This window comes from Sorangium sp. So ce836 (assembly GCF_028553905.1).
GTDB lineage: Bacteria > Myxococcota_A > Polyangia > Polyangiales > Polyangiaceae > Sorangium > Sorangium cellulosum_D.
This window is the reverse complement of sequence record NZ_CP102233.1, coordinates 8,620,512-8,735,854: the sequence shown is the minus strand read 5'-3', so window position 1 is coordinate 8,735,854 and position 115,343 is coordinate 8,620,512. Positions and strand designations below refer to the sequence as shown.

General features: G+C 72.3%; 92 protein-coding genes and 2 pseudogenes (2 of these 94 cut by a window edge). 51 read left to right on the top strand and 43 right to left on the bottom strand.

Annotation, left to right across the window (positions count from 1 at the left end; genetic code table 11):
- Positions 1-865: the 3' portion of a type VI secretion system Vgr family protein gene (locus NQZ70_RS31585; RefSeq protein ID WP_129577542.1), read on the top strand. The gene continues 581 nt to the left of window position 1, outside the view; only the last 865 of its 1,446 coding nucleotides appear in the window; its start codon lies off the left edge, out of view; the stop codon is at positions 863-865.
- 72 nt (positions 866-937) lie between these two features.
- Here NQZ70_RS31585 and NQZ70_RS31580 read toward each other — a convergent pair whose 3' ends face one another.
- On the bottom strand, positions 938-2,875 hold the full coding sequence (locus NQZ70_RS31580) for a hypothetical protein (RefSeq protein WP_129577541.1): 1,938 nt from the start codon (positions 2,873-2,875) through the stop codon (positions 938-940).
- Between the two features lie 72 nt (positions 2,876-2,947).
- Here NQZ70_RS31580 and NQZ70_RS31575 point away from each other — a divergent pair, with 72 nt between their 5' ends.
- The 7 genes and pseudogenes from NQZ70_RS31575 to NQZ70_RS31545 all read left to right on the top strand — a co-directional run.
- On the top strand, positions 2,948-3,388 hold the full coding sequence (locus NQZ70_RS31575; protein WP_129577540.1) for a hypothetical protein: 441 nt from the start codon (positions 2,948-2,950) through the stop codon (positions 3,386-3,388).
- A gap of 84 nt (positions 3,389-3,472) precedes the next feature.
- Complete coding sequence (locus NQZ70_RS31570; protein ID WP_129577539.1) at positions 3,473-4,549, top strand: pentapeptide repeat-containing protein; 1,077 nt, start codon at positions 3,473-3,475, stop codon at positions 4,547-4,549.
- A 40-nt stretch (positions 4,550-4,589) separates the two neighbouring features.
- Positions 4,590-5,288 (top strand): DUF3540 domain-containing protein, encoded by a 699-nt coding sequence (locus NQZ70_RS31565; RefSeq protein ID WP_207217535.1) that lies wholly within the window; start codon positions 4,590-4,592, stop codon positions 5,286-5,288.
- A 62-nt stretch (positions 5,289-5,350) separates the two neighbouring features.
- Positions 5,351-5,722, top strand: coding sequence for a PAAR-like domain-containing protein (locus NQZ70_RS31560; protein ID WP_129577537.1), 372 nt, complete (start codon positions 5,351-5,353; stop codon positions 5,720-5,722).
- Positions 5,723-5,725: 3 nt separating this feature from the next.
- Positions 5,726-7,807: a DUF2169 domain-containing protein gene (locus NQZ70_RS31555; protein WP_129577536.1), complete on the top strand. Its 2,082-nt coding sequence runs from the start codon at positions 5,726-5,728 to the stop codon at positions 7,805-7,807.
- A gap of 82 nt (positions 7,808-7,889) precedes the next feature.
- Entirely contained in the window at positions 7,890-8,225 is a 336-nt protein-coding gene (locus NQZ70_RS31550; RefSeq protein ID WP_237244217.1) for a transposase, read from the top strand.
- Between the two features lie 122 nt (positions 8,226-8,347).
- Positions 8,348-8,530 (top strand): annotated as a pseudogene (locus NQZ70_RS31545) (IS5/IS1182 family transposase); the annotation flags it as partial.
- A 170-nt stretch (positions 8,531-8,700) separates the two neighbouring features.
- Here the strand turns inward: NQZ70_RS31545 and NQZ70_RS31540 are convergent.
- Both NQZ70_RS31540 and NQZ70_RS31535 read right to left on the bottom strand, forming a co-directional pair.
- Entirely contained in the window at positions 8,701-9,963 is a 1,263-nt protein-coding gene (locus NQZ70_RS31540; protein WP_237244215.1) for a dicarboxylate/amino acid:cation symporter, read from the bottom strand.
- A 180-nt stretch (positions 9,964-10,143) separates the two neighbouring features.
- Positions 10,144-11,307 (bottom strand): M20 family metallopeptidase, encoded by a 1,164-nt coding sequence (locus NQZ70_RS31535; protein WP_129577534.1) that lies wholly within the window; start codon positions 11,305-11,307, stop codon positions 10,144-10,146.
- A gap of 107 nt (positions 11,308-11,414) precedes the next feature.
- Here NQZ70_RS31535 and argC point away from each other — a divergent pair, with 107 nt between their 5' ends.
- Positions 11,415-12,365, top strand: coding sequence for an N-acetyl-gamma-glutamyl-phosphate reductase (argC, locus tag NQZ70_RS31530; RefSeq protein ID WP_237244214.1), 951 nt, complete (start codon positions 11,415-11,417; stop codon positions 12,363-12,365).
- A gap of 46 nt (positions 12,366-12,411) precedes the next feature.
- On the opposite strand, the gene NQZ70_RS31525 is transcribed toward argC, so the two are convergent.
- Together NQZ70_RS31525 and NQZ70_RS31520 are read right to left on the bottom strand one after the other, a co-directional pair.
- Positions 12,412-12,840, bottom strand: coding sequence for a YciI family protein (locus tag NQZ70_RS31525; RefSeq protein ID WP_129577532.1), 429 nt, complete (start codon positions 12,838-12,840; stop codon positions 12,412-12,414).
- Positions 12,841-13,075: 235 nt separating this feature from the next.
- Positions 13,076-14,044 (bottom strand): LysR family transcriptional regulator, encoded by a 969-nt coding sequence (locus tag NQZ70_RS31520; RefSeq protein ID WP_129577531.1) that lies wholly within the window; start codon positions 14,042-14,044, stop codon positions 13,076-13,078.
- Positions 14,045-14,120: 76 nt separating this feature from the next.
- On the opposite strand from NQZ70_RS31520, the gene NQZ70_RS31515 reads away from it, so the two are divergent.
- On the top strand, positions 14,121-14,786 hold the full coding sequence (locus NQZ70_RS31515; RefSeq protein WP_129577530.1) for a glutathione binding-like protein: 666 nt from the start codon (positions 14,121-14,123) through the stop codon (positions 14,784-14,786).
- A 166-nt stretch (positions 14,787-14,952) separates the two neighbouring features.
- Entirely contained in the window at positions 14,953-16,515 is a 1,563-nt protein-coding gene (locus tag NQZ70_RS31510) for a hypothetical protein (protein WP_129577529.1), read from the top strand.
- A 93-nt stretch (positions 16,516-16,608) separates the two neighbouring features.
- Here NQZ70_RS31510 and NQZ70_RS31505 read toward each other — a convergent pair whose 3' ends face one another.
- The 3 genes from NQZ70_RS31505 to NQZ70_RS31495 form a co-directional block, all read right to left on the bottom strand.
- Positions 16,609-17,769 carry an STAS domain-containing protein gene (locus tag NQZ70_RS31505; protein ID WP_129577528.1) on the bottom strand — a complete coding sequence of 387 codons (1,161 nt, stop codon included), beginning with the start codon at positions 17,767-17,769 and terminating at the stop codon, positions 16,609-16,611.
- A 212-nt stretch (positions 17,770-17,981) separates the two neighbouring features.
- Positions 17,982-18,779: a hypothetical protein gene (locus tag NQZ70_RS31500; protein ID WP_165374272.1), complete on the bottom strand. Its 798-nt coding sequence runs from the start codon at positions 18,777-18,779 to the stop codon at positions 17,982-17,984.
- A 205-nt stretch (positions 18,780-18,984) separates the two neighbouring features.
- Positions 18,985-20,475 (bottom strand): monooxygenase, encoded by a 1,491-nt coding sequence (locus tag NQZ70_RS31495; protein WP_129581689.1) that lies wholly within the window; start codon positions 20,473-20,475, stop codon positions 18,985-18,987.
- Between the two features lie 129 nt (positions 20,476-20,604).
- Between NQZ70_RS31495 and NQZ70_RS31490 the strand changes: the two genes are divergently transcribed.
- Positions 20,605-21,309, top strand: coding sequence for a TetR/AcrR family transcriptional regulator C-terminal domain-containing protein (locus NQZ70_RS31490; RefSeq protein ID WP_129577527.1), 705 nt, complete (start codon positions 20,605-20,607; stop codon positions 21,307-21,309).
- A 21-nt stretch (positions 21,310-21,330) separates the two neighbouring features.
- Here NQZ70_RS31490 and NQZ70_RS31485 read toward each other — a convergent pair whose 3' ends face one another.
- Positions 21,331-22,155 (bottom strand): transcriptional regulator, encoded by an 825-nt coding sequence (locus tag NQZ70_RS31485; RefSeq protein ID WP_207217533.1) that lies wholly within the window; start codon positions 22,153-22,155, stop codon positions 21,331-21,333.
- A 127-nt stretch (positions 22,156-22,282) separates the two neighbouring features.
- Positions 22,283-23,602 carry a hypothetical protein gene (locus NQZ70_RS31480; protein ID WP_129577526.1) on the bottom strand — a complete coding sequence of 440 codons (1,320 nt, stop codon included), beginning with the start codon at positions 23,600-23,602 and terminating at the stop codon, positions 22,283-22,285.
- A gap of 165 nt (positions 23,603-23,767) precedes the next feature.
- Between NQZ70_RS31480 and NQZ70_RS31475 the strand changes: the two genes are divergently transcribed.
- From NQZ70_RS31475 to NQZ70_RS31465, 3 genes are read left to right on the top strand one after another with little or no spacing between them, the layout of a single operon-like run.
- A complete protein-coding gene (locus tag NQZ70_RS31475) occupies positions 23,768-24,220 on the top strand; it encodes a hypothetical protein (protein WP_129577525.1) in 453 nt (150 codons plus the stop codon).
- Complete coding sequence (locus tag NQZ70_RS31470) at positions 24,220-24,924, top strand: hypothetical protein (RefSeq protein WP_129577524.1); 705 nt, start codon at positions 24,220-24,222, stop codon at positions 24,922-24,924. Before NQZ70_RS31475 ends, NQZ70_RS31470 begins: the two co-directional genes overlap by 1 nt.
- Positions 24,921-26,258 (top strand): SLC13 family permease, encoded by a 1,338-nt coding sequence (locus NQZ70_RS31465; RefSeq protein WP_129577523.1) that lies wholly within the window; start codon positions 24,921-24,923, stop codon positions 26,256-26,258. Before NQZ70_RS31470 ends, NQZ70_RS31465 begins: the two co-directional genes overlap by 4 nt.
- A gap of 60 nt (positions 26,259-26,318) precedes the next feature.
- On the opposite strand, the gene NQZ70_RS31460 is transcribed toward NQZ70_RS31465, so the two are convergent.
- From NQZ70_RS31460 to NQZ70_RS31450, 3 genes are all read right to left on the bottom strand, one after another.
- On the bottom strand, positions 26,319-28,700 hold the full coding sequence (locus NQZ70_RS31460; RefSeq protein WP_129577522.1) for a PAS domain S-box protein: 2,382 nt from the start codon (positions 28,698-28,700) through the stop codon (positions 26,319-26,321).
- Positions 28,690-29,820, bottom strand: coding sequence for a response regulator (locus NQZ70_RS31455; RefSeq protein WP_129577521.1), 1,131 nt, complete (start codon positions 29,818-29,820; stop codon positions 28,690-28,692). The genes NQZ70_RS31460 and NQZ70_RS31455 overlap by 11 nt, the downstream gene beginning before the upstream one ends.
- A gap of 254 nt (positions 29,821-30,074) precedes the next feature.
- Positions 30,075-30,875 carry a phosphotransferase enzyme family protein gene (locus NQZ70_RS31450; protein ID WP_129577520.1) on the bottom strand — a complete coding sequence of 267 codons (801 nt, stop codon included), beginning with the start codon at positions 30,873-30,875 and terminating at the stop codon, positions 30,075-30,077.
- A 478-nt stretch (positions 30,876-31,353) separates the two neighbouring features.
- On the opposite strand from NQZ70_RS31450, the gene NQZ70_RS31445 reads away from it, so the two are divergent.
- A complete protein-coding gene (locus NQZ70_RS31445) occupies positions 31,354-32,436 on the top strand; it encodes an ABC transporter substrate-binding protein (protein WP_129577519.1) in 1,083 nt (360 codons plus the stop codon).
- 38 nt (positions 32,437-32,474) lie between these two features.
- Here NQZ70_RS31445 and NQZ70_RS31440 read toward each other — a convergent pair whose 3' ends face one another.
- The 10 genes from NQZ70_RS31440 to NQZ70_RS31395 all read right to left on the bottom strand — a co-directional run bounded on the left by NQZ70_RS31440 (position 32,475) and on the right by NQZ70_RS31395 (position 45,702).
- Complete coding sequence (locus NQZ70_RS31440) at positions 32,475-33,692, bottom strand: hypothetical protein (protein WP_207217532.1); 1,218 nt, start codon at positions 33,690-33,692, stop codon at positions 32,475-32,477.
- 89 nt (positions 33,693-33,781) lie between these two features.
- Positions 33,782-35,110: an MATE family efflux transporter gene (locus NQZ70_RS31435; RefSeq protein WP_129577517.1), complete on the bottom strand. Its 1,329-nt coding sequence runs from the start codon at positions 35,108-35,110 to the stop codon at positions 33,782-33,784.
- A gap of 4 nt (positions 35,111-35,114) precedes the next feature.
- On the bottom strand, positions 35,115-36,125 hold the full coding sequence (locus NQZ70_RS31430; RefSeq protein WP_129577516.1) for a radical SAM protein: 1,011 nt from the start codon (positions 36,123-36,125) through the stop codon (positions 35,115-35,117).
- 21 nt (positions 36,126-36,146) lie between these two features.
- The gene (locus NQZ70_RS31425) at positions 36,147-36,692 is read right to left on the bottom strand and encodes a 2OG-Fe(II) oxygenase (RefSeq protein ID WP_165374270.1); all 546 of its coding nucleotides are present in this window, start codon (positions 36,690-36,692) and stop codon (positions 36,147-36,149) included.
- A 201-nt stretch (positions 36,693-36,893) separates the two neighbouring features.
- Entirely contained in the window at positions 36,894-37,043 is a 150-nt protein-coding gene (locus tag NQZ70_RS31420) for a hypothetical protein (protein WP_165374269.1), read from the bottom strand.
- 87 nt (positions 37,044-37,130) lie between these two features.
- Positions 37,131-37,976 (bottom strand): DUF6445 family protein, encoded by an 846-nt coding sequence (locus NQZ70_RS31415; protein WP_129577514.1) that lies wholly within the window; start codon positions 37,974-37,976, stop codon positions 37,131-37,133.
- A gap of 530 nt (positions 37,977-38,506) precedes the next feature.
- A complete protein-coding gene (locus NQZ70_RS31410) occupies positions 38,507-44,023 on the bottom strand; it encodes a DUF4215 domain-containing protein (RefSeq protein WP_129581688.1) in 5,517 nt (1,838 codons plus the stop codon).
- Positions 44,024-44,148: 125 nt separating this feature from the next.
- Complete coding sequence (locus NQZ70_RS31405; protein ID WP_129577513.1) at positions 44,149-44,382, bottom strand: hypothetical protein; 234 nt, start codon at positions 44,380-44,382, stop codon at positions 44,149-44,151.
- Between the two features lie 104 nt (positions 44,383-44,486).
- Positions 44,487-45,500, bottom strand: coding sequence for a sensor histidine kinase KdpD (locus NQZ70_RS31400; protein ID WP_165374268.1), 1,014 nt, complete (start codon positions 45,498-45,500; stop codon positions 44,487-44,489).
- Positions 45,493-45,702, bottom strand: a complete 210-nt coding sequence (locus tag NQZ70_RS31395) for a hypothetical protein (protein ID WP_129577511.1) — start codon at positions 45,700-45,702, stop codon at positions 45,493-45,495. Before NQZ70_RS31395 ends, NQZ70_RS31400 begins: the two co-directional genes overlap by 8 nt.
- Between NQZ70_RS31395 and NQZ70_RS31390 the strand changes: the two genes are divergently transcribed.
- Positions 45,696-47,024, top strand: coding sequence for a hypothetical protein (locus NQZ70_RS31390; protein ID WP_165374267.1), 1,329 nt, complete (start codon positions 45,696-45,698; stop codon positions 47,022-47,024). The two genes, NQZ70_RS31395 and NQZ70_RS31390, sit on opposite strands and share 7 nt — an antisense overlap.
- Before the next feature lie 111 nt (positions 47,025-47,135).
- Here the strand turns inward: NQZ70_RS31390 and NQZ70_RS31385 are convergent, their stop codons facing one another.
- Positions 47,136-47,696 (bottom strand): pyridoxamine 5'-phosphate oxidase family protein, encoded by a 561-nt coding sequence (locus NQZ70_RS31385; RefSeq protein WP_129577509.1) that lies wholly within the window; start codon positions 47,694-47,696, stop codon positions 47,136-47,138.
- A gap of 392 nt (positions 47,697-48,088) precedes the next feature.
- Positions 48,089-49,267 (bottom strand): hypothetical protein, encoded by a 1,179-nt coding sequence (locus NQZ70_RS31380; protein ID WP_237244211.1) that lies wholly within the window; start codon positions 49,265-49,267, stop codon positions 48,089-48,091.
- A 546-nt stretch (positions 49,268-49,813) separates the two neighbouring features.
- On the opposite strand from NQZ70_RS31380, the gene NQZ70_RS31375 reads away from it, so the two are divergent.
- From NQZ70_RS31375 to NQZ70_RS31350, 6 genes are all read left to right on the top strand, one after another.
- Positions 49,814-50,065, top strand: a complete 252-nt coding sequence (locus tag NQZ70_RS31375; RefSeq protein WP_129577507.1) for a hypothetical protein — start codon at positions 49,814-49,816, stop codon at positions 50,063-50,065.
- Positions 50,066-50,196: 131 nt separating this feature from the next.
- Positions 50,197-51,468 (top strand): hypothetical protein, encoded by a 1,272-nt coding sequence (locus tag NQZ70_RS31370; RefSeq protein ID WP_129577506.1) that lies wholly within the window; start codon positions 50,197-50,199, stop codon positions 51,466-51,468.
- The gene (locus tag NQZ70_RS31365; RefSeq protein ID WP_129577505.1) at positions 51,465-52,010 is read left to right on the top strand and encodes a hypothetical protein; all 546 of its coding nucleotides are present in this window, start codon (positions 51,465-51,467) and stop codon (positions 52,008-52,010) included. The genes NQZ70_RS31370 and NQZ70_RS31365 overlap by 4 nt, the downstream gene beginning before the upstream one ends.
- A complete protein-coding gene (locus tag NQZ70_RS31360; protein ID WP_129577504.1) occupies positions 52,007-53,176 on the top strand; it encodes an MFS transporter in 1,170 nt (389 codons plus the stop codon). Before NQZ70_RS31365 ends, NQZ70_RS31360 begins: the two co-directional genes overlap by 4 nt.
- A gap of 103 nt (positions 53,177-53,279) precedes the next feature.
- On the top strand, positions 53,280-54,923 hold the full coding sequence (locus tag NQZ70_RS31355; RefSeq protein WP_237244210.1) for an NAD(P)/FAD-dependent oxidoreductase: 1,644 nt from the start codon (positions 53,280-53,282) through the stop codon (positions 54,921-54,923).
- Positions 54,924-55,171: 248 nt separating this feature from the next.
- A complete protein-coding gene (locus tag NQZ70_RS31350) occupies positions 55,172-56,911 on the top strand; it encodes a serine/threonine-protein kinase (protein WP_272826082.1) in 1,740 nt (579 codons plus the stop codon).
- 23 nt (positions 56,912-56,934) lie between these two features.
- On the opposite strand, the gene NQZ70_RS31345 is transcribed toward NQZ70_RS31350, so the two are convergent.
- Positions 56,935-58,431, bottom strand: coding sequence for a sigma 54-interacting transcriptional regulator (locus NQZ70_RS31345; RefSeq protein ID WP_237244209.1), 1,497 nt, complete (start codon positions 58,429-58,431; stop codon positions 56,935-56,937).
- A 787-nt stretch (positions 58,432-59,218) separates the two neighbouring features.
- Between NQZ70_RS31345 and NQZ70_RS31340 the strand changes: the two genes are divergently transcribed.
- The 9 genes from NQZ70_RS31340 (at position 59,219) to NQZ70_RS31300 (ending at position 72,511) form a co-directional block, all read left to right on the top strand.
- Complete coding sequence (locus NQZ70_RS31340; RefSeq protein ID WP_129577502.1) at positions 59,219-65,494, top strand: pentapeptide repeat-containing protein; 6,276 nt, start codon at positions 59,219-59,221, stop codon at positions 65,492-65,494.
- A 237-nt stretch (positions 65,495-65,731) separates the two neighbouring features.
- Positions 65,732-66,946 carry a cytochrome P450 gene (locus NQZ70_RS31335; RefSeq protein ID WP_129577501.1) on the top strand — a complete coding sequence of 405 codons (1,215 nt, stop codon included), beginning with the start codon at positions 65,732-65,734 and terminating at the stop codon, positions 66,944-66,946.
- 39 nt (positions 66,947-66,985) lie between these two features.
- Positions 66,986-67,204 (top strand): ferredoxin, encoded by a 219-nt coding sequence (locus NQZ70_RS31330; RefSeq protein ID WP_129577500.1) that lies wholly within the window; start codon positions 66,986-66,988, stop codon positions 67,202-67,204.
- A gap of 60 nt (positions 67,205-67,264) precedes the next feature.
- Complete coding sequence (locus NQZ70_RS31325; protein WP_129577499.1) at positions 67,265-67,861, top strand: TetR/AcrR family transcriptional regulator; 597 nt, start codon at positions 67,265-67,267, stop codon at positions 67,859-67,861.
- Between the two features lie 18 nt (positions 67,862-67,879).
- Positions 67,880-68,851, top strand: a complete 972-nt coding sequence (locus tag NQZ70_RS31320) for an alpha/beta hydrolase (RefSeq protein ID WP_129577498.1) — start codon at positions 67,880-67,882, stop codon at positions 68,849-68,851.
- Between the two features lie 145 nt (positions 68,852-68,996).
- On the top strand, positions 68,997-70,256 hold the full coding sequence (locus NQZ70_RS31315) for a DUF2169 domain-containing protein (protein WP_129577497.1): 1,260 nt from the start codon (positions 68,997-68,999) through the stop codon (positions 70,254-70,256).
- A gap of 20 nt (positions 70,257-70,276) precedes the next feature.
- A complete protein-coding gene (locus NQZ70_RS31310) occupies positions 70,277-70,630 on the top strand; it encodes a DUF4150 domain-containing protein (protein ID WP_165374265.1) in 354 nt (117 codons plus the stop codon).
- A gap of 4 nt (positions 70,631-70,634) precedes the next feature.
- Complete coding sequence (locus NQZ70_RS31305; protein ID WP_129577495.1) at positions 70,635-71,489, top strand: hypothetical protein; 855 nt, start codon at positions 70,635-70,637, stop codon at positions 71,487-71,489.
- A complete protein-coding gene (locus tag NQZ70_RS31300) occupies positions 71,486-72,511 on the top strand; it encodes a hypothetical protein (protein WP_129577494.1) in 1,026 nt (341 codons plus the stop codon). The genes NQZ70_RS31305 and NQZ70_RS31300 overlap by 4 nt, the downstream gene beginning before the upstream one ends.
- 138 nt (positions 72,512-72,649) lie before the next feature.
- On the opposite strand, the gene NQZ70_RS31295 is transcribed toward NQZ70_RS31300, so the two are convergent.
- The 4 genes from NQZ70_RS31295 to NQZ70_RS31280 form a co-directional block, all read right to left on the bottom strand.
- Complete coding sequence (locus NQZ70_RS31295) at positions 72,650-74,413, bottom strand: hypothetical protein (RefSeq protein WP_129577493.1); 1,764 nt, start codon at positions 74,411-74,413, stop codon at positions 72,650-72,652.
- A gap of 42 nt (positions 74,414-74,455) precedes the next feature.
- Positions 74,456-75,238: a hypothetical protein gene (locus NQZ70_RS31290; protein WP_129577492.1), complete on the bottom strand. Its 783-nt coding sequence runs from the start codon at positions 75,236-75,238 to the stop codon at positions 74,456-74,458.
- A 303-nt stretch (positions 75,239-75,541) separates the two neighbouring features.
- Positions 75,542-76,315 (bottom strand): glutathione S-transferase family protein, encoded by a 774-nt coding sequence (locus NQZ70_RS31285; protein WP_129577491.1) that lies wholly within the window; start codon positions 76,313-76,315, stop codon positions 75,542-75,544.
- 65 nt (positions 76,316-76,380) lie between these two features.
- Complete coding sequence (locus NQZ70_RS31280; protein ID WP_129577490.1) at positions 76,381-76,965, bottom strand: malonic semialdehyde reductase; 585 nt, start codon at positions 76,963-76,965, stop codon at positions 76,381-76,383.
- A gap of 175 nt (positions 76,966-77,140) precedes the next feature.
- Between NQZ70_RS31280 and NQZ70_RS31275 the strand changes: the two genes are divergently transcribed.
- The gene (locus NQZ70_RS31275) at positions 77,141-78,127 is read left to right on the top strand and encodes a LysR family transcriptional regulator (protein WP_129577489.1); all 987 of its coding nucleotides are present in this window, start codon (positions 77,141-77,143) and stop codon (positions 78,125-78,127) included.
- Positions 78,128-78,215: 88 nt separating this feature from the next.
- Here the strand turns inward: NQZ70_RS31275 and NQZ70_RS31270 are convergent, their stop codons facing one another.
- Together NQZ70_RS31270 and NQZ70_RS31265 are read right to left on the bottom strand one after the other, a co-directional pair.
- On the bottom strand, positions 78,216-79,814 hold the full coding sequence (locus tag NQZ70_RS31270) for an aldehyde dehydrogenase family protein (RefSeq protein ID WP_129577488.1): 1,599 nt from the start codon (positions 79,812-79,814) through the stop codon (positions 78,216-78,218).
- Positions 79,815-79,817: 3 nt separating this feature from the next.
- Positions 79,818-80,576: a hypothetical protein gene (locus tag NQZ70_RS31265; protein ID WP_129577487.1), complete on the bottom strand. Its 759-nt coding sequence runs from the start codon at positions 80,574-80,576 to the stop codon at positions 79,818-79,820.
- 442 nt (positions 80,577-81,018) lie between these two features.
- Here NQZ70_RS31265 and asnB point away from each other — a divergent pair, with 442 nt between their 5' ends.
- Positions 81,019-82,869: an asparagine synthase (glutamine-hydrolyzing) gene (asnB, locus tag NQZ70_RS31260; protein WP_129577486.1), complete on the top strand. Its 1,851-nt coding sequence runs from the start codon at positions 81,019-81,021 to the stop codon at positions 82,867-82,869.
- Between the two features lie 97 nt (positions 82,870-82,966).
- Here asnB and NQZ70_RS31255 read toward each other — a convergent pair whose 3' ends face one another.
- Together NQZ70_RS31255 and NQZ70_RS31250 are read right to left on the bottom strand one after the other, a co-directional pair.
- Positions 82,967-83,386 (bottom strand): VOC family protein, encoded by a 420-nt coding sequence (locus NQZ70_RS31255; protein ID WP_129577485.1) that lies wholly within the window; start codon positions 83,384-83,386, stop codon positions 82,967-82,969.
- Between the two features lie 343 nt (positions 83,387-83,729).
- Positions 83,730-84,284, bottom strand: coding sequence for a hypothetical protein (locus tag NQZ70_RS31250; protein WP_129577484.1), 555 nt, complete (start codon positions 84,282-84,284; stop codon positions 83,730-83,732).
- Between the two features lie 507 nt (positions 84,285-84,791).
- Here NQZ70_RS31250 and NQZ70_RS31245 point away from each other — a divergent pair.
- Positions 84,792-85,175, top strand: coding sequence for a phage holin family protein (locus NQZ70_RS31245; RefSeq protein WP_165374264.1), 384 nt, complete (start codon positions 84,792-84,794; stop codon positions 85,173-85,175).
- Entirely contained in the window at positions 85,172-85,522 is a 351-nt protein-coding gene (locus tag NQZ70_RS31240) for a hypothetical protein (RefSeq protein WP_129577482.1), read from the top strand. Before NQZ70_RS31245 ends, NQZ70_RS31240 begins: the two co-directional genes overlap by 4 nt.
- Before the next feature lie 88 nt (positions 85,523-85,610).
- Here the strand turns inward: NQZ70_RS31240 and NQZ70_RS31235 are convergent, their stop codons facing one another.
- Positions 85,611-86,273 (bottom strand): glutathione S-transferase family protein, encoded by a 663-nt coding sequence (locus tag NQZ70_RS31235; RefSeq protein WP_165374263.1) that lies wholly within the window; start codon positions 86,271-86,273, stop codon positions 85,611-85,613.
- A 394-nt stretch (positions 86,274-86,667) separates the two neighbouring features.
- Between NQZ70_RS31235 and NQZ70_RS31230 the strand changes: the two genes are divergently transcribed.
- On the top strand, positions 86,668-88,635 hold the full coding sequence (locus tag NQZ70_RS31230) for an ATP-binding protein (RefSeq protein ID WP_129577480.1): 1,968 nt from the start codon (positions 86,668-86,670) through the stop codon (positions 88,633-88,635).
- Between the two features lie 30 nt (positions 88,636-88,665).
- On the opposite strand, the gene NQZ70_RS31225 is transcribed toward NQZ70_RS31230, so the two are convergent.
- Entirely contained in the window at positions 88,666-90,102 is a 1,437-nt protein-coding gene (locus NQZ70_RS31225; RefSeq protein WP_129577479.1) for an amidase, read from the bottom strand.
- Positions 90,103-90,275: 173 nt separating this feature from the next.
- Here NQZ70_RS31225 and NQZ70_RS31220 point away from each other — a divergent pair, with 173 nt between their 5' ends.
- Positions 90,276-91,064 (top strand): VOC family protein, encoded by a 789-nt coding sequence (locus NQZ70_RS31220; protein ID WP_237244208.1) that lies wholly within the window; start codon positions 90,276-90,278, stop codon positions 91,062-91,064.
- Between the two features lie 80 nt (positions 91,065-91,144).
- Here the strand turns inward: NQZ70_RS31220 and NQZ70_RS31215 are convergent, their stop codons facing one another.
- Positions 91,145-92,311 (bottom strand): hypothetical protein, encoded by a 1,167-nt coding sequence (locus NQZ70_RS31215; protein ID WP_129577478.1) that lies wholly within the window; start codon positions 92,309-92,311, stop codon positions 91,145-91,147.
- A 172-nt stretch (positions 92,312-92,483) separates the two neighbouring features.
- On the opposite strand from NQZ70_RS31215, the gene NQZ70_RS31210 reads away from it, so the two are divergent.
- The 8 genes from NQZ70_RS31210 (at position 92,484) to NQZ70_RS53515 (ending at position 104,367) form a co-directional block, all read left to right on the top strand.
- Positions 92,484-93,350: an N-formylglutamate amidohydrolase gene (locus NQZ70_RS31210; protein WP_237244207.1), complete on the top strand. Its 867-nt coding sequence runs from the start codon at positions 92,484-92,486 to the stop codon at positions 93,348-93,350.
- Between the two features lie 347 nt (positions 93,351-93,697).
- Positions 93,698-96,133, top strand: coding sequence for a type VI secretion system Vgr family protein (locus NQZ70_RS31205; protein ID WP_129577477.1), 2,436 nt, complete (start codon positions 93,698-93,700; stop codon positions 96,131-96,133).
- 6 nt (positions 96,134-96,139) lie between these two features.
- Positions 96,140-98,812 (top strand): DUF2169 domain-containing protein, encoded by a 2,673-nt coding sequence (locus tag NQZ70_RS31200; protein WP_129577476.1) that lies wholly within the window; start codon positions 96,140-96,142, stop codon positions 98,810-98,812.
- Positions 98,809-99,909, top strand: coding sequence for a pentapeptide repeat-containing protein (locus tag NQZ70_RS31195; protein ID WP_129577475.1), 1,101 nt, complete (start codon positions 98,809-98,811; stop codon positions 99,907-99,909). Before NQZ70_RS31200 ends, NQZ70_RS31195 begins: the two co-directional genes overlap by 4 nt.
- Positions 99,910-100,006: 97 nt before the next feature.
- Complete coding sequence (locus tag NQZ70_RS31190) at positions 100,007-100,726, top strand: DUF3540 domain-containing protein (protein WP_129577474.1); 720 nt, start codon at positions 100,007-100,009, stop codon at positions 100,724-100,726.
- Between the two features lie 51 nt (positions 100,727-100,777).
- A complete protein-coding gene (locus NQZ70_RS31185; RefSeq protein ID WP_129577473.1) occupies positions 100,778-101,170 on the top strand; it encodes a DUF4150 domain-containing protein in 393 nt (130 codons plus the stop codon).
- 23 nt (positions 101,171-101,193) lie between these two features.
- Positions 101,194-102,861, top strand: coding sequence for a hypothetical protein (locus tag NQZ70_RS31180; RefSeq protein WP_207217531.1), 1,668 nt, complete (start codon positions 101,194-101,196; stop codon positions 102,859-102,861).
- A gap of 732 nt (positions 102,862-103,593) precedes the next feature.
- Entirely contained in the window at positions 103,594-104,367 is a 774-nt protein-coding gene (locus tag NQZ70_RS53515; RefSeq protein ID WP_408022443.1) for a transposase, read from the top strand.
- Positions 104,368-104,814: 447 nt separating this feature from the next.
- Here NQZ70_RS53515 and NQZ70_RS31170 read toward each other — a convergent pair whose 3' ends face one another.
- Both NQZ70_RS31170 and NQZ70_RS31165 read right to left on the bottom strand, forming a co-directional pair.
- Positions 104,815-105,147 (bottom strand): RNA polymerase sigma factor, encoded by a 333-nt coding sequence (locus NQZ70_RS31170; RefSeq protein WP_129581684.1) that lies wholly within the window; start codon positions 105,145-105,147, stop codon positions 104,815-104,817.
- A gap of 178 nt (positions 105,148-105,325) precedes the next feature.
- Positions 105,326-105,739, bottom strand: a pseudogene (locus tag NQZ70_RS31165) (M48 family metallopeptidase); the annotation flags it as partial.
- 398 nt (positions 105,740-106,137) lie between these two features.
- On the opposite strand from NQZ70_RS31165, the gene NQZ70_RS31160 reads away from it, so the two are divergent.
- The 3 genes from NQZ70_RS31160 to NQZ70_RS31150 are packed head-to-tail and all read left to right on the top strand — an operon-like array spanning position 106,138 to position 107,251.
- Positions 106,138-106,755 carry a CAP domain-containing protein gene (locus NQZ70_RS31160; RefSeq protein ID WP_129577467.1) on the top strand — a complete coding sequence of 206 codons (618 nt, stop codon included), beginning with the start codon at positions 106,138-106,140 and terminating at the stop codon, positions 106,753-106,755.
- An 8-nt stretch (positions 106,756-106,763) separates the two neighbouring features.
- Positions 106,764-107,105 carry a hypothetical protein gene (locus NQZ70_RS31155; RefSeq protein ID WP_129577466.1) on the top strand — a complete coding sequence of 114 codons (342 nt, stop codon included), beginning with the start codon at positions 106,764-106,766 and terminating at the stop codon, positions 107,103-107,105.
- Entirely contained in the window at positions 107,102-107,251 is a 150-nt protein-coding gene (locus NQZ70_RS31150) for a hypothetical protein (protein ID WP_165374260.1), read from the top strand. The genes NQZ70_RS31155 and NQZ70_RS31150 overlap by 4 nt, the downstream gene beginning before the upstream one ends.
- Before the next feature lie 226 nt (positions 107,252-107,477).
- Here NQZ70_RS31150 and NQZ70_RS31145 read toward each other — a convergent pair whose 3' ends face one another.
- The 3 genes from NQZ70_RS31145 to NQZ70_RS31135 form a co-directional block, all read right to left on the bottom strand.
- Entirely contained in the window at positions 107,478-108,182 is a 705-nt protein-coding gene (locus NQZ70_RS31145; protein WP_129577465.1) for a CTP synthase, read from the bottom strand.
- Between the two features lie 116 nt (positions 108,183-108,298).
- The gene (locus NQZ70_RS31140) at positions 108,299-111,115 is read right to left on the bottom strand and encodes a hypothetical protein (protein WP_207217530.1); all 2,817 of its coding nucleotides are present in this window, start codon (positions 111,113-111,115) and stop codon (positions 108,299-108,301) included.
- 489 nt (positions 111,116-111,604) lie between these two features.
- Entirely contained in the window at positions 111,605-112,321 is a 717-nt protein-coding gene (locus tag NQZ70_RS31135; RefSeq protein WP_237244206.1) for a hypothetical protein, read from the bottom strand.
- Between the two features lie 640 nt (positions 112,322-112,961).
- Here NQZ70_RS31135 and NQZ70_RS31130 point away from each other — a divergent pair.
- The gene (locus NQZ70_RS31130) at positions 112,962-113,618 is read left to right on the top strand and encodes a glutathione S-transferase N-terminal domain-containing protein (protein WP_129581681.1); all 657 of its coding nucleotides are present in this window, start codon (positions 112,962-112,964) and stop codon (positions 113,616-113,618) included.
- A gap of 132 nt (positions 113,619-113,750) precedes the next feature.
- On the opposite strand, the gene NQZ70_RS31125 is transcribed toward NQZ70_RS31130, so the two are convergent.
- Positions 113,751-114,758: an aldo/keto reductase gene (locus NQZ70_RS31125; protein WP_129577464.1), complete on the bottom strand. Its 1,008-nt coding sequence runs from the start codon at positions 114,756-114,758 to the stop codon at positions 113,751-113,753.
- Between the two features lie 57 nt (positions 114,759-114,815).
- Between NQZ70_RS31125 and NQZ70_RS31120 the strand changes: the two genes are divergently transcribed.
- A protein-coding gene (locus NQZ70_RS31120; RefSeq protein ID WP_129577463.1) for a LysR family transcriptional regulator crosses the window boundary here: on the top strand, positions 114,816-115,343 show its 5' portion. The gene runs 384 nt beyond the window's last position; the window shows 528 of its 912 coding nt (coding positions 1-528); its start codon is at positions 114,816-114,818; its stop codon lies beyond the right edge, outside the window.

The following is a 115,343-nucleotide window of genomic DNA, read 5'->3' as shown; positions in this document are numbered from 1 at the left end:
CGTGGGCGATGGCGGCGACGTGCCTTTCCGGCCCAGGGGCGAGCAACGCGACGTCTTCTCGCTGGAGGTGAAGACACGCCTCATCCCGGCCGGGTACGTCGTACAGGACTACAACTATCGAAATCCGCGCATCGACCTGACCGCGCATCACGAGCTTCCTGCGGCGTATGCAGGCGGCGTCGTGGAGTACGGCGCGCACTTCAAGACGCCGGACGAAGGGAAATTCTTCGCCCGGGTCCGCGCCGAAGAGCGCCAGTCCACGCGCGATGTCTATGTCGGGGAGAGCGATATCCCCGCCTTCGGCGCGGGCCTGCGGTTCACGCTGGAGGGACACCGCCACGTGCAGGAGAGCGGCCTCCTGCTCGTCGAGGTCGAGCACGAGGCGAACCAGGTCGTGGGGGGGCACGGCGGCGTCGAGAGCGCGCCTTCCTACAGGAACTCGTTTCGCGCGATCCCCGCGAGCCGCGCGTACAGACCGCCCAGGATCACGCCGAGGCCGCGGATCCACGGGCTGCTCAGCGGGGTCGTGGAGTCGAACTCGGTGGGGCAGCGCGCGCGGATCGATCCGAAGGGCAGGTACACCGTCCAGTTCCATTTCGACACCGCGGCGGGCGGCGGCGCCAAGGCGTCGCGGCCGGTGCGCATGGCGCAGCCGCACGCGGGACCAGGCTACGGCATGCATTTCCCTGTCAAGCCGGGGACGGAGGTGCTGCTCGGGTTCATCGACGGCGATCCTGACAGGCCCATCATCGTCGGCGCGATCCCCAACGAGTCGGCGCCATCCCCGGTCACGGCCTCGAACGCGCACGTCAATCAGATCAGGACCGTCTCGGGCATCGTCGTCGAGCTCGACGATTACGTCTGATCACGACGCGGAGCCCAGCGCTCGGCATCTAGATCCTCGGAGAGAGCGACGACCGCCGCTGGAGGACCAGGGTCACCCCAGGTTGTGCCGCTTGCCGACGAGAGTCAAGCCTTTCGCGCTCGCGATGATGGCTGCATCTTCTTTGTAGTTCAGCGCGCTGAAGTTCGGCGCGATCGACACGCTGCCGGCGTGGAGCCGGCTCAGACTGATTCTGCTCGGGTCCATGATCAGGGAGTCGTTCGCGCCGAAGGAGAGCTTCACTTGCCTGTCGTCGAGCTCCAGGCTGGACGCGCCGCCGCGGGCGACGACGCTCACGGCGTCGAGCTCGATGCCTGCGGGACCAACCCTGATCATGTTGCGGTCCGTGCCGAGCTCGATGTTGCCCTCGTCATCCATCCTGATAACACCTCTGCCGACCCGGATCACGAGCGACTGCGCCCTCACCTCGATGCTGCTCGTGCGTGGCTCCGTCGCTGAACCCTCGCCGCTGCCGATCGTGATCGCCTTCCCCTTGAGCTCGATCGTGCCACCGTCCTGGTGCTTGTTGGTCGACGCCTCGATCGAGATCTCTTCCGCGGAGTGCACATTCACCGACTTGCCACCAAACACCTTCACGGCGCCCGTCGAGGCCGTGATGCCGACGTCGTCCCCCGCCCAGATCCCCGCGTCGACCAGGCCGAAGATCGCTGGGTACATGGAGACCAGCGCGAGCCCCGCCACGCCGTGAACGACGGTATACGCAGGGCTGAAGATCGAGATGCCGCCCGCGCCGAAGAGCGTGACGCCCGGGACCAGGCCGCCGGCGCCCAACCCACCGAGGACGGGGGCGGCGAGGGCCGCGACCGCGCCGGCGATCTCCACGAACTGCTTCAAGCGCGGCGTGTCGGCGCGATCTTCCAAGTAGCTCCGCCCCGCGTCCCAGAAGAGCTTGGTAGCGACGGCCATGTCAAACGCGGTGAAGGTGATTGCAAGGGTGTCAATCGTCCCAGTGTCTGGCGTGCTGTCGAACGCTGCGCCGTCCTCGCGCTTGACCTTGACGCCGGCGCTGATGGTGACGCCGCCCTTTCCCGCCACGTACGCCGTGCCGTTCGAGCTGAGGATCGCCTTCCCGCTCGATCCTTGCTGGTGCAGCTGCGCGAAGCCATCTCCTTCTTCGCCGCCGTCGGCCTGGAGAAAGATGTCTCCGCCCGCTTGCGCGAAGATGCGCTTGTTGCGCGCGCTGAGGTAGATGTTCGAGTCGGCGTCGAGGCCGCAGCCGTCGACGTTCGAGAAGGTGCCCGCCGGGCTGCTGGTGACGCCGGCCCCGAGGAACAGGCGCGCGTGGTCGAACGGCACCTCGACCTTGAAGCGCTGTGCGTCCGCGTCCACGAACTCGATGTCGCTGGGGACGACACCGGCGCCCGAGATCGATGCGAAGAGCTGCGAGCCCGAGAGGCGGAGCGTGGCCTGGGCGGGGCCGATCGCATCAGGCACGTAGGTGACCGCGATAACCGTCGGCACCGACGTGCTCGGCACCCTCGCGGGGGAGATCGTGAACGTGCCCCCGACCTCCGGGCTCAGCACGAGCTCGACGTCGCTGCCGGTCGCGTTCGTGACGAAGAGCACCTCCACGCGGCTCTGCCCGACCGGAACGTCGCCGAAGGCGATCGCGCTGGGATCGATCGTCAGGCTCGGGATGGTCGTGCCGGAGAGCGCGCAGCGCCCGAGCTCGCCCGACAGGCCAGTCGCCGTCAAGGCCGCCCTGTGCGTGCCTTCGGCCGCGGATTGATACTGCAGGAACAGCTCGGCCTCTTGCCCGGCGTCGACCGTCGTCGCGTCGCCCAGGACGCTGAACTCGGCGGCGCCGGGATCGAGCGCGAGGCTCACCGCCTCCTCCGTGCCGTTCTGCACCACGACCACGCGCACGTCGGCCGCCCCTGCGGGCACGGGCCCGAAGCGCAGCGCGGCGGGGGAGAAGGTCAGCGAGCTCGCTCTGCCGGTGGAGGCGGGGGTCGGCTGGGTCGACGTCATGGGCGCGCCCACTATGCCGGAAGACGGCCCCGGCCCATACCCCTAAGCGCAGCACTCTGCTATACGGCCCGGATGGGCAGCCCCGAGGACGCCGAGAGCGCGATCAAAGCGATGCAAGAGGCCATGAAGGCGAGCGGCGCCGTGAACCCTGCCGAGCCCGGCGCGATGCCGATCGACTGGTCCACGGAGGCGACGCCCGTTGCGGCGAACGGTGTGCAGGTCCTGCACTCGCCGCGCCAGTTCGCCGTCGTGTTCACCGACCACGCGCCGTTTCCGGGCCGCAACGCGCTCGATGGGCGCGCCGGAGCGGAGCGCGCGCGTGTGGTCTCCTCGCTGCGGCTCGACCCCGAGACGTATTTCCAGGCGCTCTGCGTGATGGCGTCGAACTGGAACCGCTTCGTGGAGGCGCATATCCCGCCGCAGATGCGGCAGCCGCGGTTCAAGCTGATCGACGCCGGCGACGGGCAGCTCTACGGGATCAAGCGTCCCAAGGAAGAAGACGACGGCGCGTGATGCGGAGGAGGGCACTTTTCCCCCTGGGCGCCCGGCGCCGCTGGTAGGATGGCGCGTGCGCCGAGCCGGCGCTGAGGAGCCACGATGACCGCAACCGCCGTTGTCACGAGCCGCGCTCATCTGATGGAGCTCTGCGCTCAGGGCAGGGCGCGGGGTGTGCGCGTCGAGGCGGTGGACCTCGCCGGCATCGATCTGCGCGAGATGGACCTCCAGCGAACGCAGTGGGTGAGCGTGTCGCTCGCGGGGGCCAAGCTCGCCGGGTCGCGGCTCACCGGCGCGCAGTTCTCGGGGGTCGAGCTCGCCGGGGCCGACTTCACCGGCGCCGACCTGGCCGATACCCGGCTTCTCGGCGCAATCCTCACGCAGGCGCTCCTCGTGGATGCCAACCTGGAGGGAGCCGATCTGACCGGCGCCGATCTGCGCGAGGCGCGCTTCCTCCGCACGGACCTCTCGGACGTCACGCTCGCGGGCGCGTCGCTCGCCGGGCTGGATCTCACGACGTGCCGTGTGGGGAGCTCCGCGCTCGGCGCGGCCGATCTTCGGGGAGCACGCTTCTTTCTGGCGGACTTCAGCGGCGCGGACCTCACGACGTGCAAGCTGGACGAGCGCACCGAGCTCCGCCAGTGCCTGCTGGAGCGGGTCGAGGGCTCGGGTGTGAGCTTCCGTGGCGCGAGCCTCGAGGATACCAACCTGTCCGACGCCAGGCTCGAGGGCGCCGATCTGCGCGGGGTCAAGGCGGGCCAGAGCTGCTTCGCGCGGGCCGATCTGCGGCGCGCCAAGCTCATGGGCCTCCAGGGCAAGCGCGCGGACTTCACCGAGGCGAGGCTCGATGGGGCCGATCTATCGCAGGCCCTCCTCGAGGACGCCGAGCTCGTCCGCGTCATGGCGCCGGGGGTGCAGCTTCGAGGCGCAAAGCTGGGTCAGGCCAGGCTCGGCAAGGCCGATCTGCGGGGCGCCTCGCTCGAGGGCGCCTCGCTTTCGTGGGCAGACCTGTCCCACGCGGACCTGAGCCACGCCACGCTGGCCGATGCCATCCTCGATTTCGCGAACACGCACCGCGCGAACATGAGCCAGGCGCGGCTCTCGGGCGCGAGCAGAAATGGCCTGCGCGGGACCGATCCAGACCGAGCGGCGGCGGAAGATTTCTCTACGAGCGGGTGACATCATGAAGACAGGACATGGGGCAGCGCAGCGAGGAGGAGTGTCCGTCCAGCCCGTGGTCGAGGCGCTCGTGCTGGGCGTGGAGGAGGGGCGCGTCCGCCTGCGCGGCGTTTCGCGCTCGGAGACCGAGTGGGCGGCCCGCATCGCGGTGCCGGGTTATCGCCCTTCGACAGGCGATCGCGTGCTCGTCCAGGAGGCGGACTCGGGCACCGTCTACGTGACGGGCGTCGTGCACGCCGCGCAGTCATCCCAGCTCGTGGCGCCTTCCGGGGCCAGGGCGACCGTCGAGGGGCAGGTGCTCGCACTCTTCGATCCCGGAGGCGCGCTGGTCGCGAGCCTGGATGGTGCCACGGGCGAGCTGAGGATCTCCGCGACGTCCGATCTCGAGCTCTCGGCGCCGGCCGGACGCGTGATCCTCTCGGCCGGCGTGGATGGGAGCAAGATCGAGCTGACGCAGGATTCGATCGCGCTGGCGAGCGAGAAGGCACGCGTCTCCGCGGGAGCGCTCGCGGTCGATGCCGTCAAGGCGGACTGGGCGGTGGGCCAGTGGGAGCTGCGCGCCGGCCGCGTCATCGAGCGCGCCATGGATGTGTTTCACGACGTGGAAGGGCTCCTCGAGACGCGCGCCGGGCGTCTTCGCACGCTGGTGTCGAGCACCCTCGAGCTGCTCGGGCGCCGGACGACGATCACGTCGGAGAAGGATACGCGCATCGACGGCGAGCGCGTGCTGCTCGGCTAGCGGCAGGAGAAGCAGGAGCGAGCGCGATGATGCCAGCGGGATCGAAGGGTGGGGGCACTTGCATGGGCATGCCCGACGTGTGCAAGGTTCCTGCGCCGCCGGCCCCGCCCATTCCGACGCCGTTTCCCAACATGGCCATGGTGAGCAACGCCACGGCGACCTCGACGAAGGTGATGATCGAGAACAAGTACGCTGTCGTCGAGATGTCCGAGATACCGACCAGCAACGGCGATCAGGCAGGGGTCGCGGGAGGTGTCGTCTCAGGGACGGTGGCGCAGAAGGTGGTGTTCAAGCGCGGCAGCTCGAAGGTCAAGATCGAGGGCAAGGGCGCGGTGTACCTCACGGCGCCGACGGCGCATAACGGCGCCAACGCCAACATGCCGGCGGGGCTCCACGACTCTCCGAGCCAGGCCAAGGTCCTGGTCGCGCTCTGAGCCATGCTCGATCTGCCGGTTCGCCGCAGGGAGACGGTGCCCATCGTCACCCATGGATCCATCGCCGCGGCCGTCCGCCCGTGGCAGCTCCTGCCGCCGCAGGACGCGCTCGTCGTGGTGGTCAAGAGCTCGATGACCATCGTCCCGGAGAGGCTGGCCGAGCCGCTCCCGCCGAGCGAGCAGGAGCCCCCGACCGGGGACGTTTATTTCGACGATGATCCACAAGGGACGCTCAGGTACGCGTCCGACCATGCGCCTTTCAAGCCGAGTGCCGATATATTGATGGTGGGGCACGCGTACGCACGGCCGCAGCGATCCGGCGCCACGAGCGTGCAGCTCGCCTTCGGCCAGAGCTTGCGGCTTTCGCTGGCAGCGATCGGCGATCGGAAGTGGCAGATGAGCGGGCCGTCGGCGCCGAGCCCGTTCGATCGCATCCCGCTCCGCTACGAGCGGGCCTTTGGCGGACCGGGGCACCGCGAGAACCCCGTTGGCCGGGGTCTCGTCCAGGGGGTCGCCGGCCCCTGGCTGCCGAACCTGGAGCGAGGGGACAAGCTGCTTCGCAGCGAGCAGGATCGTCCGGCCCCCGTGTGCTTCGCGCCGGTCCCCGCCACCTGGGCGCTCCGGGCTTCGCGGCTGGGCACGTACGACAGCACCTGGCTCAAGGAGCGATGGCCGTATTTCCCGCGAGACTTCGACTGGAGGTACTTCAACGCGGCGCCGCCCGAGCAGCAGATCGCATATCCGCGCGGCGACGAGGACTTCTATCTGGCGGGCGTGCACCCCAGGCTCTCGGTCATCAACGGCAAGCTCCCTGGCCTCGCGCCTCGGACCTTCGCGCAGCAGACCCGCGAGGCAGGCGGCAAGCTCAGGGAGATCCCGCTGAACCTGGACACGGTGTGGTTCGACGCGGACGCGCTGAAGGTCTGTCTGGTGTGGCGTGGCATCCTCAATGTCACGCGTGAGGACGCGCCCGAGATAGCGCTGCTCTATGCGTGCATGGATGATGTTCATGCCAAGACAGCCACCGAGACGATACAGCAGCGACTCTTTGCCCGGATCGAGGGCGAGATGGCTCCTCGGGTCTCGAAGGCGCCTGGCCCCGAGGCGCCGCCGCCTGTCGGCAGCGCCGAGGATGGGTTCCTGGCGGGGCCGGTAGAGCTCCCGCCCGCGATGCCGAGGGAGGAGGCAGCGGCGCTCGTGGCATCCGGGGCCGTCCTGTCGGGCGTGAGCTTTTTTCATTGCGACCTCACCGACATGGACTTTCGCGGCAAGGACCTCACGGGCGCGCGTTTCAGCGGTGCCAGGCTCGAGGGGGCGCTCTTCGACAGCGCGGATCTCGCGGGCGCCGATCTCGACCGCGTCTCGGCGGCGCGCGCGAGCTTCAAGGGCGCAAACCTCGCGGGTGCGAACCTCTCCGGAGCGAACCTGACGAACGCGATCTTCTCCGGCGCGAGGCTCGCCGATGCGACGCTTGCCGATGCCAGCGCTTCCGGGGCAGCGTTCGATGGCGCGGAGCTCGCGCGAGCCAACCTGGCCGACGCGACGCTGATTGGCGTCGTCTTCGACGGGGCCAGCGCCGCCGGCGCGACGTTCTCGGGCGCGGCGCTGCGCCTCGCGACGTTTCGGCGCGCGGTCCTCGACGACGCGCAGATGTACGATTGTTCGGCCGAGGAGTCGAGCTTCGACGATGCGTCCATGGTGCGGTTCAGGGCGGATGACGCGAAGCTGTCGAAGGGTTCGTTTCAGCGCGTCAGGGCGCCTGGGTGCTCGTTTCAGGCCGCCGAGCTTCGGTCGGCAAACTTCATGGAAGCGGATCTGAGCGCCGGGATCTTCTCGCACAGCGTGCTCGATCATGCCGTGCTCCATCGGGTGACGGCCAAGGGCGCTCGTTTCCGGCATGCCAGGATCTTCCGGGCGCATGCGGTCAAGGCGAATTTCATGGAGGCCGATTTCGAGAGCGCCGATCTGAGCCATGCCGATCTTCGTGGCGCGAACCTCTACTCGGCTGAGACGTTGAAGGCCACACTGGATCAGACGCGCCTGGATCAGGCGCTCTTGGCAGGCTCGAAGCTCGCGAGGAGCTAGGCGGGGGGCGGGCGCCTTCGGAGCCGGCATTGGAGCCGGAGACCGGAGGCAGCATGACGCGCAGGACGAGCAAGATGCCGAGATGCGCCACGGCAGAAAGAGCCGCTCGAAGCGGCTCGACGGCTACAAGGAACATATCGCACGAGACCTTGGCCTCCCCGTCATCGTCGCCTGCGCCGTCACACCCGCGAATCGGCCCGAAGAAGAGGGAGCCGCGCCGATCGCCAAGGACATCGAGCGTCAGCAGCTGCGCAGCGCCGAACTCCACATTGATCGCGCCTATGTGAACCGTCCCGTCGTTGACGACGTGATCCGCGCGAAGGGCAAGGTGTTCTCGAGGCCGTGGGGCAGCGGGCTCGCAGCCCCGACTTGTTCTGCAAGCGCGACCTCAAGATTGACCTGCGCACCAAGACGATGACGTGCCCGGCGGGACAGGTCGAAGTGTTCGAGCCCGGCGACACGGTCGAGTTCGATCCTTAGGAGTGTGGCGCATGCCCCCTCCGAGCCCAATGCACCCAAGCCGCCTCGGGACGAGGGCGAACCGTGTCCATCGCCGAAGACGAAGCGCTGCAGAGCAAGCTCCGGGAGCTGCAGCAGACCGGGCCAGGACGCGCCGTACTCAGGCAGCGCACGGCTGTGGAGCATGCGCTCGCCCACATCGCGGCGCGGAAACGACACAGCGCGCGCTACATCGGCGCCAGGAGAAACCTGTTCGACCTCTAGCACTACTGCGGGAAGTCGGACGGGGAAGCGAACCGCCATGGCGCCAAGGGCGCCAAGAAACTAGGGAAATGGGAGGGGGAAATGCCGGGACGGCGCTTCCTCTGTCCCCTTGGCGACCTTGGCGCCATGGCGGTTTTTCTGCCGATCCGGGGCAACTTCCCGCAGTAGTGCTAGGCGCCGGCCTCCGGCGGCGCGGCGTCCGCCGGCCGCTCGTGCCAGGCCGGGCCGTCGAGGAGGCGGGCCACCATCATGCTGCTCACGTTGTCGCCGACCGCGTTGACCAGCGTGGCCGGCGGATCCACGAGCGCGCCGACCGTGGAGATGATGGGCAGCGCCTCCATCGGAAACCCGAAGAGCGAGACGATCACCAGCTCTCCGATGAATCCCCCGCCGGGGATGCCGCTCATCACGGTGCCGCTCAGGAGCGCGACCCCCAGCACGGCCAGGTACGTGTCCGCCCCGCCGAGCTCGCGGCCGAAGACGCCGAAGAGCAGCGCGGTCTTGAGCACCGCCGAGAGGCACGAGCCCTCCATGTGGATGGTCGCGCCGATCGGGATGATCACCTCCGCGATGTCGTCAGGCACCCGGGAGCGCCGCGCCGCCTCGAGGTTCGAGGGGATGGCCGCCATGCTGCTCGAGGTCGCGAGCGCGGTGAGCGCCGGCGCCGGGATGTTCTTCCAGAACGCCCTCGCCGCGCGCCCGCGGCCGGCGAGCCACGCGTAGAGCGTGAAGGCGAGGAAGAAGTACGCGGCGGCGAGCGGATAGAAGAGCCCGATGGCGCGGACGTACGACTGGAGCAGCGTCGGGCCGAAGGCGCCGACGAGGTGCGCGAAGTAGGCGCCGAGGCCGATCGGCGCGTAGTACATCACGAAGTCGACGAGCTTGAGCATCACCTCGTTCGCCGAGGCGAGCAGGCGCGCGACCGGCTGGCCGCGCTCGCCGGCGGCCGTGGTCCCGAGGCCGACCAGGAAGGCCATGACGATGAGCGGCAGCACGTTCCTGCGGGAGAGCAGGTCGCCGAAGTCGGGGACGCTGACCGCGCCCACCAGCTGGTCGCCGAGGCTGACCGGCGCGACCTCCGGCTTGCCGGGCAGCGTCACCTGCAGGCCCTCGGCGGGCGGGTAGAGCGCGACCGCGGCGAGCATCAGCGCCGACGCGACAAGGCCGGTCGCGACGAAGACGCCGAGCATCGCGGTCATGATGCGCCCGAGGCGCCGCAGGCTGCTCATGCCCGCCACCGCGGAGGAGATGGAGAAGAAGATCAGCGGCACGACGAGGGTGAACAGGAGGTTGAGGAAGAGGTCGCCGAGCGGCTTGAGCACCGCCGTGCGCTCGCCGAGCGCGAGGCCGAGCCCGGCGCCGGCGGCGATCGAGGCGAGCAGGAGCAGGGTGAAGCGGTGGGAGGTGAGGAGGGTCCGCAGCGTTCTCGTCATCGCGGCCGCCAGCATGGCGCCACGGCGGGGGGGAGCGCGCGGGCGTCGCCGCTCGCCGCCGTCCGGACGCAACCAGGTTGAGCCGGGGCCGCCCGTCGCCTCACCCAGGTTGAGCCGGGCAGGTCGGTGGCTCACCCAGGTTGAGCTCGGCCGCCTCGCACCCAGGTTGCGCTGGCCGCGTCACTCCGGCCTGAGCGCTGACAGTGCCGCCCTCGTAAAAATTTCCGCGATGAGCCCGATCGCGCGCTCATCGAGGTCGAAAGCGTGGTGGTGGTGCGGCGCCGCGGTCGGCCCGCCCGCGCCCACCGTGAAGAGGCACCCAGGCACGCGGGTCGTGAACTCCGAGAAATCCTCGCTGACCGTGAGCGGCCCCGGATCCATGACCTCGGCGCGCTGCGTCGCCCGCGCCGCGGCCGCGACAAGATCCACGGGCGCCGCGGCGTTGGCCGTCACGGGCGAGCTCGACAGCACCCTGAACTCGCACGAGGCCCGCAGCGCCGAGCACACCCCCGAGGCGATTCCCTGGAGACGGTCGAGCGCGTGCTCCCGGTTCGCTTGCGAGAACCAGCGCACCGTGCCCTGGAGCGCCACGCGCTCGACGACGACGTTGGCCGCGTTCCCGCCGGAGATGGCCGAGATGCTCACGACGAGCGGCTCGCCCGGCTTCGTCTCGCGCGAGACGATCGACTGCAGCGCGGTCACGACCTGCGCCGCCGTGTAGATCGGATCGACCGACAGGTGCGGCAGCCCGCCGTGGCCCGCCTTCCCGACCACGGCGATCTCGAACGTGTCGATCCCCGCGAAGAACGGCCCGGGCCGCGTCGCCACCACCCCGAACGGCAGCGGCGAGAGCACGTGCGCGCCGAGCGCCTGATCGACGCCGTCGAGCGCCCCCGCCTCGATCATCCGCAGCGCGCCGCCCGCGAGCTCCTCCGCGGGCTGGAAGAGGAAGCGGACCCTGCCGGCGATGCGGTCCCGCCGCGCCGCGAGCAGCGTGGCCGCGCCGAGCAGCGCGCTCACGTGGGCGTCGTGGCCGCACGCGTGCATCACGCCCCTCGCCTCGGACGGGAAGTCGTGCCCCGACCGCTCCTCGACCGGCAGCGCGTCCATGTCGGCGCGCAAGAGCAGGGTGCCGCCGGCGCGCTCGCCCTCGAGGTCGGCGATGACGCCCGTCCCGGCCACGCCGGTGCGCACCGACAGGCCGAGCTTGCGCAGCCGCTCCGCGACGATCTGCGACGTGCGCACCTCGGCGTAGCCGAGCTCGGGGTGCCGGTGCAGATCGCGCCGCACCGCCACGAGATCGCGATCGAGGAGCTGCACGTCCCTGCTCAGATCATCGGCCATGCCGCGATGGTACCACCCGCCTCGACGCGCCGCCCCGGCGACCGCTGCCCCTCGGGCGCGCGAAGCGCTGGTCCCGGGGGCGCGCTCGGCGTATGGAAACGCCCACCATGCATCGGGTGTTCATCGACGGACAGGAAGGGACGACGGGGCTCCAGATCCGCGAGCGGCTGCAGGGCCGCCGCGACCTCCAGCTGCTCGAGATCGATCCGGAGCGGCGCAAGGACCCGGCGGCGCGCCGCGCGATGATCAACGAGGCGGATCTGCTCATCACGTGCCTGCCCGACGACGCCGCCCGCGAGTCGATCGGGATGATCGAGAACCCGAGCACGCGCGTCATCGATCCGAGCACCGCGCACCGCACCGCCGACGGCTGGGTGTACGGCTTCCCCGAGCTCCGCCCCGGGCAGCGCGAGGCCGTCCGGCGCGCGCGGCGCGTCGCCGTCCCCGGGTGCCACGCGACCGGCTTCCTCGCGCTCGTGGTTCCGCTGGTCGATCAGGGGCTCCTGCCCAGGGACGCCCGCGTGGTCGCCCACTCGCTCACCGGCTACAGCGGCGGCGGGCGCAAGCTGATCCAGGCCTACGAGCAGGCCGACCCGGCCCGCCGCGAGCAGCTCCGCAGCGCGCGCCCGTACGGGCTCACCCTGCAGCACAAGCACCTGCCGGAGATGCGCGCCATCGCCGGGCTGGAGCGGGCGCCGCTCTTCCAGCCGGTCGTGGGCGACTTCTACAAGGGCATGCTCGTCTCGGTGCCGCTCTTCGTGGACGCCCTGAGCCGACCGGCGACGCCCGCGTCGGTGCACGAGCTCTACGCGTCGTATTACGCCGGCGAGCCGTTCATCCGGGTGATGCCGCTTGGCGGCCAGGGCGCGCTGGACGACGGCTACCTCGGCGCCCTCGAGTGCAACGACACGAACCGACTCGACGTCTTCGTGTTCGGCAAGCCCGATCAGATCCTGGTCGTCGCGCGCCTCGACAACCTCGGCAAAGGCGCCTCCGGCGCGGCGGTGCAGAACCTGAATCTGATGCTGGGCACCCCGGAGGACGCCGGCCTCGGCTGATCGTGACCCCGCGCGCGGGGCCCGCCGGGGCGCTGCGGCCGCGGCGTCACGTGCTCATGCGCCGCGCCGGCTGCGCCAGCATCTCGGGTAGCCCGGCCACGGCCTCCTGGACGTCGGCGGGGAAGTCCGCGAGCTCCTGGACCTGGCGAACCTCGATGATCGCGTCTTCCGAGCCGGGGCAGCGCGAGGCCCACGCGATCGCCTCTTCCCTCGACTTCACCTGGATGATCCAGTAGCCGCCGAGCACCTCCTTTGCTTCGGCAAAAGGCCCGTCGACCACCTGGGGCTTCCCTCCGGGGAACGAGATGCGCGCGCCCATCGAGGGCGGGTGGAGGCCGTCGAGCGCGAGCAGCACGCCCGCCCTCTGCAAGGATTCGTTGTACCTCATCATCGCAGCGACCGCCTTGGCGTCCGGCATCGTGCCCGGCGCCGCGCTCTCGTACCCCCTCGGGATCATCAGCATCATGAATCGCATCGTCGTGTCTCCCTTCTCGAGCCGCGCTCGGCGCGGTCTCGACCGGGCGTGAGCCCTCGCCCTTGTCGACGCGACGAACGAGGGGACGCGAGATCGACACATCGGGCGATTTTTTTCTGCGTCGGCCCGAAACAGGGGCGCCCGCGCCGCCCGCCCTCACCCGTCCGTCCGGTCCCCGGCGCCCTGGCGCGGCGCCTCCGTCATCGCCGCACGTCCCGAGGCGCGGCTCGCCGCCTCATCCGGCGCGGGTGTAGAGCCGCGGCGCCGAGCCCTCCAGTGCGGCGCTCAGGCGCTCGGCGGCGTCCGCCGACGCGCGCCGGCAGGCGATCCGCCACGGCCGGCGCAGCGGGCCGGACGAGAGCCGCTTGACCGTCAGATCGCCGTCCGCGAGATAGCCGTGCGCCATCCACTCCGACAGGACCGCGATGCCCATGCCGGCGCGCGCCGCGTCGATGACGGCCTCGGTCAGCGGAAAGCGCAGGAACTCGAGCCTGGGCCGCTTTCGCCCGAAGACGGCGCCCATGAACCAGCGCGCCTCGGCCGGCGGCGTGTTCGACGTGATGAGCGGGCCCTTCCGGAGGTGATCGCGCGTGAGCGACCCCCGCCCGGCGAGCGGGTGCGAGGTCGAGACCACGAACACGACCTCGTCCGAGAAGAGCGGCCGCTCCGCGAGCGCGCCGCCCCCCTCGCGGGGGCCCGGCAACGAAGCGGTGGTGAGCAGCGCGACGTCGATGTCGCCCCGGACGAGCGCGCCGACCGGATCCTGGGTGTGCTCCACCGCGAGCTCCACCTCGAGGCGGGGAAGCCGGCGCCGTAGGCCCGCCATCGCCGAGGGCAGCCAGCGGTACGCCGTGTAGCACTCGCACACGAGGCGGACGCGCGTCGTCGGGGCCGCGGGCGCCGCCACCTCCAGCTCGAGCTCGCGGAGCTGCGCGAGGATCAGCCCGGCGCCGGCGATGAGCCGCTCGCCCGCGGCGGTCGGCGTGACCCCGCGCGCGGTGCGCTCGAAGAGGCGCGCGCCGACCCGCTCCTCCGCCTGGGCGAGCGCCCGGCTCACGGCGGACTGCGTGATGTGCATCGCGGACGCCGCGCCCGCCGTGCTCCCGGCGGCCGAGAGCGCGACGACGAGCTCCAGATCGCGGATCTCGAGCTGGGGCCGCGGGCCGATGGCCGGGGGCGCAGGGAGAGCAGCTATGCGTGACACGCATAGATCCTATCACGACGATGCGTTGGACGCACAGCCTCTCGAGGCGCACCTTCCTCGCCGTCAGGAGGTCTTCATGAAGCTCTATTTCTCCCCGCTCGCATGCTCTCTCGCCACGCGCATCGCGCTCTACGAGGCCGGCGCCGAGGCCTCGTTCGTCGAGGTCGACCCGAAGACGAAGCGGACCGAGGACGGCGCGGACTTCCGCGCCGTCCACCCGCTCGGGCTCGTGCCCGCGCTCGAGATCGAGGGCGGCGAGATCCTCACCGAGAACGCGGCGGTCCTGCAGCTCGTCGCGGAGCGGTTCCCGGAGGCGGGGCTCGCGCCGCGGGATCCGCTCGGCCGGGCGCGGCTCCAGCAGTGGCTGTGCTTCATCGGCACCGAGCTCCACAAGGCGGTCTACGTGCCGCTCCTCGACAAGGCGGCCCCGGCCGAGGTCAAGAGCTACGCGCTCGCCAAGGCGGACGCGCGCCTCGGCTGGGTGGCGGGGCGGCTCGAAGGGCGGGAGTTCTTGCTCGATCGCTTCTCGGTCGTCGACGCCTACCTCTTCACGGTGCTCAACTGGTCCTCGGTCACGCCCATCGACCTGAAGGCCTGGCCGGCGCTCCGCGCGTACCAGGCGCGCCTGCGTGCGCGCCCCAGCGTGGCGCGCGCCTTCGACGAGGAGTGGGCGCGCTTCGTCCGGGAGACCGAGCGCCACGGGGAGAGCCTCCCCGCCGGCGCCCAGCGCGCCGTCGGGTGACGGGTCGACCGCGACGCGACCTGCGCGCGCCGCACGAAATCGACGGCGGCGCGCGGCGCGCGGCGCTCGCCGCTCGCCGCTCAAAATGAGACGACGGCCGCGCGCCGTCGTCGCGCGGCCGCCGAACGCGCTTTTCATGCGCGGGCGTCTCTGATACGAAGTTATCATGAGATACTTGCGACAACTCTTCGTCTGCTCGATTCTTTCGGCGCTCACGATCCCGGTCGGCTGCGGAGCGGAGGCGCCGGACGGCGCCGAGCAGGTTTCCGACGTCGGCTCGATCAGCCTCGCCCTGGTCGGGACCAGCGCCACGGGCGCGACCTACCGCCTATCCCGCGCGTGGTTCGACATCGACGGCCCGACGAACCGGCTCGTGTATGGAGACGTCGACACGACGGTGCTCACGGAGGTGCTGCCGGTCGGCCGCTATGACGTGTACCTGGAGCCCGGCTGGGTCCTCGAGCGGTGGACCGGCGGCGGCTACCAGCAGGTCCAGGCGGCCCTGACGTCGCCCAACCCGGCGACGGTCTTCATCTACGAAGGCGCGGCGTCGACGGTCGTATTTCAATTCCGGGCGGACGACGATGTCGTCTCCGTCGGCCAGGGGACGCTCGACATCGCCATCGGGGTCGACGACACGACGGCGCTCCGCGAGGACACCGACGTGGCGTGCAGCAACGGCTACGATGACGATGGGGACGGGTACGCGGACTGCAGCGATCCGGACTGCCAGTGGCAGCCCTTCTGCGCGCCATGGGGCGAGAACACCGACGTGGCCTGCAGCAACGGCTACGATGACGACGGGGACGGATACACGGACTGCAGCGATTCGGACTGCCAGTGGCAGCCCTTCTGCGCGCCATGGGGCGAGAACACCGACGTGGCCTGCAGCAACGGCTACGATGACGACGGGGACGGGTACGCGGACTGCAGCGATCCGGACTGCCAGTGGCAGCCCTACTGCGTGCCGTGGCGCGAGGACAACGATGCGGCGTGCAGCAACGGCTATGACGACGACGGGGACGGGCTCGCGGATTGCAACGATCCGGAGTGCCAGGGGCAGCCCGCCTGCATGCCGTGGGGCGAGAGCACCGACGCGGCGTGCAGCAACGGCTACGACGACGACTGGGACGGGCTCACCGATTGCGGCGATCCGGACTGCCAGTGGCTGCCTTTCTGCGCGACGCCGGCCCTCCTCATCGAGAGCTTCGATGACGGAGACTTCTTTGGCGGCCCGCCGTACGCCGGCATCTCGCCGCCGTTCACCGGGCCGTGGGTGGCGCTGAGCGACGCGACCATCCCGCCCCTCGAGCTGGTCCCGTCGGCAGGGCCCGGCACCGGGACGGCGCTCGGCGTTTACTCCCCGGCGATCCCGACCGAGTGGGGCGCCGGCGTCATGCTCGACTTCGACGCGTGGTCGGTCAACGTGGCGAGCTTCCAGGGCATCCGCTTCAAGATGCGCTCCGAGTCCTACCCGGTCCGCTTCGAGGTCAGCTCGCTCCTCACCGTGCCCGAGAGTGGGTACTGCTCGGTTTGCCTCGACCACCATGGAATCGACCTCTGGTCCGGATCGGAGTGGATCACCGTGGAAGTGCGCTGGTCGGACTTGCGGCAGCAGGGGTGGGGCACGCCGGCGCCGCTCGACGTGTGGAACGTCATGGACCTGATCTGGCGCACGCCCGCGGGGCAGGCGGCGTCCCTCGAGCTCGACGACATCGAGCTGTTCTGAGCCCAGGCGCCCGGCGTTCGCGGCGCCGAGCGCGCGAGCTGCGCCAGGGGTGGCGTAGCCCCTCGCGCCGCGCCGCGGTGGGCGGCGCGCCGGTCAGGGGCTCGATCGCGGCGCCGGCGGGCGCCGGCTCAGCCGCTGCATGCAGTGCGTGAGGCCGGCGCGCAGGTTGGCCTTTGTCACGATGGCGCTGAGGTCGAGCCCCAGCGCCACCATCGTTTGCGCCACGTTCGGGCGAATGCCGCAGATGATCCCCTCGGCGCCGAGCAGCTGGATGGCCCTCACGAGCTTGATCAGGTGATCGGCCACCTTCGTGTCCACGACCTGCACGCCGGTGAGATCCAGGACCGCGAAGCGCGCCGCGCGGATCGAGATCGCCTCGAGCAGGCTCTCCATCGCCTCGGCCGTCCTCGCGCTGTCGACGACGCCGATCATGGGCAGCGCCAGCACGCCGTCCCACACCTCGATGATCGGCGCGGCGAGCTCCCGGATGACCCGCTGCTGCGCCTCGATCACGTCGAGCTTCGTCTGGAGGGCCTCGTGCGCGCGCTGGCCCTCCGTCACGTCGAGCGAGAACCCGACGACGGAGCGGACGTGCCCCGCGGCCCTGGAGAGCGGGACCATCCAGCTCTCCCACACACAGCCGTGGACCTCCGACAGCCCGTGCTGCGCCTCGCCGGCCAGCGCGCGCTCGATGCCGTCCGCCATGTCGCCGTAAAGGTCGAAGATGTTCTGTCCAACGAGCTGCCCAGGCCGATGACCGGCGGCCGCGAGCGCCTTGCCGTCGTGGTAGGTGTATGTGCCATCGGCGTCGATGGCCCACACCGCTATCGGGAGGGCGTCGATGAGCGCGCCGAGGATCCGGTCCCGCTCCCTCAGCCGGGCCAGCTCCCCCTGGACGCCGTCGCCCGGGGGCGCGTCGCGGAACGCGCCATAGACCAGCCCATCCGTGCGCGCGCCGCGCACGACGCACGAGAACGGCCTGTAGCTCTGCTCCGCGCTCAGGACCCGGCCGTGGAGCTCCACGGGGGCGGTGCTCCCGCGGACCTGCTCCCAGCTCGTCGTGAGCGTGCAGCGGTCCTCAGGGTGGAAGAGCTCGGTCAACGTGGTCCCTTGTGCGAGCGCAGGCCCGACGACCTGGCCCAGCGCGTCGCTCCACCGCAACAGCGCGCCGTCGCCCCTCGCGACGAACAGCATCTCCGTAGAGTGGGCGATGAAATCGTCCAGCGAACCAAGCGATCCATTCGCTTCGGTCATCGTGCTCCCCTCCGCAACCGGACAGGCGAATCGCGGTTGCGCATCCCACGTTACATCGATGACCGCACGTCGATAGTAGGGGGCAATCCGGAACGCGCACAAGGGCCTCGCCTTAACCCGGCCTCTCGATTCGACGACAGGAATGCGGCGCCGCCGGCGAGCGCCGGTCGCCGTACGACCGGTACATACCGGTTCGTCCGCGTCGGAGCGGCTCAGTCGCCGGCGACCTGGGTGGGAATGCCGAGCAGGTAGATCTTCTTCATCCTGCCGCCGATCACCCCCTTTTCCCATCGATACCCTTCGTCCCCGAGCCCGCGCAGCAGCTCGTCCAGGTCCTCGAGCGTGTAGGTCCTCGCGTTCGAGACCGCCCCGTCCCAGGCGAAGCACAGCGGGATGATCGGGAAGAGGTACGTGAAGACGAGCTGCCGCGCGGTCACGGGCCTCGCCAGCGGCGTCATGAGGAGGCACATGAGGAAGTTGGCCGGCAGGGCGGTCCACCAGAGAAACGCCGGATAGCTGTTGTCGCTGATCTCGAAGATGCAGATGGGCTGTCTGCTCCTCTGGGCCGTCTCCAAGATCTTCCTCGCGCTCTCCGGTCTCATGTGGTGGAAGCTGCTGATCATGGTCCGGAGCCCCGCCGTCTCGCGGCCCGCCTCGGTGGCGTCGAGCGGGGTCGTCCGGTACGACACGTTGCTCCCTCCCCGGGCGTTGATGCGCGTCGCCGCCTCCGTGTTGGGGTAGAGATCGGTGAGCGTCAGCGTGACGCCCTCGAACCCCGGCTTCTGGTTCAGGCGCTCCAGGACGTCGAGCATCGGGCCGCCGCTCCCGGAGCAGAGGTCGACGATGCTGGCGGAGCGCGACTCACGGAGCGCGCGGGCGATCAGCTCCGCCAGCTCGTCGCTCGAGCCGAGCGCCTTGTGCACCGTCACGATCAGGCGCGTCATGCACGACCGCAGCCACCCCGGAAACCAGCTGAAGTCTTCGAGCTCGAACAGATGTATGCGCTTCATTCGCTCCTCGGGGGCGCGCGGCTCGGCCGTGCGCGGTAGCGCGGATCGAGCGCTGGAGCCGTCGGGGCGGGCACGCGCGCGTCCGCTGTGCGGGTGATCCGTGCCTGTGGAGTCTATTCAACTTCGCGCCGGGGAAGCGAGAGATCGCGCGGACGGGCGTGCGCCGTTTTCCATGCGCAGAGGCGCGCCGGGGCGTCAGGGCGCTTCACGCGCCGCCGCACCAGCGAGCGAGCGCGCTCCGGAGGTCGTCGAGCCGCGCCGCGCGCCCCGACGCGTCGCTCGCCCAGGCGACGTGCCCGTCCGGCCGCACCAGGAGGGCCTCGACGCCGGCGAGGTCGCCCGGCGGATCGACGATCGCCGCCTGGACGACATCGACGCGATCGCGGTAGGCCCCGCCCGCGGCCTGGAGATCGGCGTCGCCGGCGAGGTCGAGCAGCACGAACCGGCCCGCGTGGAGCAGCTCGTAGAGGCGCGCCGGACCGCGCGCGATCTCGAGGGCGCGGTCCGGCGCGCGCCTGCCGACCGAGGCGTGCGCCGGCGCGCCCTCGGCGGGGGGATACGCGACGTCGAGCGCGCTGATCTGCCCGGCGAGGCGCCGGTTCACGGCGTCGATCGCGAGCAGGTCGCTCAGGAGCTCGCGGAGGGCGAGGCCGGGCTCCGACACATCCATGAGCCGGGTCTGCGCCTCCGTGTTGCGCGACAGCGCCCGGCCGACGGGGTGGCGCTCGTCATGATAGCTGTCGAGCAGCCGAGGCGGCGCCCAGCCCTTGACCGCGGCGGCGAGCTTCCAGCCGAGGTTCATCGCGTCCTGCAGACCGACGTTGAGCCCCTGGCCGCCCATCGGAAAATGGATGTGCGCGGCGTCGCCCGCGAGGAGCGCGCGCCCGAGGCGGTACCGCTCGGCCAGCCGCGTCGCGTTGCCGAAGCGGGACAGCCAGCGCGCGCCGCGCATGCCGAAGTCCGTCCCGAGGATCCGCCGCACCGAGCCCCGCAGCTCGTCCAGCGTCACCGGCTCGGACCGGTCGGCGTGGGCCCGCAGCGGATCGTGCACGACGAAGCGGTGGAGCCCGTCGCCGAGCGGCACCATGAGCACGGCGCCGCGCGGGCCCGCGAGGGAGACGGGCCGGGCGGGGCGCTCCGCGAGCTCGACGTCGCCGAGGAAGGCCGTCCGCGTCGCGTCGCTGCCCGGGAAGCCGACGCCGAGCGAGCGCCTCACCACGCTCCCGGCCCCGTCGCAGCCCGCGACGTAGCCGGCGCGCGCGCCGTAGCGGCCCTCCGGGCCCTCGACCCGCAGCGAGACGCCCCCCTCGTCCTGCGAGACCTCGACGACCGCGTGGCCGCGCAGGACCTCGACCCCGAGCTCGCGGGCCCGCTCCTCCAGGAGCTCCTCCGTCTGGACCTGCGGCAGGAACAGCGTGTACGGGTGCCGCGTATCGAGGCGCGAGAGATCGAGCCGCGGCTCGAGCACCGCGAAGTGCGCCGCCGGCACCGGGGCGCCGCGGCGCAGGAAGCGGTCCACGATCCCGCGCTGGTCGAGGATCTCCAGCGTCCTCGGGTGCAGCGTGAGCGCGCGCGACTCCTGCATCCGCGCGGGCCGCTGCTCCAGCACCCGCACCCGGACCCGCGCGAGCGCGAGCTCGCAGGCCAGCATCAGGCCGACCGGACCGCCCCCCACGACGACCACCTCAGCATCCATCGCCATCGAAGCCTCCACGTCCAACAACGACTTGAACATTGTTAGAGTGACTCGAACGGTGTTAGAGTCAAGGCGCTGGCCCGATTTCCGGGCCCGAGGAGCCGGGGAAGGGGAGAGCGAGGCGCGGTCATGGGGCTGACACGGGAGCAGGTGGTTTCGACGGCGCTGCGGCTGCTCGGCGAGGTCGGGCTCGACGCGCTGACGATGCGCCGGCTCGGCCAGGAGCTGAGCGTGCAGGCGGCGACGCTGTACTGGCACGTCAAGAACAAGCAGGAGCTGCTCGACGCGATGGCGGAAGCGATGCTGGCCGACTGCGTGATCCGCGCGCCGGAGGGGGCGACGTGGAGGGACCGGGCGGCCGAGATGGCCGAGCGGCTCCGCCGGGCGCTCCTCGCGCACCGGGACGGGGCGCGGGTGTTCGCGGGGACCTACGTCACGCAGGAGAACACGCTGCGGTTCTCGGACCTGCTGCTCGGCGCGCTGGGCGACGCCGGGCTGTCGCCGCGCGCCGCCGCGTGGGGGGCGTGGACGCTGGTCTATTACACGATCGGCTTCACGCTCGAAGAGCAGGCCATCACCCCGGCCGGCGGGGCGGGCGGCGGCAAGGCCGACCCGGCGCACCTCCGGGAGGCGATGGCGCGCGGCGCGTACCCGCACCTCGCCGCGGCGTTCCCGCACATGGCCGACGCCGATCTCGACGCGCGGTTCCGCTACGGCGCGCGGCTCATCCTCGAGGGCCTCGCGGCGGCGCCGGGCGATGCGCCGCCGAGCCCGGCGCCCCAGGCCCCGCCGCGCCCGCGCAGGGGGCGGGGGCCGCTCCGCCGGAGCCGGTGACGGCGGAGCCCTCCTCGCCGATCACTGCGCTGCGCAGGTCCTCCGCAGGGCGCGCGCCTTGTCGATGCACGCCGTGAGGGCGTCCTCTGCGGGCTCGTCGGGGCACGAGGCCTCGAAATCGCGGATCGCGTCGCGGAGCCCGCGCAGGCGCGGGCCGCCGGCGCCGAGGTCGAGCTTGCCCTTGTGCCCGTCGTCGTCGTCGTCGCCTCCGACGAGCAGCAGCGTGCCGACCACAGCGCCCACGACGACGACGCCGGTGAGGACGCCGGCCACGATGACGCCGGTCTTGCCCTCCACGTCCGGGGGCTCCGCGTCCGGGAGCGACGGCGTGCCCGCCGGGATCTTCGGCGCCTCGAGGCCCGCGGCCAGCACCGTGGTGGTGATGCCGCCCGCGAGCCCGAGGCCGCCGATGACGAGGCTCGACACGGTGAGCGCGCTCGGCCCGGCGCCGGCGCTCGCGTTCACGTCCACGTTCACGCTGGCGGAGAGGCGCGCCTGCGCCGCGTTGCACACGGCGTAGGCGTCGAGGCGGTGGATCTCGAGCGACGCGCGCGGCGCGGTCTCGGGCGGCAGCTTCGCCGCGAGGATGATGTCGTCCGCCGAGCGCCGCAGCGTCAGCGGCGCGGCCGCGGCGTCCGAGGCCGCGGCGTCCGAGGCCGCGGCGTCCGAGGCCGCGGCGTCCGAGGCCGCGGCGTCCGAGGCCGCGGCGTCCGAGGCCGCGGCGTCCGAGGCCGCGGCGTCCGGCGCGGCCGCGGGCCGCGTGGAGGCCTTGCCGCACCCGGCCAGTCCACATGCGATGAGCAGGAGCGTCGTGCAGGAGAGGGCATGATCGCGTCGCAGGGTCATACTGCCACGCTACGCCGAATTACCGCGGTTTCGTCGAGTGAAATCGGCCTCACCGCAGATCCGATATCGGCCGACGAGCGGGCTCTGCGTGGGATAAAGCCGCGGTGTGTACGGCGCGTGGAGGGGCTCAAGGCGCGATGTAGGTCGGCCCTGCCACGGTGTTGAGCGTGAGCTTCGCCGCGTTCCCGATGACGTCGCTCGTGAGCGGGACGAGCGACGGCTCCTCCTTGGAGAGCTCGGCGGCGTCGATGCGGTACAGCGAGCCCGCGCTCCCCGGCATCCAGAGGTTGCCGGACTCGTCGACGGCGAGGTCCGTCACGAGCGCGAGCACGTCGATGTCGAAGAGGACCGCGGGCGTGAGCGTGCCGCTCGCCGCGCGCTCCTCCGGCGTGTACCGTACGAGCTGGTTGCCGGCGAAGTAGCCGACCCACAGGTTGCCGTCGGCGTCGAAGGCGAGCCCCTGCGGGCCGCGCAGGTTGGCGACCACGGGCGGCGGGCTCTGGCCGAGGAGGACCACGTCCGCGGGCTCGTCGGCGATGTCGGCCGCGAGCCGCTCGGCCGCGAACTTGGCGACGCCGTTCGTCGCGCCGTCGCCGACCCACAGGTTGCCGTCGGCGTCGAAGGCGAGCGACTCGGGGCGGCTCGCGTCGGGGCTCGTGAGCGTGATCGCGGGCGCGGGCTCGCCCGAGCCGCCGAGCGCCTCGGGCGCGAGCTTCACGACGCGGCTCAGGGTCGCGACCCACAGCGCGCCCTCGGCGTCGAAGGCGAGCGCGCGCGGGCCGCACGGCAACGAGGTCTCGCACACGGCGCTGCCGCCGAGCAGCACGTCGGGCTCGTCGGCGGTCGACGCGCCAAGGCGCGCCGCGTCGTACGCCGCGAGCTCGCCGGATCTATCGCCGATCCACAGGCGGCCCGCGCCGTCGACCCGCAGGGCCGTGGGGCTCGTGAGGCCCGCGTCGATGATCGCGCTCGGGGCCTGCTCGCCGCCCGCCGCGAGCTGCGCGGCGTCGAAGGCGAGGATCTGGCCGTCGCCGTTGACGTTCGTCACCCAGAGTTTCTCGCTCCCGGGCTCGCGCGTGTACCGCACGGCCACGGTCGCGGTCTCGCCGTCGCGCACGCACACGGTGTCCTCGCCCTCGATCGCGCCCTGGTAGGCCGGGCCGACCAGCTCGCCCGGGCTGCGGACGCGGTGGGCGCTGACGCGGTACTCGCCCGCCGGCAGCGTGAGCGTGCGGCTCTCGGCGGCCGTGCCCCCGTCCACGACGCCGGCGGCGTCGCTCACGCGCACGTCGGCGGGCACGGCCGACTCGATGTCGAGCGCGAGCGAGCCCGTGCCCGACGCGGGGCACGCGGCGGCCCCGGGGCCGCCGGTGCTCTCGCTGCCATCGCCGGAGCAGGCCGAGAGCGCCATCAGGATGCCGAATGCCCAAATTTTGCGTGCTTGCATGCTGACTCCTTGGCTGCGTCGTACGCAGGATCGTTCGTCGACTGCAGGCCTCGATCTAGCCTGGATCCGGGCCGTTCCGAGCAGCTACGCTGAGGTGCCCCCATGCCTCCGCCCCGACCGCCTCGCGACCATGGCCCGCGCCACGCTCCGTTGCCCTCGTCCGCGGTGTCCGCGCTCATCCGCCCCGGGAGGCTCGACGCGCTCCTCGCCCCGTGGATGCCCGACGCGGAGGAGCGCGCCTTCGTGGTCCGGTGCATCGTCGGGGAGGGCCCCATCCACCACCGCGGCGCGAGCTACACGCTGCTCTGCCTGCTCGGCCTCCTGCTCGAGGAGCTCGGTCCGGACGAGGGCGGCGCGCCGCGCGGCGAGTCGCTGCCCGTCCCGATCCGCCTGCCGCCGCACCTCGCGCGCGGCAGCGATCACGACTACCCGCTGGCCCTCCCGCTCGCGCCGCTGACGCGCCTCGCCCCGAAGGGCTCGCCGGAGCTCGCCGCGCTCGTCGACTGCCTCACCGACGGCCCGCCGCACCACGCGCTCGCCAACGCCGCCATGGTCTGCCTGCTCGACGCCCTCTTCGCGCGGGCCGGGCGCGCCCGCGCCGGGGTGGAGCCGGCCTGATGGCGCTGCCGCCGGCGCTCGGGCAGGCGTTCCGGATGGTGGCCGCCGAGCTGGGCATGCGCTCGGCGGCGCGGCTGTTCCTGCGCGAGCTGATGGCCGCCGGCGGCGCCCCGCTCGTCAGCGAGGCCCGCGACCAGCTCGGGCGCGAGTTCCCCGTCCTCGACTTCATCGCCGAGCGGTGGCTCTCCGGCGGCGCCGAGGCGCCGCTCGACCCCGCGGGCGTCCTCGACGCGCTCCGCGGCGTGACCCGGCTGCTCGTCGTGGGGATCGAGGCCGACTGCCTCGACGCGCTCGTGCCGCGGCTCTCCGGCGTCGAGGCGGGCCTCGTCACCGACGCGGGCGGGCTCGAGCCGGACTTCCGGCGGGTGCTCGCGAACTACGACGGGCTCATGACGCCGGTGGAGCTGTCCGAGCTCCACCGCTGGGCCGGGCGGAGGAGCGCGCTGCTCACCTTCGTCTACGGCACCGACGGGCACGCGGCGCACGTGAGCCCCTCGTGGCTGCGCGTCTCGGGCCCCGACGTGCGGACCCAGTTCCGCTCGCTGATCGGCTGGGACATCCTCGGCCGGCCCATGACGGTGTACCCGCGCTGGATGGTCGAGACGAGCCCAGCCGATTTCTCGTACCTCGTGCGGCCGCCCGGGCTCGGGGCCACCGCAGCTGGAGCGGGCCGCCCGCGCGCGCCCGCGCGCGAGGCGACGTGACGGCGCCCCAGGCCGCGCTCCTCGCCGTCCTGCTCGGCGCGCTCCTGCTCCAGGCGCTCCTGCCGTCGCGCCGCGTGCTCATCGTGACGGGCGGCGCGGCCCTCGCCTCCCTCGCGTCGACGCTGCTCGGGGTCGCGACCACGCAGCGCCTGCTCGCCGACGTGCCGTGGGACGTGCTCGTCATCCTCGTGACCCTGGGGCTCCTGTCCCAGCTCCTCGCCGCCTCGCGGCTCTTCGACCGCCTCGCCGTCGCGGCGACGCGGCTGAGCGGCGCCGAGCCCTTCCGCGTCGTTTTGGTGTTCTCGATCGCGATGTACCTCGTGAGCGGCGTCGTCAACAACCTCACGGCGCTCGTGCTCGTCCTGCCCGTGCTGCACGTGCTGCTCAAGCTCATGGGCACGCGGCAGCGGTACGTCTCCTGGCTGCTCGGCCTCTTGCTCGTCGCCTGCAACCTCGGCGGGGCCGCCACGCCGATCGGCGACTTCCCGGCCATCCTGCTGCTCGGCCGGGGCAGCATGACGTTCGGGGCCTACCTCTCCCGCGCCGCCCCGGCGACGCTCTTCGCGCTCGCCGTCCTGCTCCTCGTCGTGGGCGCCGTGGTGCGCCCGGCGGCCGGCGTGCCGCGCGATCCGGTCTCGGCGCGGCTCACGCGCGCGGCGATGGAGGCGCTCCACCGGCGAGTGCGCGCCGATCGGCGCCTCCTCGTGCCGGCGGTGGCGTCGCTCTCCGCGATGGTGGTCGCGTGGCTGTTCCTGCCCGCGGAGCTCGGCGTCGGCCCGGAGCTCGTGTGCTGGCTCGGCGCCGGCGCGGCGCTGCTCATGGCGCGCCGGCTCGGCGAGCGGCTCGCGAGGACGGGGCTCGACATCGAGGCGGTGCTCTTCCTCCTCTCGCTCTTCGTGATGGTCGCGGCGGTGCGGCGCACCGGGCTGTTCGAGGAGGTCTCGCGCTCGCTGGAGCGGCTGCCGGTCGCGCCGTCGCTCCAGCTCGTCGCGTTCCTCGTCCTCGCCGGCGTGCTCACCGGGCTGTTCTCGGCGGGCCCCAGCATGGCGGCGCTGCTCGACGTGGCCGAGTCGCTCGCCGAGCGGCTGCCCGGGCCCGCCGTCTACGTCGGCCTTGCCCTGTCGGTCTGCGCGGGCAGCTCGCTCTTCTTGACCGCCGCGACGTCGGGCCCGCTCGCGCAGGCGCTCACGGAGCGGGCCGACCTGCGGGACCTCGACGGAAAGCCCATCCGGTTCGGCTTCTTCGACTTCCTGCCGGCCGGCCTCCTGAGCTTCGCGGTCATCCAGGCCGTGGCGATCGCGTACGCGCTCCTCGCCGTCTGGACGGGGCGATGAGCCGCCCGCAGCTCCACCAGCTCGACATGGCCGTCGAGCTGGTCAGCTCGCCGGCCGCCGTCAGCGCGCCTCGGGGACGAGGAGCTCCTCGAGGACGGCCGTCAGCTCGTCGACCCTCACCGGCTTGGTCAGGTAGCGGTAGAACCCGGCCTGCTCGGCGCGGCGGGTGTCCCGGGGCATCGCCGCCGCGCTGAGCGCGATCACGGGGATGTCGCGCGTCTCCGGCCACTCGACGAGCTTGCGCGCGGCCTCGTAGCCGCTCATCCCGGGGAGGTTGATGTCCATGATGACGACCTCGGGCCGCCGCGACCGCGCGAGCTCGATGCCGATCTCGGCGTTCGGCGCGGTGATCAGGTGGACGCGCTCGAACTCGGAGATCAGCTCCTCCATGAACGCGATGTTCGACGGGTTGTCCTCGACGTAGAGGACCGAATGGCGGACGCCGCCGGGCCCGGCGAGCGGCGACGCCTCCAGGCGCGCGTCCGCCTGCGCCGCGGCGGCGACCAGCGGCGCCTCCTCGTGCGCCGGCAGCTCGATCCAGAACTCGGACCCTTCGCCCGGCTCGCTGCTGAAGCCGACGCCGCCGCACATGAGCTCCGCGAGCCGCTTGGTGATGGCGAGGCCGATCCCGGTCCCCTCGATCGGCCCCGTCTCCTGGCCGGCGCGCTGGAAGGGCTGGAAGATCTTCGCGTGCTGCTCGCGAGGGATGCCGATGCCGCTGTCCACCACGCAGATCCGCACGACGCCGTCCTCCGGCATCGACACCGCGATCGTGGCGCGGCCCCCCCGCCGGCCGTACTTGATCGCGTTCGAGCCGTAGTTCATGAGGATCTGCGCGAAGCGGGTGCGATCCGCGGTGATCTTCGGGAGCTCCGCCGGCAAGGGCGCGAGGGCGATCTCGATGCCGGCGCGCTGGGCCATCGGGTCGAGCGTCGTCTTCACCTCCTCCAGCACCTCGGCGACGTTCACCGGCTCCATCGACACCGTGACGCGGCCGGCCTCGATGCGCGAGAGGTCCAGGATGTCGTCGATCAGCTTGAGCAGGTGCTCGCCGCCCTTCAGGACGTGCTCGATCCGCTCCTTCTGGCGATCGGTGAGCGGCGTCTTCCGGTCGCGGTGGAGGAGCTGCGCGAAGCCGAGGATCGCGTTGAGCGGCGTGCGGAGCTCGTGGCTCATCGAGGCGAGGAACTCGCTCTTCGCGGAGCTGGCCGCCTCGGCGAGGGCCCGCGCCTTGCGGAGCTCCTCCGCGCGCTGCACGTCGCCGGTCATGTCCCAGAGGGTGCACACGGTCCCGCCCTCGGCCGTCCGGCGGTCGGTCGCGCGCAGGCTGCGCCCGTCGCTCGTGCAGAGATCCAGCGTGCCGCTCGGCTCCGCGTGGTAGGCGAGGAGCCGCGCGCGGAAGGCGGCCGGCGGCTCGCCGCCGAGGGCGAACAGCCCCGCGGCGATGCCCTCGTCGATGAGCTCGCCGTAGCTGCGACCGACGATCGGGCCGCTCACCCGCGCGCCGAGCCAGTGCCGGTACGCGCTGTTGCAGAGCGCGAGCCGATCCTGCGCGTCGAACACGGCGAACGCGCCCTGGATGCTCTCCACCGCGCTCCTGAGGAGGTCGCTCGTGCGCTTCGCCTCGGCCTCGAGGCGCTTCCGCTCGCTGATGTCGCGGGCCACCTTCGAGGTGCCGACGAGCTTGCCCTGGGCGTCGTGGATCGGAGAGGCGGTGATCGAGACGTCGATGTCCCTGCCGTCCTTGCGCCGGCGCACCGTCTCGAAGTGCTCGATGTGCTCGCCCCGCTTGAGCCGCTCGAGCGTCCGCAGCACCTCGTCCTCCCGCCCCGGCGGGGCGAGCACGGTGAGGGGCCGGTCGATCATCTCCTCGGCGGTGTAGCCGAAGATCGCCTGCGCGCCCCGGTTCCAGCTGACGACGCGCCCGTCGAGCGCCTCGCCGATGACGGCGTCCTCGGTGGAGTCCACGATCGCGGCCAGCCGCCGCATCGCGAGATCGACCCGCTTGCGGTCGCCGATGTCGCGGATGGCGCTCGAGACGAGCGTGCCCCGCTCGGTCGTCAGCGGGCTGAGGCTGATCTCGACCGGGAACTCGCTGCCGTCCCTCCGGCGCCCGAACAGCTCCAGCCCCGACCCCATCGGGCGCGCCCTGGGCGAGGCGGTGAACGCCGCGCGGTTCCCCACGTGCGCCCCCCGGAATCGCTCCGGGAGGAGGATCTCGATGGGGCGCCCGACGAGCTCGCCGCGCGCATGGCCGAACATCCGCTCGGTCTGGACGTTGACGAACACGATCCGCCCCTGCTCGTCGACGACCACCATGGCGTCGGGCGCCGCGTCGATGAGCAGGCGGAACGTGCCGTCGTCGAGCTCCGGGGCGCCGGTCCCGTGGGGCGCCTGCTCGGGCGGAGACGGGCGCTCGCTGGAGGAGAGTTCACGGGTCATCGGGGAGCCTCACGCAGAAGATGGCGCCGGGCGCGTTGTCCTCGATCCGGATGGTCCCGCCGTGCGCCTCGACGGCCATCTTGCAGAAGGCGAGCCCGAGGCCGCGGCCGGCGCGGTGGAGGACCTCGTCGCCGCCGCCGAGCTGGACGAAGCGATCGAACACCCGCGCGCGCATCTCGGCGGGGACGCCCGGCCCCGCGTCCGCCACGCGGATCTCCACCGCGTCGCCGTCCTTCGCGGCGCTCACGGTCACCGCGGAGCCGGCCGGGGCGTGCAGGATGGCGTTCTCGAGGAGGTTCTCGAGCGTGCGGCGGAGCAGGTCCGGGTCGGCCTGGACGGCGGGCGCCTCGACGGCCTCGCGCAGCGCGACCGACCCGGAGCTCGCGCGCAGGTCGAGCGCGGCGAACGCCTCGTGGACGAGCGCGCGGAGATCGACGCGCGCGCGCTCGGGGGCGAGCCGCCCTTCCTCGCTCTTGCTGATGTCGAGCAGGTTGTAGATGAGCCGCAGCAGGGAGCGCGCCTGATCGCGGATCTGCCGCGCGGAGTCGCGCGCCGGCTCCGGGAGCGCGCGGTCGCGGAGCAGGAACTGCGCGTGCAGGTCCATGCTGCTCACGGGGTTCTTCAGATCGTGCACGACGAAGGCCGTGAGCTGCTCCTTCTGGAGCTGGAGGCGCATGAGCGCGTCCCGCTGCTGCCGGACGAGCTCGACGTGCTCACGCAGCTCCGCGCCGAGCCGGCGCAGCCGCAGCGCGGCCTGCACGCGCGCGAGGAGCTCCGAGGTGCGGACGGGCTTGGTCAGGAAGTCGTCGCCGCCGGCGCGCAGCGCGCTGTCGAACGTGTCGACGTCGCGGAGCGCCGTCAGGAACACGATCGGCGTGCTCTCGCCCCCGGGGAGGCCGCGGATCCGGGCGCACACGGCGAAGCCGTCCATGCCCGGCATCCGCACGTCGAGCAGCACGCAATCCGGCCTGTGGCGCTCGAACTGCTGGATCCCCTCCTCGCCCGTGACGGCGAGCACGACCTCGTAGCCGTCGTCCTCAAGCGTGGCCTGGGCCAGGGCGCGGTTCTGCTCGTTGTCATCGACGACGAGCACCCTGGATCTCGGCTCTGGCTGCTCCATCCGCCCCCGGCTCCGGGCGCGAGGTTACACGAGGGGCAACGGTCCTACCATAGCGTTCGGAGCGATGCTGTCCGCCGGACGGTCGGTCGGTCGGTCGCGATTCCCGCCGTGACGCTCTGGAGTCATCGTACTTGCCCCCTCCTCACGGTGAGGGGATCTCTTCTTGGCGTTCTTGGCGGCTGGCGTTTCGAGTGCCTGCGCTTTCAGGCGTTTCAACCCGTTCGTCGCTCTGGCGAGGTGTCGCCTCGCGTCGGTCATCGGTCGGCGCCGGTGCGCCGCGCGCCGTGCAGGCCGGCGAAGCCCCGCAGCAGCCGCTCGCGCTGCGCCCGCAGGTAGCGGATGTCCTCTTCGTACAGCGCGGGGTGGCCGGCCGCGATGTGCGCCTGGGACGCGGCTTCGCCGGCCTCGGCCCGCTGGCGCATGGTGGCGAGGAGGGCCGTCAGCCGGTCGACCACCGTGTCGAGCAGCTCCGCCCCGGGCGCGACGCCGTAAGCGCGGCAAAACGCGGCGACCCGCCGCGCCTGCTCCTCCGGGCTGCCGGCGCTGTCCGGGTTGGTCGGCGCGTGCAGCGGCGCGAACCGGTAGATGGCATAGGCCAGATCCCACACGCGCGGCCCCGGGTGGGCGTTGTCGAAATCGATGAAGCCGACCACCCGGCCGGCGCGGACGACGCAGTTGTAGGGCGCCAGGTCGCCGTGACAGACCACCTCGGCCGGGGATCGGGCCGGCAGCTGCCACCGGTCGTCCGGCCCGGGCGCGAACGTCGCGCTCGCGTCGTGGAACCGGCGCAGCAAGGCGGCGGCGGACGTGAGGAGCTCGGGCGTGCGCAGCTCGGCCGGGAGCGCGTTGTGCACGTCGCCCTCGAGGTACGACAGCACCTCGTTTCCCTCGTCGTCGTAGCCGAACGGCTCCGGCGCCGCATCGAACCCCGCTGCGCGCAGGTGCTGCAGCAGCCGGTGGATGGCCGGCGCCGCCGCCGTCGCGGGCCGGTTGACCCGGTCCCCGCGCCGGCGCACGGTGTTGACCCCGCCCTGGAATACCGTCTCCTCGACCATGCTCCGACCTCCGGGGTCCACGCGTGTCCGCGCGGCTTCGTAGCGCATTCCTGGCGCCGAGAGCACGCGATTCGCGGCGCGGCGGCCTCATCCGCTCGAGGCGCGCGTGCCTCGCCGGCTCGCGCCTGCGGACAGGGCTGAACCCCGCGATCCGACGCCGCCCCCGAAGAGCAGGGGCAGGGATGATTTTCTGCTGACATGGAGAAGCGTCTGATTGGGGGATGCGGGCAACCTGCTGAGCTCGATTGAATTCTCGATGAGGAATGCCTTTTCTCTGCATGCCACGCACGCCGCGATCATGCCGCCAGACATCATACGAAGCCTTCTTGACCCACTCAGCGCCCCCCTCTAGGCATGACGCATGAGAACTCTCTTGCCTCTCATCTTTTTCTCTGCGCTTGGAATCGTCGCTTGCGACGGTAACCCGGCTCCCAGCGAAAATGCCGACGCGACAGGCTCAAGCTCGTCGGGGAGCGCCATGGCCGGCGGCGGGGGTGGAGGGCCTTCGGGCGGCTCCGGCGGCGCTGGGGGAGGCTCCGGCGGCGCGGGCGGCTCCGGCGCTGCCGGCGCGAGCAGCGGCGGCGGTGGCGAGGCGAGCGCGAGCGCGGGAGGGGACGCCGGGGCGGGCGGCGGCGCGGGCGCGGGCGGTCAGGGGGGAGCGGCGTCCTTCCCTTCGCTCAAGATCACGAGCGACACGGCGTCCATCGAGTTCACCCCCGTGCTGGTAGCCTCGCAGGATTTCTATCCGGGGGAGGCGGCCGTCGACTCCGGCGGCATCGTGAGCCTGCTCAACGACCCCAGCGTCGACCTCGGCACCAACGCGGAGACGCAGACGCTGAGGCAATCCGTGGCTCATCCGAACCTGCGTATCATCTTCACGGCGACGGAGACGTTCTATCGGATCGTCGCGAACCGCGCGGCGGGGATCAGCTCGCTCGCGGATCTCCGCGGGAAGCGGATCGGGACCATCCCGAACACGTCCGCGGCCTACTTCGTCACCAAGTACCTGGGCACCGTGGGCCTCACGGCGGACGATTACACGATGGTTCCCGGAGGTATCTGCATCTCCGCGCCTTGCGGGGCGAACACGCTGCCGTCCCTGATGGAGCGGGGTCAGGTGGACGCCGTCGCGCTCTGGGAGCCCTCCAGCGAGCTCGCGAAGGAAGTGCTCGGCAGCGACGCCATCGTGTTTCAGGATCGCTCCCTCTACCGCGAGATCGTGAACCTCCACAGCACCGCCGAGAAGCTGGCGGACCCCGAGAAGCGGCGCGGTATCGTCGAGTTCGTGCGAGCGCTCGCGAGGGCGCAAGAGCTCTATCGCACGGACCCGGAGGTCGTCTGGCCGAGGATCTCGGAGGCGATCGGCATCGAGCCATCCGTGCTCGAGAATGTCTGGGAAGACGAGCAGTTCCTGGGCACGCTGGTGCCCGACATCCTCGACGTGCTCGAGGAAGAGGAGCCCTGGGTCGCCGCGCAGACGGGCCGCGCCCCGCGCACCCGCGCCGAGCTCGCCCCGCTGGTGGACGACAGCGTGATGAAGGAAGCGCTCGGGCTGCCGTAGGCGCCGCCGACCGCGCCGTCACGGCGCCCGGATCGCGATCAGCCCAGGCTGCCCGTGAAGTGCTCGTCGACATAATGAAGGAGGCACATGCTCGCCGTCTGGCCCGCCGGCAGGGGATTGCGCCAGTGGGGGGTCTCCGTGCCGCTGTAGAGCACGGCGTCTCCGGCGCCGAGGCGGATCGCGTGCGCCTCGTCGCCCACTTGCATGAAGAGGGGCCACGCGGAGCTCTCGTCCATGTGCGGATGGGCATCCACGGCGAACGACACGTTCCAACGGTTCTGGGCGCGATCGGTGTGGCGCCAGAGAACGGCCGAAGGGCGGTATTTGAAGAACCAACAGTACGAGGGCTTCACCGGCGTGGGGACGATGCGGTTGATGAGCCGGGCGAGCTGGTCTTGCAGGAGGAGGCCCGCGAACTCGCAGTAGATCCCGTCGCGCCCGTCCTTCACCTGCGCCCTGTCCGTCTCGAGGTAACCGGCACGCTCGAGGCCGCGGTAGTGCTTGCGCAGGGCCGCGAGCAGGAGCGGGCTCACGAGACTGCGCAGCACGACGACTCCGTCCTTCGCGAGGCTCGCGCGCATGGCGGCGAGCCGAGCCTCTCGGGCGGCGCCGTCGAACGAGGCGGGCGGGCCCAGGACGTGGGCGAGAACGAGCCGCGCCCGCACCGCCGCCGGGAGGCACGCGGGGGCGAGCGCGCCATCGGCGATGCGGCGGAGCCTGTGCGCGAGCGGCGTCGACGCCTCGAACGGCTGCCAGAGACCCATGACGGGGTGCTGCACCCACACGCGCGCGCCGTCGCGAAGCGGCCCGAGCCCCTGGGGCAGGCCGGCCAGCGGGGTGCGCACGTGGTTGCGGACGGGGTCGTCCGAGAGCGTGCGCGCGCGGAGCGAGGGGTCCACGCGAACACGGCCGACCAGCGCGGGCGGGAGCGTGTCCTCCGCCTGCACGACGCACGCCGGATTCAGCACGAGGTCGGCGCCGTCGCCGGCGCTGCCCGCGCGCGATGCCTCCGGCACGAGGTCGAGCAGCGTCGGGTCGTCCAGGTCGCACGCGAAGGGCGCCGCTTCGCCAGGGTCCGTCTCGTTCGTCACGACGAGGCCCTTCTCGGCGGCGGCCGAGAGCACCGCGAGCGACGCGTCCCCGTCGAGCTCGCCCGCGCCGCTCGAGCCCTGCGCGAGGGCGCCGAGCAGCCACCGCACGAGGGCGAGGTCCTTCGGGACGTCGATGCGGAAGCGCGCGTAGGGGCGGTTCGCCAAGCGGACACCGCACGTGACGCTCAGGCGCAACGAGCCGTTCAATCGCCATGCAGCGAGCGATGCGCTCGCCGTTCCGTCGTCTCTCGCGTTCATGTTGACTCGCCCAGGGAATGGGCCGCGCCGCCCGCGCATGCGCTCGGGGCGTGCAGGCCGAAGAAGCGTCTCCAAACGAGGATTGCGCCGAGCGTGACCTCGGCACAGAAGGCCATCCACGCTCCCGTCGCGCCGAGGCCGCAGCGAACGCCGAACAGCCAGGTGAGAGGCGGCGTGAAGACCCAGGAGCACAGCACGCCCACGCGCGCCGCGTAGCCCACGTCGCCCCGGCCGCGGAGCACGGCGCGTCCCACGGCGCTCGCGGTGTCCAGCACCAAGAGCAGCGCCGCCACGGGGAGGGCGCGGGCCGCAGCGGCGAGGACCGCACCTTCGCGCGAGAACACAGCCGCGATGCTGCCGCCGGCGAGCGCCAGCGGGCCGGCGCAGGCCGCCGCGTAGACGAGCGCCGCGGCGGCGGCGGCCCGCGCGAGCCGCACGGCGTCCTCCGCGCGCCTGCCTCCGTGCGCCTGGCCCACGAGGACGCATGCCGCCTCCGCGACGGCCATCGACGGGATCATCGCGATATGGACGATCTCGCACGCGATCACCTGCGCGCTCATCTCGGCCTTGTCGAGCGAGGCAAGGACGAACATCTGCGCGAGGTACGCGCCCATCTCCAAGCTCGATTGAATCGCCATGGGAAGGCCCATCCGGAGGAGGCGCCAGACGATGCCCGGATCCGCCCTTCCAGCGCCGCCGCGGCTCGGCGCGAGCCGCCACAGGACCGCGAGCTCGGCGAACTGCGCGACGGCGCACGCGAGGGCCGAGCCGCCCACGCCGAGACCGGCGCCGCGAACCAAGTACCACGCGAGCGCCGCGTTCACGGCGTTCGCCGCGACGCTCGCGATCATGGGGGACCGGCTGTCGCCCCGTCCTTCCACCACGTGCCGCAGGGCGACGAAGAGGAGGAACGCAGGCGCGCCGAGCATGCGCAGGGCCAGGTAGCGCTGGGCCTCGGCGCCGACGGCGGGCGACGCGGCGGCGTGCGGTATCACCAGCGCCACCGCCTCCCCGCAGAGCGCGACCAAGGCGCCGAGCACGAGCGCGACGACCGTGGCCGCGGCGCGGAGGCTCACGATGCTCGCGCCGTCGGAGCGGCCTTCGGCATGGGCCACGAGGACCTTGCCCCCGAGGAGCAGCCCCGAGGCGAAGCCGAGGAGGCCCATCGCGGTCATGCCGGCCAGCCCCACGCCGCCGAGCGCTCCGCCGCCCAGATGGCCGACGAGCACCGTGTCGACGAGCGTCATCATGCCGCCCGATGCGCTCGAGAGCGCGATGGGCCACGCGAGCGCCAAGAGCCGCGCGGTGATGGAGCGCTGGGCCACCACGTCAGCGCCGCGCCGGCCGCGCGCGGAGCGGCTGGGCGGGCGCGAAATGAGCGCGGATCTCACGGAGCGCGCGGGCCCAGTCGGCCGTCGTCTCCACGCCGCTCATCCGTTCGCGAACGAACGGGTCCGTGGCGCGCCCCAGGGCGCGGCGAAACAGATCCCACGGCTCGTCCACGAGCATATCGCCGAGGGCCGTTCCCAGGTACCACGGGCGGACGCTCCCGTCGGCCTCGACATCGACGGATCCCATGAGCTCGGGCCTGCGCCAGCGCTTGTTGCTGCACACCTCGAACCTCACCGAGCTCGGCACGAGCGACCGCAAGCGCCGCTGGACGCCCGCGTCGTCGAGCTCCGCGAGCTGCTCCTCGGTGAGGAGCTCCTTCTCGACGTAGACTTCGCTCCCCGCGAGGCCGAGGGGGATCGCCGCTCCGAGGAGCAAAGACCGGATGTGAGGATATCGGCGCGGCAGCTCGCGGCAGAACGTCTCGATCTGCTCGTAGTTCCGGCGAACGACAACGACGTCGACGCCGAAGCCGAAGCCGTTCACCGTCGGCGGCGCCGCGAGCTCGTCGAAGTGGGCCAGCGTGCGCTCGGCGTCCGCGAAGGCGCCCTGGCGCCCGCGGATCGCGTCGTGCACGGCGGCGCTCATGCCGTCGAGGCTCACGTGCACCCTCGGGAACGTGGCGGCGATGCGGGCCGCGAGCGCGCGAGAAATGCCGACGCCGTTCGTGTAGAGGACGACGTGCGTCCCGGAGGCCCTCAGGATATCGCCGAGCTCGAACACCTCCGGCACGAGCAGAGGCTCGCCGCCCACGAGGTACACGGAGGCGAGGCCCATGCCCCCGAGCACCTCCGCGATGCGAACGAGCTTCTCCCGCGGCAGCTTGCGCGACGGCACGCGGCCGGACTCTGTATAACAATGAGAGCACCGCAGCTGGCAAGCGTACGTGAGCTCCCAGTCGACGGACGTCGGCGGCGGGATCGCGACCGCGGGTTCTTCGGGGTTCATCATGGGAAAACACGCTCCGTGCGGTTAATACAACCAGTTGACGGCGGTGCACCGCTCACCGTGCGTGATGAGGCGAACCTCGTGCATGACGCGGGGATCGAACGCGACGAGGAGGCCCGCCGTGGGCGAGAGCGAGAGAACGCGCCGCCGGTCGCTCGCTGCCTCGGGATCGAGGTCGTGTGCCAGGAACCGGATCGCGCCACCGCCGAACGTGGTGGGCGACGGCTCCTCGGCGGCGTCGTTCAGATAGAGCACGAGGCTCACCCTTCGCTCCCGGACGTACGGCGGGTCGTCCGGGGCGTCGTCCCGGTCGCGATGAAATACGAAATAGTCGCCGGGCCTGTAGACGAGGAACTTGTGCTCGTAGCGGAGCGCGAGGTCGCGAATGCCGGTGTGGCGAGCGATGCCGCCGATGGCGCGCTCGAACAGCCTTCGCACGAGCGCTCGGCTCTCCGGAGACACCTCGACCTCGGACGTCTTCCGCGCGGCGACGTCGACGATCTCTCTCGGACCGCTCGCGCCGTACCGTGGATTGAGGACTGCGCCGGGGGCCCCGCTGGCCCTGCGCATCTCCGCGCACAACGCAGCGCAGGTCGCCGCGTCCAAGAACGATGGGCGTCGATAAATCGCGCGCTCCGCCGATAGGGGGACAGCTTGCATGACTCGCTCCGTGGTCCGCGCCGGGCTGGCGGGCGAAGAGCGCGGACGGGGCCCACGCCTCGCCGCCGGCCGCGACGGGGCCGAAGCCCCGTCGCGGCGACGCCTGCGCGATCAGGTCGTGGGGCGGCCGCCGCCGATCTTCGGGAACATCTCGGCGACGGCCTGGGCGTACTCCTCCTCGGAGAGGTGCTCGACGCCCACCGCGACGGCGGCCTCGTTGACGTCCTCGGTCTCGGTGCTGAGCTGGTGTTGAATTTCCATGTTCGTTCTCTCGATTCGATCCGGGCGAATCATCGCCGGCGGCGCGCGACATGCGGCCCCGGAGTGTCGGGGTCCCCGGGTACCCCGTCATTTGGGGGCGACGGCGCGGCGCGGAGGGCTCGCGTGCTCGCCCATGATCTCGAACTGGATGACCTGAATCAGGCGCGCGTCCTTCTTCGTGCTGCCGAACGACTGACCGGTGGAGTGGAACAAGTCCCCGCGGAAGAGCACGAGGCGATTCCATTTCATGGGCACCGTGAGCGTCGGCTCCCAATCGCTCGGGTCCCGCCCGCCCTTCAGCTCGTTCCAGAAGAAATCCGAGAGCTGGGCGCCCGTGTACCCGCGCAGCGCGAGGCGCATGTCGAGGCACGACTCCCAGCCGCACCGCTTGTGTCGCCAGAAGTGCGTCCCCGCTCGGGCCTCGCATTGCCCCGGCGGATTCAGGTAGACGATGCCACCGTCGTAGTCGTCGAAGTGGATGTTCGCGCGGCCGAGGTCGTGCGTGCCGGCGGTGTTGATGCGGTAAAACGGGAAGAACTTGATCTTCGAGCCCAGGATCGAGGCGATCCCGTGGGCCGCGGTGAGGTGCGTGTCCTTGAGGGGCTCGGTCTCGATGGCGTCACGGCCGCCGTAGTTCGCGTCCGCGCGCTTCTCCGGCTCGTACTCGCGTGCGAGGGCGATGCGCCGTTGCTCCCAGGGATCGGCGAAGAAATCATCAATGATGAGGATGTGAGGCGAGCGCGCCCGACCGCGGGACCAAATTCCCCGCCAGAGCGGGGCGGCCGAGTACACCTCGGGCTCGGCGATCTGCACGCCCCAGGCGCGGGCGGGAAACTCGTCGACGGCCGTCTTCGTGCGCGGCGCCGGTGCCCCATCGGCGTGCGCGTCCGCTTGCCCGACGGTGAAATGGGCATTCGTGTTCTCGACGCTCATGGCATTTCCTCTGGCGCGCAGTCCCCGCGAGAGCGCCCGGCGGCGCGCCGGCGGCGTTGGCTGCGGCGATTCGCCGCCGGTGTGCGGAGTCGTGTCGAGCTCTAGGAGAGGGTATTACAAACGGCATGCCACTCCGTGGCGCCGTGGAATTCGACGCGCCCCCAGCAAGCCGTTGCGTGGGAAGGCAACCCGCGACGCGCAAGGAGATGGGGCGTCGGACGATGCTGCCGCCGCGAAGCTGCCGGGATCAGCCTCGGCGGAGATGCCGGCGGACTCTAGAGCTCAGGGGTGCGGTCGAGCCCGGCCGAGCGGCCCCCGCGGGCGCGCGATCCGAAGGCCACGTTCCATGAGAGGCGGTGGCAGGAGCTCGCCGCTGGGCGCGGCGCAGGCTCCAGGCGCTGCTCCGCGTCGGGCTCGAGCGCGTGGTTCAGGGAGGGGGATGGGCAGCGCGGCGGCCCTCGGGACGGGGCCGCCCGGGCTCGCGGGGGCAGGCCTCGGCGCCTGCGCCCCGCGCGCCCGGTCGCGACGGGCTACTTCGGAATGCCGTCGTTCTGGCAGGTCAGGCTGCAGCCGTCGCCGCTCACCTTGTTTCCGTCGTCGCACTCCTCGTAGGCGGCCTGGCGGATGCCGTCGCCGCAGTACGGACCGTAGACGCAGCCCGGCGCGCACTTGCCGTAGCCGCCGGTGTTGTTGCCGTCGCCGTCGTCGCACTTCTCGTCGCCGTTGCGGATGCCGTCGCCGCAGCGCGGGCCGAGCACGCAGCCCGGGCCGCACTCGCCGTAACCGCCGTCGTTCTTGCCGTCGTCGCACTGCTCGCCGGCTTGAACGACCCCGTCGCCGCACTGGGCGCCGAGGCGGCAGTTCTTGCTGCAGCCCGTGGCCTCGTTCGGCGGATCGCACTGCTCGCCCCACTCCTCGTTGACGTCGTTATCGCCGCACCTGGCCGCCGGCGTGCAGTCGGGGAGGCAGCTGCCGTAGAAGCCGTCGTTCACGCCGTCGTCGCAGGTCTCGGTGCCGTTGACGACGCCGTCGCCGCAGTACGGCCCGTACTGGCAGAGCGCGGTGCACCCGCCGTACTCGCCGCCGTTCTCGTCGGCGCCGAGGTCGCAGTCCTCCTCCGCGGGCTGGACGATGCCGTCGCCGCAGCGCGGCCCGTAGACGCACGAGGGCGCGCACTCGCCGTACCCGCCGTCGTTGATGCCGTCGTCGCACTCCTCGCCGAACTCCGGCTGCGGCACGCCGTCGCCGCAGTGCGCGCCGAGCCGGCAGCTCGCGCAGTTCGGGTCGGCCGCGTTGTCGCACTCCTCGCCCCAGTCCGCGTCGACGTGGTTGTCGCCGCACCTCGGCGCCGGCGTGCAGCCCGGGGCGCAGGTGCCGTAGGTGCCGTCGTTCACGCCGTCGTCGCACGCCTCGGCGCCGTTGACCACGCCATCACCGCAGTACGGCGCGTAGTCGCACGACGCGGTGCACCCGCCGTAAGCGCCGTTGTTCAGCCCGTCGCCGAGATCGCAGTCCTCCTCCGCGGGCTGGACGATGCCGTCGCCGCAGCGCGGCCCGTACAGGCACGCGGGGCCGCACTGCTCGTAGCCGCCGTCGTTCACGCCGTCGTCGCACTGCTCGCCGAGCTGCGGCTGCACGATCCCGTTGCCGCACTGCGCGGCGAGCCGGCAGTTCACGCAGCTCGGGTCGCTGCTGTCGCACTCCTCGCCCCAGTCCCGGTCGACGCGGCCGTCGCCGCACCTCGGCGCCGGCGTGCAGCCCTGGGCGCAGGTGCCGTAGGCGCCGTCGTTCACGCCGTCGTCGCACGCCTCGGCGCCGTTGACCACGCCGTCGCCGCAGTACGGACCGTAGGTGCACGAGCTGGTGCACCCGCCATAGGCGCCGGTGTTCATCCCGTCGCCGAGATCGCAGCTCTCGTCCGCGGGCTGGACGATGCCGTCGCCGCAGCGCGGCCCGAGGACGCACGAGGGCGCGCACTGGCCGTACCCGCCGTCGTTGATGCCGTCGTCGCACTGCTCGCCGAGCTCCGACTGCAGCACGCCGTCGCCGCAGTGCTCGCCGAGCTGGCAGCGAACGCAGCTCGGGTCGGCGGGGTCGTCGCACTCCTCGCCCCACTCCTGGTCGACGTGGCCGTCGCCGCACGTCGGCGCAGGCGTGCAGTTCGGGTTGCAGGTGTCGTAGAAGCCGTCGTTGACGCCGTCGTCGCACCCTTCGCTGCCGTTGACGACGCCGTCGCCGCACGACGGCCCGATCTCGCACTCCGTCGTGCAGCCGCCGTAGCCGCTCGCCGTGTTGCCGGAGCCGAGATCGCACGCCTCGTACGGCGCGTTGACCAGGCCGTCGCCGCAGCGGGGCGGGGCCACGCACCCCGGCGCGCAGGCGTTCGAGGCGTTGGCGTAGGTGCTGTTGTTGATGCCGTTGTCGCAGGCCTCGGGGCCGTTCTTCACGCCGTCGCCGCAATAGGCGCCGAGCTGGCAGTTGGTGCACTGGCCGTAGCCGGTCCCGTTCGCGCTGCCGTCGTCGCACTCCTCGCCCGGCGTCACGACCGGCGGGTCGACCCCGCACTGCGGCGTGCAGACCGACGTTCCAGCGCTGAAGCCCGCCAGCGTGAGCTGGTAGTTCGACCCGGTGACGTGGCGCTCGGCCTGGAACACCGCGATCTCGTAGACCTTGCCCGCCTCGAGGTTGAGGTTGACGGGGTAGGGGGCGAGGTTCGGGCAGTTGGCGCCGGTGCAGGGGGTCACGAGGGCGGTGCCGTCGTCCCGGATGGTCACGCTCTCCTGGATGCGCTCGTGGATGCCGCCGATGTCGACGGTCAGCGTGTTCTTGATGAACACCCAGACGTCGTCGTCACCGTAGAAGGTGAGCACCGGGTCGGCCACGGCGGGGTTCGGGTTGAACTGGAACCAGTACCGGACCTCGCTCGTGAAGTAGAAGTTGTGCCCGCCGTCGTGCGCGTTCTCGTCCCCGGTGAAGAGGAGGCTGTTGAGCGTGGGATCGGCGCCGGGGGGGTCGAGGTCCACCGGCCAGAACGGGCTCCGCTCGTACACGAACCTGCCGGGGGTCGCCTCGAGCAGCTCGATCGTGGTGAGGAGCGTCCGGTTGAACTGCGGGTTGTCCCGGTACCACCACTGGAAGTTGGTTTGCCCCGAGGTATAGCCGTTGTTGCGGGCCGGCTCGAAGTAGCCGAGGCCGTACGCGTTCACGGGCTTGCCGTCGGCGTCGAGCGTCCGCTGGACGGTGCCGTCGAGCTGCGCGCCGTCCGAGGGGGTGATCTCGAAGTCGAAGTGCCCGATGGGGTTGGCGTTCAGGCGGGCGTCGCACTGAGCGTTGCTCGTGCTGCGGTTGTAGGTGTCCGGGCACCAGCCGATGAAGTCGCGGATGACCATCGGCAGCCGCATCTCGGTGGGCGCCACGGTGCAGACGTAGCCCGGCTCGATCCGGCACGTGGCGGAGCAGCCGTCGCCGCTCTCGGTGTTGCCGTCGTCGCACTGCTCGGTGGCGTCGCCGGGCAGGAGGATGCCGTCGCCGCAGATCGAGAGGCACGCGCCGGCCCTGCAGTCGGGCTCGCGCTTGCAGTCCGGCGTGCAGCCGTCGCGCCAGTTGCCGTTGTTGTCGTCGCAGACCTCGGTGCCCTCGACGATGCCGTTGCCGCAGTCGGAGTAGCCGCTGCAGTCCTGGGGCTCGAGATCGTCGCACATCCGGCCGGGCTCGATCCGGCAGGTCTCGTCGCAGCCGTCGCCGCTGTCGCCATTGCCGTCGTCGCACTGCTCGGCGCCGACCTTGATCCCGTCGCCGCAGACCGTCTTGCACGGGAACCCGACGCGCGAGCAGTCCCACCCGTCCTCGATGGTCTCGCAGTCGGCGCTGCAGCCGTCGCCGTCGGCCGGCTCCTCGCCGTCGTCGCACTGCTCGGAGCCGCCGATCACGCCGTCGCCGCACACGGGCGGCGGGGGCGGGGTGCAGGGGCCGCCGGTCGGCGGGCACGTCCAGCCCACCTCGATCTTGCACTGCGGGGTGCAGCCGTCGCCGCCGACAGGGCTCACCCCGCCGCCGTCGTCGCACTGCTCGCCGAGCTGCACCACGCCGTCGCCGCAGAAGGTCCTCACGGTGCAGGGCTGGCCCGGCCGGCAGTTCCAGCCCTCCTCGAGCCGGCAATCGGCCGTGCAGCCGTCGCCGGACACCGGCGGATCCTCGCCGTCGTCGCACTGCTCCCCGCCGTTCACGCGGCCGTCGCCGCACCGGTAGACGAGGATGCACGGCTTGCCCGGCTCGGGGCACACGTACGCCGGGTCCACCGCCTTGCAGTCCGCGCTGCAGCCGTCGCCGCCCGCCGTGTTGCCGTCGTCGCAGATCTCGCCCGGGTCCACCACGCCGTCGCCGCAGCGGATCAGGAGCTCGCACGGCTGCCCCGGGGTCGGGCAGGTGTAGAACGCCTCCTGCCGGCACAGGCTCGAGCAGCCGTCGCCGCTCGCGGTGTTGCCGTCGTCGCACACCTCGCCGGTCTCCTTGAGGCCGTTGCCGCAGACGGGCAGCCGCGTGCACGGCTGGCCCGGCCGGCTGCACTGATATCCCTCCTCGCGCATGCACGTGGCGCTGCAGCCGTCGCCCGACACGGGCGGGTTGCCGCCGTCCTCGCACTCCTCCGAGCCGTTCACGCGGCCGTCGCCGCACCAGTAAACGAGGGTGCAGGGCACGCCCGGCGTGGGGCACGTGTAGATCGGCTCCACCGTCTTGCAGTCGGCGCTGCAGCCGTCGCCGCTCACGTTGTTGCCGTCGTCGCAGACCTCGCCCGGGTTGAGCGCGCCGTCGCCGCACCAGATCAGCAGCTCGCACGGCTGCCCCGGGGTCGGACAGGTGTAGAACGCCTCCTGCCGGCACAGGCTCGAGCAGCCGTCGCCGCCCGCGGTGTTGCCGTCGTCGCACTGCTCGCCGCTCTCCAGGAGCCCGTTGCCGCAGACCGGCAGGCGCTCGCAGGGCTGCCCGGGCCGCCGGCACACATAGCCCGGCTCGCGCATGCACGTGGCGCTGCAGCCGTCGCCGGACACGGGCGGGTCGCCGCCGTCCTCGCACTGCTCGCCGTTGTTCACGCGGCCGTCGCCGCAGCGGTAGAGGAGGGTGCAGGGCACGCCCGGCGTGGGGCACACGTAAAGCGGGTCGAGCACCTTGCAGTCGGCGCTGCAGCCGTCGCCGTCCGCCGTGTTGCCGTCGTCGCAGAGCTCGCCGGGATCCACCAGGCCGTCGCCGCACCGGATGAGCAGCTCGCACGGCTCGCCCGGCGTGGGACAGGTGTAGAAGGACTCCTGCCGGCAGAGGCTCGAGCAGCCGTCGCCGCCCACCGTGTTGCCGTCATCGCAGATCTCGCCGGTCTCCTTGACCCCGTTGCCGCAGACCGGCACGCGCTCGCAGGGCTGCCCGGGCCGAGGGCACGCGAAGCCCGGCTCGCGCTTGCAGTCGGCGCTGCAGCCGTCGCCGGACACCTTGTTGCGGTCGTCGCACGTCTCCGAGCCGTTCACGCGGCCGTCGCCGCAATCGTAGAGCAGCGTGCAGGGCTCGCCCGGCTTCGGACAGACGTACGAGGGGTCGACGAAGAAGCAGTCGGCGCTACAGCCGTCGCCGTCCGCGGTGTTGCCGTCGTCGCAGAACTCGCCCGGGTCGACCACGCCATCGCCGCACGCGATGGTCAGCACGCACGGCTGGCCGGGCGCGGGACACTCGCAGTAGGGCTCGATCTCGCACAGGCCCGAACAGCAGTCGCCGGGCAGGCTGTTGCCGTCGTCGCACGCCTCGCTGGCCTGGTTGATCATGCCGTCGCCGCAGGCGGGCTCCTGCGGCAGCTCGCACTCGGGGGGCGGGTCGTCGCCGGCGCAGGGATCCGGCCGCTCTCCGCCGCTGCCTCCCTGGCCCACGCCCACGCCGAAGTCGTTGCCGCCGCCTCCGGTCTCGTCGCCGGATCCACTCGAGTTCGTGCCGGTCCCCGCGCCGCCTGCGCCGGGATCGCCCGTGGAGGGCGCTCCCCCGCCGCAGGCGGCAGCGACTTGCAGCAATCCCACCGCCAAAGCCAGATAAGACGTTCTCAAACTCACGACACACCTCGACGAACACGAGCGGATGCGCTCGGGCAGAAGGTCGACGACCCTGTTCCAGGGTAGCCCGGGCGCCCTTCACACCTCTAGACGAAAATCACTTCATCCTCCTCCACTCGGCCACAGCGGCGCGGCATCCCGTTCTCGGTGGACGCCATGAGAGCTCCGCTGACGAATGACGCGCATTGCGCGACGCAGCGCCGGGTGGGGGCGGTGCTTCCTTTCTGCTGCTGTGGCACGAGCGACCGCGCGGCTTCGCAACCCGGTTCGCGCTTGACATTGTTGCTCTGACCGGAAAGCTCGATCTCGTTGGTGCTCAAACCAAATGGGTGCCCATCGAATCGCCGCGCTCGGGGCGGAGACCGCTCTCCGAGAGGCGCTTTTGCGGCGCGGTCCCTCGCGCGCGGCGCCGGCGTGAGCGCGGTCACCCGGCCGGCGCGAGCGGCAGCTCGACCGCGAAGGTGGCGCCCCGCCCCGGGTTCGACGCGGCGCTCACGGCGCCGCCGTGCGCCTCGACGACGGCGCGGACCAGCGCGAGCCCGAGCCCGCTGCCCTGCTCGCGCCCGCGCGTCGTGAAGAGGCGATCGAACACCCGCGCGAGATCTTCCACCGAGATGCCGGGGCCGGTGTCGGAGACGCGGATCTCGACGCGCCTCCCCTCGACCACGTCGACGCTCACGTGCACCTTGCCGCCGTCGCCCGAGAACGACGCCGCGTTCTCGAGCAGGTTGCGGAGGACGGACTCGAACCGGTGGGCGACGCCGACGACCCGGGCGCTCGCGGCCCCGGAGACGGTGAAGCGGACCTTGGCGAAGCGCTCGTCGTCGGCCATGGCCACGACGAGCCCCCGCGCGAGCGCCGCGACGTCGACCCGCTCGCGCGTCTCGTGGAGCATCCCGGCCTCGGCGCGGGCGAGCTCCAGGAACTGGCTCACCAGCGTGTCGAGCCGGTGGCTCGACTCCTTGAGCAGCCGCGAGAGCCGGGCGGCCCGCTCGCGCTCGGCCGGCGCCTCGGCGAGCGCGTCGGCGCAGCCGCGGATCGTGGCCACGGGGCTCTTGAGCTCGTGCACGAGGTCCGCGACGAACGCCTCGTTCGCCTTCCGGCGCTCCGCGAGCGCCGCGAGCAGGGCGTTGAACGCCGCGGCCACGTCCTGCATCTCGGCCGACCCCTGGAGGGGGAGGTCGGCGCTCGGGGTGGGCTCGTGGATCTTCGCGAGCGCGCGCCGGCGGAGCGCCTCGAGCGGGCGGACGAACCGGCCCGTGAGCCAGAGGGCGAGCAGCAGCGACAGCGGCAGGGTGATCGCGACGAGGCGCGGCAGCTCGATGCGCAGGTAGAGGAGCGTGGGCGCGAACAGGACGGCGACGACGAGCGCCGTCACCCGGAAGCGCAGCGAGCGGAAGAAGGGGAGCGGGCCGCCCTGCGCCCTCCCGTCATCCACGGAAGGCCCGGAATCGGTAGCCGGCGCCAATCACGGTCTCGATGCGATCGGAGGTGGTGTCGACCTGCTCGATCCTGCGAAGGAGGGCGAGCGCGGCCGTCCCGCCGCGCGCGGAGAGCGTCGCGTGCCCCGCCTCCTGGAACGCGAGCGCGAGCACCTCGAGCAGGGAGGCGTCGTCGTCGACGAGGAGGAGGCGTGCCATGCGGCGCTCCCCGATGGTCGCACGGTTCAGCTCGCTTTCACACCCTCGGCCTGCCGGAACAGGATCGCGGCGCCGCGCGCCGCCGCGGCTGGGACGAAGAGGTCGCCCGAGGCCGACGCCCTCAGCGGGAAGCCGTTCGCTTCCAGGAGCATCCGCGCGGCGGAGGCGTCGCGCACCGCGACCGCGTAGGCGACGAAGGCCGGGAGCGCCGCGGCCCGCTCGCCCGGCAGGAGCGCCTCCAGATCGGCGTCGGCGACGAGGGAGACGCGGGCGCCGTCGAGATCGAAGACGCGCGCGACGTGGCCGACGTGGTGCAGATGATCGATGACGTTAGGGATGCGGGACCGCCGCAGGAGGAATCGGCGGTACGCCCGCCGAGCCTGGCCGAGGGCGCGGTGGCCCAGGTCGCGATCACCGAGACGATCTGTGTCACGGCACAGTCGAGCTCATTGGCCGCGGCGCGTTGTGGCACAAATGCGCCAAGGCGAAGTGTGCCAAGCCGTAAGACAGGCCCGTTTTCGTGGCGGGCACGAACTGTGATTGATCAGTGCCAACGGAAGCCGTGCCTCGCCTACGGCACATTTTTGTCGTCGAGCGCCAGCGGCTCCCGGGAGAACAGCATGCCTTCTTTCTCGATCTTGAGGGGTTCCTTGCTGCACGCGTTCATGGCGAGCGCATTCCTCGTTGCCTGCTCGGGGGGTGACGGCGGCTCCGGCGGCGCCGGTGGCGAGGAAACCGGCGGCGGCGGCGCCGGTGGCGAGGAAACCGGCGGCGGCGGCGCCGGTGGCGAGGAGACCGGCGGCGGCGGCGGCGCCGGCGGCGAGGAGAGCTGCGATGCCATGCGCGATGACGAGGCGCTCGACGAGCCGATCTCGATCGTCGTGACGAACGAGCGGAGCACGCCCGTGTACTATTCCGTGAGCGAATTCGGGTCGATCGATTGGTGGATCGACGGCACGAACCTGTTCGGCTCCAAGCTGCCGACCTGCGAGGGCCTGCTCATGGGCGAGCCCGGCGGCCCGTTGGTCGGGCCGGTGTTCGAGGAGATCGCGCCCGGCGCGTCGGTCACGATCGACTGGCACGGGCGTCTCGCCGAGTCGGCTTCGGTGGTCGCCGGCTGCCTCAGCCCTTCGCTCGAAGAGGAGTACGAGACGTGCGACCGCTTCGAGCTCGTCGGCGACGGAGCCCATGAGCTGAAGATCACGGTATTCCTGGAGCGCGACGAGGAGACGGGGATCGCCTCGTCGCCGCTCCCGGCCATCACCGTGCCCTTCACCCTGCCGACCGAGAGCATCGCCGTGACCATCCCGGAAGATCCGTAGTCCCGGCGCTTGGGTTGTCCTGTTCCCGGCCACGGGACAGCCGCCCCGGCGTGCGCGAGACCGGGGCTCCCGCCGACGAGCGCCGGGCGGGGCCGCGCCGGCTCCGCCGGATCACTCGTCTGCGGGCGGATGGGGCAGGCCTGGCAGGCCGTCGATGCTCGCCGCGTTCTTCTCCCGCCGGTACCGCGAGAGGCCCTCTTTCCCCTTGCGCTCCGCCCACTTCGACAGCGTATCTCGCTCGCCCTCGTAGGCCATGCGCGGCACGGCGTATCCGCACGACGTGGCGACGCGCTCGAGCGCGACGCGGATCACCGACCGGACGCCCGGGAGCCGCGGAAACAGGCCCGCGAGCGCGTCGAAGCGCGGGTCGCCGGGGAAGACCGGCTCGCCGCGGCCGTACAGGCGCACGATGCGGGGCGGGCCGGAGAACGCGCAGAACATCAGCGTGATGCGGCCGTTGTCGCGGAGGTGCGCGATGGTCTCGACGCCGCTGCCGGTGAGGTCGAGGTAGGCCACGGTCCGGGGGTCGAGGACGCGGAAGGTGTCGTGCCCCTTCGGCGACAGGTTGACGTGCCCGCCGCTGCCCGAGGGGGCGGAGGCGACGAAGAAGAGGTGTTGCTCGGCGAGGAAGCCGGTGAGGTCGTCGTCCAGCTCGGAGAAGGTCTTTCCCATGGATCCTCGGGGGGACAGGCGCGCGCGAGGGCGCTCGCGGGGGGCGGGGTGATCGGTGCCGTGGCGTGCGGGCGGGCCGCGCGAGGCGCCGCTGGAGCGATGCTGTTGCTCCTGGCGAGAGAGATTTTAACGCAAAGGCGCAAAGGCGCAAAGGCGCAAGAAAAGAGGGTGAGGAGGGGCAAGGAGCTCCGTACCCGACTGTGGTTCCCTCCGTGTGAAACGGACGAGCCTAGCCATGCGGCGCTTGCCTCTCCCATCTTGTCTTTGGGCGCCTTTGCGATTTTGCGTTGAACTCCGAGCTTCGCGGCCGTTCAGGCGGCCGCGGGCTCAGCTCGTCCCTCGTCACCGGTTTGCGCGCCCGCGATCGCGCCGGGGGAGCCGCGGTGCGCCGTTCAGGGGCTCAGATCGCCGTTGAACGTGAAGCCGGTGCCCAGCGGGATCATGATGCGCTGGATGATCGGCAGGTTGACGTGCGCGCGCAGCGCGCCGTTGTCCAGGCCGCGCCCGGTGCAGCCGGAGAACGCGACATGGATCGCGCCCTTGCCGGCGGCGTCCTCCACGAGCAACACCGCATCTGCCGGGGGCGGCGCAGGCGGGTGCAGGCACTGCTTGGGATCGACATCGGGGTTGGGCCCGGGCCTCGACGAGCCGAGGGCGGCGGCCAGCTCGGCCGCCTCTCGCCCGGACAGGCGCGCGGAGGTCCGCAGCACGTCGCCCCTCGGGCCGTAGTAGCAGATGGAGATCGACGCCGGGTCGCGAGGCGCCATGGCCGAGCGCGCGCCGGGGTGCGCCGCCTTGGAAGGGCGCCTGTCAGGGCAGCCGTTGTGATCGACGCCGACGAGCTGCGCGCTGTCGAGGATCCGGCGGGTGAGCTCGGGATCGTGGGTCCGGACCGAGATCAGGATCTGCCGCGACGGGATCCTCAGCCAGCCGAAATGGCGGCCGTCCGCGCCCCGCCCCTCCGTGCGCTCGGCGCTCACGCCGCCGAGCGACACGTCGCGGCGCGTGAACTCCGGGCCCTTCTTCACCTCTTCCGGTGCATCGGCGCCGATCTGCGCGACCTGCTTCGTCGGCTTCTCCGGCGTCAGGCACGCGAGCTGGTACACCTGTGCCCGGACGACGGTGGGCCTGTCGCTCATGTTGCAGCCGTAGTCGTTGACGGCCCAGTCCGCCGGGACCTCGATCTGCACGCCGAGGGAGCTCTCGAACCGCCACCCCGCGGCGGCCGCCGCCGGCGGCGTCGCGGCCGGCGCGGCGCTGACCGCGGGCGCGGCGTCTGCGGTGGGCGCGGCGCCGGCGCTCGCCGCGGCGCCGGCGCTCGCGGCGGCGCTGGCGACGGGCGCGGCGCTGGCGACGGGCGCGGCGCTGGCGACCGGTCTGGCCTCGACGGCGGCCGTCCCTGACCGGTCCGGAGCGGCGCGCGCGCAGCCCGCGGTCCCCAGCCCGAGCGCGCCGGCCGCGAGCACCCCCGTCAGGCCGCACGCGGCCTCGCGCCACCTCCGGACCGGGCGCCGCGGGCGCCGCTGCCGCAGCGGCGCGTCGAGGTCGCCCCCGCCGGCTCCGGTCCACACGCGCGCTCCCGTTTCGCTGTCTCGATCTGCGTTGGCCATCGCTGTCTCTCGCCGTTCGCGCGGCGGAGCGGAACCGCCGCGTCCCCCCACCTACGCACGCGCTCCTGCATCGATCTACACGAAAAGCGGAGCCCGTGCCGTCCGTCCGGCAGCTTGACCAGGCCGGCCCGGCCGACGAGATCGGGGTGCGCTCCGCGGACGAATCGGTGCATCTGCTACGACACCATCTACGACACCATCCGGGTGTGCTCACAGACGTCTGCGCCGAAATCTTATCGTATCGGTTGAATGGTGCGCTCGCTGCGTGATGCGTGGCGATAGCCGCGCCGCCCACCGGCCATCCCTCTTGATCGATGTCCGGACAACGCGATCCAGCCCGGGCTCCGCTCCTTGACCCCCTTTCCTGGACCCATATAGTCAGCTGGACGGTCGGGCTGCACACAATCCGTGTTTGCCATGCCGTCGAGCACGCGACCGCGGCAGCGCGCGGGTCGTGGACGTGTGCGCTGTTCACGCATCAACACCATCACGATCTAGGAGGCTCGAATGGAACACCTGATTCGGCAGATCGCCCAGGACCGTCTCTGGAATCAGTGGGTCGCGGCCAACTCGGCCGGTGAAGCGACCCTCGACGCCGGCTGCATCTCGAGGAAGGCCGGCTGCATCTCGAAGAAGGCCGGCTGCATCTCGAAGAAGGCCGGCTGCATCTCGAAGAAGGCCGGCTGCATCTCGAAGAAGGCCGGCTGCATCTCGAAGAAGGCCGGCTGCATCTCGAAGAAGGCCGGCTGCATCAGCTGACAGGGCCACCCGGGTCGGCGAGCGAGGCGGAGCGCCATCGCTGTTGCGGGCTTCTGCCTCGCTCGCGGCCGCCCGGACCCAGGGAACAACGCTTCTCGATGGCCCGCCCGGCCGTCTTCCGGAGTCGACCGATGGACGCCCAACGACAGACGCTCGCCGCGATGATCGAAGAGGTCAGGGACATCCCCATCTACCGCGCGTCCATCGAGGCGGGCTCGTTCCCGATCCTCGAGAAGCCGGAGATCGCCAGGGGCTTTCCGGACAACTGGATGACCCCGAGGCTCGCCGCGGCGCTCGAGGCCGGCGAGGCGGAGCTCGTGCTCTCGACCGGGACCAACCACGCGCGGATGCAGATCATCCGCCCGCCCTTCTTCCTGCTCAAGTCCTATTACCGGCTGTGGAGCGAGCACCCCGACATCGCCGTCACCTGGCAGCAGGGCTGCCAGCGCGTCTCGCTCACCACCGTGCTGGCGACCGAGCACGTGGCGCGGCTCAACGCGAAGCGGCGCGGCGCCCCGGCGCCGGCGCGCCCGAGCCTCGAGGAGCGCCGGCTCGACGAGCGGACGCTCTACCTCAACCTGCAGCTCGACCCGGCGCTCTGGGAGCGCAGCGACGTGGAGCGCATGCTCGGCGAGATGACCGCCGTCCAGACGGCGCATCCGCGAGGCTTGTTCCACCTCGACTGCGACAGCTACCACCTCGCTCACCTCGCGCAAAAGGCGCTCTCTTCGGGCGCGTGGCAGCGCTTCCCGAGGCCGGCCAGCGTCGTCCACGCCTACGAGTACACGCCGAGGAACGTGCGGCGGTTCCTCCAGCAGCGCTTCGACTGCCCGATCATCGACCTGTTCGGCAGCACCGAGCTCGGGTATCTGTATTACAGCGATCGTCACGGGCGATACTGGCCCTACCTCGACAAGATGCTCCTGGAGCTGATCCCGGTCGAGGAGGGCAGCGCGATCTACAGCCTCATCGTGTCGAGCGTGCGCAACCCCCACATGCCGCTGATCCGCTATCGCTCGGGCGACTGCGCCGAGACGGTCGACGGCTCGCCCGACCCGCGCCGCATCCGGCGGTTCTGTGGGCGCGAGCGAGAGCTGCTGCGGCTCGGGCGCGGCGGCCTGCTCTCCCAGGCCCACCTCGACGACTGGATCGCCGCGTCCGCGCCGTCCATCTTCGTCTACCAGCTCCGCCCGAGCGGCCCGCGGGAGGCGCGGCTCCTGTTCACCACGTTCGACGGCAGGCCCATCGGGGCGGCCGCGGCGCGCGCGCTGCGACAGGCGATCTCGGACGGCGCCGCGCTCGACTGCGCCCTCGAGCACCGCGAGCACATCGCGATCGGCAAGTCCGGGAAATACGCATGGCTGGTGCAGGAGACCGAGGCCTCGGAGCGAGGTGACGTATGAAGACGGAACAGCCCAGGGTGACCGCCGCCGCGCTGAAGGCGTTGCTCGATGACGCCTTCTTCTCCGGGATCGTGCGGCACTTCGCGCGGACCACCGGCGACGAGCCCGCGTACGTCGAGCGCCAGGTCATCGAGTGTCTGAGGTACCTGTACCTGGTCTCGCGCTACCCGGAGCGGCTGGCCGGCCTGTTCCTGCCCGTGGAGCAGGCGATCGACGAGGTCTGGCACTACCTCATCTTGCAGACGCGGGAGTACCGCGAGCTGTGCGAGGAGCGCCTGCCGGGGCGCTTCTTCATCCACCACCGCAGCTTGCCGTACGAGGATTACCAGGAGACGCAGCCCAGCCGGGAGCAGGCGCTCGAGGAGGCGCTGCGCTGGCTGCCGCTCTACCGCGCGGAGTTCGGCCCCTTCGACGAGGGCGCGCTGCCCCACTGGACGATGGTGCGTTTCCTGAGCGAGCGCCTCGGCCTGTCCCTGGACGCCATCGCGGCGCTGGAGGCGGAAGACCAGCCCTCGCGGCCCGGCGCGGAGCGCGCCCGTTGACCCGCCGAGCGCTCGCCGCCGCGCCGGCCGCGTCCGTCAACACGGCGGTCCTGCTGCTGTGTCAGGTCGTCGGGATCGCCGGCGTGGTCTCGATCCAGTTCGTCGGCAGCCTGGTGGGCGAGCGGCTCGCGAGGGACATGCGGCTCGCGACCGCGCCGGTGGCCGCGCTGGTGCTGTCCTCGGCGCTGGGCACCTGGCCGGCGAGCCAGCTGATGCGGCGCTTCGGGCGCCGGCCCTGCTTCATCGCCGCGGCGCTCCTGTCCGCCGGCTGCCTCGCGCTCGCCGCGCGCGCGGTCGAGCGCTCGGACTTCGCGCTGTTCTGCACGGCGGTCCTCGGCGTCGGGCTGCACGGCGCCTTCGTGCAGCAATATCGCTTCGCGATCCTCGAAGGGCAGCCGAGCGGCCGCGCGCCGCGCCTGCTGACGATGATCCAGCTCGCCAGCGCGGCGGGCATCGTCCCCGGCATCTCGCTCTTCGGCCTGCTGGAGGGGCGGACGTCCAGCTATATGCCATACACCCTGCTGATCCTGGCGGCGCTCCAGGCGATCTCGGCGCTCTCGTTCGCGGCGTACCGGCCGCAGGAGGCGCTCGCCGCCGGGGCCTCCGCCGCGCCCGACGCGCGCGCGCGGGCCCTGTACTGGCCGATGGTCGCCATGGGCGCCGGCGCCTTCCTGGTGATGAGCCTGATCATGGTGCCGACGCCCTTGCAGATGTGCGGCGTCGAGCAGCGCTCGGTCAAGGAGGCGAGCTGGGTGATCGAGGTGCACCTCTTGAGCATGTACCTGCCGTCGCTCTCGGTCGGCGCCTTGCTCCAGCGGATGTCGATCGCGGCGCTCCAGGGCGTCGGGCTCGCGTTCCTGCTCGTGGGCTTCATGATCAGCTGGGTCCCGGGGTTCGAAGGGCACCTCGTCGGCCTTTCGTTGGTCGGGATCGGGTGGTGTTATGTGTTCGTGACCGCGACGACCCTTGTCGCGCGCAGCCGCTCGGGCGCCGAGCGCTTTCGCGCGCAGGGCGTCAACGATCTGTGCGTATTCGCCGGAAGCGGCGCGGCGTCGCTCTCGTCCGGAGCGCTCCTGTCGGCGCTGGGGTGGAGCGGCCTGCTGCACCTCGGCGTGGTGCTGGTCGTGAGCTTGATGGCGCTCGCCTGGAACGTCCACCGGGCCTGAGGGCCGTCGCCGGGGGCGGCGCCGCGCCGCACGCATCATCGCAAACGCCGCGCGGGGCGAGCAGCGCCGCGCGCACATCCGTGTCCGGAGGGAGGCGAACATCATGTCCGAGGTGGAGTCGAATCGTTCGGGGGGCGGCGCGGCGCCTATGGGCCGCTTCGATGCGGTCGTGGTCGGCGCCGGGTTCGCGGGGCTGTACATGCTTTACCGCCTGCGCCAGCTCGGCCTCTCGGCGCGGGTCTACGAGGCGGGCAGCGGGGTGGGCGGCACGTGGTTCTGGAACCGCTACCCGGGCGCGCGCTGCGATATCCCCAGCATGGACTACTCCTATTCGTTCTCGCCCGAGCTCCAACAAGAGTGGAAGTGGACCGAGCGCTACGCCACCCAGCCGGAGATCCTGCGCTATCTGGAGCACGTCGCGGACAGGTTCGAGCTCCGCCGGGACATCCAGCTCGGGACGCGCGTGACCGCGGCCGCCTTCGACGAGGGGACGGGCCGGTGGGCCATCCGGACCGGCGACGGCGCGAGCGTGACCGCCGGGTTCCTGATCATGGCCACGGGCTGCTTGTCCGCGGCGAAGGCGCCCGATCTCCCGGGGATCGAGCGCTTCCAGGGCGAGCGGTACCACACGAGCCGCTGGCCGCACGGAGGCGTCGACTTCCGCGGCAGGCGCGTCGGCGTCCTCGGCACCGGCTCGTCCGGCGTCCAGATCATCCCCGCCATCGCCGAGCAGGCGGCTCGACTCTTCGTGTTCCAGCGGACCCCCTGCTTCAGCGTGCCGGCGCGCAACGCGCCCCTGGACCCGGCCTACGAAGCGTGGATGAAGGAGAGCTACGCCGAGTACCGGCGCAAGGCCCGCGAGACGCGCGCCGGGGTCGTCATGGACGTCAACCCGAAGTCTGCGCTGGAGGTGCCGCCCGAGGAGCGGGAGCGCGCGTACAAGGCGCGATGGGAGCAGGGCGGCACGTCGTTCCTCGTCACGTTCTCGGACGTGATGCGCTCCCGCGAGGCCAACGAGACGGCCGCCGAGTTCGTCCGGTCCCAGATCCGCGCGACGGTCCGCGACCCCGCGGTCGCCGAGGCGCTGTGCCCGCGAGAATACCCGCTCGGCACCCGGCGCCTCTGCGTCGATACCCGCTATTACGAGACGTTCAACCGGGACAACGTCACCCTGGTCGACCTGAAGGCGTCGCCGATCGAGGAGATCACGGAGCGGGGGCTCCGGACGCGGAGCGCGGAGCACGCGCTGGATTGCCTCGTGCTCGCGACGGGCTTCGACGCGATGACGGGCGCCCTGACCCGCATCGACCTCCGCGGCAGGGGCGGCGCGTCGCTGAAGCAGCGGTGGGCCGACGGCCCGCGCGCGTACCTCGGCATCGCCGTCGCCGGATTCCCGAACCTGTTCACCATCACCGGCCCGGGCAGCCCGTCGGTGTTCAGCAACGCGATCGTCTCCATCGAACAGCACGTGGAGTGGATCGCCGACTGCCTCGCGTACCTGCGCGCGCGCGGCCTCGAGCGCATCGAGGCCACCGCCGAGGCGGAGGACAGGTGGGGCGCGCACGTCAGGGAGGTGGCTGACGGCACGCTCTATCCGCTGGCCAATTCCTGGTACGTCGGGGCCAACATCCCTGGCAAGCCGCGCGTCCTCATGCCGTATGCCGGCGGCGTCGGCGCCTACAGGAAGCGGTGCGAGGAGGTCGCGGCCCAGGGGTACGCGGGCTTCGCGCTGTCGAAGGCGGGGTGAAGGGCGGCGGCGGGGGCCCCCGCGGGCCCCTGGCTCCGGTCCGCCGCCTGAAGACGGGCAGGAGATCAACGGGGGAAAGCTCCCCTCCCGCGGGGCTCACGCGATGTAGAAACCGTCGCGCGAGCGCCGCGAACCGGAGCCGCCACGACCGGGCGCTCTCCCGCGTGAGCCTGGCATCGGAAATGCAAGCGCTGCCGCAGACCCGGGCTCGAGCCAGGGTCCAACGCGCCTGATTGGACATGCTTCTCGTGGACACTACGACGTTGAACGGTAGGTACGCCCTCGGCCGGCTGATCGGCCAAGGGGGGATGGGGGCCGTTTACGAGGCCGATGACGTCGCGCTGCAGCGCCGCGTCGCCGTGAAGGTCCTCTCCCCGGAGCTCGCCCACGGCCGGTCCGCCCTGGGCCGGTTCGAGCGCGAGGCGAGGGCCGCGAGCGCCATCCGGACCGAGCACATCGTCCGCGTGCTCGACGCCGACGTGGACCAGGCGACGGGCTCGCCGTTCCTGGTCATGGAGCTCCTCCGCGGCGAGGACCTCGCGCACCTCCTCGACCGCCTCGGCCCGCTGCCCCCCAGGCTCGCGCTCCGGATCGTGGCCCAGGCGTGCGTCGGCCTGGAGAGGGCGCACGAAGCCGGGGTCGTGCACCGGGACATCAAGCCGGCCAACCTGTTCCTCGCGCGGCGCGAGGGCGGCGGCGGGCTCGTCGTCAAGCTGCTCGACTTCGGCGTCGCGAAGATCCGGCCAGCCCACGATCCTCGCCGGGATACCACGGGGCTCACGTGGTCCGGCCACGTGCTCGGGACGCCGCGCTACATGTCCCCCGAGCAGGCGCGGGGCATCAAGGACATCGATCATCGGACCGACCTCTGGTCGCTCGGGGTCGTGCTCTACCGCGCGCTGGCCGGTCGAACGCCGACCGAGGACGTCAAGGCGGTCGGAGAGCTCATCGCCGCCCTGGTCGCCGACCTGCCCGCGCCGGTCCAGGACTTCGCGCCGTGGGTCCCGCCCGAGGTCGCGGCGGTCATCGACGGCGCGCTCCAGTACCAGCCGGCCGACCGGTATCCGAGCGCCTCGGCGATGCGCGACGCCCTCCTGCCGCTGCTCGGCGAGGACCCTCTCGCGCTGGACGAGAGCCTGCTCGTCCCCCTGGCGCCGTCCGAGCGCCTCACGGTCGCCCCGCGGTTCGAGCCGCGGGTGAGGGCGCGCGCGCCCCGGCGCCCCGCGAGCGGCGCGGGCGGCGCGCAGCGGTGGAAGGACCTCCCGCTGGACAGCGGGACCGCGCTCCCGGACGAGCGGACGCTCAGCCAGGACTACCGCGTCCGCGGCGAGCCGACGCTCAGCCGGGACTACCGCGTCCGCGGCGAGCCGACGCTCGGCCGGGACCACGGCGTCCACGGCGAGCCGACGCTCGGCCGGGACCACGGCGTCGACGAGCGGCCGGAGCGACCGCCGAACGAGCCCGCGCCGCCGCCGCACCGGGACCGGACCAGGTTGCGGCTCTCCGCCTTCGCGCTGCTCGCCGCGGGCCTCGGCGGGGCCGCGATGCCCTGGCCGGCCGGCGCGGCGTCCATCGGGGTGCAGCGCGCGATCCGCGGCGCGCTGGAGGCGCCCTCGGTCGAGTGCCCGGCGCCCTCGCCGATGCCCGAGGCGTCCCCGATCGCGCGCCGGATCGGGCGGGTCATCGCCTCCGGGGGAGCCTCGGCGGAGATCGACAGGGCGCCCGCGGCGCGGAAGGACGGCATCGCGGCCCTGCCCGGGATCCCGGGCGAGGTCCACGACGCGCGGGTCCTCGAGGGCGATGCGGAGACCGAGGTCGTCGCCGCCGACGCCGCCGTCGCCGCGGCAAAGCGAAAGCAGGCATCGCGCCGGGCTTCCGCGAGCCCGGCGAGGAAACCTCGGCCCGCAGCGGCGGCGAGCGCGGCGCCTGCCGCGGCGCCGCCCCCCGCGGACGCGAGCGACCCGCTCCTCCCCCAGCGCTTCGAATAGCCGGCGTCGACCGCCGCGTCGGGTCAGCGGAAGTCGTCGATGTTCATGTTGTACCGCCGGATCCACCGGTGCACCTGCGCGCGATCCCTCCCGAGCTCGCGCGCCACCGCGGCGACGTTGCCCCGCTGCTGGACCAGGAGCTCCCGCAGCACCTTCTCGTCCGGGGAGGCCCGCGGGGGCAGCGTCCCCCTCAGCGCGTCGGCGCCCTCGCCGGACGGGGGCGCCGCCTCGCCCTCCGGGGCCAGCGTGGCGCGGGCCTCGTCCGCGGGCGGCGGCTGCGACGCCGAGCTCCGGGCGCCGTAGCTCCGCATCCGGTCCCGGATCTCGTCGCTGAGGTCCTCGACGTCGAGCTCGGCGCTGCGCGCCCTGGCGGCCCAGCGCTTGATGAGCGCCTCGAGCTCCCGCACGTTGTAGGGAAAATCGTGGTGGAGCAGGCCCGCCATGAACGCCATGCTGGGGCGCGCCTCGGGCCGACCGTGGCGCCTCGCGAGCGCGACGCACAGCGAGAAGATGTCTTCCTTGCGCTCGCGCAGGGGGGGCAGCGTGATGCTGAGCTCGTTCAGGCGGGCGAACAGGTCGGCGCGGAAGGCGCCCGACTGCTGGAGCGCGTCGAGGTCGCGGTGCGTGGCGGCGACGATCCGCACGTCGACCTGCTCGGGCTGCGACGCGCCGAGCGGCATGACCTCCTTCGACTGGATCACCCGGAGGAGCTTCGCCTGGGCTTCGAGCGGCATATCCCCGATCTCGTCGAGCAGGAGCGTGCCCTGATGGGCCGCGCGGAGGAGGCCCACCCGGTCGCGGTCGGCGCCCGAGAAGGCGCCGCGCCGGTGTCCGAAGAGCTCCCCCTCGATGAGCGCGGCGGGGATCGCCGCGCAGTTGACGACATGGAGCGGCCCGCGCCTGCCGCTCCAGTCGTGGAGCTGCTCGGCGAAGATCTCCTTTCCGGTCCCGCTCTCGCCGAGGATCAGCACCGACAGCTCGCTGCGCGCGATCTCGCGCAGGCTCCCGGCGAGGCGCTGGCTCTGGTAGCCGCCGACGATCCGGCTCGTCGAGGCGCGCGGCCGGGGCTTCGCCGGCGCGTCCGGATCGTCGAAGTAGGCGCCGTCGATGCGGTAATGCGCGTGGCTCTCGGCGTCGCTCTCGACGAATTTGAAGATGGCGTCGCCGATCCGGATCTCGTCGAGGTGCGCGAGGACGGCCTCGGCGACGAACTCGCCGTTGTGCAGCGTGCCGTTGCGGCCGCCGAGATCGAAGAGCTGCCACACGCCCCCGCGCCGCTCGATGCGGGCGTGCAGGCGCGACGCGGTGCGCGTCGGTACGCAGATGTCCGCGCTCGGGTCGCGGCCGAGGACCGAGCCCGACTCGGGCAGGGCGTACGCCGGGCGAAACTGCTCGTAATTGGGCGCATAGAGCAGCACGATGCCCGCCCCCGAGCCCACGGGTCCGGTGACCGGCGCGCAAATCTGCATCGAGGCTGTGGTGCCGAGGCTCTTCGTCGACGGCCATCTGTCGCCGGGCATTGCATGGACGATGCTACCAAACCTCCTCCGCCCGCGCGTGCTTTGTTCCGTCCGGATCACGCGCTCACAGCGTCGTTCCTGTGCGACACAGCGGCAGGTTCTCATGCCGCGGGCAACCCAGAGAGGCGCGCCGAAGCTCTCGGAGGCGGGCTGGGCTGTGACGCTGCCGGGCGTGGCGAGGTGTGAGGCGCGGCCAAAGGAGCGGTGAAAGACCCGCAGCTTCCCATCGCGGACGGCGGGCGTGGCTCTGCTGATTCCACCGATGTTATCGACCGCCGCTCAGGCAGCGAGCCTGCCATCCTCGCGCCCGCAGGGCTGGGGCTCGCGATGGCGGAAGAAGCGCCGGGACGTCTGCAGTGCTCGATGCGGCAGAGGACTGCGGCGCAGGCTGCGGCGACGCGCTGTCCTGCGGGACAGCGGCTCAGCGGCCTCGGTATGGCGCTATGAAGGCGTGCCTGGCACGGCGACGTGCGTGCCAGGGCACAGCGAAGGCGTGCCAGGGCACCCACCACCCAGCCGGCCTGCCCACGCCGGCTGCCGCGCGCGCTCGCCGCACCCACGCCGGCGCCCTCTCCAGCCTATTGCAGGGCCCCACGCTTTGGCCGCACCATGCCTGGGGTGGCCTGGGGAGAGGCACGGCGCGGCGCAGCGCAGCCCTGCCCGGCATCGCGGGGGGGAAGGCAATCTTGTTGATCTCGGCGACGACGGTCCCTTCGAGGAGCTCCGTGACCACCCCGTCCCCCCACGGCCGCGCGCCCGCGCCGGCCGAGCGCCTCGTCGCGGCCTCATGAGCGCCTCCACCCCGCCGCTCCCGGCCTCGATGGCCCCGTTCCTCGGCAGCTTCCGCGCGGTGCTCCGCGTCCTCCAGCGCACCCCCGGCTTCGTCCTGCTCCCCGTCGAGATGCCCGGCCCGGACGTGGCCCGCGCCCTCGGCGACTTCCTCACCCGCGAGGGGCGCCGCGCGCTCGTCATCGAGCCGCGCCGCGACGAGGCCACCTGGAAGGACCTCGTCTCCGCCCTCTACAAGGCAGAGCCCGAGCCGCGCGGCGTCGTCGTCCTCGTCGGCTCCGACCTCCCGCCGGCGGCCGCGCGCGAGGGCCTCCGGCTCCTCAACCAGCACCAGCGGCACGACACGCTGTCGAGCCGCCTCGGCTGCCCCCTCTTGTGGTGCGGCCCGCCGGCCTTCCTCGCCCTCTGCCGCGAGGAGGCGCCCGACTTCTGGGCCATCCGCACCCCCGAGATCCGCCTCGCCGACGAGCCCTCGCCCGGCGCCCCCGAGCCGCGCGCCCTGGAGATCGCCGCCCACCGCCCGGGCGCCGCCGCCTGCTCGCTGCGCGCCGCGCCGCAAGGCGCGACCGACCCGCCGGCGGAGCTGCTCCTCCGCCAGGCCACCGCAGAGCGGCGCCGCGGCCACGCCGTCGCCGCGGCGGCCACCCTCGGCGCCCTGCTCGCGCGCCCCGGCGCCGCGCCGCCCCTGCGCCTGCGCGCCCAGCTCGAGATGGCCGGCCTGCTCGAGGACGGCGGCGACCTCGCGGCCGCCGAGGCGAGCTACCGCGAGGCGCTCGCGCTCTCGCGCCAGGTCGAGGACCGCGAGGCCGAGGCCCGCGCCCTGATCGGCGCCTTCGGGATCGCCGCGCGCACCGGCCGCGCCGCCGAGGCCGAGGCGCCGCTCGCCGAGGCGCGCGCCATCGCCGAGCGGCTCGGCGACCGCGCCCTCGAGGCGTCCGCCGTGGCCGCGCAGGCGCTCGCGGCGACCGGCCGGCACGACGCCCAGAAGGGCCGCGAGCGCATCTCGGAGGCCAAGGCCCTCTACGCCGAAGGCCCGCGGAAGGACGCGGCCTCGGGCGGGAGCCCGCGCGCCGAGCGGGACGTCGGGCCCGTGGACGTGCTCGTCGTCACGGCGCAGAAGGACGAGCTCGACGCGGTCCTCGCCGAGGGCGCGGCCGGCGACGGCGACGCCGGCGACCGGGGGTGGCGCGAGCTCCGGGACCTCGGCGGCCTCCGCTACTACCGGCGCACGCTCCCGAGCGCGCGCGGCGGCCTGCTCGTCGTGGCCGCCGCGTGGATCGGCGAGGCGGGGCAGCGCACCGCCGCCATCCGCGGGCAGCACCTGCTCGCCGAGCTCGACCCGGCCTGCCTCGCGATGTGCGGCGCCTGCGCCGGCGATCCGAGGAAGGTGTCGCCGGGCGACGTGATCGTCGCCGACCAGCTCTACAGCTTCGATCACGGCAAGCGGGCCGCGCCGCCGGGCGGCGAGGCGGAGCTCTTCCACGACCTCTGCACCTTCAACCTCCAGGCCGCGTGGAAGATGGACGCCGCCTACCTCGCGCGCGAGCTCGACCTCTCCGCGCTCTCCCGCGCGCGCCCGCCCTCCAGGGCGGCCGCGCGGCGCTGGCTCCTGCACGCGCTGTACGCGCACGAGACCGAGGGCGGGCCGACGCCCGTGGCGCACCCGGACCGGCGGCGCGCCTGCCCGGGGTGGACCGCGCGGCTCAAGGAGGCCCTCGAGGACGGCCTCGTCTCGATGAAGGGCGGCGCCCTCGCCCTCACCGAGGCGGGGCGCGAGAAGGTGCTCGAGGAGCGGCTGCTCTACCCCGACGCGCTGCCGCCCGATCCGCCCCTCCGCGTGCACGTCGGCGCGATCGCCAGCTTCTCGGCGGCGCTCGACGACCCGGACATCTGGGACCGGCTCCAGCGGGTCGTGCCGGGCACGCTCGGCCTCCTGGCCGGGGGCGCGGCCCTCGGCGACCTCGCGGCGCGCTTCCAGCGGCGCTCGATCCTGATGCGGGCGGTGGCCGACCCCGCCGATCGCGACGGCGACGACGGCCTGCGCGCCTTCGCCTGCCGCGCCTCGGCGGCCGCGCTGCTCGCCTTCCTGCAGCAGCACCTCGCGCCCGAGCCGCGGCTCGAGCGCGCCTCCGCGCCGGACCTGCGCGAGCCGGCCGAGGACGGCGAGCGCCCCCAGGGCGAGCGGGAGCGCGTGTTCGACGACCGGCGCGACAGCTTCCTCGACCGCGTCGAGCGCGTGGCGCTCCTGCGCGATCCCGGCGCGACCGTGGCCAGGCACCGCGCGCCGCCGCCGTTCGCGGGCGCGCTCGAGGTGGCGGTGCCGGACGGCCGGCGCGTCGACGTCCGCGTGATCGGCGTCCTCGACCGGTCGATCACCGAGGAGCTCGTCACGCGGTACGTCACCGAGGTGGAGCACCGCTTCCGGCAGCAGGACCCGTACCTGCGCTCCACGCTGGTCCACACCGACCCGCCGGCGCCGCCCGATCTCGCCCGGAGCGCGGCGCGCCGCGGCGTCGTGCTGAAGAGCTTCTCCGAGGTCCAGGGGCTCATCGACTTCGGCCGCTACCTCGCGTGGCAGACCGAGCGCGTCGAGGCCGACCCGTCGTACCCGCCGTGGCTCTACGTCGAGCAGCCGGCGGTGGTGAGCCTCGGCGATCGCGAGAAGAGCGCGACCGAGAGCGCGCTCGAGGCGCTCTGGAAGCTGCTCGACGCGCCCCACCGCCGCTTCGCGCTGGTGCTCGGCGACTTCGGCGCCGGCAAGACGTTCCTCCTGCGCGAGCTCGCCCGGCGGATGGCGCGGGACCGGCACCCGCTCGTGCCGGTGCTCATCGAGCTCGGCCGCATCGAGAAGCAGCGCTCGCTCGACTCGCTCCTCGCGCAGCACTTCGCCCTCGCGAACGAGCCGGTCGACCTGCGGGCCTTCCGGTACATGCTGGCCGAGGGGCGGATCGCGCTCCTCTTCGACGGCTTCGACGAGCTCGCGCTGCGGCTCACCTACGACCGCGCGCTCGAGCACTTCGACACCGTGGTCCAGGCGGCGGAGGGGATCGCCAAGGTCGTCGTGACCAGCCGGACGCAGCATTTCCTCACCGATCCGCCGATCAAGCGGGAGCTCGCCCGGCGGGCCGAGCAGCTGCAGGGCTACCGCCTGGTGCAGCTCCAGGGGTTCGGGGAGAAGCAGATCCGGCGGTTCCTGGGCAACCTGAGCCCCGAGCCCGCCGAGGCGGAGGCGCGCTACCGGCTGCTCCACGAGGTCAAGGACCTGCTCGGGCTGTCCGAGAACCCGCGCATGCTGGGGTTCATCGCGAAGATCGAGCCGGACAAGCTGCGGCAGGCGAAGGCGCGGACCGGGACGATCACGGCGGCGAAGCTGTACGAGGTGCTCGTCGAGCAGTGGCTCGATCACGAGCACGCGCGCGCGAACCCGCCGGGCGCGCCGCGGGGCATCCCGCGCGAGGCGCTGCGGGCCGCGATGACGGCGCTGGCGCGGCTGCTCTGGGAGCGGAGCGCGCGGTCGGTCGGGCTCGGCGAGCTGCCGGAGAGCCTGATCCGGGGCGCGCAGCCGGCCGACGCGCCGCCGCTCGAGCGGGGGATCGTCGAGCACCTGCTCGGCTCGGGCTCGCTGCTCGTGCGGGACGCGGAGGGGTCGTTCTCGTTCGTGCACCGGTCGGCGCTGGAGTGGCTGGTGGCCGAGGCGGCGGCGCGCGAGGTGAAGGAGGCGGGCGACAGCGCGGCGCTCGGGGCCGACGAGATGAGCGAGCTCATGGTCGACTTCTTCGTGTCCCTCGCGGGGCGCGGGGCGGCGGCGGCGTGGGCGCAGCGGATCCTCCGCGGGGCGGCCGAGGGGAACGCCAAGGACAACGCGCTGCGCGTCGCGCGCTGGCTGGCCAAGGACGACCGGGACCAGGACGACGACCTCGACGTGGCCGGCGTCAACCTGGCGGGGCAGGACCTGAGCGGGTGCAACCTCGCCTGCGCCGACCTGCGGAAGGCCGATCTCACGCAGGCGAACCTCTGGAGCGCCACGCTCGTCGAGGCCCGGCTCGCCGGCGCGTCGCTCGGCGCGGCGCAGCTCTCGCGGGCGGATCTCACCGGCGCCGACCTCGCCGGCGCGGATCTGCGGGGCGCGGATCTCTCGTTCGCGCGGCTGGTCGGCGCGGATCTGCGGGGCGCGGATCTCACGGGCGCGCAGCTGCGCGGCGCGAAGCTCGTCGGCGCGCGGGGGGTGCCTGCCGCGCCGCTGTCGGCGGACGGCGCGGCGCTGCCCCGGCCGCGCGAGGCCGATCCGATGTGGGCGCCGGTCTCGCCGTGCAACGCGGTGGCGTGGAGCCGGCTCGGCGATCTCCTGGCGGCGGGCCACGAGGACGGCTCGGTGCGGCTCTGGGACGCGGTGACCGGGCAGGCGATCCGGGCGATGCACGGGCACCTCGGCGCGGCGATGAGCGTGGCGTTCAGCCCGGATGGGCTCTTGCTCGCGTCGGGCGCGTCGGACAACACGGTGCGCCTCTGGGAGGTCCGGACCGGCCGAGCGGTGCGCGCGTTCGAGGGGCACACGCTCGGGGTGCGCAGCGTGGCGTTCAGCCCGGATGGACAGACGCTCGCGTCGGGCTCGTCGGACAAGACCGTGCGCCTCTGGGAGACCGGGACGGGCCGCGTGCTGCGCACGTTCAAGGGGCACACGCTCGGGGTGCGCAGCGTGGCGTTCAGCCCGGATGGACAGACGCTCGCGTCGGGCTCGTCGGACAAGACGGTGCGCCTGTGGCGGGTCCGGAGCGGCCACGCGCTGCGCACGTTCGAGGGGCACACCGACTGGATCCTCGCCGTGGCGTGGAGCCCGGACGGCCAGGCGCTCGCGTCGGGGTCGTCGGATCGGACGGCGCGGCTGTGGGACGCGGGGGGCGGCCGCGCGCTGCGCACGTTCGTGGGCCACACCGACTGGGTGTTCGGGGTCGCCTGGAGCGCCGACGGCCGCACGCTGGCGTCGGGGTCGCTGGACCGGACGGTGCGGCTCTGGGAGGTCGGGACCGGCCGGGCGATCCGCAGGCTCGAGGGCCACACGAAGGGGGTGTGCAGCGTGGCGTTCGGCCCGAGCGGCCAGACGCTGGCGTCGGGCTCGCGCGACAAGACGGTGCGGCTCTGGGAGGTCGCCCGGGGTCATGCGTTGCGCAGGTTCGAGGGCCACGCCGACTGGGTGCTCGGGGTGGCGTGCAGCCCCGATGGTCAGGCGCTGGCGTCGGGGTCGGACGACAAGACGGTGCGGCTCTGGGAGATCGGGAGCGGCCGGGCGATCCGCACGTTCAAGGGGCACACGCTCGGGGTGCGCAGCGTGGCGTTCGGCCCGGATGGGGCGACGCTGGCGTCGGGGTCGGACGACAAGACGGTGCGGCTCTGGGAGGTCGCCCGGGGCCGGCTCCTGCGCTCGTTCGAGGGGCACGCGCAGGCGATCCGCAGCGTGGCGTTCAGCCCGGATGGCGAGATGCTCGCGTCGGGGTCGGACGACCGGACGGTGCGGCTCTGGGACGTCGTGAGCGGCGGCGCGGTCCGCACGCTGGAGGGCCACGCGCACCGGGTGTGCAGCGTCGCGTGGAGCCCGGCGGGGCTGACGCTGGCGTCGGGGTCGGACGACCGGACGCTGCGCCTGTGGGAGGTGGGCCGGAGCCGGGCGATCCGCGCGTTCGAGGGGCACACCGACGGCATCCGCGGGGTGGCGTTCAGCCCGGATGGGGTCCTGCTCGCGTCGGGGTCGGACGACCGGACGGTGCGGCTCTGGGACGTGGGGAGCGGCCGTGCCCTGGGCTGCTTGGAGGGGCACACGCGCGGGGTGCGCGGGGTGGCGTTCAACCCGGCCAGCCAGATGCTCGCGTCGGGGTCGTCGGACAAGACGGTGCGGCTCTGGGACGTGAAGCGGGGCCGCGTCCTGCGCACCCTGGAGGGCCACAAGGCGTCGGTGCAGGGGATCGCCTTCAGCCCCGACGGCGCGCTCCTCGCGTCGGCGTCCGCCGACGGCACCCTGCGCCTCTGGGACGTGGGCACGGGCGGGTGTCTCGCGATCTTGCTGCCCTGTCCCGAGGGCTGGGCGGCGTTCAGCCCTGACGGCCGTTACAAGCTCGGCGGCGACATCGGCGGCTCCTTCTGGCACGTCATCGGCCTGTGCCGCTTCGAGCCGGGCGAGCTGGATCCGTACCTGCCGAGCCCCCTGCGCATCCCGGGCGAGGAGCCGCTCGTCGCGCACCCGCGGCCGGCGGCGCTGCCCGCGAACGGGGCGGGGCGGTAGGGCGGGGCGGTGCCCGCCGACGGCGGGCCGGCCGGGCAGGGCGGTCGAAACCAGCTCACATCGTCGCGGGGTGAGGGCGCGCGAGCGTTCATGGCGCTCTGAGCCCAAGTGTTGTATTTTGAATCACATTGAGAGATGCGGCGCCCGCCCGCCTGCGCCGTTTCCTGAAGGCAAAAGAGTGTTTAAGTCATTTGACTTCATAAGTCGCCCGCCTTAGACCCGTGGCGGGAGGTCTCGATGAGCACTGACAGCAGCGATCAGGTCCTGGAGTATCCGTTCCGCGCCCCGAACGCCGTGGAGCCGCCCGAGGAGTGGGCGAAGCTCCGGAAGGGGTGTCCGGTCGCCCATGTCCGGCTGCCGAGCGGGGACAAGGCGGTGCTGGTCACGCGGTATGACGACGTGCGCCACGTGCTCTCGGATCCGCGGTTCACCCGCAACCTGAGCCAGGAGGGCGCGGCGAGGATCACGGCCAACGAGGGGGGCAGCGCCTTCGAGAGCGAGGCCGCGGCCGAGATCTCGACCGGCGAGCAGCACGAGAAATGGCGGCGCTTCATCAGCCGTTGGTTCACCGTCAAGCGAATCTCCGCGATGCAGCAGAGCATCGAGGCGATGGCGAATCAGCTCATCGACGAGATGGTCGCCAAAGGCGCGCCCGCCGACCTCGTGAGCGAGCTCGCCTTCCCCTTGCCCGTCTGGGTGATCGCCGAGATCCTCGGCATCTCCGTGGATGAGCGCGACAAGCTCGCCACCTGGTCGAACGCCATGCTCACCCTGACGCAGTTCACGCAGGAGGAGGTCGACAGGGCACAGGCGGAGTTCACCGAGTACCTGATGGGCCATATCGCGAAGAAGCGCGCGCAGCCCGGGGACGACCTGCTCAGCGATCTGATCCGGGCCGCCGACCAGGGAGAGCAGATCAGCGAAAAGGTCCTCCTGCTCACGGCGCAAGGCGTCCTGGTGGCCGGGCACGAGACCACCTCGAACATGATCGCCAAGATGGTCGCCATGCTGCTCTCGGACAGGAAGCGCTGGGAGCGGCTCCTGGCCGAGCCCTCCCTCGTCCGCACCGCGGTGGAAGAGGCGCTCCGCTTCGACGCCAACGCGGGCTTTGGGCTGCCGCGCTTCATCACCGAGGACATCGAGCTGTCGGGCACGAAGGTGCCGAGCGGCACGACGATCATCTGCAACATGGCCGCGGCGAACCGGGACGAGAAGGCCTTCGAGCGGGCCGACGAGATGGTGCTGAACCGCGCGCCGAACCCGCACATCGCGTTCGGCGCCGGCGGCCATTCGTGCGTGGGCCAGGCGCTCGCGCGGACCGAGCTGCAAACCGTGCTGAGCGTGCTCCTGCGCCGCTTGCCCTCGCTCGATCTCGCGGCCCTGCCCCAAGATCTGCCGCGCCGCGAGGGCCTGCTCGTCGGCGGGATCGAGAGGCTCCTGGTTCGCTGGTGACGATGGCCCAGGCGACGTGAGACGGGAGCGGAGGGACACATGGAAACCGGTTCGAAGCTCAGGGTGATCGCGGACGTCGAAAAGTGCTGCGGCGCGGGCCAATGCGTGATGGTCGCGCCCAGGGTCTTCGATCAGCGGGAGGACGGGATCGTGATCGTGCGCGACGCCGAGCCGCCGGAGGCGGAGCACGCGGCGGTCCGGGAAGCGGTCGCCGTGTGCCCCGGCGCCGCGCTCCGGCTGAGCGAGAGCGCAGGATGACGACGCTGGACGAAGCGAACGGTCGTGCTATCGTCCCCGCGTGGCCACTATCGTCCCCGCGTGGCCAAAGGAGAGGACACCCGCAGGGCGATCCTGGCGGAGGCGCTGTCGCTCGCCAGCGAGGTGGGCCTCGACGGCCTGAGCATCGGGCTGCTCGCCGAGCGGGTGGGCATGTCGAAGAGCGGCCTGTTCGCGCACTTCGGCTCCAAGGAGGAGATGCAGGTCGCCGTGCTCGACGAGGCGACGAGCCGCTTCGTGGACGTGGTCGTGAGCCCCGCCCTCCGCGAGCCGCGCGGGCTCCCGCGCGTCCGGGCGCTCTTCGAGCGCTGGCTGCGCTGGACCGAGCAGCCGTTCATGCCCGGCGGCTGCGTGTTTCTGCACGCGAGCGTCGAGCTCGACGACAAATCCGGGCCGGCCCGCGACAAGCTCGTCGCCTCCCAGAAGGACTGGCTCGAGACCCTCGCGCACGCAGCGCGCATCGCCGTCGAGGAGGGGCACTTCCGGAAGGACCTCGACGTGCGCCAGCTCGCGTTCGAGGTGTTCTCGATCGCGTACGGTTTTCACATCCTGGACAGGCTGCTCCGCGACCCCAAAGCAGAGAAGCGCGCCCGCGCCGCGTTCGAGCGGCTGATCGGCGACGCGGCGGCGACGCGCTGACGAGACATCGGAGGTACCATGAGCAAGGCGAAACTCGGGGCCAAAAATAGTACGAACGTTCGATCGTTTGATCTGCGCCTCTTCGCGGTGCGCGCCGGCCTGCGCGCGGTAGGGGCCCTGTCCTCGGAGGCGGCGGCGCAGTGGGCCGAGCGGATCTACAGGACGCCCCGCCGCCACGCGCGGCCGGCGTGGGAGCGTGAAGCGCTCGCCGCGGCGGTGCCGTCGCGCGTGGCGAGCGGCGCGGGCCTTATCCCGGTATGGACGTTCAACCCGCCTCGGCCGCGGTCCGGCGATCCTGCGGTGCTGCTGGTGCACGGGTGGGAGGGGCGCGGGAGCCAGTTGTCGGCCTTCGTCCCGCGGCTGCTCGCGGCGGGGCTCCGGGTCGTGGCGTTCGACGCGCCCGGGCACGGCGACCACCCCGCGCCCGAGGCCACGGTGGTCGACCTCGCCGACGCGCTCGCGCACGTCGCGCGCGAGGCCGGCCCGGTCGAGGGGATCGTGGCGCACTCGCTCGGGGGCGTGGCGGCGGTCCTGGCGCAGCGGAGCGGCGTGCGCGCGGATCGCTATGCGTTCGTCGCGCCGCCGCTCGACCCGCACCGCTTCATCGGGGCGTTCGTGTCGTTCTTCGGGCTGGATCCGCGCGCCGAGCGCCGCCTGAAGGAGCGCATCGAGGCGCGGACGGGCATCGCGCTGCGCGAGCTCGACGGGCGCTTGCTCGCCCCCCGGATGCGCGGAGAGCTGCTCGTGGTGCACGATCGGCAGGACCAGGAGGTGCTGTTCGAGGACGGGCTCGCGCTGGCCGGCGCGTGGCCGGGAGCGCGCCTCCACGAGACGCAGGGGCTGGGCCACCGGCGCGTGCTCCGCGACAGCCACGTCATCCGGGAGGTGGCGAGCTTCATCGCGGGCGCCGAGGCGGCGGCGGACACAGGCCTGAGCATGGATTCGCTCGAGGGCGAGCTATTTCATCGAGAGCTGCGGTGGGTCGCCTGAGGGACCCCTGCATTGCGGCATTGCAATCGGAGCTGCGGCGGTTCGGCCGAGGCGCCGCGCGACGTGATACCGAGGATGTCGCGCGCGCCGCCCCCGAGCGGCCTTGCTCCGCGCCGAAGCGGTCGGGTATCCTGCCGCCGCCCCGATGGCGCTCGAGAACCGCACTCCGTTTCCTGCACTGGAGTACGACATCGTCGACGCTCGGGGCGACGAATCGCATGTCGTCGTCGCGCGGGGCAGCTACGCGCTGCGCGCCGCGCCGGACGCGGGCGGTAGCGACGGCGCGCGGATCACCCACGTCGCCGCCATTTGCGACGGTGAGCTCGCGCTCTCGGACGTCTATCACGGCGAGATCAACCGCAGCAGCGTCAAGGTCGAGAGCGATCTCGCGCAGAGCAAGCCGAGGTGCGACGTCATCGTGATCGGCGCTGCGCACGCGCCGGCCGGCGAGGCCGTGGCGCGCGTGGACGTGCGCGTCCGGATCCGGCGCCTGGCCGCGATCCCCAACCTCGCGGAGGCCGGCACGCTGCTGGATCACCGCCTGGCCGTCCACGGGGCGCGGGCGTTCGAGCGCACGGACGATGGATGGGCGCTGACGGATCCGGAGCCCTTCGTGGCCCTGCCGCTGCGCTACGAGCACGCCTTCGGCGGCCAGCTCAAGGTGTACGCCGAGGACGAGGCCGCGAAGCGGCTCGACGGCGCGCACCGGCTGAGCGAGGAGGCGCGCCGGGCGCACCCGGAGGCGGACGCGGCCCCGGTGGCGCACGCGACCTGCGCGCACAATCCGTTCGGCGTCGGCTTCCTCGAGGGCTGGTATGCCGACGCGGCCGAGGTGAAGCGCTGGCCGGCCCCGCGGATCGAGGCGCCCGGCGCCGGGATCACCGCGGAGATCTTCGCGCGGATGGTGGCGGGCGAGGTGCGCGCCGGCGAGGCGCCGGAGCTGTCGCCGCGCGGGGTCGGCGTCATCGCCAAGCCGTGGCAGCCGCGGCTGAAGCTGGCCGGCACCTTCGACGATCGCTGGCTCGCCGAGCGCTGGCCGTACATGCCGCCCGACTTCGACATGGCTTACTGGAACGGCGCGCACCCCGACATGCAGTGCGACTACCTGCTCGGCGGCGAGCTCGCGGAGCTGTGGAACCTGCTGCCGCCGAGCGCGCCGGGCGCGGCGCCCGAGGCCGCGGGCACGGCCTGCCGCTTCCACGTGCCGGAGGCCGCCGTGGTCGTCCGGCTCAGCGGCAAGGGCGACGCGGTGAGCTTCGCCGCCGTGCCCATCGACACGGTCATCGTCGACCTCGAGCAGATGCGCCTGTCGCTCGTATGGCGCGCGCGCATCCCGGCGTCGCCCGCGGTCGAGGGCGTGAGCCTCCTGGCGCTCGGGTACATGCAGCAGACGGGTGCGGCTTAATCGAGGCACGGAGAGAGGACATGCCCATCGGAGCTCGAAAGGACAGCAGCTTCTACGCGGTGACCGTCGCCCCGGACGTGTGCTTGACGCCGGTGGGCGGCGCGATGGTGCCGGTCCCGTACATGCTTTACGCCAGCTTCGACGGCAGCATGAAGTGCATCGAGCACGTGAACCTCAACGGCAAACCCACCTACGTCTACGATCACAGCCTGGCGCCGAGCGTCCAGGGCGACGAGCCCGGCACCGGCGGCGGCGTCAAATCGGGCGTGAACCAGGGCAAGGTGTGGGCGCACGAGGCGTCGAAGAACGTCCGCGCCGACGGCCGGCGCATCGTGCGCAGGGGCGATCGCTGCTGGATGAACGTGAAGGCCTGACGCGGTGGCCCTCCCTCCCAGCGCGCAGATCGACGCCTCGGTTCGAGGCGAGACGCCCGGCGACGGCAACCCGCCCGCCAACGCGCTCGGGCGCGTCTACACGACCCAGCGAGAGCTGACGCAGGTGGCGCTGCTCGACGAGGAGCTCGCCAGGCAGCTCGCGGCGGAGGCCACCAGGAAGGCGGCGGAGGAGGCCGCCAAGAAGGCGCCGGGCGCCTTGTCCACCCTCGGCCCGGCGGCCGGCGGAGCGACCGCCGGCGCGGGGGTGTGGGGCTTGCTCTACGGCGCCATCGGCCTCGTCGGCATCTCGCGGACCCATGCCCTCACCGAGGACGCGCTCACCGATCCGTCTCACCGGCCGATGCGCACACCCTTCCTCGGCCTGGACATGGGCCTCGACCTCCGCGCGGCCCCGAGGCTCGACAGCAACGTCCAGGTCCGGCGCCCCCCGTGCCTCGTGGGGCGGCACGGCGATCTCAAGAAGGTCTGCAAGCTGCTGCCGGGCGAGGGCTCCCAGTCGCACCACATCGTCCCCGACGAGTTCGTGCGATCGGGCACGCGCAACGGCGCCGCGTACCGGATCCTCTCCGAGGACGACGGCGCCGCCATCTGCATCCCCGGAAACGCCTTCGTCAAGGGCACGCTGCACAACGCCATCCACGCGGACCTGAACAGAATCCTGAGCAACAAGGTCGCCGCCGGCGAGTCGACCGACGGCACCCTCCCGCTCTCCGACGTGATCGGATCGTCGCTGCGCGTCACGATCGCGTACAAGCCGGAGTGTACTGCCCAGATCATCCGCGAGGTGCGCAGGGCATTCCAGGGGATCGACACCAGCCAGCGAGTGAAGATCAGATGACCCCGATCGGCGCGGATCCCCGAGCGACGCCGGATGACCCCGGCGACACCCCGATGACGATCACGGGCGCGCTCGCCCTGAGCGCCTCCAGCGTCCATCTCTCGGCGACCTTCGCCGCGCCGGGGGATTATACCCCGCATACGAGGCTCTTCCTGTACGACGAGGGCGGCGCCCCGCCGTGGACGGCGCACGACGTCGGCTTCTTCACGGTCGGGCTGGAGAAGCATGCCGCGCACGGCGAAGATCTCGCGCTGTGCGCGCTCTCCCTGGACGGCGAGGTCGAGCTCCGGTCCGCGCGGGGCGCGGTGATCGAGCAGATCCCGGAGGCCGGGCTCCGCCGGCCGACGTCCAAGGGATACGGTTTCCTCACGGCGCTGCGCCGCGTCGGCGACCGCCTGTTCGCCTGCGGGAGCGCGGGGCAGGTGTACCGGAGGCTCGGTCCCGGCCGCTGGGCGCACGCGGACGCGGGCCTCCTCCAGGCGCCCGGCGTGGACTTCCAGGACCTCGTGAGGCCCATCGACCTGCAGGGGACGGCGGAGGACGACATCTACCTGGCCGCCCAGCAGCTCGGCCCGCGCGGGCTCGAAGGGAGCCTCTATCACCTGGGCGGCCCGCGGTGGCGCCGCCTCGAGGTGCCGCCGGTCGGCGGGCTCAACGCGGTTCACGTCGAGAGCGCGCAGCGCATCTGGGTGTGCGGGCACGAGGGGGCGCTGCTCGTCGGCAATCGCCGCGACGGCTTCCGGAGCGTGTCGAGGGAGCGGAGCCCGCACCTCTTCCACGCCGTCGCCATGTACCAGGAGACCCTCTATCTCGGGTCGAACTTCGGTCTCTTCCGCTACGACCTCGAGCGCCGGCGCGCCCTGCGGGTGCGCACCGGCCTCGAGCAGGAGCTGCGCTACATTCACACGATCGAGCAGGCCGGCGGCGTCCTCTGGTGCGTCGGCCCCACGGACATCGCGCGCTTCGACGGCGAGACGTGGACCCGCGTCCATCCCCCGGAGGCGCCGAAGAGCGCGGGCTGACGCGCGCCTCACCGATCTCCTCCTTCGGGAGACGGCTCGCCGAGCGGGTTGGCGCGGCGGATCGCGAACGCCTCGTCGCCACGCACGTCATCGTGGCAGGGCTCCGGGGCCGTATCCTCTCGGGATCTCGGGCGCCGCTCAGCGCGCGTGCCGCTGCAACCTGAACAACCTGGAGAGCCGCGTCGCGCCTTCGCGGTCCAGCGTCGAGAACCGGGCCCGCGTGAGGTGCGAGGTCAGCTCGAGCAGCTCCGGCCTCGCGAGCACGGGATCGTCGAGGAAGGCCCACCCCTGGCGCAGCAGCGGCCAGAAGCCTGCCACCACGGCGCGCGCCGGCGGTGTGGCCCGATGCGTCCAGAAGAACCTCGCCTCCTTCTCCGTCCGAGGCTCGCGCGCGGGCACCGCGGGGATGTCCACGCGGAGCAGGCCGCCCCTGCCGACGCGCGCCTCGAGCTGCGCGAGGAGGGCGACGTCGTAGGGGATCGCCTGGTGATTCTCGTGATAGGCCCACGCCATTCGACGAATGTTGTCGAGGTCCCCGATGGCGTCGTAGAGATACGCGCTCACGGCCCCGAGGACGGGATCGACGTGCTTTTCCTGCCTGAGGTCGACGGCCTCGTCCAGAACGTCGCTGGACCGCAGCCCGCCGCGCTCCATGCGCCCGAGCGCCTCGACGGCCGCCTTGCTCGCGGATCGATCGCTCCAGACCGTGCGGTACACGAGGGCGGATGAGCCGCAGTCGTCGCACAGGATGGAGCCGATGAAGTCGGGGAGCGCCGTCGTGGCGACGCAGGTGCCGTTTGCGAGCTCGACGAGCACGGGCACCGGCTTGCTCAGCACGAAGCCGTTGCGCTCTCCGACGCGCCACCAGCGCGCCTCGTCGTGCTGCACCTCCGCGAACGTGTCGGGCGGGGTCCAGAGGGCCGCCACCTCGACCCGCTCGACCGCGAAGCCGGCGCGGGTCTCGAAATGGGTTGGAGCGTGCAGGCGATCCAGCCGCTCCTCCACCGACAATTTCGCCTCCACCGACAGATCCCTCGCCGACTCCAGGCTCTCGAGCATGAGCACCTGTTGCGGCACGCCCCGGAGCTCGTGGGCAGGAGGCCAGGGCGGGAACTCCGGGGGCGACAGCGTGGGCCCGATACCGAAGTAGTAATTGTCGCCCTCGGGGAACGCCGGCACCGCCGTTGGCACGACCTTCTTGCCGTAGCGCTTCGAGAGCACCGGCACCTCGGTCGCGAGGTATTTGCCCAGGCTGCTGCTCGTGATCTTGCCCGGGAGGATCTGGGAGAACGCGGACGGCTTCGTGCCCCAGAGCCCTTCCAGGAGCACGCCGGAGAAGAGACACCGATCCTCGTCCGGCGAAGCGCCCGGCACAGCGAACGTGGCGGTGCCGTCCTGCGCGGCGATGAACTTGTCGAGCGCGGGTGTCCCCTCAGGTTTCCTCGGACCGCGTCCGAGCACGGCATCGGCGGTGAGGTCGAGCGCGTCGACGTCCGGGGGCAGCGACCGGCACGCGTCCGCGAAGATGCCGATCTGCTGGATACCGTGCATGTAGAGGCGGCGGCGGAGGACCTCCACGGCCACCGCGCGCAGCTCGGAGTACCACGTCGAGAGGAGCCACAGCCCCTCCTCCGCCTCCCGGATCAGCCCGTGCCCCGCGAAATAGAGCAGCATCCGGTGGATCGGCCCCGAGCCGGGCGCGAGGACCGCTTCCAGCTCGGCCTTGAGTCGCGGAAACGTGACCGGCTCCTCGTCGTCGATCACCAGGCGCGACTCGTAGCCGCTCGCGACCGCCCACGCGTGGAACCCGCGCGCTCCGTTGTGCGCCCCTGCGAGGAACGGCAGCCGCTCCGCGTCGCCCACCCCGATCGCGAAGGCGACCATGCGCTGCTTCGGAGGCACCGGTGATCCTTCGCTCGCGGCGTCGCTGGGCATCGATGCGGCCTAGAGATCGAGATCGAGGATGCTGCTCAGGTAATCGTCCTGGTACGCCCGCACCTTCTTGCGGATCGTCGGCCCGAGGCCGATGAGCGACGGCCGGTTGATCGACACCTTGGCGCTGCTGGCCGAGAACGACGCCTTCTCGTCGCGGAGCTTGAAGAAGAGCACCTGGGTGATGCTCCTGTTCGCCTCGATCAAGCAGGCGAGCAGCGAGACGAACACGTCGTCGTTCGCGCCCGTCTCGACGAGGCCGACCTGAAAACGCGCGATGTTCGCGTGCTGTGACTCGCGGCTGAAGATGGTGAACCAGGAGCCACCTTCCTTCATCGCCGCCAGCGCGTCGATCGCCGACTTCACGATCGCCGCGGCGGCGGCGCTGGGCCCGAGCGCGACCGAGAGGACCTCGATGATCTTTTCGTGGACCTCGGCCCCCGTCCCCTGCGTCGTGTAGTCGGACCACGCGCCGGCCTGCATCACCCAGCCGACGTTCTGCAGCACCTCCGCGTACTTCGCGTACCAGTCGAGGGGCGCGGCCCGTGCGGACGCGTGCTTGTTGGCGACGAGCTGGGCGAGCAGCGCCGAGTCCGAGATGGCCTCCCGAACGCCCGCGTCCACGCCCTGCGCGAACGACAGGAGCGATGAGCCCACGACCTGAGCTTGGCGCTTCGCGGCATCGAAGACCTCGCCAGCTTCGGTGGCTGCCTCCTGCGCGACCAGGTTGCGAGGGACACCCGAGAGGTCCAGGGCCTGAACGTAATCGCGCGCTGCGGCCGGATCGAAGCTCATGGGGAGAAGGAAATCCAATCGACTCGAAGACGTCAAGCTCCAATCGCGAGACCTGCCCCGCGTCGACGGCACATTCTGCGATGCGATTCGCGCCCGTCTGGAAAGGCGATGCCATTTCAACAACTTATCTATCTATCGATGGCCATCGAGGACCATCGAGGGCCATCGATGGCCCTCGATGGCCATCGAGGAGGCCGCCTTCGCTCCACGGCCTGCGGGGCGAGCGGGGAGGGGCGGCGCAGGCCACGAGCGCGCTCGCCACGAAAGCGAGCAGGGCGACCCCTCGGAGGGGTCCCGATGCCATCAGAGCTCGATCGGCCAGCCCAGGTGGCGCTCGTACATCCGGCTCCGGTGCTCGACGAGCGCGCGCGGCACCGCGTCGCCGAGCTCCTCGCGCGCGGTCCCGAAGGCCTGGCGGAGCAAAGGCTGGAGGCGGGGACAGTCGCTCTCCGGGATCGGGCAGAGCGGCGTCAGGAAGGTGGCGGCGTAGACGTCGAGCGCGTTCGGGCGGTCGCCGTCGAGGTAGTCGCGGCCTCCGTCGAGCCGGGCGGCGAGGGCGGAGAGCGCGGTGACGATGCGGGCGCGCACGCGGTCGAGATCGAGCGCGGGGGAGTAGCCGTAGCGCGCCGCGAGGTAGCGCGCGGCGGGCGGCGGAAAGCCGCGCTTGCCCTCGCTCGTCATCGAGGCGTGGATCATGAGGAGGCGCGCGTTCCAGCCGAGGCCCTCCTCGCCCGCGATCTCGTGGAGCAGGCCGACGGTGCGCGCGCGGTGATCGAGGTCGTCGGGGAGCAGGGCGCCCGGCGGGCCGAGGCGGGCGGCGAGGGTCGTGATCGCGGCCCAGTTGGCGCGCGGGGGCTCGTCGTCGTGGAAGACGACGGGCACGTTGTCGGCGCGCATCCACGCCGCGAGCTCCGCGTCTTCCCGCGAGAACCGCACCACGCGCACCGGCACGCCCTGAAGCCGGAACAGCCCCTTCGCGGCCTCCGCCCAGGGGCTCGGCACCATCCCCGACGCGACCATGCGGACGCCGCGGGCCGCCTTCGCGGTCGCGACGTCGACGAACTCGATAGGATTCATGCGCACGATGCTGCCCCCGAGCGGCCTCGCCTTGCAAGCCGCGCCGGCCGATTCCACGCCGAACGCTACGCGATGCGGCAGGCCTCCTCGAAATCGAGGCGGGGGTTGCGCGGGTAGAGCTTCTCCGGATCGCCGTGGCCCAGGTTGATGAGGAGGATCGATCTCCACGGCACGTCGGTGAGGAACGCGGCGTCGACCTTCTCCCGGTCGAAGCCGGCCATCGGCCCGCAATCGAGCCCGAGCGCGCGGGCCGCGAGGAGCAGGTAGCCGGCCTGGAGCGAGGCGTTCTGCAGGAGAAAGAAGTCGCGCTGCTCCGGCGGCATCCCGGCGAGGGTCTCGCCCATCGTCGGGCGCGCCGGGAAGAGCTTCGGCATCTTCTCGTGAAAGCGCGTGTCGTAGGCGATGATCGCGGTGACGGGCGCGCTCATGGTCTTCTCGACGTTGCCCGGCGCGAGGCAAGGGCGCAGGCGCTCCTTGGCCTCGGGGCTCTTCACGAAGACGATCCGCGCCGGCACGGTGTTGGCCGCGGTCGGCCCGAGGCGCAGGGCCTCGTAGAGGCGGCGCAGGGTCGCGTCGTCGATGGGCTCGGCGAGCCAGCCGTTGTGGGTGCGGGCTTCGAGGAGGATCTGCTGGAGGAGTCGGTCGCTCATGAGGCTTGCTCCGTGGTACGTGGTCGAGGTGGGGCGAGTCGTTCCGTGAGATCCCGCGTCGGGTCGCGAGCGCGGGCTCGCCGTGCCTCGTCGTTCATGAGCGAGCATTCTGGGGCGTGGACGCGCCTGTATCAATGCCTCAACAGTTGGAAGCACCTGCCAGGATTTGATCCAAATGGACGAACCCCTCGAGACCTCCGAGCTCCTCGCCTTCTCGAAGACCGTAGAGGCCCGATCCCTGTCCCGAGCCGCCGCCGAGCTCGGCGTCCCTCGCGCCACCATCAGCCGCCGCCTCGCGCGGCTGGAGGAGCGGCTCGGGGTGCGCTTGCTCCGCCGGACGACGCGCAGCCTCGCCCTCACCGACGCGGGCGAGGCGCTCTACGGCCACGCCCGCATCGTGCTCGACGCCGTCCACCACGCCGAGGCGAGCGTGCGCAAGGCCGACGACGCCGTGCGCGGCGAGCTGCGCGTCTCGGTGCCGCCGACGATGGGCGCGAGCTTCAGCGCGATGCTCTGCGATTTTGCGCGGCGTTACCCCGAGGTCCGCCTCCACGTCCACAGCACGACGCAGCACGTCGATCTCCGGCGCGGCGGCTACGACGTCGCGCTCCGCGCGAGCTCCGCGCTCGAGCCCGGCCTCGTCGCCCGGACGCTGATGCGCCACCCGCTCCTCGCGGTCGCCTCGCCCGCGTACCTCGAGGCCCGCGGCGCGCCGCGCACGCGCCGCGATCTGCGGGGCCACCGCTGCCTCATGGGCTTCGCCCGGGGGGAGCTGCCGCAGACGCACTGGCCGTCCTCCGGCGGCAAGTTCCAGGTCGAGGGGGCGCTCTTCACGAACGACATGGACCTGCTCTGCGACGCCGCGCTAAGGGGCCTCGGTATCGCGCTCTTGCCGGAGCCGGTCGCGCGCGCGCACCTCGAGAGCGGCGCGCTCGTGCACGTGCTGCCAGGCGCGATCCAGGGGGAATCGCGCTTCGCGGTGATCTACACGGAGCGGGAGTTCATTCCGCCGCAGCTCCGCGCCTTCATCGACGCGGTGGTGGCGTGGGGAGGGGGGGAGCTCCTCCCGCGGGCGGGCCCGCCGAAGCCGAAGCGGGCGGCGAAGAGCGGCCCGCGCCCGCGCTCGAGATCGCCCGGCGGCGCCCGGCGCGCTCCCGGATAGCCTGGCAGGGCCCCATGCGAGCGTGTCCCGCGTGCGCGTCGAGAAGCCAGCGGCGATATCCATCTTCTCGACGAGGACCGGCCCCGCCTCATCCTCGCCCCCACGCATGCCGGGCGCGCGACGCCGCGCGCGCCCCGATCCACCGCCGAGCGGCGCCGCGCACCATCCGGCCCACCGACGAGAGCCGATCGAGCCCCGAGCTTGCCCCTCGTGAGCGCACCATTCCCCGCGCCAGCTCCACGAACGCGCGGTCATACGGGAACCACCAGAGCTCGCGAGACGCGGTGCTCTCGTCGACCGCGACGAGCCGCGGCCTCGTCATCGCCCGCAGGGCCTCGGGGCCGTTCTGAACGCCGTAGCCCGAGCGCCCGCGCCCCGTCCACACGGCCTGCGGCGCCGCGCCGGTGAACATGTGGTTGTTGACCGTGGCGACCCCGACCCGCAGCTCCCGGGCGAGCGCCTCGCCCCGCGCGACGTCTCGCGTCCACACGCTCCCCGTGAGGCCATAGACGCTCTCGTTGGCCGCGCGGACCGCCGCGACCGCGTCCGGAACGGCGATGACGGGGAGCACGGGACCGAAGGTCTCCTCGCGCAGCAGGTCGAGCGACGGGTCGACGCCCGTGAGCACCGTCGGAAGATAGAAGTTACCCCGGCGCGCCCCGCCGCAGCGCACCCGCGCGCCGGCCGCGACCGCCGCGCGCACGTGCGCCTCGACGCGCGCCATCTGCGCTTCCGTGACCATGGGGCCGATCTCCACCGTGCCCGGCGCGCCGCCGTCGTCGCCGGCGCGCAGCCGCTCCGCGACGGCGACGAGGCGCTCGACGAACGCCTCGAACACCTCCGCCTCCACAACCACGCGCTCGATCCCCGCGCAGCTCTGGCCGGCGTTGACGAAGCCCGCCCACGCGACGCCGTGCGCGGCCCGCTCGAGATCCGCGTCGCGCAGCACGATGGCCGCGTCCTTCCCGCCGAGCTCGATCTGCGCCGGGATGAGGCGATCCGCGGCCGCGCGCGCCACCGCCCGCCCCCCCGCGACGCCGCCGATGAAGACGACGTGATCGACCTCGGCGACGAGCGCCGCGCCCGCCTCGGCGCCCCCCTGCACCAGGCCGAGCAGCGCCTCGGGCAGCGCCTCGCGAAGCGCGCCGGCGAGCGCGGCGCCGGTCCGGGCGGCGTGCTCGGACGGCTTCAGCACCACCGCGTTGCCCGCGAGGAGCGCCGGGACGAGGTTGTGCACCGCGACGGACACCGGATAGTTCCAGGGCGTGATGAGGCCGACCACCCCGTGCGGCAGGCGCTCGACGCGCGCCCTCTTGCGCGGAAACATGACCGGGTTGAAGGCGACCGCCTCGGCCCCGAGGAACGCCTCGCCGCGCGTCGTGTAATACCGAAACACCTCGGGCGTCGAGCCGAGATCGACCCCGTACGCGTCCGCCATGGGCTTGCCCAGCTCCCGGTGGAGCGCCTGCGCGATCTCGTCGGCGCTCCCTAGCAGGCGCCGCCCGGCCTCGGCGAGGACGCGCGCCCGCTCCGCGACGGGCCGCCGTGCCCAGGCGGCCTGCGCCCGCCGGGCGGCGTGGGCCACCCCGGCGATGTCCTCGGCGGCCGTCACCCGCACGGACGACAGCGGCGCGCCGTCGAGCGGCGAGGTGCCATGGATCCATCCCTCCTCGACGATCGACCCCATGGACTAGGCAGCTCGCTGGCCGAGCAGGGCGGGCGCGATGCGGCGGCATCCAGGCATCCCTGACCCTTGAATGTGCGCGGCGAGCCTCCGGCGGAAGGCGCCGCGAGGAAGGGGCCTGTGGCGATCGAGCGCCCGGAGCAGCGGTACCACCGTCGCGAGCACGCCAGCCGTGTGCCACCAGTAGCGCGAGATCGCGCGCAGGTACGCTGGCAGGCTGGCTCCGGACAAGAAGCATTCCAGGTAGGCGCGGTCATAGGCCGTGTGCGCGCGCTCGTCGATGGCGAGGCGCCGGAACACCGGCCCGAGCGGAGGATACGAGAGGCGCGGCGCGGCGATCTCGTAAAACGCGCTCATCACCACCTCGAACGCGAGGCAGTCGACCGCGAACTCGAGCACGTCGTGCGGGACGGCGACCCTGCGGAGCATCGATTTCATGAGCCACCCCGGGAGGCGCGCGCGCTCGACGACGTCGGGGTAGGCGCGGGTGAAATCGAGGAGCGCCTCGCACCAGAGATTCGCGTGCGCCTGCTCGTCCCGGAGGTGCTTCAGGCCGTGCGCAAAGAACGAATCGAGATAGCGGAGGTCGCCGCGCTCCCGCGCCAGATCGAGCGCCGGGAGGACGGGCAGGACCCCGAGCGCCGCCGACTCCACGACGGCGAACCAGGTGATCAGAAGGCACGTGGCGTTCGCCTCGGCATCGCTCTCGAACCCGAAGGACACCGGCGCATCGAACGGGGCGTTCTCGTCATCAGGTTCCATCATCGATGGCCGCTCTCCCGGCGGCGTGCGGCGGCGTGCGTTGAGCGCACGTGTCCTCGGTCGCCGTGACGGGCTGCAGCAACCGTGCCGGTCGTGATGTGGCGTGGGGCGCCGGAGCGCGCCCCCGCTCGACCCAGGCGGAGCCGCGCTCGCGGCCGGCGCGCCGTGCGGACGGGCCGCTTGAGCGTGCTTGGGAGTTGGTCGCAACACCGTAGGCGTGAGCTCTCCTGCCACGCCGCGCTCCTGCCATTCGCCTTTGTATCCCAGATCTCCGCGCCCTCCCGCGCGACCAGCGAATGCCGCGCTGGCCAGGCTGGTTGCACGATGCGCCCGCGCTGTCTACGCTCGCCACCCAACGACGAGCGACCTGCGAGAGTCGCGGCGAGGCCAGAGAGCCCGCCGTCGGCAGCGCGGCGGCGCTGTGCTGTAAGGAGGCGATGGTCCCATGTGCGGCATTGCTGGATGGGTGGATTACGCCCGCGATCTGACGCGGGAACGCGACGTCCTGCAAAAGATGACGAGGACGATGAAGAACCGCGGACCGGACGACGAGGGGCTGTGGCTCACGCCGCGCGCCGGCCTCGGGCACCGCCGCCTCGCCATCATCGATCTCGACGGCGGGCGCCAGCCGATGATCGCCGAGGAAGACGGCGCGCCTGCCGCCGTCCTCGTCTATACCGGCGAGGTCTACAACTTCCGCGAGCTGCGCGGCGAGCTCGAGGCCCGCGGACACCGATTCAGGACGAACAGCGACACCGAGGTCGTCCTCCGCGCCTACCTCGAGTGGGGCGCGAGCTTCCCCGAGCGCCTCAACGGCATGTACGCCTTCGCCCTCTGGGACGCCCGCGAAGAAGAGCTCCTGCTCGTCAGGGACCGCATGGGCATCAAGCCGCTGTTCTACCAGTCGACCGGCTCGGGCGTGCTCTTCGGCTCGGAGCCCAAGGCCATCCTGGCGAACCCGCTCGCCCCGCCGGTCGTGGACGAGACCGGCTTGCGCGAGCTCTTCGCCTTCGTCAAGACGCCGGGGCTCGCCGTCTTCCGCGACATGCGCGAGGTCCGCCCCGGCCACGTCGTGCGCGTCCGGAGGGAGGGGGTCACCGAGCGTCGCTACTGGGCGCTCGAGTCCCGGCCGCACACCGACGATCTCCCGACGACGATCCGCACCGTCCGCGAGCTGCTCGAGGACATCGTCGCTCGCCAGCTCATCTCCGATGTGCCGCTGTGCACGCTGCTGTCCGGAGGGCTGGACTCCAGCGCCGTCACCTCGCTCGCCCAGAAGACCCTGCGCGAGGCGGGCGCGGGGCCGGTGCGCTCCTTCTCCGTCGATTTCGTGGGCCAGGCCGAGCACTTCAAGGCGGACGAGCTGCGGAGCACGCCGGACGCGCCCTACGTCGCGGAGGTCCAGCGGCACGTCGGGTCGGAACACGCGGACATCGTGCTCTCCGCGGCCGAGCTCGCCGATCCCGCCGTCCGCGCGATCGTGCTCCGGGCCCGGGATATCCCGGTCGGCTTCGGGGACATGGATGCCTCGCTGTACCTGCTCTTCCGCGCCATCCGGGAGCGCTCCACGGTGGCCCTGTCCGGCGAGTCGGCCGACGAGGTCTTCGGCGGGTATCTCTGGTTCCACGACCCGGAGGCGGTGGCGGCCGAGACGTTCCCGTGGAGCTCCATGCGCACGCGGATGAGGAGCTCGAGCTCCGTCGTGACGCTGCTCGCCCCGGACCTCCTCGGGCGGCTCGACGTCCAGGGCTACATCGCCGGGCGCTACGCGGAGGCCCTCGCCGAGGTCCCGCGCCTGCCGGGCGAGGACGGGAAGGAGCGGCGCATGCGCGAGATCTGCTACGTGCACCTGACGCGCTTCTTGCAGCTCTTGCTCGATCGGAAGGATCGCATGAGCATGGCGACCGGGCTCGAGGTCCGGGTCCCGTTCTGCGACCACCGGCTCGTGGAGTACGTGTTCAACACGCCCTGGTCGATGAAGACCTTCGACGGGCACGAGAAGAGCCTGCTGCGCGCCGCGGCCGACGATCTCCTGCCGCGCTCGGTGCTGGAGCGGCGCAAGAGCCCGTATCCGGCGACGCAGGATCCCGCGTACGCGCAGGCGCTCCGCGGCCAGCTCGGGCGGCTCCTCGCCCAGCGGGACGCTCCGGTGCTGCCGCTGCTCGACGCGGCGCGCGCCCGCGCCGCGTCGAGCAGCGCCGGAGGGCCTTCGGACGAGGTCTCCCGGTCGAGCATGGAGCAGGTCCTCCTGCTCAACGACTGGCTCGCTCGCTACGAGGTGAAGCTCGCGCTCTGAGCGCGCTTTGCCGACGGCGGCCTCCCGCCGCACCACCCGTCGCGAGCGCGATGCCGCTCCGACGGGTGCCGCGCACCACGAGCCTTGCGGCGAGGTGCTACTGCGGCGGGACGGCGCTCGGGTCCATGTGCATCACCTCCCAGTGGTGGCCGTCGAGATCGTAGAAGCGCCGGAAGTACATGAAGCCCATATCGGACGGGTCGCCCGCCTCCGTCCCGCCGGACGCGATCGCGGTGTTCACCAGCTCGTCGACCTCGGCCCGGCTGTTGGCCGACAGCGCGAAGATCCCCTCGGTCGACGTGGCGGTGTCACAGATCTGCTTCTTGGTGAAGTCCTTGAAGCGCTCCTCGACGAGGAGCATCACGAACGCCTGCTCGCTGACGATCATGCAGGTCGCCTTGTCGTCGGTGAACTGCGGGTTGAACGAGAAGCCGAGCTTGGTGAAGAACTCGACCGACCGCTTCAGGTCACGGATGGGCAGGTTGACGAAGAGCATACGGGAACGGTTCGTTGACATGGTCGCCTCCACGGTGGGGTGGGTTCGAAGCTACTGACGCCCGCCCGGGGTCGGATTCATCGGTCGGGCGAAAAAGAATCGACCCGCCCCGTCTCTACCAGGTCCGCCTGCCCTGGAAAAGCGCGGGAGCGCCGAGCCCGCCGCCGCCGCGCCCGCTGGCGCTCGGGGAACAGCGCGGACAGCTCGAGCCAGGGGCCGCCGTAGCCACGCGCTGTGCGAAGGCTCGGATGGCGGCGACTCGGGCGGCTCCACGACGATGGCGGCGCGGCCGCGGGCGCCGGGCGGCGCGGCGCGCTGCGCCGCCCGGCGGCGCCGACGACGGCGCCCGGCGGACGCGCGCGCCTCAGCACGCCGTGCCGCACACCACGCGTCCGTCGGGACACGTCTCACCGGGAGTGCCGGCTGCGCCGCAGCTCACCGTGCACTCCGCCGTCGCGGCGCACCTCACGGCGCAATCCGCGTAGCACTTGAGATCGCAGCGGCTCTCGCTCTCGCAAAAGATGTTGGAGCCCGAGCCCATGTCGAACGTGCACACGGCCTGATCCCGGCAGATCGCCGTGGCGCGAACGCCGCCCTTCAGATCGCAGCTCGATTGCTGCGTGCACGTGAGCACGCTGCCGTCGCCGCCGTCGCCTTTGCACTCGCTCGTGTCGACGCACTGGAGCACGAGCGCTTCCTCGCTGCTGCCGTTGCACTTCGAGCCCATCGAGCAATCGAGCGCGCACGCCTCCGAGCCGCAGTCGGTCTTGCAATCGGCGCCTGCCACGCACTCACAGTCGAACCCGCTGCACGTACATCCCGCGCCTGTACAGATCGCGCTCTCCGCCTCGCCGCCGTCGCTCCCGCATCCAGCGGCCGTGAGCATCGCGAGCGCCATCAGCCACATCCGAGCCTTCATGGTTGTCTCCTTTGAACGTGGACAGGTATCTACACCAGGCGTGGACGGCGCCGCGAGCCTCAAGACGCCCCGCGCAGCCGCGGGGGCGAGGCCCGCCGACGAGGCTCCGATCGCCGCCGCCCCGATCGGGCCGCGTCGCCCCGGCCGCGACGAGCGTCCGACGCAGCTCACCCGGGCGTCGCAGCCAGCGCCGGCAGAGCGCCCTGCCGCACCGCGGCGGAGCGCCGGCCGCCGGCGCGGCGCTCGCGGCGCATCGGGCGAGCCGCCCTACGCTGCACGCGCAGGCTCGCCACATGTGGCGCAAAGGACGCTGCTATCGACTCGGAAGACCTGTCAGTCCGCGCAGCGGGGAGCCTCCCACCAACTCTCTGACTGGTCCGATGGATGCATTGGCACCTCCCACGACTGGCCGTTGACGGAGCTGACCGATGCGGACGAGCGGATGAGCCCGCCGGCGAGGCGCCGGATGGAGGGTTCCCCGGCCGACCCACCCCACGCGAGGAAGCCATGGCGAACAACCATCAGCCCAAGGAGAGCGGGCTCGTCGAGCTCGTGAAGGACGCCATCCAGGACACGCAGGAGCTGATCCGGATCGAGGTCGCGCTCGCGAGGAACGAGACAAAGCGGGACGTCGCCAAGTTCAAGGATGCGGCCATCGCGTTCGGCGTGGCCTTCGCCGCCGCGATCCTGACGCTGGCGATGCTCCTCGTCGCGGCGGCGCTCGCGATGGGCGGGCCGGTCCCGGCCCTCGTCATCGCGGGTGTCCTGCTCGTCACGGCGGGGGTCGCCGGGCTCGTCGGATACCGGCTCATCCCGCGGGAGCCGCCGCTCGACGCCACGAAGGAGCACGCCGAGGCCCAGGCCAACCTGCTGAAGGAAGAGATCGCATGAGCACGAACACCGATGGCATCGACGACCTGGAACACCGCGCCGCCCTGCTCCGCGAGAGCGTCCGCGCGAGCCTGGACGAGCTCGAGCGGAGGAACGAGGAGGAGGTCGTCGCGGCCCGCGGCGCCGCAGGGCCCGCGGTCAGGGACAAGGAGGCGAAGGACTCGCCGGAGCGCGAGCGCCTCGAGCAGCGGGCCGACGCGGTCCGCGAGCACCTCGTGAGCCGCGTCGGCGAGATGGAGCGGCAAGCGCGAGCGAAGGTCCTGCCGCTCGCCGCGATCGGCGGGGCCGTGCTCGTCGCGCTGACGCTGGGCCTCGGCTACATGGTCTACAAGACGCTGCGGCGATAGCGCCGGACGCGCCCGCCCGCGGCCGGCTGGGCCAGCGGCGCGCCCGCTCGCCGTCCGGGCGCGGACCGCGCGCCGGGGCGATGCGCGCTCAGGGGCGGGGAGCGGCCGTGGGCAGGCGGTGCGCCGTCTCGACGATCGAGGGGCGGCTGGCCACGGCGGCCCAGAAGGCCGAGAGGGCCGGGCGCCCGGGGCGCCAGTCGCGCTCGGGCCAGCGGAAGTCGAGGTAGCCGAGCAGGCACGCGGCCCCGACCTCGGCCATGGTGAAGACCTCGGTCGACAGCGGCTCGGTCTCGAGCGCGTCGAGCGACGCGGCGATCGCCTGTTCGAACCGCGGGGTCATCGGGTCCGGCTGCGCCGCGGCGCGGCGCTCGGCGGCGAACAGGCGCCCGGCGGCCGTGGCCGCGCCGTCGGTCAGGCCCTGCAGCCGCAAGGCGCGGCGACGCTCGCGGCCGGAGCGGGGAACGAGGCGCCCGCCGCCGGCGCGCTCGTCCAGGTGATCGCAGATCGCGGACGATTCATAGAGGATCTCGCCGTCGTCGAGGACCAGGGTCGGCACCTTGGCCAGGGGGTTGACCGCGCGCAGACGCGGGTCCGTCCACGGATCGGTCTCGACCAGCTCGATCTCACCTGCGAGGCCCAGCTCCTGGGCGGCGATGCGGACCTTGCGGGCGAACGGAGAGGTGAACGCGAGCCACAGCTGCATCGGCGAAGGATGGCCGATCCCGGCGATGGACGACAGGCCTCGTCCCACGCTCGCCCTCCGCCCGGCCATCACGGCTCGATCGTCCTCTCTCTCTCATGGATCTCTCCTCGGCGTGAAACGTTGTTTTGCATGAGCGACTGGGAGCCACGCCGCGACAGCCATGTTGCGCAATGCCGAGAGGAGGGGAGGCCGCTCCGAGGGCCGGGCAGCTCGGCGCGGCCTCCTCGTCCCGCAGCGCCAGCTCGATCGGCTTGCGCCCCGCGAGCGGCGGACGCCAGGGCGCCGCGCCCCTGCGCGCACGACGTCGCGGATCCGCGTGGATCGCCGGTTGCTTCTCCTCGGGCGCGCCACCGCAGCGCCGAGGTGAGGACCTCGATCGAACCCTCCTGGCACGCCGCCCGGCCGCGAAGCGAGGAGTCGCTGGAAGAGAGGCGTGCGTCCGATGGACCAGGAACAGAGAGCCCGACAGGATATGTGGCAGCGTGAGCTCTATCGGTTGCTCGTCGAAAACACGAAGGATTACGCCATCCTCATCGCCGATCCGGCCGGCGACGTCATCGCGTGGGGCGGGGGAGCCACCGAGGTCCTCGGGTTCACCGAGGAGGAGATCCTCGGAAAGTCGCTCGAGCTGATCTACACGCCCGAGGACGTCCGGGCCGGCGTGCTCGCCGACGAGATGAGGACCGCCCTGGCGCAGGGCCGGGCGTCCGACGATCGCTGGCACCTCCGGAAGAGCGGCAGCCGCGTCTGGTGCAGCGGCATCATGACGCCGCTCAGGGACGAGGCGAACAACCTGCGCGGCTTCGCGAAGGTCGTGCGCGATCGGACGGAGCGCCACCTGGCAGACCTGGCGCTGCGCGAGAGCGAGCAGCGGCTGCGGGTCGCGCTCGACGCCGCCAAGATGGGCACCTGGCTCTGGAACATCGCCGAGGACAGAGAGACCCTGGACAGGAGCCTGGAGCGCCTCATGGGCGCGGCGCCGGACACGGACGTGCGCACCCTCGAGGACTTCATCCAGCTCATCCACACCGACGACCAGGCGGCCGTGCGGAGCGCCTTCCAGGCCGCGCTCCGCGAGGGCACGGAGCTGACCGTCGAGTTCCGCATCGTCGAGCCCGATCGCTCGGTCCGCTGGCTGCGCGACCAGGGGACGATCCTGCGCGATGCGCGCGGGAGCCCCGTCGCCATGACGGGCGCGTGCGTCGACATCACCGAACGGAAGCTCCTCGAAGAGGCGCTCCAGCACCGAGCGGAGCAGCTCGCCGAGGCCGACCGGCACAAGGACGAGTTCCTGGCGATGCTGGGGCACGAGCTGCGCAACCCGCTCGCCCCGGTCCGCAGCCTCCTGGAGGTGATGCGCCAGAAGCCGTGCGACGCCGAGCGCCTGGAGAAGGCCTACGCCATCATCGACCGCCAGGTCGAGCACCTCGTGCGGCTCGTCGACGACCTGCTCGACGTCTCGCGCATCACGCGCGGCATGATCCAGCTCCACAAGGAGAAGGCGGAGCTCGCCGCGATCGTGGGCCAGGCCGTGGAGGCCGTCCGCCCGCTCGTCGAGGAGCGCGACCTCGAGCTGATGATATCGCTCCCGATGAAGGCCGTGCACCTCGAGGTGGACGCGACCCGGATGACGCAGGTGATCACGAATCTCCTGCACAACGCGGCCAAGTACACGGAGCCAGGGGGCCACATCTGGGTCACGGGCGAGCGGACGGGGGACGGCCTGGAGATCCGGATCAAGGACACCGGACAGGGCATCCCGCCGCGCCTCCTGCCGAAGTTGTTCGATCTGTTCACCCAGGGAGACTGCGGGCCCGACCGGTCCCAGGGGGGGCTCGGCATCGGTCTGACGCTGGTGCGCCGCCTGGTCGAGATGCACGGAGGGTCCGTGCGCGCCGTGAGCGACGGGCCGGGGAAGGGGAGCGAGCTCATCGTGCGGCTGCCGGCGCAGACCCTCGTGGCCGACGCCGGCGGCGCGGGGACGCCCTCCGCGGCGCTCCCGCAGGCGCGCCCGGCTCCCGCGAGCTCGAGGCGCATCCTGGTCGTCGAGGACAACCCCGACGTGGCCGAGTCCCTCGTCATGCTGCTGCAGGCCCTGGGCCACGAGGTCGCCATGGCGAGGAGCGGCCCCGAGGCGCTCGCGGCGGCCCCGGCGTTCCTCCCGGACGTCGTGCTGCTGGACATCGGGCTGCCCGGGATGGACGGGTACGAGGTCGCCAGGCAGCTCCGCCGGCGGCCCGAGCTGGAGCGGGCGCTCCTCGTGGCCCTGAGCGGGTACGGCCAGGAAGAAGATCGGCGCCGCTCGCGGGCGGCCGGCTTCGACCATCACCTGGTCAAACCGGTCTCGCGCGCGGTGCTGCAGCCGCTGATCGCCGCCGGACAGCGCCGGCTCGCGCAGAACGTCAGCTGAGCCGGACGCGCGCGGCGCGGGGACGCCCGCTCACTTCGCGCAGATCCCCGGCCGGCGCTTGTCCCACGGCGCCGCCTGCTCGAGCTGGCCGGCGAGCCGCAGCAGCGTCGCGTCGTCGGCGTACCGGCCCGCGAACTGCACGCCGACCGGCACGCCGTCGGCGCTCACGTGGAGCGGCACCGACATGGCCGGGCTCCCGTTCACGTTGAACAGGGGCGTGAACGCCGCGAACTCGAAGATCCGGTCGAGCCAGCCCTCGGCGCTCACGGTCGGATCGTTCGCGTCGAGCGTGCCGAGCGGGATGGGGAGCGTGGCCAGCGTCGGCGTGAGCAGGGCGTCGAACTGCGTGAAGAACTGCCCGAGCTGCCGCGCGAGCTGGTCGCGCGCGACGAGCACGTCGTGCAGATCCACGGCGCTCATCCGCCGGCCGGCCTCGGCCATGGTCAGCGTGGTCGCCTCGAGGGTGTCGCGCCCCGCCGCGAGCCCGTACAGCGGGCAGACGCGGTCGAACATGTGGGCGTGGTACGACAGCAGCATCCGGAAGGCGATCCGCACCTTGTCCCACGCGATCTCCGGCCGCGCCGGCACGACCTCGTGCCCCAGCTGCTCGCAGAGCGCCGCGGCCCGGCGCACCGCCAGCTTGCACTCGTCGTGCACCGGCACCCCGCTCCAGGAGGCGTCGGTGAACGCGATCCGCAGCCGCCCCGGCGGCGTGCGCGCCTCCTCCAGGAACGACCGCGGCCCCGACGCCGTGAAGTACGGCGCGCCCGCGTCGAGCCCGGCGATCGCGTCGAGCAGCGCCGCGCTGTCCCGCACCGAGCGCGTCAGCACATGGTCGGTGGCGAAGCCCATCAGGACCTCGCCCTCGATCGGCCCGGTCGGGACGCGGCCGCGGGTGGGCTTCAGCCCGAAGAGGTTGCAGCACGACGACGGGATGCGGATCGACCCGGCGACGTCGTTGCCGTGGGCCATCGGCACCATCCGCGCCGCCACGGCGGCGGCCGCCCCGCCGCTCGAGCCCCCGGGCGTGCGATCCGGGCGCCACGGGTTGCGCGTCGGCCCGTGCGCCGCCGGCTCGGTGACCACGTTGAGGCCGAGCTCCGGGGTGTTCGTCTTGCCCAAGGCCACGAGCCCCGCGCGCCGGAAGCGCGTCATGAGCTCGTCGTCCGCGGGCGAGACGAGGCCCTGAAACAGCCGAGAGCCCATGCCGGTCGGCGTGCCCGCGACGAGGATGCCGAGGTCCTTCACGAGGTACGGCACCCCGGTGAACGGCCCCTCCGGCAGCCCCGCGCGGATCGCCCGCTCGGCGTCGTCGCGCAGCGAGGAGATCACCGCGTTCAGGGCGGGGTTGACCTGCTCGATGGCGGTCGAGGCCACGTCCATCAGCTCGGAAGGGGTGACCTCGCGCCGGCGGACCAGCTCCGCGAGGCCCAGGGCATCGAAGGCGGTGTACTCGGAGATCTTCATGGTGCAGGTCCCTTATACGAGGCTCCCGCGCGCGGCGGATGGAAGAAAGAAGCGACGCCGCGCAATGCGCGCCGGTCGGCGCGGCGGCGCGGCGGCGCGCGCCGGGACCACCGTCGATGGCGGGCGCCGTGATAGGGTCGCCGCCGTTCACGCCACCGCACGGAGGACCTCACATGAGCACGATTGAGCGGCATACCCCGGGGACCCTGTCGTGGGTCGATCTGATGACGCCCGACCTCGACGGCGCGATGAAGTTCTATGGCGCGCTCTTCGGGTGGACATTCGAAGTCGGCCCGCCGGAGCACCACCACTACACGACGTGCAGCCTGGGCGGGCGCCGCGCGGCCGGCATCAGCGAGCGGCCGGCGGGCGCCACGTTCCCCTCGGTGTGGTGCGTCTACTTCGACGGCGAGGACGCCGACCGGATCGCCGAGCGCATCCGCGCGAACGGCGGGCAGGTGATGATGGGGCCGATGGCCGTGGCGGATCACGGGCGCATGCTCATCGCGTCCGACCCGACCGGCGCCGCCTTCGGCGTCTGGGAGTCGAAGAGCCACACCGGCGCGCAAGCCATCCTCGAGCACGGATCGATGATCTGGCACGAGGTGAACACCCGCGATCACAAGAGGGCGGCGGACTTCTACTCTCGCGTCTTCGACCTCGAGGCGCGGAAGCTCGACGCGCCCGGGATCGACTACGTGACGCTCCACAAGGGCCAGAAGACGGCGGGCGGCGTGCTCCAGATGAACGAGCGGTGGCCGGCCGAGGTCCCGCCGCACTGGATGACGTATTTCGCCGTCGACGACCTCGACGCCGCGCTCGCGAAGGTCGAGGCGCTGGGCGGCAAGGTGCAGGTGCCGCCCTTCGACTCGCCGTATGGTCGGCAGTCGGTCGTCACCGATCCCTGGGGCGCGGCCTTCACCCTCATCAAGCCGAGCATGCTCGCGAACGCGGGCGGCTGACCGCGCCCGAGCGCGCGCCGCGCGGGCGGGGGCATGATCGGCGTGCCCCCGCTCGCCGGCGCGGGCGGGCCGCGCGGCCGTCAGCCGGACGAGGTCTCCCGGCGGCGGCCTTCCGGGCGCTTCGGGGCCTTCTTCGCCGCGGCCGCCTGCGCCCCGGGCTCGACGTCGGGCAGCTTGCCGCTCCCCTGATCGACCACCTTCTTCTCGTACCAGGGCCGCGCGCTGTGCGCGCGGATGAGGTAGGCGAACGCGAGGACGCCGAGGAGCGGCAACGCGACCCAGGCCGCGGAGTGGGCCGTCACGTCGGGGCCGACCGCGCTGGCCGACGGCCACGACGGGACGTGGCGCGCCTTCAGCGCGTCGCCCTGCCGGAGCCGGGCGAAGGCGGCGTGGGACACCTCGTCCGAGAAGACGGCGCCGCCCTCGCTTTGCTGCACGGTGACCATGTGGTGGTCGGTGTCGCCGTCCTCGACCTCGCGCAGCTGGGTCACGCGCACATCGACCGTCTCCCCCAGCCAGCGGCGCGCGTGGAACCCAGCGAACGCGGCGTTGAACGCGATCGCCGCGAACGCGGCGAGGGCGGCCCACCGCAGGTGGAACGCCGCCCGGCGCGCGAACCGCTGACCGAGCGGCTCGGACGAGAGGAGCATGCGCCGCCCGTGCGAGGGGGGCACGAGCAGGAATCCCTGCGCCACGCCGCGGTATCCCTGGGTCGGCGCCTCAGGATCGGGCGCGCGCCGGAGCTCGCCGACCGCGAAGACCTGCTCGCCGGGCACGAGCTCGGCCACGCGGACGCGCTTCGTGCGATCGACCAGGATCATGCCGTCGAGCGCGTCGACGAGCATCACGTCCTCGCCCGGCTCCACGCGGACGCGCGCGCCCGAGGCGTGGCGCAGGTAGAAGGGCTGCACCCGGACCTTGCGATCGGTCTCGGACCACTCGTGGCTCCAGACGCCGGAGCTCTCGGTCTCGGACCCCTCCTGCTCGACCTCGATGCGCACGGCCACGTCCGCCCCCTGCGCCCGCTCGACGGTGCCCATGACGACGGCCTCGCCGGGCGCGAGCGCGACGCCGGGATCGAACGACGCCTCGGCCCGCGCGGCGGCGCGGCGCTCGCGGAGCGACAGCCGGATCGCGTAAGCGGCGAGGACGAGCAGGCCGGCCGTCGCGACGCCGTCCACCAGGACCGACGATAGCCAGGCGTCGAGGTGGTGGTCGCTGACGAGCGCCAAGAGGCGGTGTCCCATGGCCCGCCATGAGAGCGCAAAGCGGGGCGCCCGTGCGAAAAACCCGGCGGCGCCTCGGCGCTGTCACGCGCGCGGAAGATCGCCGGAGGGCGCGTCGGTCCGGCGCTCCCCGCGAGGGCGCGGGAGCCCGTTCCCTCCCGCGCGTCCCGCGCGTACACCCGCGGAGGTGACGATGTCCGCGCCGCCGCCTCCGTTCCGCCCGTTCCGCGTCCACGAGCCCGCCGCGCCGGGGCCGGTGGTCGTCGAGGTCCCGCACGCGGGCCTCGCCGTGGACGAGCGCGCGGCGCGCTTCACGCGGGTGCCGGAGCGCGCCCTCGTGGCCGACGCGGACATCGCGGCGGACGCGCTCTTCGGCGACGTCGCAGAGGAGGGCGCCGCGCTCGTGGTCGCGACGGCGAGCCGCTTCGTCATCGACCTCAACACGGCCCCGCGCGTGCCCACGCCCTACGAGGACAAGCTCCCCTACGGGCTGCGGGAGGTGCGGCGGCGCTCGGCGAGCGGCGAGGCGTGGCTCGACAGCCCGCCGCCCCGCGCCGAGGTCGAGCGCCGCGTGCGCGAGGTGTTCGAGCCGTACCACGCGGAGGTCGCCGCGCGCCTCGCCGCCGCGCGCGCGCGCCACGGCGTGGCGATCCTCGTGTCGGCGCACAGCTACCCCGACGTCCTGTTCCCGCGCGCGGCCGACGTCGTGCTCGGGACCCGGGGCGGCGCGAGCGCGGCCGGCTGGGCGCGCGACGCGGTCGCCGACGTCGCGCGCGCGCACGGCCTGTCGCTCGCGCTGGACGACCCGTTCCCCGGCGGCCACGCGATCGAGCGGCACGCGCGCCGCGACGAGGGGGGGCACGCGCTCCAGGTCGAGCTCGCCCGTCGGCTCTACTGCGACGCCCGCTCGTTCACGCCTCGCCCCGAGGACGTCGCGCGCCTCCGGGCCTTCGCGCGCGGCGTCGTGGCCGCGCTCGCGGCCGCCGCGCGAGGCCACGGCGCGATGGCGCCGCGCGAGGACGCCGCGCCGCGCGATGAAGGCGCCGCCATGGCGCGATGACGAAGGCGCGACGATGCCGCCAATGGCGCGATGACGAAGGCGCGACGATGCCGCCAATGGCGCGATGACGAAGGCGCGACGATGCCGCCATGGCGCGATGACGAAGCCGCCATCGCGCGATGACGCTGCACAAAACCGCCACCGCGCGGCGGCGCGGCGCAAACACGCGGTGCGCGCCCGTCGTCGGCGCTGCGCGGTCAGGCGCCGGATGCGCACACGTACGCGCTCATCCCACCGCCGGATCCGCTGCTTCGCGGCGCCGCCCGGGAGCAGCCGAGCGTTGACGCCGCGGCGCAATGCGCCGAGATTCCGCCGTCAACACTTAGGTCTGGGACGGGAGACTCTTGATGCGCCACGACGGTTTCACGCTCTCGTGCTCGGCGCTCGCCAGCGTCGCTTTCATCGGCTTCCGGGGCACCGAGCACGTCTCGCAGCCGTACGAGTTCGAGCTCTTCTTCTCCGTCCCCGCCAACACCGACGTGCGCAAGGCGGTGGGCGAGCGGGCGACCGTGCGCGCGAACCGCGGCGAGGGGAACGACCCGTTCGTGCTGCACGGGGTGATCGCGAGCGTGCGCCTCCTGCACCAGAACGCGGATCGGGCGCTGTACCAGGCGCTGCTCGTGCCGAGGCTCTGGCTCCTGCGCCACTTCTGGCGCAGCCACGTCTTCACGAACCAGGCCGTCAAGGAGTTCCTCTCGGCGACGCTCCAGAGCGGCGGGCTCGCGACCAGCGAGTTCCGCTTCTCGATCGACGAGGCCGACTACCCGGTCGAGGAGTTCGTCGCGCAGTACCGCGAGACGCACCTCGCGTTCTTCCACCGGTGGCTCGAGCGCGAGGGGCTCTACTACTACTTCGAGCACCCCGAGGACGGGCCCGGCGAGGTGCTCGTCATCGTGGACGACCGCGGGCTGCACGACGACTTCCCGGGCGGCGGCGCCGTGCGCTACGTCCCGCTCTTCGGCGACGACGTGACCGCGCCGCCGGGCCTGCACCACCTCGAGCAGGACGTGCAGTGGCTCCCGAAGACGGTCACCATCGCCGATTACAACTACTCGAACCCGTCCGCGTCGGTGAGGGGCGAGAGCAGCATCACCCAGAACGGCCTGGGCGCGATCCGCGAGTACGGCTTCCGCGTCTTCATGCAGAGCGACGCCGAGCGCCTCGCGCAGGTGCGCGCGCAGTCGATCGGCTGCCGCGAGGTGACCCTGCGCGGCAGCGGCGACGTGCTCGGCCCGCGCGCCGGGTACCGGCTCTCGCTGGAGGACCAGCCGGGCGACGTCGGCGAGGAGTGGCTCGCGCTGGAGGTGCACCACGCCGCGTCGGTCGCCGGGATCACGCCGGAGATCGCGAAGCTCACGCGGCTCTCGGACAAGGACATCTACGGCGTGAAGCTGCTCGCCATCCCGGCCGACGTGCAGTTCCGCGCGCCGCAGACGACGCCGTGGCCGCGCATCTACGGGTTCGAGAACGCCGTGGTCTGCGGCCCCGCCGACAGCCAGTACGCCCAGATCGACGCCGACGGCCGCTACCTCGTGCGCTTCGAGTTCGACACGAGCGGCCTGCCCGACGCGCGCGTCTCGACGCGGGTGCGCATGATGCAGCCCCACGGCGGGACGACCGAGGGCTTCCACTTCCCGCTGCGCAAGGGCACCGAGGTGATGATCGCCTTCCTCGGCGGCGACCCGGACCGGCCGTTCATCGCCGGGGTCGTGCCGAACGCGCACCGGCCGAGCGTCGTCGGCGAGCGCAACCTCAGCCAGAACATCATCCGGACGGGCAGCGGCAACCAGCTCGTGCTCGAGGACGAGCAGGGCAAGGAGTTCATCTTCCTCCACACGCCGAACAACCGCACCGGCATCTACATGGGCACGCCGAGCGGCGGCCACTCCTCGGTCTACACGGGCGACGGCGAGACGCAGGTCGGCACGTTCCTGTCCCCCGAGAACGCCGACCCGGCGATCGCGGGCAGCAGCCTCGTCGACGTCACGTTCAGCTACCTCGAGACGACGTGCGGCGACGGCGGGTCCTGGATCGGCGGCAACTCCTGGGAGAACGTCGCCGGGCAGAAGTTCAGCATGGTGGTGGGCGACCTCTGGGCGGGCGTCGGCGCGACGTACACGCTCCAGGTCACCGGCGCGGCGACGGAGACGTACTACGCGACGCGCACGACCACGATCAAGACGGGCCGCGTGGACACCGTGGAAGCCGGCGGCATGAAGCAGACCATCACCGACGGGATGGAGCTGACCATCACGAGCGGCGGGATGAAGCACGACGTCCACGGCAAGTTCGAGCAGACGATCGAGCCGGAGGGCTCGTCGACGGTGACCGGGCCGTGGAAGCACAAGGTCACGGCCGAGAGCTTCGACGACTACCAGAGCTGGAAGACGGAGGTCGCCACCACCTGGAACGGCCACTTCGGCGACAACGTCGAGCTGAAGAGCGACACGAGCTTCGTGATCAAGGCGCCCAAGGCGAAGATCACGGCCACCGACCTGAAGTGGGAGGTGCTCGGGCTGACGTTCGACATCACGCCGAACAAGCACGAGCTCTACCTCTACAAGGGCGCGAGCGGCGTCCTCAAGACGGACCACGCCGTGATCTACCAGGCGGCGTACGGGCTGAAGCTCGACTTCGCGCTCGTGAAGATCGAGAACGCGGGGGCCAAGAAGTACACGTACGGGGCGCTGATGAAGCAGACCGGCGCCTACCTCAAGCAGCAGGCCATCGGCGCGGTCATCGGGGCGGTCCTCGCGCACCAGATCGCCGTGACGAAGCTCTGAGCGCGGATGAGAGTCGTCAAACCCCTCAAGGTCCCCGCGCTCACGCGCGTCGTCGAGGTCGCGCGGCGCCTCAGGTTCCACGTGGGCGCCATGGTCGCGTTCCCCCTCGACGCGCCGCGCGCGCTCGTCGACGAGATGACCTTCTGGCAGGCCGCGACCGCGGAGCTCGGCGGGATCGCCCTCGACGACGGCATCGCCAAGGCGCGCGGCGAGCTCCTCGTCGCGGGCCGGTGCCACGCCCCGGAGGGCCGCCGCGTCGCCGCGTCGTTCGTCCGCGCGCGGCTCGGCGGTATCGACAAGCGCCTGGCCGTGCTGGGCGACCGGCACTGGACCGGCCGCGGCTTCACCGAGCCGGAGCCGTTCGCGGAGATGCCCATCGACTGGGCGCACGCCCTCGGCGGGCCGAAGGACCCGGCGAACCCCTACGGCAAGGGGATCGAGGAGGTCGAGCGCGGCGGGCAGCGCGTCCGGCCGCTCCCGAACGTGGAGCACTACGGCGCGCTGATCCGCTCGCCCGGCGACCGGCCGGGCCCGGCGTGCTTCCTCCCGATGGACGTGACCTTCGCCCAGCGCCGCGCCCGCGCGGGGACGTACGGCGCGGACTACGCCGAGGCGTGGGCGCCCGGGCTGCCGCCGGACGTCGATCCGACGTTCTTCAACGTCGCGCCGAGCGATCAGTGGAGCGCCGAGCCGTTCCGGGGCGACGAGGCGTTCCTCGTGGAGAACATGCACCCCTCGCGCCCGCGCATCGAGGGCGCGCTCCCCGGCCTGTGCGCGCGCGTGCTCGTCACCCGCCGCGACACGGGCGGGGAGGCGTTCCTGGAGCTCCCCGTCCGCTGCGACACGGTGTGGCTCTTCCCCTCGGCCAACCTCGGGGTCGTGATCTTCCACGGCTCGATGCCGGTGGCCGAGGACGACGCGGCCGAGATCGCCGACCTCGTCGTCGCCTGCGAGGAGATCGGCCGCCCCCGGCCGATCGAGCACTACCGCGAGGCGCTCGCCCGGCGGCTCGACAAGGACCGGGGCGCGATCGCGTCGCTCAGCGACAGCGATCTCATGCCGCCGCGCGAGTCGGGCGTCGCGGCGAACATCGCCGGGCTCGACCTGATGCAGTGGGTCAAGAGCGAGAACCTCGCCGCCAAGAACCAGCGGCGCGGCGCGGAGCGGGAGCGCGAGCGCCGCCGCGAGGAGCTCCTGGCCGACGGCATCGATCCGGCGCGCTACGGCCTCGACGCGCCCCTGCCCGAGGACGAGGGGCCGCCGCCGGTCGACGATCTCGACGCGCTGGTCGTGTACCTGGACGCCGCGGCGCGGAAGCTCGAGGACGAGGAGGCCAGGGCGAACCGCCTGAAGGCCGAGGCCGAGGCGCGCATGAAGACGCGGGCCGTGGAGATGGGGGTGCCCGAGGAGACGCTCCGGCGCGGCGAGGCCGAGGAGGAGCCCCCCGGCGGCCCGCCGCAGTTCTCGGCCAAGGCGCAGCTCGAGCAGTACGCCGAGCTGGCCGAGGCCGCGCGCCGCGGCGGCGTGCCCAACCGCGAGCTCGAGGCGATGCTCGCGGATCCGGCGTTCCGCGAGCAGCTGGTCCGCCTGGAGCAGACGGCGCGCGACGGCTACCGCGCCTCGGCGCACGTCACGCCGCCCGCGCCGCCGATGACCGCCGAGGCCGCGCTGATGGCGCGCGTCGTCATCGAGGCGGCGCGCGAGGCGCGCGAGCCGCTCGACGAGCGCGATCTCACCGGCGCCGACCTGCGGGGGGTCGACCTGCGCGGGATGAGGCTCGCGCGCGCGTTCCTCGAGGGGGCCGACCTGCGCGGCTGCGACCTCTCCGGCGCGGTGCTCGAGGGCGCGGTGCTCGCGAAGGCCGACCTCACCGGCGCGAACCTCACGGGCGCGCGGCTCCGGGGCGCGAACCTGGGCAAGGCGAACCTCGAGCGCGCCGTGCTTGCGGACGCCGACCTGACCGAGGCCGTCCTGATGGGCGCGAAGCTCGCCGGCGCGAAGCTCACCGGCGCGCGGCTCGAGCGCGCCGACGTGCTCCAGGTGAGCTGGGAGGGCGTGGATCTCTCCGGCGCCGACCTCGCGGTCTGCACGTTCCTCCAGGCGAGCTTCGCCGGCGCGAACCTCGCCGGGGCGAACCTCGAGCGGGCGATGCTGCTCGAGTGCTCGCTCGACGGCGCGGACCTCTCGGGCGCGCGGCTGCACAAGGCGACGCTGATGAGCTGCACGGCGGCGCGGGCGCGCTTCACGGGGGCGCGCTTCTCCGAGGGGGTCGCCATCTACAAGAGCGGCCTGCCCGAGGCCGATTTCCGCGACGCCGTGCTCGAGAAGACCTGCTTCCGGACGACGGACCTGCGCGGCGCGCGCTTCGATCGCGCCCAGATGACGATGACCGATCTCTCCGAGGCGGACGCGACGGGCGCGATCTTCGACCGCGCCGTCCTGAAGGGCGCCCTCCTGATCCGGGCGACCCTGGACCGCGCCTCGCTCCGCGGGTGCAACCTGACCGACGCGATCCTCTCGAAATCGCGCCTCTCCGGCGCGGATTTCACCGGCGCCCAGCTCTGCCGGGCCGATTTCAGCCGCGCGCGCGGGGACGGCCGGACGACCTTCGCCGAGGCGGCGGTCGACTTCACCCGGTTCGACCGGCAGGGCGCGCCGGCCGCTGGAGGCGCGACATGAACCGCGACGAGCTGCTCGACAAGGTCCGTCACGGCGAGCCGATCGAAGGCGAGGACCTCTCCGGGCTCGATCTGACGGGCGCGGATCTCTCGGGCGCGGTGTTCGATCGCGCGCGTCTGCCGCGCGCGATGCGGGGCGCGCTCATCAAGGAGTCGACGCTCACCGGGTGCGATCTCTCGGGCGCGGACATGACCGGCGCGGAGCTGCACCTGACGAGCTTCTACCAGACCCGCCTCGACGGGGCGGCGCTCTCGGGGGCGCGGCTCATCGCCGCGAGCTTCGTCGAGTCGCCGTTCGAGGGCGCGGCGCTGTCGGGCGCGGAGGCGCAGGTCGCCACCTGGTCGAAGTGCGCGCTCGATCGCGCCTCGTTCGAGGGGGCGAACCTCGACCGCGCGAACCTCATCGAGGTCACGGCCGGCGGCGCGAATTTCTCCCGCGCGAACCTCGAGAAGGCGACGATGTACAAGCTCGACCTGCGCACGGCGCTGCTCGACGGCGCGAACCTGACGCTCACGACGCTGCTCGAGTCGGAGCTCGGCGCGCGGGCGTTCCAGGGGATAAGGCTGTTCCGCACGCAGTTCATGCGCGGCAGCGTCGCGGGCTCCAGCTTCGCGGGCTGCGACGCGACGGAGTGCAACTTCACCGGGGCCGACGTTTCGGGCTGCGACTTCAGCGACGCGGTCCTGACGCAGGCGCTCTTCGGCGAGGCGAAGGCGGCGCGGGCGCGGTTCCCGCGGGCGAGGCTGAAGAACACGATCTTCGAGCGGGCCGCGCTCGCGGAGGCCGATTTCTCGGGCGCGGAGCTGGTCGAGGCGTACCTCGCGTCCGCCTCGTGCCCCGGCGCGCGCTTCGTCGGCGCCAAGCTCGCGTACGCGGACCTCTCGCACTGCGATCTGTCCGGCGCCGACTTCACGCAGGCGTCGATGTTCCGCGCGAAGCTGCACCGCGCCCGCCGCGACGGCGCGCGGCTGCCGGCCGGCGCAGGGTGGCTGGGCGACGACGAGAAGCTCGCCGCGCTCGAGGACTGGAAGCCGAAGCGCGGTGGCGAGCGTGGCGAGCGTGGCGAGCGTGGCGATCGTGACTTAGAGCGCCCGTGAGGCGCGAGATGCCGTTGATTCCCCTCGAAAATTGCCCGAAACTAGCGTGCCGGTCTGCACGTCCCGAACGGGCGGCGCCGGGCCGAGGAGATCCGAGATGCAGAGCACGGCGGCCCGCGAGCCCCTGACGGTGGCACACGACGACAGCGCGCAGGACGACCTCCTGGCCGCGGTGGATCTGCCGCCGGTGGAGGCGGCGCCGCGGCGCGCGCCGTCGCTCGAGACGGGCGTCGTCCGGGGCACGGCGTCGGGGCTCCTGGTCGAGCTCGGCGGCGGCCCGGTGCTCGCGCGGCGCGCGAAGAGCTGCCTCGTGGCGCCGGACGCGGGGGATCGGGTGCTCTGCGCGAAGGACGGCGACCAGGTGTTCGTCCTCGCGGTGCTCGAGGGCGAGGCCGGCGCGACGACGCGGGTGGTCGCCGAGGGCGACCTGAAGGTGCAGGCCACGGGGCGCCTCGGGCTCGGCGCGGGGGATCAGATCGAGATCGCCGCCGCCCGGGAGCTGGGGCTGTTCGCGGGCAAGCTCCAGGTCCGCGCGCAGGCGGCGGCCGCCGCGATCGAGGAGCTCGGGCTGGTGGGCCGGTCGCTCGAGGCGCACCTGCAGAAGGCGGTCGTCGTGGCCGAGCGCATGGAGGCGCGCGCCGATCGCCTCGTGCAGCGGGCGAAGCAGGCGTTCCGCTTCGTCGAGGCGCTCGAGCAGGTGCGCGCGGGGGTCTTCGACCTGCGCGCCGAGGGGCTCGCGGCCGTCCGCGGGGAGAACACGATCGTCGCCGCGCGGACGCTCGCGAAGCTCGACGGCGAGCAGGTGAAGATCGGCTGAAGGCCCGCGCCGCGGGGCGCCGCGGACGCCGGAAGGACGAGGGGTGAAGCGATGCTCGCGAAGACGACCGCAGGGGGGATGTGCTTGGCGTTCCCCGACGTGTGTTTGACCCCCACGCCGGCCCCGGTGCCGATCCCGTACCCGAACATCTCGCTGCACCCGATGAGCGTGCTGTTCGTGCCGAACGTGCTGGTCACGTGCGCGCCGGCGCACAACATGCTGACCGTCGCGCCGCTCACGATGGGGGACAACCCGGGCGTCGCGCTCGGCGTCGCGTCCGGGATGGTGATGGGCCCGTCGCGCAACATCACCGCGGCCTTCACGGTGATCGTCGGCTGCGCGCCGATGACGCGCCTGACGAGCCTCTCGCTGCAGAACAGCACGAACGCGGTGGGCATGGCGATCGTGCCGAGCGTCACCACGGTCATCGTGCTCTCCCCGTGAGCGGCGCGCGCCCTTTGCCCGCGATGGCAGCGACCACCTCCGAGAGGAGCTCGCTCGCCGAGGCGATCGCGAAGCTCGACGCGGCGATGCGCCCGCTGCGGGGCAGCAGCGCCGATCCGGAGCGGCGCCGCGTGGCGGCCCGGCTCGCGGACCTGGCCCGCTGCGAGGACGGCGAGCTCGCGGCGTTCTCGAGCCGGCACTTGCCCGGGCGCGCGGTGGACGAGCCGGCGCTGCGCGCCGCGCGCGAGATGATCCTGGCGATCGGCCGGGTCCTCGGCCCGGACGGCGAGAGCGCCGAGGCGATGGGCGCGCTCCAGGACGCGCAGCGCGCGCTCGACGAGCGGCTGGCCGAGGCGAAGCGGGCCGCGGCGCAGCGCGAGGCCGAGGCGGCCGCTGCCACGACGGGCGCGCCGGCGCTTGTCGAGGCGTCGGGGCCGCTCTCGTGGCCGGGCGGGGGATTGCCCTTCGTGGCGGCGCCTGCGCCGGTGGCGGCGCCCCCGCCGATGGGCCTGGCTGCGCTGGCCGCGGTGGCGATGCCTGCGCCGGTGGCGATGCCGGCGGCGGTGGCGATGCCGGCGGCGGTGGCGGTGCCGGCGGCGGTGGCGATGCCGGCGGCGGTGGCGGTGCCCGCGCCGGTGGCGATGCCGGCGGTGGTGGCGGTGCCCGCGCCGGTGGCGGTGCCCGCGCCGGTGGCGGTGCCCGCGCCGGTGGCGGCGCGCGAGGCGGAGGATGCTGCTGCCGTGACGAGCGCGCCGGCGCTGGTCGAGGCGTCGGGGCCGCGCTCGCTGCCGGGCGGGGGATTGCCCTTCACGCCAGCGCCGGTACCCGCGGCCGTGCCTGTGCCCGTGCCTGCGGCCGCGCCCGCGGCCGTGCCTGTGCCCGAGCCCGTCGCGGCGTCGGTTCCCCGGAAGGAGCCGCCGCCTTCCAGGACAGAGCCGCCGTCCTCCAGGACAGAGCCGCCGCCTTCCAGGACAGAGCCGCCGTCTTCCAGGACAGATCCTCCGGCGGGGAGCGACCAGCGCAGGCTCTTCAGCAAGACGCTCCCCGACGCGGAGAGGTTCGTCGGCTCGGCGCTGCCGTTCATCCCGGTGGCCTCCGAGGAGCGCCCGCGGCCGGCCGTCGCGCACTTCGATGCGGCCCTCCCGTTTCAGCCCGTCGCGAGCGACGGGACGCCGCCGCGCGAGCCTCCTCCGGCGGCGGCGCACCACGGCCCCGCGGCGCCGCCCCACCACGAGCGCCCTCCCGTCGCTGCCGGCCCGAGCGCCCCGCCGTCCTCGGCGCCGAGCCTCTCGCCTGCGGCCACGCCGAGCGTCCCGCCCGCGGGCCCGCCGAGCCTCTCGCCCGCGCCCACGCCCAGTGTCCCGCCTGCGGCCATGCCGGGCGCCCACGCGGCCCCCGCGCAGAGCGTCCCGCCGCCGTCCGCGCCGGCCCCTGCGAGCGTCGGCGATCCGCTCAGCATGCGCTCGCCGCCGCCGCTCACGCTCAACCAGTACGCCGGCCTCGTCGTCGCGTGCGAGCTGTACCCCGCCTACGTCGAGAGCACGCACGCGCGCTACGGCGTCCCGACCCCCGCCGCGCGCGCCGCGCTCGACGCCTTCTGGGCAGCCCGCCTCGCCGCCGATCCCGCGCTCGCCCAGCGCTGGCCGGAGCTCTGCGAGGCGGCGCGCAGGTACTTCCTGCAATCGCGCTGAGCGCCGGCGCTGCCCGCGCGGCGCCTCGCGAGGAATCGGCATGATTCGTCGTGTGCACGCATCGCCATGTTTCCTCGCGTGGACGCATCGCCATGGGTGGAAGGCGCAAGAGAGGAAATGACGTGCGCAAGACAAACTCTGAGAATGTCCCGCTCCACAATGACGCCAGGAAGAGATAGCCTATCTTCCCTTCTTACGCCTTTGCGCCTTTGCGTGATCTATCTTGCTCTTCGGGCCGCTCGCGACTGCTAGTTCTACCCACCAGGAGTCCGGTCGGGGATCCGGAGGGAGAGTTCAACGTAAAGGCGAAGGCGCAAAGGCGCAAAGGCGCAAAGGCGCAAAGGCGCAAAAAGAACAATTATTATGCCTTTGCGCCTTTGCGCCTTTGCGCCTTTGCGTTGAAATTTCTCTTCGATCGCGAGGCAGATCCCTGGCGGGACTGTTCCGCGGCGCTGAACCGTCGCGATCCGTCGCTTCCCCGGGGATTTCGGGAGAGCGTGACGACGGATCGCACCTCCTAGATGGAATGAGGCAGCCCACGGCTGCGCCTGGACCCATGATGCCGACCGCACCGACCCGAGCCTCTGCTCGACGCGTTCGCGCGGCGGGGCCTGCGAAGGCAGCCCGCCGCACCGTGGAGGTCGGCCCATCGGCAGCCGAGGGTGCTGGAGTGCTCAGAGGCGTCAAGGGTTCGCGAGCGGAGCTCGCCGGCTCCGCCGCCCTTGACTCCCCCTGCGCGCTCCAGCCGGACAAAGCTGCGGGCGATGGGCGGACGGAGGCCTCCGGCGGGGGCTCCAGGTCGGTCAGGTCCTAGAGCACGCCGTCGGGCGGATGCTCCGTTACCTCCGGCGGCACGGGCATCTCGAGATCGAGCACGACGTCGAGGAGGACGACGAGCGCGAGGCAGCGCTCTGTGCCTCCGCCATCTCGGGACGAGAGCCGCCCGCCGGCCCGCAATGGCTCCGCGGGCTCTCCTCGTATTGTCCGAGCGCGCTCGCGTACGACAAGCCGCTGTGCGCTGCGCTCGATGGCTTCACCTTGCACGCAGCGACGTGCGCCGGTGCGCGCCATGCCGCGGCGAGGGAGGCGCTGCTGCGTTACGTGCTGCGACCCCCGATCGCAAACGAGCGCGTCGAGCCGCAGCAGGACGGCCTGGTGCGGCTGTCGCGGAGGCGCGCCTTCGCTGACGGGACTGTCGCGGTGGACATGGATCCGCTCTCGCTCTTGTGCCGCCTCGCGGCCAGCGTTCCGCCGCCGCGCTTTCACACCGTCAAGTACGCTGGCGTGCTCGCCTCAGCAAGTCCATGGCGCAAGCGTATCGGACCGCGCCCTGCGAAGCCAGAAGAGCCTACGAAGGCGGACGATGACGCCGCTCCGAAACGCAAGCGTGGCGGCTATCGGGCGGTCGACAAACCGCGCCGAGCTCTTGCGCCGCACATTTGCGATCGATGTCCTCGAGTGCCCAACTTGCAAGGGGCGGATGAAGCTCGTCGCCATGGTCACTGAGCCCGGGACATCGTCCGCTTCCTCTCCGCGCTCGGCGAGCCGACCGATGTTCCAGCACGCTCTCCCAACCGGGGACCACCGTACTGGAAAAGCACCGTTGTGCGCCGCAAGGCGCTCGGTGACGCCGTATCGCGTCTCGCGACGCGCCTCCCGGGCCAGACCAATGCCCGGACGGACACGTGTGCCCACGGCACGCCGATGCGCCCCTTAGCGCGCGCGGCGCCGCCCGGACCACGCTCTTTCGACCCAGGACCGAGCCATGACGACGCTCGCGGTCCCACCCTTTCGCTCTGCCGCGCTACACTTCCTCGCGCTGCGATCCGGCTTGATTTGCCTACGCGCTGCGGCCCGACGCCGGGGAGGCCGAGCACCATCTCGATCAAGCCGGCCTCGGTCGCGGTAGGGATCTCTGCCGTCGTCTGAGTGGTGCGTCGACGCTGGCGCTGCTCATCGTGACCACCTCCGCCAGCGGGTGAGCGAGCGGGCGAAGAGGCGGCGTGCGAGGCGGAGGCGTGTGGCCACCGTGGGCCTCGGGATCCCGAGCGCCTCGGCAATCTCGTGCATCTCGAGACCGGTCGCGACGAGCGCCAAGACCTCACGAAGCTCAGGGCGGAGACGGTAGAAGGCGCGGAGATGCCCGCGCGCGACGAGGCGATCCTCCTGGGAGGGCGCAGCGAAGGCCGAGAGGCGGTCAGGATCGACCGGGAGGCGTTCGTGCCGGCGGTACGCCTTATCGCGGTAGTGCGAAGCCTGTCGCGAGGCGACACCGGTGAGCCAGATGCCTGGCCGAGGTTAGGTCACGGCAGGCTCGATTGCACGCGCCTCGCCAGACTGCTGCACGCCTGGCGAGAAGGAGCGGCGGTGGGGCGAGAGGGGGTCACCACAGAAGCGCTGGCCCGAGCTCTCCCAGGCGGGCCCTACACGCCTCGTAGTCGGGCATCACCCTGCCGAGCGCTGCTCAAAAATCCCGCCCATGGCGATCGTGGATCAGGTGCGTGTGCTCGTGGGCGAGCACGTAGTCGACAAGCGCCCTCGGCGCCTGCACGATGCGCCAGTTGAGCCGGAGAACGCCGCGGGAGCAGCTCCCCCAGCGCTTGGCCTGGTCGGTCACCAGGAGGCGCCGGAACGACACGTCGAGCCGCTGCGCCCACGGCGCGGCCCACGCGGGGAGGCGCTCCGTGGCCCGCCGCCTGTACCAGTCGACCAGTGCCGCCCGCGCGTACGCGCCGTGGTGCTCGGGCGCGAGCCCCCGAGGGAGCGGCAGCTCTAGCCATCTGCCGCGGAGGGCCAGCGGGCGCGGGTCCTGCTCGGGGAGCAAGCGGAGCCGGAACTGCCGCCCGAGATAAAGGACCGACTCTCCGCTCACGAACTCTCGCGCGCTGCTGGCGGGGGGCGGGAGCTGCTAAAGAAATCCACGCGGCGTCCGTCGACATCAAGAGCTGTCCGTAACGAAGCGAGCGGTTGGAAGCGAACCTCGTCCAAACGCAGCGGAATTTTCGAACGCCTCGCGTCATCCTTCTTTTTACTTGATCGGTTAGTCGCAGCAGCTCCACAGTTGCAGGTATGCGTATCGCTTCCTTCAGCGTGCTCGCGTTCGCATTCGCCTGCTCCAGCTCGCCAGACGAGCCCGGCGGCTCGGGAGGCGCAGGGGGCGCCGCCGCGGGCGCCCCGGGCACGAGCGGCACTGGCGGCGTCACCCAACCAAACGGAGGCGCGACGAGCCCCGGCGGCAATGCGACGAATGGCGGCGCAACGACAGGAGGAGCCGCGATGGGCGGAGCGTCGACGGGCGGCGAGCCAGCCGGCGGCTCCTCGGAAAGCGCGGGCACAGCGAGCGGCGGAGCGTCGGCAGGAGCTGGCGGAGCGAATGGCGGAGCCGGTGGGGCGAGTGGCGGAGCCGGCGGAGCGAGCGGCGGAACCGGCGGCGGCGGTGCCTGCGTCAAGAACCTCGCCTGCAAGCTGGACCCACCGCCGAGCACCGGCGACCTCGCGCAAGACTGCGTCGATCGCATCAACCAGTTCCTCACGCAGTGCGCTTGCCTGCCGGCGCTCAAGCGCCGCGAAGACGGCGAAGCCTGCGCCAACGAGATGGCGAAATACGACGCCGAACACAACATGGCTCACGCCGGCATCCGAGCAAAAATCTGTGAGCCCGGCGGCTCGCAAAACTCCTGCCCTGGCTACTCCTCCAACAAGCAAGTCATCGGCCTGTGCATGCAACAGATGTGGGACGAAGGCCCGCCACCCACCGCAGACTGCACCGGCGACTGCTACGAAATGTACGGCCACTTCATCAACATGACCGACGACTCCGTCACCCAAGTCGCCTGCGGCTTCTACACGACGAGCAGCGGCAAAGTCTGGGCCGTCCAAAACTTCACGCGCTGAGAGCGCGGGTGGGCCCCGCGCTCGAGATCGAGGGCGGCGTCCTGCCCCGCGACGGGTTGGTGCCGATCGGCGCCTTCTCCAGGGGCCTGTACTTCATGGCCTCCGACGGCGCGATCCTCGCCGACGACGGCGTGGGGGAGCGCTTCGTCTTCGCGGATTCGTGGCGCATCTTTCTGGAGCGGTTCGCCCTGGGGCACGAGGCTCCGGACGTGATCCCGGGGTGGCCGGCCCGCCACTGCGCGAGCCTCTTCGAGGACGTGGGCAAGGCGCTGGCGCAGGCCCTTGGCGTCCGCGCGCGCCCGAACTCAGCGACCGGACGCAGTCGTTCTGGACGAGCGACGACCTGGTGATCTGGTCGACGCCCGCCTACCTCGAGTTCTGCGTGTCCCCCTGTATCCTCTACGCGGACGAACCTGCGGTGATCGAGCAGGCGCTCATATGGATCCAGGCGAACCATCCTGAGCTGAGCATCGAGCGGAGCGAGGCTGCGCGCTGATCGAGCGCCGGCACCGGCGGCCCAGCCTGTTCCTGCCGCCGCAGACTGTGGAGTGAACGCGGCCCCTTTGACGACGCGGAGGCGGAGGGAGCCCCGTTGGGCCACATCGGAGCCGCCCTGGGCGGGGAGATGGGCGGAAACCATGGGAATCGCTGCCGTTTCCGGCGACTGCTCGGTATCGACCGGTGTTCCTGGCGGGATTGCTGACCCGGGGAACCAGCGGCGTTCACCTGGCGCGCCCCGAGCACGCCCGGATGAGCTCGGCCACGAGCGGCGGCAGCTGACCGGCGAGCGCGGCGCGCTCCGGCTGGAACAGCGTGGCGACGAAGAACGGATGCCCGTCCAGCTCCACGGCGCGCACGTCGCCGGCGTCGTCCTCCGCGCTGACGCGCAGCGGGCCCGAGACCAGCGCGGCCTGGAACTCCGGGTTCAGCCCGTAGCGGCAGCGGTATCCCTCCGTGGCCTCGGCGCGGCCGTACGCCTGCGCGATCCGGGTGCCGGCGCGAAAACGAACGGTGCCGGTGGCCTCCACGAGCGAGCATGCGAGCGGCGCGATGACGGCGCGCCGCGCCTCCGGCGCCGTCTCCGCGTGCTCGGCGTCCGACCAGCCCAGCACGTGGCGCGCGTATTCGACGATCGCGTGCTGGAAGCCGCCGCAGGTGCCGAGGAACGGGCGCCGCCGCTCGCGGGCGAAGCGGATCGCCCGCAGCGCGCCCTCCATGCTCCGGTACGGGCTGGCCGGCACGCACCAGAGGGCGTCGTAGCGCGCCACCCGCGAGGCGTCGGTCACGTCCTCGGTCGGGACCCACTCGAACGCGAGCGGCGCGTCCAGCGCCTCTCCCGCGAGCCGCAGCGCCACCGGGATGGCCCGGTGGGCCGTCACCGTGTCGTCGCGATCACCGACGAGCCCCACCTGGATTGTCGACGTCATGCGCCGCACTCTAGCCTGCTCGGCGCCGCCGAAGAACTCGAGCGCTCCTCGACACCGCCGATCCTGCGCGCGCGCGCCGGGCCGCGGCGATCGCGTTCAGGGGGAGGCGCGCCGCCTCAGGGCGTGCTCTGGGGATCGGCCGGATCGCTGCCCGCCGAGATCTCGTCGCCGTCGAGGTGCCCATCGAGATCGCGGTCGACCCCCATGCGCTCGCCGGAGCCGGGGGGCGCGCAGGTATAGGTCAGCGCGCTGCCGGGCAGGGCGACCAGCAACCGCAGCAGCACGTCGGGCACCGCGCCGAGCGACTGCCGGTCGACCGCGAAGCGGCCGCCGCCGAGGTAGAGGAACCCGAACTCCTGGTGCGCGATCCGGCCCTTCGCGATGAGATCGCACTCGCCGGCGTCCGCGCGCTCCATGAGGAGATCGATGCGCCCCTCGACCGCGGCGTAGGTGCTCGCGGTGAGCGTCGTCTGCTGCCCGACGATCGGCGCGAGGTTCGAGTCGAAGGCCAGCATGAACTGCTCGATGTCCCGCTTGAGCTGGGCGTTCTCGGGGGTCACCGGGAGGCCGACGGGGTTGCCCGCGAACTGGTCGAACCCGCTGTTGAAGCGGAACAGGTCCGGGAAGGCGCCATCGTGGTTATAGCCGAAGCCGCGCACCTGATCGCCGAGGAACGGATCGGGGCCGAGCGAGACGGTGGTGAAGCCCGCGCCGAACATCCCGACCTTCTGGTACTGGTTGCGGAGGTGCGGGACCTTGAAGAACTGGGGATCCGGTGAGACCGCCGCGCGGCCGTCGGTCCCGAAGAAGCCGGCGAAGGCGCCCTCCGAGGGGTTTCCGCCGGGGTCGAGCCGGTGACAGCTCTCGCAGGAGCCCGTCGGCGCGACGACGGTGTTCATGAAGGCGTCGCGCCCGCTCTGCTGAGCGGGGGTGAGCGAGTTGTCGAGGTTGCGGATCGGGTTGGGCGGGTAGGTGACCTGGAGGATGAAGTCGGTGAAGGCCTGCATCTCTGGGTCGTCGAGCTCGGCGTGCCGCCCGAGCAGATCCATGAACGCGGGGTTGAACTTCTTGAACGCGGCCTCCTCGTCGAAGCCGCCCTCGTCCGGCTGCGACGTGGGCTCGGCGTTGCCGCCGGTGCGGTCGCCGCGCCAGTGCATGGGGCCGTGGTTTTCCATACCGCGCAGGCTCTGCGTCACCATCGGCCCCTTCATCGGGTGGAAATCGGGGTCCTCGCCGAAGAACCCGTCGTCGCCGAACCCGGCGCCGGGGATGGGCGGGACGACCAGCGTCGGGTTGTTGACCACCGAGCCGTCCGGATTGCCGAGGTCCCAGGCGAGGCTGTCGAGATCGCCGAAGACATGGCAACTCCCGCAGGACGAGTCCCCGTGGCTGGAGCTCATCCGGGCGTCGTAGAGGAACGGCCGCCCCGCGACGACGCTCGGCGGCTCCGGGTTGTAGAGGGGCAGGTGCGCGATCTCCTCGCGCGCGGCGGTGTCGATCACGGAGATCGCGTTGTCGAAGCGGGTCATCACGTACATGCGCCGGCGCGCCTCGTCGAGCGCCATCCCGGTCGGGCCGCCGCCGGTGAGCGGGATCTGATCGGCCGTGCTCGGCGTGAAGGTGTCGCCCTCGAGCGCGGCGGTATCGTAGACGCCGATCTTCGAGGAGCCGAACGCGGCGACGTACAGCCTCTTGCCGTCGCCGCTCACCGCCATGCCGAGCGGCTGCGCGAGGCTCTTCTCGTTCTCGTCGTTCGGGAGCGGGGCGCAGCAAGCGTCGTAATCGATGTGCTTGTTGAGGTGCCGCGGGGCGACGCCGGCGGGGCTCAGCACCGTGATCCGGCTCTCGTGCAGGTGACCGCGCAGGCTGCTGCCGGCGAAGATGCCCGGCCCCTCGAATCGGAGGTCGTTGCGCGCCTCGGTGTTGCTGACATACACCTTCCCGCTCACCGGGTTCACGGCCATGTTGAAGAGGATGGTGCCGACGCCGGCGTAGAAGCCGCTCGGGCCGGCGAGCTGCGCCGGCGGATTGGCCTTGGCGTCGATGACGAACACGTCCTTGTCCGGCAGCGACAGCCGCAGCTTGTCGTCCCAGGGGCGGCTCAGCTCATCGACCCAGTGCTCGCCGTCGAATTTGACGATGAGCCCCACCTCGGGCCTCGGGATCCCCTCGAAGTTCGTCGCGGGGCCGGGCAGCCCGCCGGCCTCCTCGCCCCCGTCGGGAACGAGGGAGTCGTGAACGACGGTGGTGCGGTTGCCCGAGTGGAACGCGGCCGCGTAGACGCGGGAGCCGTCGGGCGTCGCCGCCAGCGCGCGGGGCGTGTCGCTGAATAGGGTGACGATGGTGAGCGGGTCGCCGCCGAGCGAGGCGCCGAGGCGCGCGGCGTCGAAGACCCAGACGTCGGCGCGGCCGACCCCGGGCGTGGTGAGCTGCGGATCATGAGGGATGTTCTGCCCTCGATGGGCCGTGGTGATGAAGGCGCGCCGCTTGTTCCGCCCGGCGAAGACGATATCGCGCGGCTCGTCGCCCACGAGCAGGGTGCGCACGACGGTGCCGCGGTACCCGAGCTGGCCGAGGTGGACCACGCTCACGCTGTCGGACAGGTGGTTGACGACCCAGACCTCCTCGTCGCTCCGCGCCGCGACGGCGACCGGCTCGAGCCCGACGGGGATCGAGGCGCGGTGGGTCAGGCCGCCCGCGTTGACGGCAAAGACCTCCAGGCGGTTGTCCGGGGTGTTGACGGCGAAGAGCAGCTTGCCGTTCGGCGAGAGCGCGAGCGGACGGACCTGCCCGCTCTCGAACAGCCGGTAGGACGGAGCGGCGATGGCCTCCGGGCCTGAAGACACGCCGGCGATCATCGTCACGGCGAAGGCAGCCCTGGAGAGGGCACGGCAAAAGCCGCGCCTCGAGAGCCCGATGCTCCTTGCGTTCATGGATCCTCCTTGATTGGGGGGTCGTGCTCGTGCGCGTCCAAGATGCAAGCGAAGGAGAGATGCTCAGCCTCGGATGCTACAGAACATGTGGCGACTGACAACTGCAAAGTAGGTGAAGAGCACGGATCGCGACGCCGTGCCGCGGAGGCGGGGGACGTCCACGCCGATTCGCCATCGCGGCGATGCGGGTGAGCGCCCGCGCGGCGTAGCCGGCGGAGGGCTCCGTCCATCTCCATCTCCGCGGCGGCGTCTCCGACCGCGGCAGCGCACATGAGCCCCGGCCGTGGCCTCGCCGCGCGCGCGTCCGTTGGCGATACGGCGCGATGCGGCGCGATACGGCGCGCGGCAGGGGGCGCGGCGGAAAACGGCCTGATGGGCCGCTCGTCAGCCTTGGACGGGGCGATCTTCGGAAGGCGGGGAGGGCGCTTTCGGTCGATGCGCGCGCCGCGGCGGGGGGGGCGGCGCGAGGTCCGCGAGGGCGGACGAGGCTCAGCGGTCGGGGGCGCCGGCGCAGATCCAGTCGTTGATCGTCTTGATCTCGGAGTCGGGCAGGGCTGAGCCCGGGGGCATGCTGAACTCGTCAGGGTTGCACAGGCCGACGTCCTTCAGCTTGTTCATGAGATAGCTCTTGCTCGGCATGAACGGCACGACGAGCGCCTGTTCGCGGGAGCAGGAGCCGGCGTCCTGATTGACCGTCGAGGAGGCCGCCGCGGCCGTGCGGAGATCGAGCCCGCCGGCCGGCGAGCCGGCGTTGCCGTGGCAGTACTGGTTCGAGCAGCTCCGCTCCAGGATGGGCGCCACATCGGCGAAGGTCGCGGTGTCCGGGCCGCAGGCGGGATCCAGCGGAGGCGCGCCGCCCGCGCCCGAGGTGGTGGCGCCGCCGCCCGCGCCGCCCGCGCCGCCGGCGCCGGCCGTGGTGGTGGAGCTGCCGCCCTCGCCGCCGGAGCCCGCGGTGGTGGCGTCGCCGCCCGCGCCGCCGGTGGTGGCGTCGCCGCCCGCGCCGCCGGAGCCGGCGGTGGCGCTGCCGCCGCCCTGGCTCGAGCTGCTGGCGCTGTCGGTCGTGCTGGCGGCGTCGCCGTCGTCCGAGCCGTCGCCGCCGCCGATGCCCCAATCCTCTGGATCGATGTTGAGGCCGTTGCAGGCCGTCGCCGAGAGGCCGATGGTCAGGCACAAGACCAGTCGAAGCGGAGTGTTATAGTAAAGCAAGGTAACCTCTTCATGGTGATGGTCGCGCGACGAACGCCGCTCGACCGATTCATGAACAGATTAGAAAGCACGCGATCGCGCGCGATGCAATGCGCAATGGCGGATGAGGCGCGTTTGTTCGATGGCATCACTGCAATGCAATCACGATGCTGGACATCGATGGTTGTCGCGAGCTCCTGCTGTGGTGCGCGCACAGGGGGGTGTTGTCGTTCATCTGGCGAGCTTTCCTCAGGAAGATGGGGTGTTGGAAATATCTATCGAGTCGCGCTCCGTGTCGTGGATTCATGTGCTGTCGACGGGCGGAGCCCGCCTGCGGGGATGGGACAGCCGGTCGGGACGCCGGAAAAATCTTCTGCTCTCCTGGCGTCCCTGGCGTCCTGGCGGTTTTTTCCCAGGGGGACGCTCTCAGGCGCGGTCCAGGGCCAGCCCATGTGGGGGGCGCCTCGTCCGCCCGACGTCGCGAGCGGCGGATCTCGATCCGTGAGCGATTCTCGGTTCAGCGCTGCTTTCTCGCGAGATCGAAGTGGACGGAGGTCCTCTATGCGACCGACGTGTGCAGCGTGCCTGTACGGCACGAGGGACCTGCCGCCCCGGCGATCCCTCGGCGGTCTGGCCCTCGCGGCGGCGCTCGTGGTACGTCGTGCGGGTGACCGAGCCCACCCCCGATCCTGGCAGCCTCCCCACGCTCGTCGGCCGTTCGAGCTCCCATTTCACGCGCGTCACGCGCATCTTCGCCGCGGAGCTCGGGGTCGCCTACGCCTTCCAGGTCGTCCCCGATCTGCGCTCCGTGGACGCCGCGGATTATTCGGGCAACCCCGCGCTGCGCATGCCGATCCTGCGGACGGGGGCGACCACGTGGCTCGGCTCGCTCAACATCTGCCGCGAGCTCGCCCGCCGGGCGCCCGCGCAGCGGCGCGTGGTCTGGCCCGAGCACCTCACCGAGGCGCTGCCCGCGAACGCGCAGGAGCTCGTCGTGCAGGCGATGGCGACGGAGGTCACGCTGATCATGGGCCAGCTCGCGGGGACGCCGAAGGAGGACGCGCAGCTCGCGAAGCTGCAGAAGAGCCTGCTCAACATGCTCGCCTGGCTCGACGACAACATCGAGGCGGTGCGCGCCGGGCTGCCCCGGGATCGCGACCTCAGCTACCTGGAGGCCTGCGCGTTCTGCCTCGTCACGCACCTCGAGTTCCGGAAGATGCTGCCCACGAGCGGCTATCGCGCCCTGTCGGCCTTCTGCGACGATTTCGGCCAGCGCGCGTCGGCGCAGGCGACCGCGTACCGCTTCGACGCGCCGTGAGCCCGCGGGGCGGCGCCGGCGCCGCCCCGCGCCGGCGAGACCCGCCCCTCCTGGAAGGGTGACGCCGTCTCGACGGCTCATGCATCCATCGAGGAGGCCGCGTCCACGCCGCGGCCTGCGGGCGCCCGCCGGTCACTTCTCGCTGTCGAGCATCGCCATCATGGGCGCGGGGTAGCGGTCGCCGGCGATCTGCTCCGCGGGGACGGCGGCCTCGAGCTCGGCGACGTCGGCGGGCGAGAGCGCGATCTCGAGGCCGGCGAGGGCATCCTCGAGCTGCTTGCGCGTGCGCGCGCCCATCGTCGGGATCACCGTGACGCCCTGCGCGGCGCCCTTGGCGCGGACCCAGGCGACCGCGAGCTGCGCGGGGGTGACGCCGCGCCTCTCGGCGAGGCGGATGAAGGCGTCGACGAGCGCCTGGTTCTTCCGGCCGTTCTCGCCCGAGAAGCGCGGCAGGTGGGCCCGCATGTCGCCCGCGCCGGCCGGCTTGCTCCCGGCCAGCAGGCCGCGCGAGAGCACGCCGTACGCGGTGACCGCGATGCCGAGCTCGGCGAGCGCGGGGAAGATCGTCGCCTCGGGGCCGCGGCTCACGATCGCATACTCGATCTGGAGGTCCACGATCGGGTGCACCTTCGCGGCGCGGCGGATCGTCTCCACGCCCACCTCGGAGAGGGCGATGTGGCGGACATAGCCCGCCTTCACCATGTCGGCGATGGCGCCGATCGTGTCCTCGATCGGGACCGCCGGGTCCAGGCGCGCGGGCCGGTAGATGTCGATGTAGTCGACGCCGAGGCGCGACAGGCTATGGGCGAGGAAGCTCTTCGTCGCGATCGGACGGGCGTCGAAGCCGAGGAAGGCGCCGTCGGGCGCGCGCAGGCCGCCGTACTTCACGCTGAGCACGACCTTGTCGCGCCGGTCCTTGATCGCCCGGCCGACGAGCATCTCGTTCTTGCCCATGCCGTAGAAGTCGCCGGTGTCGAGGACGTTCACGCCCCGATCGAGCGCCGCGTGGATGGTCGCGATGCTCTCCGCCTCGTCGCTCGCGCCGTACGCGCTGCCGCCGGCCATGCTCATGCAGCCGAGGGCGAGGGGGAAGACGGAGGGGCCAGTTTTGCCGAGCTTGGTGGTGTTCGTCGTCGTCATGTCGTTACCCTAGGCGCTCGCCTTTCATTGCTCCAATGAATAAGATGTATTCCAGATATGACTGATGTTTATGGGAAGAACCTCGACCTGAACCTGCTCCGCGTCTTCGCGGTCGTCGCCGAGGCGGGCAGCGTCACGGAGGCGGCGAGCCGGCTGTACCTGACGCAGCCGGCGGTGAGCGCCGCGCTCCGGCGCCTGACCGCGACGACCGGCGCGCCGCTCTTCGTGCGGAGCGGGCGCGGGCTCGCGCTGACGGGCCGCGGCGAACGGCTGCGCGCGGCGCTGAAGCCGCACCTCGGCGCCCTCATCGAGGCCGCGCTGGCGCCGCCGACCTTCGACCCGAAGACGTGCGAGCGCACCCTCCGCCTCGGGCTCTCCGACACGGCCGAGGTGTGGCTGCTCCCGCCGCTCTTGCGCGCGCTCGAGCGCGAGGCGCCGCGCATGCGCGTCGTCGCCGTGCCCGTGCAGTTCCGCACGGTGGGCGCGGCGCTCGCGGGCGGCGTCGACGCGGCGGTCACGGTCGCCGACGATCTGCCCTCGAACATCCGCCGGCAGCGGCTCTTAAAGACCGGCTTCACCTGCCTC

Coding starts and splice junctions, on each gene's coding strand:
- NQZ70_RS31240 (WP_129577482.1), top strand. CDS start 85,172: ATGAGCACGAACACCGATGGCATCGACGACCTGGAACACCGCGCCGCC.
- NQZ70_RS31180 (WP_207217531.1), top strand. CDS start 101,194: ATGGCAGCGACCACCTCCGAGAGGAGCTCGCTCGCCGAGGCGATCGCG.
- NQZ70_RS31445 (WP_129577519.1), top strand. CDS start 31,354: ATGGCCGGCGGCGGGGGTGGAGGGCCTTCGGGCGGCTCCGGCGGCGCT.
- NQZ70_RS31525 (WP_129577532.1), bottom strand. CDS start 12,840: ATGCGATTCATGATGCTGATGATCCCGAGGGGGTACGAGAGCGCGGCG.
- NQZ70_RS31205 (WP_129577477.1), top strand. CDS start 93,698: ATGCGCCACGACGGTTTCACGCTCTCGTGCTCGGCGCTCGCCAGCGTC.
- NQZ70_RS31210 (WP_237244207.1), top strand. CDS start 92,484: ATGTCCGCGCCGCCGCCTCCGTTCCGCCCGTTCCGCGTCCACGAGCCC.
- NQZ70_RS31300 (WP_129577494.1), top strand. CDS start 71,486: ATGACCCCGATCGGCGCGGATCCCCGAGCGACGCCGGATGACCCCGGC.
- NQZ70_RS31255 (WP_129577485.1), bottom strand. CDS start 83,386: ATGTCAACGAACCGTTCCCGTATGCTCTTCGTCAACCTGCCCATCCGT.
- NQZ70_RS31265 (WP_129577487.1), bottom strand. CDS start 80,576: ATGATGGAACCTGATGACGAGAACGCCCCGTTCGATGCGCCGGTGTCC.
- NQZ70_RS31310 (WP_165374265.1), top strand. CDS start 70,277: ATGCCCATCGGAGCTCGAAAGGACAGCAGCTTCTACGCGGTGACCGTC.
- NQZ70_RS31145 (WP_129577465.1), bottom strand. CDS start 108,182: ATGACGTCGACAATCCAGGTGGGGCTCGTCGGTGATCGCGACGACACG.
- NQZ70_RS31560 (WP_129577537.1), top strand. CDS start 5,351: ATGGGCATGCCCGACGTGTGCAAGGTTCCTGCGCCGCCGGCCCCGCCC.
- NQZ70_RS31160 (WP_129577467.1), top strand. CDS start 106,138: ATGGGCGGAGCGTCGACGGGCGGCGAGCCAGCCGGCGGCTCCTCGGAA.
- NQZ70_RS31190 (WP_129577474.1), top strand. CDS start 100,007: ATGCAGAGCACGGCGGCCCGCGAGCCCCTGACGGTGGCACACGACGAC.
- asnB (WP_129577486.1), top strand. CDS start 81,019: ATGTGCGGCATTGCTGGATGGGTGGATTACGCCCGCGATCTGACGCGG.
- NQZ70_RS31500 (WP_165374272.1), bottom strand. CDS start 18,779: ATGAAGCGCATACATCTGTTCGAGCTCGAAGACTTCAGCTGGTTTCCG.
- NQZ70_RS31480 (WP_129577526.1), bottom strand. CDS start 23,602: ATGCAAGCACGCAAAATTTGGGCATTCGGCATCCTGATGGCGCTCTCG.
- NQZ70_RS31185 (WP_129577473.1), top strand. CDS start 100,778: ATGCTCGCGAAGACGACCGCAGGGGGGATGTGCTTGGCGTTCCCCGAC.
- NQZ70_RS31225 (WP_129577479.1), bottom strand. CDS start 90,102: ATGAAGATCTCCGAGTACACCGCCTTCGATGCCCTGGGCCTCGCGGAG.
- NQZ70_RS31450 (WP_129577520.1), bottom strand. CDS start 30,875: ATGGTCGAGGAGACGGTATTCCAGGGCGGGGTCAACACCGTGCGCCGG.
- NQZ70_RS31420 (WP_165374269.1), bottom strand. CDS start 37,043: ATGGAAATTCAACACCAGCTCAGCACCGAGACCGAGGACGTCAACGAG.
- NQZ70_RS31430 (WP_129577516.1), bottom strand. CDS start 36,125: ATGATGAACCCCGAAGAACCCGCGGTCGCGATCCCGCCGCCGACGTCC.
- NQZ70_RS31200 (WP_129577476.1), top strand. CDS start 96,140: ATGAGAGTCGTCAAACCCCTCAAGGTCCCCGCGCTCACGCGCGTCGTC.
- NQZ70_RS31275 (WP_129577489.1), top strand. CDS start 77,141: ATGGACGAACCCCTCGAGACCTCCGAGCTCCTCGCCTTCTCGAAGACC.
- NQZ70_RS31570 (WP_129577539.1), top strand. CDS start 3,473: ATGACCGCAACCGCCGTTGTCACGAGCCGCGCTCATCTGATGGAGCTC.
- NQZ70_RS31140 (WP_207217530.1), bottom strand. CDS start 111,115: ATGAACGCAAGGAGCATCGGGCTCTCGAGGCGCGGCTTTTGCCGTGCC.
- NQZ70_RS31550 (WP_237244217.1), top strand. CDS start 7,890: ATGCGCCACGGCAGAAAGAGCCGCTCGAAGCGGCTCGACGGCTACAAG.
- NQZ70_RS31215 (WP_129577478.1), bottom strand. CDS start 92,311: ATGGGACACCGCCTCTTGGCGCTCGTCAGCGACCACCACCTCGACGCC.
- NQZ70_RS31230 (WP_129577480.1), top strand. CDS start 86,668: ATGGACCAGGAACAGAGAGCCCGACAGGATATGTGGCAGCGTGAGCTC.
- NQZ70_RS31505 (WP_129577528.1), bottom strand. CDS start 17,769: ATGACCGAAGCGAATGGATCGCTTGGTTCGCTGGACGATTTCATCGCC.
- NQZ70_RS31415 (WP_129577514.1), bottom strand. CDS start 37,976: ATGAGCGTCGAGAACACGAATGCCCATTTCACCGTCGGGCAAGCGGAC.
- NQZ70_RS31370 (WP_129577506.1), top strand. CDS start 50,197: ATGGACGCCCAACGACAGACGCTCGCCGCGATGATCGAAGAGGTCAGG.
- NQZ70_RS31460 (WP_129577522.1), bottom strand. CDS start 28,700: ATGACCCGTGAACTCTCCTCCAGCGAGCGCCCGTCTCCGCCCGAGCAG.
- NQZ70_RS31195 (WP_129577475.1), top strand. CDS start 98,809: ATGAACCGCGACGAGCTGCTCGACAAGGTCCGTCACGGCGAGCCGATC.
- NQZ70_RS31335 (WP_129577501.1), top strand. CDS start 65,732: ATGAGCACTGACAGCAGCGATCAGGTCCTGGAGTATCCGTTCCGCGCC.
- NQZ70_RS31220 (WP_237244208.1), top strand. CDS start 90,276: ATGAGCACGATTGAGCGGCATACCCCGGGGACCCTGTCGTGGGTCGAT.
- NQZ70_RS31365 (WP_129577505.1), top strand. CDS start 51,465: ATGAAGACGGAACAGCCCAGGGTGACCGCCGCCGCGCTGAAGGCGTTG.
- NQZ70_RS31580 (WP_129577541.1), bottom strand. CDS start 2,875: ATGACGTCGACCCAGCCGACCCCCGCCTCCACCGGCAGAGCGAGCTCG.
- NQZ70_RS31245 (WP_165374264.1), top strand. CDS start 84,792: ATGGCGAACAACCATCAGCCCAAGGAGAGCGGGCTCGTCGAGCTCGTG.
- NQZ70_RS31345 (WP_237244209.1), bottom strand. CDS start 58,431: ATGCCCGGCGACAGATGGCCGTCGACGAAGAGCCTCGGCACCACAGCC.
- NQZ70_RS31535 (WP_129577534.1), bottom strand. CDS start 11,307: ATGGCCGATGATCTGAGCAGGGACGTGCAGCTCCTCGATCGCGATCTC.
- NQZ70_RS31285 (WP_129577491.1), bottom strand. CDS start 76,315: ATGAATCCTATCGAGTTCGTCGACGTCGCGACCGCGAAGGCGGCCCGC.
- NQZ70_RS31320 (WP_129577498.1), top strand. CDS start 67,880: ATGAGCAAGGCGAAACTCGGGGCCAAAAATAGTACGAACGTTCGATCG.
- NQZ70_RS31575 (WP_129577540.1), top strand. CDS start 2,948: ATGGGCAGCCCCGAGGACGCCGAGAGCGCGATCAAAGCGATGCAAGAG.
- NQZ70_RS31330 (WP_129577500.1), top strand. CDS start 66,986: ATGGAAACCGGTTCGAAGCTCAGGGTGATCGCGGACGTCGAAAAGTGC.
- NQZ70_RS31510 (WP_129577529.1), top strand. CDS start 14,953: ATGAGATACTTGCGACAACTCTTCGTCTGCTCGATTCTTTCGGCGCTC.
- NQZ70_RS31270 (WP_129577488.1), bottom strand. CDS start 79,814: ATGGGGTCGATCGTCGAGGAGGGATGGATCCATGGCACCTCGCCGCTC.
- NQZ70_RS31385 (WP_129577509.1), bottom strand. CDS start 47,696: ATGGGAAAGACCTTCTCCGAGCTGGACGACGACCTCACCGGCTTCCTC.
- NQZ70_RS31470 (WP_129577524.1), top strand. CDS start 24,220: ATGGCGCTGCCGCCGGCGCTCGGGCAGGCGTTCCGGATGGTGGCCGCC.
- NQZ70_RS31125 (WP_129577464.1), bottom strand. CDS start 114,758: ATGACGACGACGAACACCACCAAGCTCGGCAAAACTGGCCCCTCCGTC.
- NQZ70_RS31340 (WP_129577502.1), top strand. CDS start 59,219: ATGAGCGCCTCCACCCCGCCGCTCCCGGCCTCGATGGCCCCGTTCCTC.
- NQZ70_RS31540 (WP_237244215.1), bottom strand. CDS start 9,963: ATGACGAGAACGCTGCGGACCCTCCTCACCTCCCACCGCTTCACCCTG.
- NQZ70_RS31515 (WP_129577530.1), top strand. CDS start 14,121: ATGAAGCTCTATTTCTCCCCGCTCGCATGCTCTCTCGCCACGCGCATC.
- NQZ70_RS31375 (WP_129577507.1), top strand. CDS start 49,814: ATGGAACACCTGATTCGGCAGATCGCCCAGGACCGTCTCTGGAATCAG.
- NQZ70_RS31395 (WP_129577511.1), bottom strand. CDS start 45,702: ATGGCACGCCTCCTCCTCGTCGACGACGACGCCTCCCTGCTCGAGGTG.
- NQZ70_RS31455 (WP_129577521.1), bottom strand. CDS start 29,820: ATGGAGCAGCCAGAGCCGAGATCCAGGGTGCTCGTCGTCGATGACAAC.
- NQZ70_RS31250 (WP_129577484.1), bottom strand. CDS start 84,284: ATGAAGGCTCGGATGTGGCTGATGGCGCTCGCGATGCTCACGGCCGCT.
- NQZ70_RS31495 (WP_129581689.1), bottom strand. CDS start 20,475: ATGGATGCTGAGGTGGTCGTCGTGGGGGGCGGTCCGGTCGGCCTGATG.
- NQZ70_RS31315 (WP_129577497.1), top strand. CDS start 68,997: ATGGCGCTCGAGAACCGCACTCCGTTTCCTGCACTGGAGTACGACATC.
- NQZ70_RS31355 (WP_237244210.1), top strand. CDS start 53,280: ATGTCCGAGGTGGAGTCGAATCGTTCGGGGGGCGGCGCGGCGCCTATG.
- argC (WP_237244214.1), top strand. CDS start 11,415: ATGCATCGGGTGTTCATCGACGGACAGGAAGGGACGACGGGGCTCCAG.
- NQZ70_RS31290 (WP_129577492.1), bottom strand. CDS start 75,238: ATGAGCTTCGATCCGGCCGCAGCGCGCGATTACGTTCAGGCCCTGGAC.
- NQZ70_RS31485 (WP_207217533.1), bottom strand. CDS start 22,155: ATGACCCTGCGACGCGATCATGCCCTCTCCTGCACGACGCTCCTGCTC.
- NQZ70_RS31490 (WP_129577527.1), top strand. CDS start 20,605: ATGGGGCTGACACGGGAGCAGGTGGTTTCGACGGCGCTGCGGCTGCTC.
- NQZ70_RS31555 (WP_129577536.1), top strand. CDS start 5,726: ATGCTCGATCTGCCGGTTCGCCGCAGGGAGACGGTGCCCATCGTCACC.
- NQZ70_RS31425 (WP_165374270.1), bottom strand. CDS start 36,692: ATGCGCAGGGCCAGCGGGGCCCCCGGCGCAGTCCTCAATCCACGGTAC.
- NQZ70_RS31280 (WP_129577490.1), bottom strand. CDS start 76,965: ATGAGCGACCGACTCCTCCAGCAGATCCTCCTCGAAGCCCGCACCCAC.